This window comes from Paenibacillus sp. MMO-58 (assembly GCF_037146255.1).
Taxonomy (GTDB): Bacteria; Bacillota; Bacilli; order Paenibacillales; family Paenibacillaceae; genus Pristimantibacillus.
Genome location: NZ_JBBCVY010000006.1, coordinates 115344 through 230686 on the forward strand (window position 1 = coordinate 115344; position 115343 = coordinate 230686).

98 protein-coding genes and 1 other annotated feature (2 of these 99 cut by a window edge) are annotated in these 115343 nt (G+C 50.8%); of the genes, 28 read left to right on the forward strand and 70 right to left on the reverse strand.

Going from position 1 to position 115343, the window contains the following annotated elements; all coding sequences use genetic code 11:
* Nucleotides 1-246, reverse strand: the start of a protein-coding gene (locus WFJ73_RS18925) for a VWA domain-containing protein (RefSeq protein ID WP_336774540.1). Its footprint begins 1044 nt before the window's first position; 246 of the gene's 1290 nt are visible here — the first part of the coding sequence; its start codon is at nt 244-246; the stop codon falls past the left edge of the window.
* Between the two features lie 144 nt (nt 247-390).
* Between WFJ73_RS18925 and WFJ73_RS18930 the strand changes: the two genes are divergently transcribed.
* Complete coding sequence (locus WFJ73_RS18930; protein ID WP_336774541.1) at nt 391-693, forward strand: hypothetical protein; 303 nt, start codon at nt 391-393, stop codon at nt 691-693.
* A 35-nt stretch (nt 694-728) separates the two neighbouring features.
* Nucleotides 729-1157 (forward strand): GNAT family N-acetyltransferase, encoded by a 429-nt coding sequence (locus WFJ73_RS18935; RefSeq protein WP_336774542.1) that lies wholly within the window; start codon nt 729-731, stop codon nt 1155-1157.
* A gap of 720 nt (nt 1158-1877) precedes the next feature.
* Here the strand turns inward: WFJ73_RS18935 and WFJ73_RS18940 are convergent.
* The 3 genes from WFJ73_RS18940 to WFJ73_RS18950 all read right to left on the reverse strand — a co-directional run bounded on the left by WFJ73_RS18940 (nt 1878) and on the right by WFJ73_RS18950 (nt 4788).
* Entirely contained in the window at nt 1878-2840 is a 963-nt protein-coding gene (locus WFJ73_RS18940) for an aldolase catalytic domain-containing protein (protein ID WP_116393901.1), read from the reverse strand.
* Nucleotides 2841-2932: 92 nt separating this feature from the next.
* A complete protein-coding gene (locus WFJ73_RS18945; RefSeq protein ID WP_336774543.1) occupies nt 2933-3925 on the reverse strand; it encodes a hypothetical protein in 993 nt (330 codons plus the stop codon).
* Nucleotides 3926-4047: 122 nt separating this feature from the next.
* Entirely contained in the window at nt 4048-4788 is a 741-nt protein-coding gene (locus WFJ73_RS18950) for a GTP cyclohydrolase II (RefSeq protein WP_336774544.1), read from the reverse strand.
* A 297-nt stretch (nt 4789-5085) separates the two neighbouring features.
* Here WFJ73_RS18950 and WFJ73_RS18955 point away from each other — a divergent pair, with 297 nt between their 5' ends.
* Nucleotides 5086-5424, forward strand: a complete 339-nt coding sequence (locus tag WFJ73_RS18955) for a winged helix-turn-helix transcriptional regulator (protein ID WP_336774545.1) — start codon at nt 5086-5088, stop codon at nt 5422-5424.
* 140 nt (nt 5425-5564) lie between these two features.
* Here the strand turns inward: WFJ73_RS18955 and WFJ73_RS18960 are convergent, their stop codons facing one another.
* From WFJ73_RS18960 to WFJ73_RS18970, 3 genes are read right to left on the reverse strand one after another with little or no spacing between them, the layout of a single operon-like run.
* Nucleotides 5565-6329: an ABC transporter permease gene (locus tag WFJ73_RS18960; RefSeq protein ID WP_336774546.1), complete on the reverse strand. Its 765-nt coding sequence runs from the start codon at nt 6327-6329 to the stop codon at nt 5565-5567.
* Entirely contained in the window at nt 6322-7083 is a 762-nt protein-coding gene (locus WFJ73_RS18965) for an ABC transporter ATP-binding protein (protein WP_336774547.1), read from the reverse strand. Before WFJ73_RS18965 ends, WFJ73_RS18960 begins: the two co-directional genes overlap by 8 nt.
* Nucleotides 7084-7109: 26 nt before the next feature.
* Nucleotides 7110-8345 carry a DUF445 domain-containing protein gene (locus WFJ73_RS18970; protein ID WP_336774548.1) on the reverse strand — a complete coding sequence of 412 codons (1236 nt, stop codon included), beginning with the start codon at nt 8343-8345 and terminating at the stop codon, nt 7110-7112.
* Nucleotides 8346-8468: 123 nt separating this feature from the next.
* Between WFJ73_RS18970 and WFJ73_RS18975 the strand changes: the two genes are divergently transcribed.
* Complete coding sequence (locus WFJ73_RS18975; protein ID WP_336774770.1) at nt 8469-9800, forward strand: TrkH family potassium uptake protein; 1332 nt, start codon at nt 8469-8471, stop codon at nt 9798-9800.
* Nucleotides 9801-9962: 162 nt separating this feature from the next.
* On the forward strand, nt 9963-11189 hold the full coding sequence (locus WFJ73_RS18980) for an aspartate aminotransferase family protein (RefSeq protein ID WP_336774549.1): 1227 nt from the start codon (nt 9963-9965) through the stop codon (nt 11187-11189).
* Here the strand turns inward: WFJ73_RS18980 and WFJ73_RS18985 are convergent.
* The 6 genes from WFJ73_RS18985 to WFJ73_RS19010 form a co-directional block, all read right to left on the reverse strand.
* Nucleotides 11180-11581, reverse strand: coding sequence for an acyl-CoA thioesterase (locus WFJ73_RS18985; protein ID WP_336774550.1), 402 nt, complete (start codon nt 11579-11581; stop codon nt 11180-11182). The genes WFJ73_RS18980 and WFJ73_RS18985 overlap by 10 nt on opposite strands.
* 120 nt (nt 11582-11701) lie before the next feature.
* Nucleotides 11702-12877, reverse strand: a complete 1176-nt coding sequence (locus tag WFJ73_RS18990; RefSeq protein WP_336774551.1) for a trans-sulfuration enzyme family protein — start codon at nt 12875-12877, stop codon at nt 11702-11704.
* A gap of 42 nt (nt 12878-12919) precedes the next feature.
* On the reverse strand, nt 12920-13747 hold the full coding sequence (locus tag WFJ73_RS18995; protein WP_336774552.1) for a carbohydrate ABC transporter permease: 828 nt from the start codon (nt 13745-13747) through the stop codon (nt 12920-12922).
* Entirely contained in the window at nt 13748-14533 is a 786-nt protein-coding gene (locus WFJ73_RS19000) for a carbohydrate ABC transporter permease (protein ID WP_336774553.1), read from the reverse strand. It abuts the gene before it with no gap.
* Between the two features lie 163 nt (nt 14534-14696).
* On the reverse strand, nt 14697-16022 hold the full coding sequence (locus tag WFJ73_RS19005) for an ABC transporter substrate-binding protein (RefSeq protein ID WP_336774554.1): 1326 nt from the start codon (nt 16020-16022) through the stop codon (nt 14697-14699).
* Nucleotides 16023-16122: 100 nt separating this feature from the next.
* Nucleotides 16123-16803, reverse strand: coding sequence for a FadR/GntR family transcriptional regulator (locus WFJ73_RS19010; RefSeq protein WP_336774555.1), 681 nt, complete (start codon nt 16801-16803; stop codon nt 16123-16125).
* Between the two features lie 418 nt (nt 16804-17221).
* Here WFJ73_RS19010 and WFJ73_RS19015 point away from each other — a divergent pair, with 418 nt between their 5' ends.
* Entirely contained in the window at nt 17222-17518 is a 297-nt protein-coding gene (locus WFJ73_RS19015) for a CD3324 family protein (RefSeq protein ID WP_015842974.1), read from the forward strand.
* A gap of 72 nt (nt 17519-17590) precedes the next feature.
* Here WFJ73_RS19015 and WFJ73_RS19020 read toward each other — a convergent pair whose 3' ends face one another.
* Complete coding sequence (locus tag WFJ73_RS19020; RefSeq protein ID WP_336774556.1) at nt 17591-18793, reverse strand: TolB family protein; 1203 nt, start codon at nt 18791-18793, stop codon at nt 17591-17593.
* A gap of 205 nt (nt 18794-18998) precedes the next feature.
* Between WFJ73_RS19020 and WFJ73_RS19025 the strand changes: the two genes are divergently transcribed.
* A complete protein-coding gene (locus WFJ73_RS19025; protein ID WP_336774557.1) occupies nt 18999-19139 on the forward strand; it encodes a hypothetical protein in 141 nt (46 codons plus the stop codon).
* A gap of 251 nt (nt 19140-19390) precedes the next feature.
* Nucleotides 19391-21019, forward strand: a complete 1629-nt coding sequence (locus WFJ73_RS19030; protein WP_336774558.1) for a glycosyl hydrolase — start codon at nt 19391-19393, stop codon at nt 21017-21019.
* A gap of 379 nt (nt 21020-21398) precedes the next feature.
* Here WFJ73_RS19030 and WFJ73_RS19035 read toward each other — a convergent pair whose 3' ends face one another.
* The 4 genes from WFJ73_RS19035 to WFJ73_RS19050 all read right to left on the reverse strand — a co-directional run bounded on the left by WFJ73_RS19035 (nt 21399) and on the right by WFJ73_RS19050 (nt 25914).
* A complete protein-coding gene (locus WFJ73_RS19035) occupies nt 21399-21827 on the reverse strand; it encodes an RbsD/FucU family protein (RefSeq protein WP_336774559.1) in 429 nt (142 codons plus the stop codon).
* 15 nt (nt 21828-21842) lie between these two features.
* On the reverse strand, nt 21843-23345 hold the full coding sequence (locus WFJ73_RS19040) for a rhamnulokinase (protein ID WP_336774560.1): 1503 nt from the start codon (nt 23343-23345) through the stop codon (nt 21843-21845).
* A gap of 43 nt (nt 23346-23388) precedes the next feature.
* The gene (locus WFJ73_RS19045; RefSeq protein ID WP_336774561.1) at nt 23389-24048 is read right to left on the reverse strand and encodes a class II aldolase/adducin family protein; all 660 of its coding nucleotides are present in this window, start codon (nt 24046-24048) and stop codon (nt 23389-23391) included.
* 75 nt (nt 24049-24123) lie between these two features.
* Entirely contained in the window at nt 24124-25914 is a 1791-nt protein-coding gene (locus tag WFJ73_RS19050; RefSeq protein ID WP_336774562.1) for an L-fucose isomerase, read from the reverse strand.
* Nucleotides 25915-26058: 144 nt separating this feature from the next.
* On the opposite strand from WFJ73_RS19050, the gene WFJ73_RS19055 reads away from it, so the two are divergent.
* Nucleotides 26059-27069 carry a LacI family DNA-binding transcriptional regulator gene (locus tag WFJ73_RS19055; protein WP_336774563.1) on the forward strand — a complete coding sequence of 337 codons (1011 nt, stop codon included), beginning with the start codon at nt 26059-26061 and terminating at the stop codon, nt 27067-27069.
* A gap of 42 nt (nt 27070-27111) precedes the next feature.
* Here WFJ73_RS19055 and WFJ73_RS19060 read toward each other — a convergent pair whose 3' ends face one another.
* A complete protein-coding gene (locus WFJ73_RS19060) occupies nt 27112-28932 on the reverse strand; it encodes a PAS domain S-box protein (protein WP_336774564.1) in 1821 nt (606 codons plus the stop codon).
* Nucleotides 28933-29106: 174 nt separating this feature from the next.
* On the opposite strand from WFJ73_RS19060, the gene WFJ73_RS19065 reads away from it, so the two are divergent.
* From WFJ73_RS19065 to WFJ73_RS19080, 4 genes are all read left to right on the forward strand, one after another.
* Complete coding sequence (locus WFJ73_RS19065; protein WP_336774565.1) at nt 29107-30090, forward strand: sugar-binding protein; 984 nt, start codon at nt 29107-29109, stop codon at nt 30088-30090.
* Nucleotides 30087-31553 carry a sensor histidine kinase gene (locus WFJ73_RS19070; RefSeq protein ID WP_336774566.1) on the forward strand — a complete coding sequence of 489 codons (1467 nt, stop codon included), beginning with the start codon at nt 30087-30089 and terminating at the stop codon, nt 31551-31553. The genes WFJ73_RS19065 and WFJ73_RS19070 overlap by 4 nt, the downstream gene beginning before the upstream one ends.
* Entirely contained in the window at nt 31528-32883 is a 1356-nt protein-coding gene (locus tag WFJ73_RS19075; protein WP_336774567.1) for an AraC family transcriptional regulator, read from the forward strand. Before WFJ73_RS19070 ends, WFJ73_RS19075 begins: the two co-directional genes overlap by 26 nt.
* A 278-nt stretch (nt 32884-33161) precedes the next feature.
* Nucleotides 33162-34499 carry a sugar porter family MFS transporter gene (locus WFJ73_RS19080; protein WP_442955968.1) on the forward strand — a complete coding sequence of 446 codons (1338 nt, stop codon included), beginning with the start codon at nt 33162-33164 and terminating at the stop codon, nt 34497-34499.
* Between the two features lie 223 nt (nt 34500-34722).
* Here WFJ73_RS19080 and WFJ73_RS19085 read toward each other — a convergent pair whose 3' ends face one another.
* The 7 genes from WFJ73_RS19085 to WFJ73_RS19115 form a co-directional block, all read right to left on the reverse strand.
* Entirely contained in the window at nt 34723-35370 is a 648-nt protein-coding gene (locus WFJ73_RS19085) for an aspartate/glutamate racemase family protein (RefSeq protein WP_336774771.1), read from the reverse strand.
* A 107-nt stretch (nt 35371-35477) separates the two neighbouring features.
* Nucleotides 35478-36875 (reverse strand): glycoside hydrolase family 32 protein, encoded by a 1398-nt coding sequence (locus tag WFJ73_RS19090; protein ID WP_336774569.1) that lies wholly within the window; start codon nt 36873-36875, stop codon nt 35478-35480.
* A gap of 161 nt (nt 36876-37036) precedes the next feature.
* Nucleotides 37037-38488: an ABC transporter substrate-binding protein gene (locus tag WFJ73_RS19095; protein WP_336774570.1), complete on the reverse strand. Its 1452-nt coding sequence runs from the start codon at nt 38486-38488 to the stop codon at nt 37037-37039.
* 115 nt (nt 38489-38603) lie between these two features.
* Nucleotides 38604-39476 carry a carbohydrate ABC transporter permease gene (locus WFJ73_RS19100; RefSeq protein ID WP_336774571.1) on the reverse strand — a complete coding sequence of 291 codons (873 nt, stop codon included), beginning with the start codon at nt 39474-39476 and terminating at the stop codon, nt 38604-38606.
* Nucleotides 39473-40402, reverse strand: coding sequence for a carbohydrate ABC transporter permease (locus tag WFJ73_RS19105; protein WP_336774572.1), 930 nt, complete (start codon nt 40400-40402; stop codon nt 39473-39475). Before WFJ73_RS19105 ends, WFJ73_RS19100 begins: the two co-directional genes overlap by 4 nt.
* Before the next feature lie 97 nt (nt 40403-40499).
* Nucleotides 40500-41834 (reverse strand): response regulator, encoded by a 1335-nt coding sequence (locus WFJ73_RS19110; RefSeq protein WP_336774573.1) that lies wholly within the window; start codon nt 41832-41834, stop codon nt 40500-40502.
* The gene (locus WFJ73_RS19115) at nt 41827-43632 is read right to left on the reverse strand and encodes a cache domain-containing sensor histidine kinase (protein WP_336774574.1); all 1806 of its coding nucleotides are present in this window, start codon (nt 43630-43632) and stop codon (nt 41827-41829) included. The genes WFJ73_RS19110 and WFJ73_RS19115 overlap by 8 nt, the downstream gene beginning before the upstream one ends.
* Nucleotides 43633-43909: 277 nt before the next feature.
* Here WFJ73_RS19115 and WFJ73_RS19120 point away from each other — a divergent pair, with 277 nt between their 5' ends.
* Entirely contained in the window at nt 43910-44512 is a 603-nt protein-coding gene (locus tag WFJ73_RS19120) for a DJ-1/PfpI family protein (RefSeq protein ID WP_127490802.1), read from the forward strand.
* 70 nt (nt 44513-44582) lie between these two features.
* Here the strand turns inward: WFJ73_RS19120 and WFJ73_RS19125 are convergent, their stop codons facing one another.
* Nucleotides 44583-45419, reverse strand: coding sequence for an AraC family transcriptional regulator (locus tag WFJ73_RS19125; protein WP_336774575.1), 837 nt, complete (start codon nt 45417-45419; stop codon nt 44583-44585).
* 146 nt (nt 45420-45565) lie between these two features.
* Here WFJ73_RS19125 and WFJ73_RS19130 point away from each other — a divergent pair, with 146 nt between their 5' ends.
* Together WFJ73_RS19130 and WFJ73_RS19135 are read left to right on the forward strand one after the other, a co-directional pair.
* Nucleotides 45566-46081, forward strand: a complete 516-nt coding sequence (locus WFJ73_RS19130) for a hypothetical protein (protein ID WP_336774576.1) — start codon at nt 45566-45568, stop codon at nt 46079-46081.
* Nucleotides 46082-46117: 36 nt separating this feature from the next.
* Nucleotides 46118-47311: an MFS transporter gene (locus WFJ73_RS19135; protein WP_336774577.1), complete on the forward strand. Its 1194-nt coding sequence runs from the start codon at nt 46118-46120 to the stop codon at nt 47309-47311.
* Nucleotides 47312-47366: 55 nt separating this feature from the next.
* On the opposite strand, the gene WFJ73_RS19140 is transcribed toward WFJ73_RS19135, so the two are convergent.
* The 25 genes from WFJ73_RS19140 to ilvB all read right to left on the reverse strand — a co-directional run bounded on the left by WFJ73_RS19140 (nt 47367) and on the right by ilvB (nt 79129).
* Nucleotides 47367-48074, reverse strand: coding sequence for a DNA alkylation repair protein (locus WFJ73_RS19140; RefSeq protein WP_336774578.1), 708 nt, complete (start codon nt 48072-48074; stop codon nt 47367-47369).
* 118 nt (nt 48075-48192) lie between these two features.
* Complete coding sequence (locus WFJ73_RS19145; protein WP_336774579.1) at nt 48193-49317, reverse strand: NADH-dependent flavin oxidoreductase; 1125 nt, start codon at nt 49315-49317, stop codon at nt 48193-48195.
* A gap of 202 nt (nt 49318-49519) precedes the next feature.
* Nucleotides 49520-51091: a glycoside hydrolase family 43 protein gene (locus tag WFJ73_RS19150; protein WP_336774580.1), complete on the reverse strand. Its 1572-nt coding sequence runs from the start codon at nt 51089-51091 to the stop codon at nt 49520-49522.
* A gap of 74 nt (nt 51092-51165) precedes the next feature.
* Nucleotides 51166-52173: an endo-1,4-beta-xylanase gene (locus tag WFJ73_RS19155; protein WP_336774581.1), complete on the reverse strand. Its 1008-nt coding sequence runs from the start codon at nt 52171-52173 to the stop codon at nt 51166-51168.
* A 27-nt stretch (nt 52174-52200) separates the two neighbouring features.
* Nucleotides 52201-54264: an alpha-glucuronidase family glycosyl hydrolase gene (locus tag WFJ73_RS19160; protein ID WP_336774582.1), complete on the reverse strand. Its 2064-nt coding sequence runs from the start codon at nt 54262-54264 to the stop codon at nt 52201-52203.
* A 99-nt stretch (nt 54265-54363) separates the two neighbouring features.
* Nucleotides 54364-55284: a carbohydrate ABC transporter permease gene (locus WFJ73_RS19165; RefSeq protein ID WP_336774583.1), complete on the reverse strand. Its 921-nt coding sequence runs from the start codon at nt 55282-55284 to the stop codon at nt 54364-54366.
* A 38-nt stretch (nt 55285-55322) separates the two neighbouring features.
* Nucleotides 55323-56225 carry an ABC transporter permease gene (locus WFJ73_RS19170; protein WP_442955969.1) on the reverse strand — a complete coding sequence of 301 codons (903 nt, stop codon included), beginning with the start codon at nt 56223-56225 and terminating at the stop codon, nt 55323-55325.
* 158 nt (nt 56226-56383) lie between these two features.
* The gene (locus tag WFJ73_RS19175; RefSeq protein ID WP_336774585.1) at nt 56384-58096 is read right to left on the reverse strand and encodes an ABC transporter substrate-binding protein; all 1713 of its coding nucleotides are present in this window, start codon (nt 58094-58096) and stop codon (nt 56384-56386) included.
* Between the two features lie 133 nt (nt 58097-58229).
* Nucleotides 58230-59963, reverse strand: coding sequence for a sensor histidine kinase (locus WFJ73_RS19180; RefSeq protein WP_336774586.1), 1734 nt, complete (start codon nt 59961-59963; stop codon nt 58230-58232).
* A 15-nt stretch (nt 59964-59978) separates the two neighbouring features.
* Nucleotides 59979-61547, reverse strand: coding sequence for a response regulator (locus WFJ73_RS19185; RefSeq protein ID WP_336774587.1), 1569 nt, complete (start codon nt 61545-61547; stop codon nt 59979-59981).
* A gap of 349 nt (nt 61548-61896) precedes the next feature.
* Nucleotides 61897-63414: a leucyl aminopeptidase gene (locus tag WFJ73_RS19190; RefSeq protein WP_336774588.1), complete on the reverse strand. Its 1518-nt coding sequence runs from the start codon at nt 63412-63414 to the stop codon at nt 61897-61899.
* A 75-nt stretch (nt 63415-63489) separates the two neighbouring features.
* Entirely contained in the window at nt 63490-64869 is a 1380-nt protein-coding gene (locus WFJ73_RS19195; RefSeq protein WP_336774772.1) for an ATP-binding protein, read from the reverse strand.
* Between the two features lie 173 nt (nt 64870-65042).
* Nucleotides 65043-66356, reverse strand: coding sequence for an anti-sigma factor domain-containing protein (locus WFJ73_RS19200; RefSeq protein ID WP_336774589.1), 1314 nt, complete (start codon nt 66354-66356; stop codon nt 65043-65045).
* Complete coding sequence (gene sigI / locus WFJ73_RS19205; RefSeq protein WP_336774590.1) at nt 66353-67144, reverse strand: RNA polymerase sigma factor SigI; 792 nt, start codon at nt 67142-67144, stop codon at nt 66353-66355. Before sigI ends, WFJ73_RS19200 begins: the two co-directional genes overlap by 4 nt.
* Nucleotides 67145-67321: 177 nt before the next feature.
* Nucleotides 67322-67738 carry a hypothetical protein gene (locus tag WFJ73_RS19210; protein WP_336774591.1) on the reverse strand — a complete coding sequence of 139 codons (417 nt, stop codon included), beginning with the start codon at nt 67736-67738 and terminating at the stop codon, nt 67322-67324.
* A 260-nt stretch (nt 67739-67998) separates the two neighbouring features.
* Nucleotides 67999-69078, reverse strand: a complete 1080-nt coding sequence (locus tag WFJ73_RS19215; RefSeq protein WP_336774592.1) for a Ger(x)C family spore germination protein — start codon at nt 69076-69078, stop codon at nt 67999-68001.
* Nucleotides 69075-70145: a GerAB/ArcD/ProY family transporter gene (locus WFJ73_RS19220; protein ID WP_336774593.1), complete on the reverse strand. Its 1071-nt coding sequence runs from the start codon at nt 70143-70145 to the stop codon at nt 69075-69077. The genes WFJ73_RS19215 and WFJ73_RS19220 overlap by 4 nt, the downstream gene beginning before the upstream one ends.
* A complete protein-coding gene (locus tag WFJ73_RS19225; protein ID WP_336774594.1) occupies nt 70138-71490 on the reverse strand; it encodes a spore germination protein in 1353 nt (450 codons plus the stop codon). The genes WFJ73_RS19220 and WFJ73_RS19225 overlap by 8 nt, the downstream gene beginning before the upstream one ends.
* A 157-nt stretch (nt 71491-71647) precedes the next feature.
* Complete coding sequence (locus tag WFJ73_RS19230) at nt 71648-72196, reverse strand: peroxiredoxin (protein WP_132303142.1); 549 nt, start codon at nt 72194-72196, stop codon at nt 71648-71650.
* A 148-nt stretch (nt 72197-72344) separates the two neighbouring features.
* Complete coding sequence (gene leuB, locus WFJ73_RS19235; RefSeq protein WP_015842930.1) at nt 72345-73424, reverse strand: 3-isopropylmalate dehydrogenase; 1080 nt, start codon at nt 73422-73424, stop codon at nt 72345-72347.
* Between the two features lie 136 nt (nt 73425-73560).
* Nucleotides 73561-73959 (reverse strand): secondary thiamine-phosphate synthase enzyme YjbQ, encoded by a 399-nt coding sequence (locus WFJ73_RS19240; RefSeq protein ID WP_336774595.1) that lies wholly within the window; start codon nt 73957-73959, stop codon nt 73561-73563.
* Nucleotides 73960-74111: 152 nt separating this feature from the next.
* Nucleotides 74112-75656, reverse strand: a complete 1545-nt coding sequence (locus WFJ73_RS19245) for a 2-isopropylmalate synthase (protein WP_336774596.1) — start codon at nt 75654-75656, stop codon at nt 74112-74114.
* Nucleotides 75657-75779: 123 nt separating this feature from the next.
* A complete protein-coding gene (gene ilvC / locus WFJ73_RS19250; protein ID WP_015842927.1) occupies nt 75780-76772 on the reverse strand; it encodes a ketol-acid reductoisomerase in 993 nt (330 codons plus the stop codon).
* Nucleotides 76773-76901: 129 nt separating this feature from the next.
* A complete protein-coding gene (gene ilvN / locus WFJ73_RS19255) occupies nt 76902-77387 on the reverse strand; it encodes an acetolactate synthase small subunit (protein ID WP_015842926.1) in 486 nt (161 codons plus the stop codon).
* Nucleotides 77384-79129: a biosynthetic-type acetolactate synthase large subunit gene (ilvB, locus tag WFJ73_RS19260; RefSeq protein ID WP_336774597.1), complete on the reverse strand. Its 1746-nt coding sequence runs from the start codon at nt 79127-79129 to the stop codon at nt 77384-77386. The genes ilvN and ilvB overlap by 4 nt, the downstream gene beginning before the upstream one ends.
* Nucleotides 79130-79647: 518 nt before the next feature.
* On the opposite strand from ilvB, the gene WFJ73_RS19265 reads away from it, so the two are divergent.
* Nucleotides 79648-80115 carry a GNAT family N-acetyltransferase gene (locus WFJ73_RS19265; RefSeq protein WP_336774598.1) on the forward strand — a complete coding sequence of 156 codons (468 nt, stop codon included), beginning with the start codon at nt 79648-79650 and terminating at the stop codon, nt 80113-80115.
* On the opposite strand, the gene WFJ73_RS19270 is transcribed toward WFJ73_RS19265, so the two are convergent.
* The 5 genes from WFJ73_RS19270 to WFJ73_RS19290 form a co-directional block, all read right to left on the reverse strand.
* Nucleotides 80112-80516, reverse strand: a complete 405-nt coding sequence (locus WFJ73_RS19270; RefSeq protein WP_336774599.1) for a hypothetical protein — start codon at nt 80514-80516, stop codon at nt 80112-80114. The two genes, WFJ73_RS19265 and WFJ73_RS19270, sit on opposite strands and share 4 nt — an antisense overlap.
* A 290-nt stretch (nt 80517-80806) precedes the next feature.
* The gene (locus WFJ73_RS19275; protein WP_336774600.1) at nt 80807-82864 is read right to left on the reverse strand and encodes an alpha-galactosidase; all 2058 of its coding nucleotides are present in this window, start codon (nt 82862-82864) and stop codon (nt 80807-80809) included.
* A 109-nt stretch (nt 82865-82973) separates the two neighbouring features.
* A complete protein-coding gene (locus tag WFJ73_RS19280) occupies nt 82974-84611 on the reverse strand; it encodes an ABC transporter substrate-binding protein (protein ID WP_336774601.1) in 1638 nt (545 codons plus the stop codon).
* A 116-nt stretch (nt 84612-84727) separates the two neighbouring features.
* Nucleotides 84728-85615: a carbohydrate ABC transporter permease gene (locus WFJ73_RS19285; protein WP_336774602.1), complete on the reverse strand. Its 888-nt coding sequence runs from the start codon at nt 85613-85615 to the stop codon at nt 84728-84730.
* A gap of 28 nt (nt 85616-85643) precedes the next feature.
* Nucleotides 85644-86627, reverse strand: a complete 984-nt coding sequence (locus tag WFJ73_RS19290) for an ABC transporter permease (protein ID WP_336774603.1) — start codon at nt 86625-86627, stop codon at nt 85644-85646.
* A 214-nt stretch (nt 86628-86841) separates the two neighbouring features.
* Here WFJ73_RS19290 and WFJ73_RS19295 point away from each other — a divergent pair, with 214 nt between their 5' ends.
* On the forward strand, nt 86842-88434 hold the full coding sequence (locus WFJ73_RS19295; RefSeq protein WP_336774604.1) for a response regulator: 1593 nt from the start codon (nt 86842-86844) through the stop codon (nt 88432-88434).
* Nucleotides 88435-88452: 18 nt separating this feature from the next.
* A complete protein-coding gene (locus WFJ73_RS19300) occupies nt 88453-90195 on the forward strand; it encodes a sensor histidine kinase (RefSeq protein ID WP_336774605.1) in 1743 nt (580 codons plus the stop codon).
* Between the two features lie 633 nt (nt 90196-90828).
* Here WFJ73_RS19300 and WFJ73_RS19305 read toward each other — a convergent pair.
* Complete coding sequence (locus WFJ73_RS19305) at nt 90829-93876, reverse strand: CBM35 domain-containing protein (RefSeq protein WP_336774606.1); 3048 nt, start codon at nt 93874-93876, stop codon at nt 90829-90831.
* Between the two features lie 179 nt (nt 93877-94055).
* Complete coding sequence (locus WFJ73_RS19310; protein WP_336774607.1) at nt 94056-96374, reverse strand: glycoside hydrolase family 95 protein; 2319 nt, start codon at nt 96372-96374, stop codon at nt 94056-94058.
* Between the two features lie 197 nt (nt 96375-96571).
* Here WFJ73_RS19310 and WFJ73_RS19315 point away from each other — a divergent pair, with 197 nt between their 5' ends.
* Nucleotides 96572-97438: a helix-turn-helix domain-containing protein gene (locus tag WFJ73_RS19315; protein WP_336774608.1), complete on the forward strand. Its 867-nt coding sequence runs from the start codon at nt 96572-96574 to the stop codon at nt 97436-97438.
* An 87-nt stretch (nt 97439-97525) separates the two neighbouring features.
* Here WFJ73_RS19315 and rplT read toward each other — a convergent pair whose 3' ends face one another.
* The 5 genes from rplT to WFJ73_RS19340 all read right to left on the reverse strand — a co-directional run bounded on the left by rplT (nt 97526) and on the right by WFJ73_RS19340 (nt 101722).
* The gene (gene rplT / locus WFJ73_RS19320) at nt 97526-97885 is read right to left on the reverse strand and encodes a 50S ribosomal protein L20 (protein WP_127490829.1); all 360 of its coding nucleotides are present in this window, start codon (nt 97883-97885) and stop codon (nt 97526-97528) included.
* A gap of 53 nt (nt 97886-97938) precedes the next feature.
* A complete protein-coding gene (gene rpmI / locus WFJ73_RS19325) occupies nt 97939-98139 on the reverse strand; it encodes a 50S ribosomal protein L35 (RefSeq protein ID WP_015842912.1) in 201 nt (66 codons plus the stop codon).
* A gap of 20 nt (nt 98140-98159) precedes the next feature.
* Nucleotides 98160-98699, reverse strand: a complete 540-nt coding sequence (gene infC, locus WFJ73_RS19330; protein WP_174806518.1) for a translation initiation factor IF-3 — start codon at nt 98697-98699, stop codon at nt 98160-98162.
* A 16-nt stretch (nt 98700-98715) separates the two neighbouring features.
* Nucleotides 98716-98876 (reverse strand) — a sequence feature (ribosomal protein L20 leader region).
* A gap of 78 nt (nt 98877-98954) precedes the next feature.
* Entirely contained in the window at nt 98955-100193 is a 1239-nt protein-coding gene (locus tag WFJ73_RS19335) for a glycosyltransferase family 2 protein (RefSeq protein WP_336774609.1), read from the reverse strand.
* Between the two features lie 350 nt (nt 100194-100543).
* Entirely contained in the window at nt 100544-101722 is a 1179-nt protein-coding gene (locus tag WFJ73_RS19340; protein WP_336774610.1) for a glycosyltransferase family 4 protein, read from the reverse strand.
* A gap of 323 nt (nt 101723-102045) precedes the next feature.
* Between WFJ73_RS19340 and WFJ73_RS19345 the strand changes: the two genes are divergently transcribed.
* Entirely contained in the window at nt 102046-102609 is a 564-nt protein-coding gene (locus WFJ73_RS19345) for a phosphatase PAP2 family protein (RefSeq protein ID WP_248758244.1), read from the forward strand.
* Between the two features lie 45 nt (nt 102610-102654).
* Here the strand turns inward: WFJ73_RS19345 and trmB are convergent, their stop codons facing one another.
* Together trmB and WFJ73_RS19355 are read right to left on the reverse strand one after the other, a co-directional pair.
* The gene (gene trmB / locus WFJ73_RS19350; RefSeq protein ID WP_336774611.1) at nt 102655-103419 is read right to left on the reverse strand and encodes a tRNA (guanosine(46)-N7)-methyltransferase TrmB; all 765 of its coding nucleotides are present in this window, start codon (nt 103417-103419) and stop codon (nt 102655-102657) included.
* 155 nt (nt 103420-103574) lie between these two features.
* Nucleotides 103575-103781 (reverse strand): hypothetical protein, encoded by a 207-nt coding sequence (locus WFJ73_RS19355; protein WP_336774612.1) that lies wholly within the window; start codon nt 103779-103781, stop codon nt 103575-103577.
* Between the two features lie 298 nt (nt 103782-104079).
* On the opposite strand from WFJ73_RS19355, the gene WFJ73_RS19360 reads away from it, so the two are divergent.
* From WFJ73_RS19360 to WFJ73_RS19375, 4 genes are all read left to right on the forward strand, one after another.
* Nucleotides 104080-105045: a TIGR01212 family radical SAM protein gene (locus tag WFJ73_RS19360; RefSeq protein WP_336774613.1), complete on the forward strand. Its 966-nt coding sequence runs from the start codon at nt 104080-104082 to the stop codon at nt 105043-105045.
* A 1-nt stretch (nt 105046) separates the two neighbouring features.
* Nucleotides 105047-105625, forward strand: a complete 579-nt coding sequence (locus WFJ73_RS19365; protein WP_336774614.1) for a tRNA (mnm(5)s(2)U34)-methyltransferase — start codon at nt 105047-105049, stop codon at nt 105623-105625.
* Between the two features lie 441 nt (nt 105626-106066).
* Entirely contained in the window at nt 106067-107065 is a 999-nt protein-coding gene (locus WFJ73_RS19370; protein ID WP_336774615.1) for an ROK family transcriptional regulator, read from the forward strand.
* Between the two features lie 23 nt (nt 107066-107088).
* Complete coding sequence (locus WFJ73_RS19375) at nt 107089-108327, forward strand: MFS transporter (protein ID WP_336774616.1); 1239 nt, start codon at nt 107089-107091, stop codon at nt 108325-108327.
* Nucleotides 108328-108372: 45 nt separating this feature from the next.
* On the opposite strand, the gene WFJ73_RS19380 is transcribed toward WFJ73_RS19375, so the two are convergent.
* From WFJ73_RS19380 to WFJ73_RS19390, 3 genes are all read right to left on the reverse strand, one after another.
* Nucleotides 108373-109047 (reverse strand): deoxynucleoside kinase, encoded by a 675-nt coding sequence (locus tag WFJ73_RS19380; RefSeq protein ID WP_336774617.1) that lies wholly within the window; start codon nt 109045-109047, stop codon nt 108373-108375.
* A gap of 125 nt (nt 109048-109172) precedes the next feature.
* On the reverse strand, nt 109173-110999 hold the full coding sequence (locus WFJ73_RS19385; RefSeq protein WP_336774618.1) for a B12-binding domain-containing radical SAM protein: 1827 nt from the start codon (nt 110997-110999) through the stop codon (nt 109173-109175).
* Nucleotides 111000-111129: 130 nt separating this feature from the next.
* Nucleotides 111130-112680 (reverse strand): stalk domain-containing protein, encoded by a 1551-nt coding sequence (locus WFJ73_RS19390; RefSeq protein WP_336774619.1) that lies wholly within the window; start codon nt 112678-112680, stop codon nt 111130-111132.
* 243 nt (nt 112681-112923) lie between these two features.
* Here WFJ73_RS19390 and WFJ73_RS19395 point away from each other — a divergent pair, with 243 nt between their 5' ends.
* Nucleotides 112924-113892, forward strand: a complete 969-nt coding sequence (locus tag WFJ73_RS19395; protein WP_336774620.1) for an RluA family pseudouridine synthase — start codon at nt 112924-112926, stop codon at nt 113890-113892.
* Nucleotides 113893-113896: 4 nt separating this feature from the next.
* Nucleotides 113897-114196 carry a DUF6509 family protein gene (locus WFJ73_RS19400; protein ID WP_336774621.1) on the forward strand — a complete coding sequence of 100 codons (300 nt, stop codon included), beginning with the start codon at nt 113897-113899 and terminating at the stop codon, nt 114194-114196.
* Between the two features lie 47 nt (nt 114197-114243).
* Here the strand turns inward: WFJ73_RS19400 and WFJ73_RS19405 are convergent, their stop codons facing one another.
* The gene (locus WFJ73_RS19405) at nt 114244-114591 is read right to left on the reverse strand and encodes a hypothetical protein (protein ID WP_336774622.1); all 348 of its coding nucleotides are present in this window, start codon (nt 114589-114591) and stop codon (nt 114244-114246) included.
* Nucleotides 114592-114714: 123 nt separating this feature from the next.
* Here WFJ73_RS19405 and WFJ73_RS19410 point away from each other — a divergent pair, with 123 nt between their 5' ends.
* Nucleotides 114715-115343, forward strand: partial view of a prenyltransferase/squalene oxidase repeat-containing protein gene (locus tag WFJ73_RS19410; RefSeq protein WP_336774623.1) — the 5' portion only. 1237 nt of this gene lie beyond the right edge of the window; the window shows 629 of its 1866 coding nt (coding positions 1-629); its start codon is at nt 114715-114717; the stop codon falls past the right edge of the window.

Genomic DNA, 115343 nt, shown 5'->3' on the forward strand with positions numbered 1-115343 from the left:
GTCGGTCCGTCCTTGTCGGCGTACCTCTTCCCGGTGGGATTCAGGTTCATCAGCCCTATTCTCAACCCGGTTCCCCCGGTCATCCGCTGAAGATTCGGCTTTACTGCTATTCGTCCCGCGATCCGGAGCCGCCCGGTCGGCTGCGTTATCGTTCCGGCTTGACGAACAGCCGGCTAGAATAAGCAACATAACGAGCATTGAAACGATCATGGACATGAGTTTGCTTTTTGTTTGATTTTTTATCATTTTCCATAACCCCCTTTATTTTCTAAATAGACGAAGGGAACGTGGGGATTGTTGCATTAACAGGCAATCAACATTACAATCAGAAGCAGGCATCCCGGCTGAATTTTCGAGCCGTTTTATGCCAGTTCATGGAGGGCTGCAATAATGGAAACTATTCAACTTAAGGGCATTGAGATTGTATACCGGCAGCAGATGAAGGAGCTTCTGTTCCGATCCGCTGAGCTCGTGCTAGTGTCGGATTACGGATCAAAGCTATGGTATGTGGATGTTAACGGAGTAAAAGATACCGAACTGCTTCAATGGTTTGGGCAAAGCGAGGATATCCGGATCGAATTATACGCAACGGCAATCGACGGACGAGCCTTTAACGGTACGGCCTACTTGCACCCGAACGAGCCTCATCAGGCCGCTGCCATCCGGGGCGACGGCGAGCTGCGCGAATCCTAAGCTTCTTGTACATAGGGAAGGAGAACAAGAACAACATGACAATTACTTCAAGATTGGTTACCAATGAACAAGATCTGAAAGCGGTCTATGACATCCGCAAAAAAGTTTTTGTGGACGAGCAAGGCGTGCCAGCCGAGAACGAATACGACGAGTTCGAGCAATCTTCCAAGCATGTCCTAGTCCTTTACAACAATGAGCCCGTAGCCGCTGGCCGGGTAAGGGTAGTTGACGGAGCAGCAAAGCTGCAGCGCATTTGCGTCCTTGCTTCTCACCGCAAATACGGACTTGGCCGCGCCGTTGTGGAGGCACTTGAGTCGGTTGCCCGCGAAGACGGCCTCAAGGAAGCAAAGCTTAACGGCCAGACGCATGCGGAAGCCTTTTACTCCAAGCTTGGCTACCACACCGTCTCCGACGTGTTCTTGGAAGAGGGCATCCCTCACGTAACGATGAAAAAAACACTATAAGATCCTGTTACCCCAGAAAGGAGCTGCCATCACCGGCAGCTCCTTTCTTTTTTGTCTTTCCACGCCTTTCTATAAGTCTCAAGGTTGCCTAATGCTGCTCCTCATGCACCATTCTTCGCATCTAACGAAACCTGGTAACCTTATTTACTCAAAATACACACTCCTGAAGTTCTAACGAAACCTGATATCGCTATTCATCCGATTCACCCTCGTATTCCCTTCAAAACAAGCAAATAACGCTATGTCGTTTCGTTAGAATTCCAAAACCGCCCATTTACCTCAAATAACGATACTACGTTTCGTTAGCGCTCCGTTAATTGCCTTTTTCTTTTGGAGTATCCTGCAGTCGCGGAAAAATCTACTTCTCCGCAAGTCGCACTATATGCTTTTCCCTGCCCGGCGCCTGGAATCCACCAGGCGCCTCCGCGTCCCCACCACAAAGGGGCTGCCCATTTTAAGGCAGCCCCTTTGTGGGAAGAGTGCGCAGGTTGGGAAGCACGCGGAGTGAGCGAAGTGAGGGTATTGTATCTCCTGGAAGAGCGGAGCTCCTGCCTTTGTTCCTCTGAATACTCATTAGATGAGTAAATTCAATATTCAGAGGAACAACAGCAGCTGGAAGGAGATACAATCCCGTCCTGAGCAACACGCAGCATTATCCCACCTGAGCATAGACTTCTCCCGCAAATTAAAAGGCTGCCTTAAACCAAGGCAGCCCCAACATTATTTGCTATGAGCAACTTCCGGAGTCGTCAAGCGATCGTAGAAGTCAACGCATTTATCTTTGTCTTCGGAATCACGAAGCGCCATGGCCGAGCGTGGATGCTCATCCAGCATGCCTGTGATCATGTAAGGAATAATGTAGCCCCACTCTTCCTTCTCGCGAAGAGGAATCATGTATTTCTCGATCATGTCGAGAACCGGACGCACATTGTATTTCGCGTTTTGCAGGTTAGCGACTAGCAGCTCCGTGTTGCAGTTGCCTGCAGCGCGGCCCATGCCGTATACGGAAGCGTCAAGCAGCTCTACGCCTTTTTCCGCGGCAAGCAGCGTGTTTGCGAATGCAAGCTGCATGTTGTTATGCGTATGGATGCCAAGGCGTTTGTTAGGCAGATGATGCTGGAATTTCTCAATCAGGTAGCTGTAGTCGTTAGGCTTCAAGCTGCCGTACGAGTCTACGATGTAGACAACGTCCACTACGCTTTCCTTGATCAGTTCAAAGGCATCGATCAGCTGGTTCTCCATAACGTTGGAGAGCGCCATGATGTTAAGCGTTGTTTCGTATCCGCGTTCATGGAACAGTTGAACCAATTGCAGAGCCTTATCTACATCCTGGATGTAGCAGGCTACGCGGATGAGGTCAAGAAGGCTCTCGCTGCGAGGCAGAATGTCATTCTCGTCTACGCGACCGATATCGACAAGAGCGGACAGCTTGGTATTGCCTTTGTTAGGGATGACTTGCTTCAGGAAGTTATCATCCAGGAAACGCCAAGGACCAGCCGAATCGGCGCCTTTCAGCAGCTTAGGCGAGTTTTTGTAGCCGATTTCCATATAGTCTACGCCGGCTTCGTTCAATGTATTATAGAGATGTTGAACGAATTCAACGCTGAAATCCCAGTTGTTCACAAGTCCGCCGTCGCGGATCGTACAATCGACAATTTTACAATGGCTAGTTTTCGAGTTCATGTCCTACTCCTTCTGGTTCGTTTATGTTACATCCAATCATACTTGAAATAGATGCGGAACGCAAAATAATTTTGTCGATTTTTGGATGCGCTTCAGGCTTCCTTCAACAGCTTTAGAGCCGTCTGGCGGTAGTTTTTCTGGAATTCCTTCACCTCAGGCCGCAGCTGAGTTCCAGCAGGCCCGCGCATCATACCGACACCATCCGACTTCGCCAATATCTCTAAAAACCGGCTCGCCATAATGCCGGTAACGGTATCCGGATTCTCCGTTGCAACCTTCACATAACTCGCTTTCACTTCCGGTATCAGCTTCAAATTGCTTGAATCGAAAATTGGCGTATTCGAAAGCCCGTTAATATACATGCTCAAATAAGTATCTAGATAGATACTCTGGACCTCCGTATACTCCGGTGAATCCGCATATTGCTTCAGGAAGGTCTCGGCCATCACCGCTCTGCTCGCTAATTCGTTCCAGGTAATAACAAGCCCGGCATCCATGGCAGCGGGATCGCTTGATTCCGCGGCTTTCAAGGCGATATAGCTGTTTAACGGCTTGGACAAATACATGCTGTATTTCTGCTGGTTGCTGTAGTCCACAATCGGATAGATGGTGCCTTCTACCCATACCAGCTTGTAACCGCCGGACAGCTTGGTCACCACAAGCTGCCTGATCGCTTCGTCGGTAATGGACGCTGCGTTCGCCGAGGTAATCGGCCAATCCATTTCCGTCAGCACATTTTGGATATTATCGCCAAAAAAGGCTTCCTGAGAAATCGGCAGATCCTTCGCGTAAAAGGCGTAAAGCTCCCTGACCATCTGGTCCGCATTATTCTGCCCCGCTTTGTTCAAATTCTCGTTCAGGAAGGATACGATATCGGAAGCTTCCTTCGCCGTGCTGACCACCGTCTTGAATTTATGTATGAGAGCATCCTGCTCAGAGCTTTTCTCAACGGCTTCCGTGGATGCGGGCTGCTTAATGGCCCGGTCAGTCCTATCATTTTGTTCCCCTTTGCTGCATCCCATTAATCCGATCACGATGCAGACGGTAAATAATCTATATAAGAATTGTTTTAGACGAGAGTTCATATGCACCAACCTTCCGTTCCATATAGTGTATGCCAGATTGAGCATATCCATTAGACGACGGGACAGATGGATTGGTTTCGGTCAATGCGCAAAAAAAACAGGCCGACTGCTCGGCCTGTTTCTTATTTTACCGCCAGCTCCCGCTCGAAATGACCGGAACGGGCAACCTTGGTGGATAAATACTTCTCATTATGAACGGATGCCTCTCCCCATAACGGCACGCGGGAGGTGATGTTCATCCCTGCTTCGCGAAGGGCTTCCACCTTGCGTGGATTGTTCGTAATGATGGATACCGGTGCCTGGCGAAGAAGCTTCAGGACGTCAATAGCTTCGCTGTAGTCGCGCGCGTCCTCGGCGAAACCAAGTTCAAGATTGGCATCTACCGTATCAAGGCCTTCCTCTTGGAGCAGGTAAGCCATCGCTTTGCTGAACAGGCCGATACCGCGTCCCTCATGGTTGGCTAGATAGAACAATGCGCCTGCTCCGTTAGCCATAATCATCCGCATCGACTGCTTCAGCTGGAAGCCGCAATCGCAGCGCTGGCTGCCGAAGATATCGCCGGTATGACAGATGCTGTGCATACGGATAAGCACTTCCTCTTCATGCTCGAAGTCGCCGTATACCAGAACGCTCGATTGCTGGAAGTCCGCATAATGAACTTGATTAAGCTCCGTAATAAGCTCTTCCACGGATTCGCTCTTTTGAATATCGCGGCGGAGCCAGCTGTACCATTGGAATGTTACGGTTTCCCCGTCCAGCTCGATGGGAAGCTTGATTGGACCTACGACATGGATCGCATGATCGCCTTTGTCGACGGTTTTAATTTTATTTTTTAATATCGATAAGATATGTTCATTAGACATGTTTACCGCACCTTCTTTTTTAGCTGAATAATAAACCGCGAATAATTGACCAAATTCTTGCAGTAGATACCAGTATATTGAGAATTATGCCATAGTGCAACAGGCTGCTGGTCCATCCTCGCATTCGCCCATATAGGCCGGAATGGGGATATCTTCTTCAGAATTCTTCGTTACTAATAGTAACTAATTATAAATTCATAATCAAGTGACGTCAAGTTACAAGCCTGACAAAAGTTTGCTTGTATTCATTTAACAATGTGACTATAATGAAATGGAAATGAACCAGAGGTGATCGTTATGGAGCAATCTGACCTTTGTCCGCGCGTGCAGAAAGGGATGGATCTCATTGGAAAACGTTGGATCGGCCTGATTATTTATCAGCTGTTAGCCGGCCCGCAGCGTTTCTGCGCTGTTCAAGCCGCGCTTCCGATCAGCGGCAGGCTGTTATCCGAACGTTTCAAGGATTTGGAGAATGAAGGAATCGTTACCCGCGTTGTTTATCCGGAAATTCCTGTTCGCATCGAATATTCCCTGACGGAAAAGGGCCGTGCTCTAGAGCCTGTTGTAAGGGAAATCGAGAAATGGTCGCAGGAGTGGATAAGCTTGGAGGAAAAGGCGGCGACCCTTTCTGAATAAATGAAGTTTTGGTAAAAGTCTGCTTTTTTCCGATGAGGAAAAGGCGGGCTTTTTTTATTCTTCTATAAGAATTACCGCCCTCTAATTATAGAACGCATGTTCGTAATATTCAATAGAATTTACAAAATCTTTTTCTTATCTCATTTATCTTCCGGAAGAATAGGAAGCAGCCTGGCATCCTTCGTAAACCATAAGCGGTAACTGATCAAGCTGAGCACCATTGCGGTCATTGCCGCGGATGAGGCAAGCACGAACATAATGAGGATCTGATAACGGACCGCTTCAATCGGATCTGCTCCCGCCACAATCATCCCCGTCATCATGCCGGGAAGCTGCACCAGTCCAACCGTCTTCATGCCGTCTAACGTCGGGATCATGCTGGCTCTGACGGAGCGGCGCAACGAATCGTGGACCGCCTGTTTTTCCGTTGCCCCAAGAGCAAGAAGCATCTCCATCTCGCCCCTGGCCGTCTCCATCTCCCTTTTCATCTGGTTCAAGAGCAAGCCGCATACGATCATCGAGCTTCCAATAATAATACCGCTGACCGGTATGATGTATTGCGGCGTTGGATCTATAATGCCTAGGCCAAGCAGAATCGCCATCGTTACCCCTTCCGTGCAGGCCAGCGCTATAGCAATCCGGCTGCGGATCCCCCGGACATGCTTCGCCTTGGCTCCCGCATTCCATGCGGCAACCATAATCATGCATAGAATAATAATGATAATAAAAGCCGGATGGCTTGTTTCGAAAACGAAATGAAGAACGTAGCCGATAAACAGCAGCTGAACCGCCGAACGTATCGTGCCTATCAAAATTTCCTTCTCCAATCCAAGCTTCTGTTTCTTGGAGATTAAGGCTGCAACCGCAACAAAACATAAGGTGCATAGGAGGGCAATATTATTCAATGCTTTCCCCCCTTATTTCCTGCAAGCTGCGTATAAACAAACCCGCCTGTTCCGTAGCCGGATTTTCGAAAAACACCTCTGTATCGTTCTTCTCAAGCAACCTTCCCTCCGCCATAAACCAGACCTGATTGCTGATCAAGCGTGCCTGATCCAGATCGTGCGTGATCCACAGGTATGCTCTCTCCAGTCCGTTGCCCCGTCCGGCTACCCAATCCATAAGAAGCTTCTCGACGGCTCTCTTGCTCGCCGGATCTAGCGATGACGTAATTTCATCAAGCAGCAGCAGCTCGGGATGAAGCAGCAGGGAACGGACAAGCGCAAGCCGCTGCTGCTCGCCGCCGGAGAGATCCGAAGCCTGCTTGCCCCAATCCATCTGCCCTAGACCAACAGCCTCCATATAGTTGCGGGCCAGCTCTTCTTCAAAAGGCTTGTTATGAAGCTCGCTGACCGTACGGAGATTGTAAGCAACCGTGCCGCTTCGCATGACCGGCTTCTGCGCCACATAGGTAACCTTTTTGCGCCAGCTTTGCGGCTTGCATTCCACGGACGTCTGCCCATCCAAATGAATGTCGCCTTTGTCAAAAGGCTCGAGCAGCGAAAGGATACGGAGCAGCGTGCTTTTCCCTTGGCCGGAGCCTCCAAGCAGAACAATCCGGTCTTCCGGCCGGATCTCTGCCGTAACGCCGCTGAACAGCCAATCATTGCGGTTATCGAATTTGGATTTTGCCATTTCACTTACCTGCAATACGGTCACTTATTTATCCTCCAATACTGCCCGGATTAAAAGAAGGAAAGGATGATGCCGACGATAAAGCCGCACACCGCGCCGTTCACCCTTATCCATTGCAGGTCCTTGCCGATCTTCTGCTCCAGCATTTGAACGAGCGCCTGATCATCCATTTGGTTGACGTTATCCCGGACGAGCGCGCCAATCCGGTAATGGTTCTTCTCGATCCAGCTGACCAAATAAGCCAGAATAGACTGCTCCCAGCGATGGATTAACTCTTCTCTGCTCTTCGCCTGCTCTACCAGGAAGCGGAAGGCTTTGACGAGAATACGTCCCCCGTTCAGGCATTCCGCCTCCAGCTTATCGAGCAGCAGCTGACGGAGCTCTTCCAGACGTAGATGGATAAACCGTTCCACTCCAACGCTCTCCGCGCCGGACTCCAGTCCAGCTTTCAAGCGGGCCATCAGCTCTTCATTGGAAGACAAGGCCAAGGCATGCTTTTTCAATTCATCCAGCAGCTTCTGCCTGTTCGGATTACCCGGCGTGCTAAGCTCTTTAATACTCGAGAGCAGCATGCCCTGAATAATGGGTCCCAGCTTCTCCGGACTCATAAAGCCAACGAAGGCCTGCACGGCAAAGCCCATAAAGCCGCCTACCTGCAATTCTTCCATCTTGCTGTGTGCCAGTCTTCCGAAAAATTGCTCGGTTTCCCGTTTCTTCACCCATTCCTGTCCTTGCACAAGAACGAAATCCAATGCTTTCTCGTCCCAGCCTTCAAAGACGAATTTGTCCGTCAGCTTGTCTACGATCGGAACGATATCCTGCTTGCGGATATAATCCGCGGCGAGCTCCTGAATTTTTGCGCTCAGCTTGTCGAGGGGAACCTGTTCAAGCGAGGATTGGGCGAACCGCAGGACGCCAACCCGCAATTTACGCTTGCCGATAAGTCCCGTAACGCCCGATGCCAATCCTCTGAACAGCTTCAGCTCCTTCAGCTTTTTGCTGATGCTTTCCTTGTTCAGCAGCTCGTTTTCCATCGCCGATATAAGAGAATTGACGATTTTGTCCCTGTTCTTGAGCAGCAGGGAAGTATGCGGAATCGGTATGCCGAACGGATGACGGAACAACGCGGTAACCGCAAACCAATCGGCAATCCCCCCGACAAGACCGGCTTCAAAGCCGCTCTCGAGGAGTCGTGTCCACCAATTGTCCGGCAGCCACAACCTCGTTACGATAAAGCCGATAAACATAATGGCCAATGACAAACTCGCAATGTATCTTGATTTCATAGTAGCTGTAGTCCTCCTGTACCGTTTGCTTTATACTAATTATACCAGATAACGTTAGGAACTTAGAATTTTCGCATAAGTCCTAGGCTTCCATGAAAGGTGATACACGGCTTGAAGAAATCCATGCTAACCAAAATCAGTCCGCCGCAAATTCTGACCGCAGGCTTTATTGTTATTATTTTGATCGGCTCTATCCTTCTTTCGCTGCCCTACGCTTCGGAAGACGGCATGCATACGCCTTTTATCGATGCCTTCTTTACCGCCACAACGGCGGCCTGCGTAACCGGTCTTGTCGTTGTCGACACCGGGACGCATTTCTCTACCTTCGGCGAGCTTGTCATCCTGATGCTGATGCAGGTCGGCGGACTTGGCTTTATGACGATGGCCACCTTATTCGCCCTCGCCTTCCGCAAAAGGATCTCGCTCCGGGAACGGCTGTGGCTGCAGGAATCGATGAGCCATACCTCGCTTGAAGGAATTGTCCGTTTTATCCGCCGCGTTCTGATCTACGCGTTTACGATCGAATTTGTCGGTGCCCTTCTCCTTACCTTGCGGTGGTCGATCATGATGCCGTTTGACAAAGCCTTATATTACGGCGTCTTCCATAGCGTATCCATGTTTACGAATGCAGGCCTGGATATAATGGGGCCGCTTCACGGTCCTTTTAACAGCTTTACCAATCATGTCGACGATCCGGTTATTAACGCGGTTCTGATGCTGCTTATTTTTCTTGGCGGGATCGGCTTTATCGTACTGGCCGAAGTGATTGACTATCCGAAAATACGCAAGCTGTCGCTTCATTCCAAGGTTGTATTGTACACGTCCGGCCTCTTGTTTCTAGGAGGAGCTGTTCTCCTCTTTATATTCGAATATACGAATACGCTGGAGCCGCTTAGCTTTGCGGGCAAGCTGTACAGCTCCTTGTTCCAGTCGATCTCGCCTCGCTCCGGCGGCGCGAATACGCTGAATATCGCAGACATGCGTAATGCAAGCCAATTCCTGCTCATTATTCTGATGTTTATCGGGGCCTCCCCGGGATCCGCGGGCGGCGGCATTAAGGTCACCACTTTCGCCATTCTGATCGGAGCCGTTATTGCCATGATCCGCGGGAAAGAGGATGTCGTCTTCTTCAAGCGCCGATTGGCAAAAGACCGGGTCCATAAAGCCTTGACGATTACGGCCGTTTCCGTTGCTACCATCGTCTTGTTTACGATGATTCTGTCCGCTACGGAAGAGACGAATTTCCTGACGGTTATGTTCGAGGTTACCTCCGCCTTCGGTACGACGGGCCTATCGATGGGTTTAACCCCGCATTTGACCGAGATCGGGAAAATCCTAATCATTATCGTTATGTTTGTCGGAAGGATGGGGCCGCTCACTCTCGCATATACCCTGGTTCCGAATCAGTCGAAGGAGCTTTACCGGCACCCGGAAGGAAAAATTACAATCGGTTAAATGAAAACTTCAGGCCATCCTCGCCTATGCGGGGTGGCCTTTTCTCATGCTTAAAAACAGGAAAAATATTCTTTTCGCAAATCCCTCGTTCGGATATTGAATTATTATACATTATCCTGTATATTAATTCACATCATGTTAGAGATGGAGGTTCGATCACTCATGCAATCGTTAACGAAAACAACCGACGGCTTGCTCGCATCCGCCAAGCAATCGCTCCTATATACGGCTAATCGTCCTGAAGTAGTCATGACCCGCGGGGAAGGCATGTATATGTGGGATACCGAAGACAAGGCTTATCTGGACTTTATTGGAGGTTGGGCCGTGACAAGTCTCGGTCATTCCCCTGCCGTATTGCAGGAGGCTCTCGCTCATCAAAGCGGTCAGCTCGTGCATGCAAGTCCGGGATTCTATAACAAGCCCATGATTGAGTTCGCGAGCCTCCTGACGGAGATTTCGGGCTTTGACAAAGTCTTCTTCGCAAGCAGCGGAGCAGAAGCGAACGAAAGCGCAATTAAGCTTGCCCGGAAGCACGGCGCCCTGCATCTGAACGGCGCTTACGAGATTATTACGTTGACGAACAGCTTCCACGGCAGAACGCTGGCAACGATGTCCGCAACCGGCAAACCGGCATTCGAGCATTTATTCGAGCCTAAGGTCCCAGGCTTCAAGCATGTGCCGATTAATGATTTCGACGCCTGCTTTGCCGCGATCAGCGATAAAACTTGCGCGATTATGCTTGAGCTTGTACAAGGCGAAAGCGGCGTCCATTCGGTGGATGCTCCTTATTTGCAAGCCTTGCGCAAAGCCTGCGACGTATACGACATTATGCTGATTTTCGACGAAGTACAGACCGGCCTCGGAAGAACCGGCAAGCTGTTTGCGTACGAGCATTACGGCGTGAAGCCGGACGTGATGACGCTCGCAAAAGGAATCGCCGGCGGATTCCCGCTTTCGGCGATGCTGACTACGGAGCAATACGATCTGTTCGAGCCGGGGGATCAAGGCGGCACCTATAGCGCGGCGCCGCTTGGCATGGCGGCCGGCCATGCGGTTGTGAGCGAAATCCTGCAGCGGGGACTAACGGACAATGCGGCAAAACAGGGGGCTTTTATTCAAGAGAAGCTAACCGGGCTGGCTAAGAATTATGCGGTCAGTCAAGTCCGCGGCAAAGGACTGCTGCTTGCTTTCGACGTACCTGAGGGAGCTGCCCCAGCCCTTGCCGAAGAATGTTTGATCAACGGGCTGCTTGTTAACGCGCCAAATGCTCGCACGATCCGCTTAATGCCGCCGCTTATCGTAACCGCCAAGGATATAGAGAAGATGATTGAGATCCTGACGGGCGTACTGGAAACCTGCGGTCTGAAAAATGAGGCCGTTTATTCCTGAGATTTGAAAAACTTCCTCAGCTCATCGGGGACCGCGCGGCTTTTGCGGGTTGATTGATCCATCGTTACGCTCGTAACGAAGGCATCGGCCCGCACTTCGCCGCGCTCGTCCTTAATCTCCTGCTTCAGAACGTAGCTGGAATTCCCTATTCGTTCAGGCTGGCAGGTGACCGTTAATTTGTCGCCTTGCCTGCACTCGCTTCTATAGTTGACGTTGATGTTTACGGTAACCGTTTGTATATTCATGCTCGCGAAGGTTTCATAAGGAAGCCCGCATAACTCGTACCATTCCTCGCGGCCCCATTCGAAATATTCCAGGTATTTAGCGTTGTTCACATGACCGTTGACGTCAATTTCCGTTGAGCGAACGATGATTGGCAGCGACGTTTTCATTTCATCCATTCTCCTTCTATTAAAGTGACTACTTATTAAAATAACACATGCCCTTAAGTTAGCAAAAAAGCCCGCCTTATGGCGGGCTGTATCCTGCATATCCATATAATTAGCTGCACGTTATGTTCCGACGACTTGATTCCATGCCTGCTCGATATCCCCGATCAGCGTTTGCGGATCCTCCAGACCGATGTACAATCGGGCTACCGAAGGGTTATTCCCCGCCAAATTGCGGATTGCCGGCGTTTGCCCAACCGTCACTAAACTTTCGAAGCCGCCCCAGCTGACCCCAATCCGAAAGTAACGCAAGGCGTCCGCCCACTTCTTCAGCATTTCTACCGATAACTGCGTCTCGAAGGAAAACAGGCTGCCGTATCCTTCCAATTGCTTGCATGCAAGAGCGTGCTGCGGATGCGAAGGCAGGCCGGGATGATTCACCCGGTTCACGAGCGGATGTTTCTCCATAAATTCCGCGATAGTCAACCCGCTGCTATGATGCCTTTCCATTCTGAGCGGCAGCGTTCGCAGCCCCCGTATCATAAGGGAAGCCGTATGCGGAGTCATAACGCCCCCAAACAGCATATACCCTTTGTTTGCTATTTCATCGATCAGGTCCGCGCGTCCGGCCACGACGCCTCCCAGGCAATCGCTATGGCCGGAGAAATATTTGGTCATCGAATGAAGCACAAGATCTATTCCCCAAGTAAGCGGACGCTGGAAGCATGGAGTCGCCCAGCTGCTGTCAATCATTGTAAGAACACCCGCGCGTTTCGCAAGCGCCGCGACCCCCTCCAGATCCTGCAGCTGGAACAGGCCCGATGTCGGGCTTTCGAGATAGATCAGTCGCGTGTGTGGGCGTAACTCGTCTTCGAAGTCGGATACTTGACAGCCGTCGACGTAGGTAACTTCGACCCGGTACCGTTCCGACAATTCATTCAGGAACTGCCTCGTTGGACCATAAGCTTGATTGACGCAGATGACATGGTCTCCTGACCGCAATAAGGCATGCAAGGAGCCCGCTATGGCAGCCATCCCCGATGCGAAGCAGCGCGCCCGTTCAGCCGCTTCCAGATCCGCTATTTTGCTCTCCAAATATTGCACCGTCGGATTATTACCCCGGGAATAGACGGTAGCAGCCAATACGTCCTGCATGGCATGATCGAACGACTCATGGTTTTCGAACGCAAACAGACTATTTTGATAAATCGGCATAGTGACGGCGCCATAATGTTTCGTATCCACTTCGTCATGCGCTACTTTGGTGTGAAGCCCAGCATTCATTTGGTTTCTCTTCATATGCATTCATTCCTTTGTTTGTGTCATTCCGCCGCTATACCCCTAACCCTTCTCGGCGCCTTGCGTCAGCCCTTCCACGATATACCGCTGAGCGAACGCAAACAGAACGACGGTCGGAATGACTGACAATACGGTACCGGCGGACATGGAACCCCAATCCACGTCGAATTTCATAACGAAGGAATTCATTGCCACGGGCAATGTCTTCAAATTTTCGTCGTCAATAAACATAACCGCCATAAACAGCTCGTTCCAATTTTGCACGAATGCGAAAATAAAGGTTGATGCGATTCCCGGCAGCATGACCGGTATAATGACCCGGATTAGTGCCGTCAATCGGGAGCAGCCGTCAATCATCGCCGCTTCCTCCAGACTGCTCGGAATGCGCTGGAAGAACCCCCGAAGCATAATCGTGGAAAAAGGAATGAGCATAACCGTGTAGGCAAGAACCAAGGAAAATCGGTTATTGATCAGGTTCATGTCGGCCATCAGCAGATAGAGCGGCGCGAGCGAAATAAACCCGGGCAGCATTTGCGTCAAGAAAAAGGCCATCATAATTTGCTTATGTCCTCTGAACTGGAACCGGGCCATCACATAACCGCTTAACGTTGCAATACAGATGACAATAAGAGCGGCAATTACCGAAATAAGCAGACTGTTGCCGATATAGACATGAAACTTCGAAACTTTAAAAATGTTGGCATAGTTTTCGAATGTAAATTTCTCCGGCCAATAGCGAATCGGCAAAGAAAAAATCTCCTTGCGCGGCTTCAGCGACGTGATCACAATCCAATAGAGCGGAAAAACCATAATAAGGAAAAAGACAGCGAGATAAAGCGACTTCAGGCCTGTCAATACACGCAGCTTCATCTAGAAGTCACCTGCCTTTTCCGATCTTGTAGCGAACAAATAAAACACGGTATACAGCATAAGAATGATGATCATGATAACGCCAATCGCCGATGCCATCCCGTAATCCCCGCCATAAATAATTTTCTCGAGCATAAGCGAAGAGAGAATATGGGTCGTTCCGGCAGGTCCGCCATTCGTAAGTCCGTAGATGATGGAGGGATCGTTAAAGATCCAGATTGCCCGAAGCAAAGTTGTTGCGATAACCGTGGGCAGGATATAAGGAAACGTCACGTTAAAAAACTTGCGCAGCCCTCCGGCTCCATCCATTTCCGCCGCTTCGTACAGATCCGCGGGCACGGATTGCAGCGCGGCCAGCAGCATAATCGCAAAAAACGCGATGCCGTACCAGACGTTCGCTATAATGACAGAGGTCATGGCCCATTTCGGATCGGAGAGGAAGCCGATACGTGTATCGATAAGGCCCGTTCGCATTAACAGATCGTTAATGACGCCAATTTGCGAGTTGAACATCCACTTCCAGATCAAGCCGATTAGAAAACCGGACAAAGCCCAGGAATAGAAAACAAACCCTTGATAGATCCCTCTTCCCCGGAATTTCTTCCGCAGCGTCAGGGCAAGCGACAGACCGATCAGAAACTGCAGCACAAGCGAGAAAAACACCCAATACCCGCTGTTCTCGAGCGCCGAAAGAAACTTTGCGTCCCGAAACGCGGTTTCGAAGTTTTGCAATCCGATGAACTGCACGTTCGTCAGATCAAACAGCACGTAATTTTGAAACGCCATGACTACCCCTTGTAAAAAAGGATAGAACGTAAACACCAGCAGCAATGCCAATGCAGGAAGCAAACTGAGTAATATGTACCTTCGCTGCTTGCTCATGCCATCTCACCTTCCCCGCTAGTAAAATGCGGTGGGCGGTTCTCATGCCGCCCACCGCGTATTCCGATCATTTTTTCATTTCTGCTTTTGCTTTCACCCAGTAATCGTCCCATTTCTTCAGCGTATCTTCCACGCTCGTTTGTCCCAGCAGCATGCTCTGTCCGGATTCCATGGCTACCGTGCCCCATTGCCCGTTAGCGGGATATTGGAAAGGCGGCTTGAAGTTAACGAACGTATCCGGCTGATTCGTCATATCGAGCAGCGTCTTATACGGTCCGCTTTGGAAAAAAGCGTCCTCCGTGGCGGAAGAGTGAATCGGCACGGTGCCGTGGCTCTTCGACAGCTTCGTGTTTTCTTCCGGCGAAGACAAGAAGCTGATCAGCTTCCAGGCTGCTTCTTTGTTTTTCGAGTAAGAGGTGATGCCCCAACCCGCGCCGCCGGCGGAAATGAGCGCTTTGCCGTTCGGACCCTTCGGCATCGGAGCGGTTGCCCATGTCCCCTCCTCCATGCTGTCGGTCAACGTCTGTATAACGTCCGGATCCTGCAGCAGGAATGCCGTCACGCCGGACGTAAACGCTTGCACTTGCTCCTGGAAGCCCCAGTTGATGGAGTCCGGAGGGGAGCCTTCTTTATACAGCTTCACGTATTGTTCGACCGCTTCCTTTGCTTCTGGAGACGAATAAATGGTGCCGCCGTCTTTCAGGAACATCGCGTCGTCGATATTGATTTTCTCCGAGTCGTATGCCTGGATCATCGTATCCGGAACCGCGTTGGCGCCTGATCCTCCGCGGAACGAGAAGCCGAAGCGGTTTTTGGAAGGGTCGGTCAGCTTCACGGAAGCATCAATTAATTCCTGGTATGTAGTCGGAACGGAGATGCCCGCTTCCTTCAGCCAATCCGCGCGATAGAACAGCTGCCGCTGATAGAGTCCGTTTGCGATAAAATACAGCTTGTCGCCAACGGTAGCGACGGACTGGGCGACGGAGGTGACGGTCTTGAAGTCATCCCAATTTTTCGTATAGTCATTAAGCGGTTCCACGTACCCGTTGTTCACGAATTCCGCCACGTTGAGATCGCGAACCTCAAGCACGTCAAGCTCTTGCTTGGCGTTAAGCATCGTTCTGATTTTGTTGTCCGCTTGATCGAATGGTGGCGAAATCAATTCGACCTTGATATTCGGATTCTGATCCATAAATGCCTTTATGCCTTCTTGAATGATGGCCGTGCGATTAGGGCTGGTCAAGCTTTCGATCATGCGCAGCGTAACAACCTTGTCTCCTCCCCCGTTTCCATTCTTGGACCCGGAAGAGCTGCATGCCGTTACGGTCAAACTAAGTGCAACACCAATCATAGATACGGATAACAGCGATTTCTTCCAAGACATTTGTTGCATTGGAATCCCCCTTAAAATGAGTGAGTATCATACTGTATACCTGTCTGATAGGTTTAATATAAGTGAGTCATTTACAAGTTGTCAATATCTAAATTTTCTGTCAATATTCCCGTATCGTCTCTTCGATAATGTCCATCATTTTGTTGAATTCTTTTAACGCGTGCTTCCAGTCATGGTTAGCAATACCGTCGAATAACGTGCGGTGGAACGGGTAGGTATTATCGAACAGCTCTTTCACCCCGAACGGACCCGAAAAGAACTTCTTAATCAGCTCCGATATGGAGTCGTACACGCTATGAAGCAGCGGATTGCCTGCCGCGTCGTAAATATGCTGATGGAATTCGTAATCGATCGCCGACGTATCCAGACCTTTTTGCTTTCGTTCGTCGTATTCCGCGAGGCATGCTTTCATCTCCTCGATCTTGGCATCCGTTATCCGTTTCGCGGCCAGCTCGACGGCTTTGCCTTCCAGCGCCCTTCTAACGTCCAGGATATCAAGCAAAAACGATTTTTCATCGTCTATTTTTACTTTTCCGCTGTACCGGTAAGAACCGGCATCGTTGACGTATATGCCTTTGCCGTTAACGACCTTTACGATTTCAATGGCTTCCAAATATCGCAGCGCTTCGCGTAACGAGGATCGTCCTACACCGAACATCCGGACCAGCTCGTCAACGGACGGGAGCTTGTCCCCTTCCACCAATTCCTTGTCCGCAATATATTTAATGATCTCCTCCGATACGAGTTCATGCGTGTGCTGCTTTTTAATTTTGCGAATCATCGTTCATCCGTCCTTTATACCTGTCAGATAGGTGAATATTATTTAAATATTTTAAGAATGTCAACTAGGCATACGCTGCAGCCGGCTGTGACGGCGAATAAGCAAGAACGTTTTTAAAATTCAATTATGGCAAAATACAAATTTAACCGTTTTTGCCCTTGCGGGATAGCGCCTTTCTATGCGTTAATATAGATGTCGGGCCGACGAAATGAACGGAAAGGAGGCTGAACGAAATGATTCAGATCCAGGAGGTGGCATTCGCGTAAGCGAATGTCCCATATAGGGGGAACCTACCCGGTTCCCCCATCAATTTTGAATATAATCGCAACGCAAAATACGAAAGGAGGAGGGTTAGCCATGTTTAACGCAAAACAAGCCAACGAAAGCCAATGGAACCAAATATCGAAGGAGGGCCTCGATGGGGCGTTACAAAAACGGAAAAGATGTGCTTCCCCCGACTCTGCTTAGGCAAATCCAGCAATATATTGATGGCGAATTGCTTTACATTCCGAAACAAAGCGAAGAGCGTGCCGGCTGGGGACAGCTGAGCGGCACCAAAGCGCGGATTAACGATCGCAATGGTGAGATCTACGCGGAATATTGCAAAGGGCGGTCAATCGCTGACCTTGAGCGGGTTTACTTTTTATCCGGAGACAGCTTACGAAAAATCATATGCAAACAACAGCAGAACGCCCGCATAGGCAGCGGAAGCTGATGCGGTACTTATATAGCATGACCATAAAGATAGCCTGCCACCGGTAATTCGAGGGCAGGCTATTCGCCTATTCTAATGAATCCACCTATAGTTCATTTTGTTGTCGACAATAAGCGTATCGTTGATTAATTGAAGTCCCTCACCGAGCGGTTCGTTAAATACCGTAACGGATGTTGCATGATTCACCGGGTTATAGCGGGTAATCTTCGTTTGCTCTGAACTATAATCGTAACACGACCATATAAGCTGAACAGCCGTTGGTTTGGAAAGAAGTTGATAGCGGAAAGGCGAATCTGCCTGCGCCGCTTCTTCCGGCATCCAATACAACCTTTGTTCACGGTCGATAATGAGCATGGGAGTCGTCCGGTTTACAATAACAGGCATAGGCGACTTCAGCTCCTCCAGCTGTTTCGCTTGCGTCAGCTTCGTTATCTTGCCCGTTGCCACGTTAGCCAAAGCGTAACTCAAATCTGCCTTCCGTGGAGCGCCTTCCGCCGCGCGATTCAGCCGGTACCAGGATAATACGCCTTCCTCCCCATCAGCGAGCCAGCCGTTCCAGTCCACATGGTTCAGACCTTCCTTCGGTTTAGCCTGAACATCCCACGTCAAGTCCCCTTTCTCATCATAAAAGGCTATTGCTTCAGGAGCAATAATGTAGGCCTCATCCCCGCCTAGCACATTGTCATGACTGTCGCTCAACGTAAAGGACAATGCCGCAAACCGGCTGTCCGGGCTCCATTCGAATGCCGGATAAGAATGATAACCAATCGTTGGCGGAATAACCTTAAGCTCTTTGCCATTCCGGTCGTAAAGACGGAAGCTGTCAGTTTGTTCATGCCAGAACAGATTGCCATCCGGCGAAGGCGTCACGAGATACAGCGGCCATTCGTTCTTGAATTGCCCCCCTATCGATTGGACCTCGCCTGTAAGTACATCCACCGACCAAAGACGGCCGTCCGAATAGCTGTTCAGATACAGGTGTCCGGAATGATTCATCCATCCCCTCGCATAAAAAGAAGGCGATACATCCGGCACCGCATTCGCCGTTATTGTCTTCATCCGCCCGTTGCTTAAATCAAGCGCGACCACATCGTATTGGATCACCTCCTGCCCGTCCTCCCGCTTCTTGGGCTGGACAAGAACAAGCTGATCCTGCTTCGTAAATCCGTAAGCCCCGGTAATGGAATCTACGGAATAATCATCCTTTACGATAAGATCCGCTACCGGATAAAGGCTGTAGGTTTGCTCCTTCGGTTTAACGACAACGACGTCCAACCGATATCTAATCCCCTCGGGGTCGGAGACTCTTCGTTTTAAGAGATGGGCAACTAGATTTTGATCATTCGGGACTGGAAACGTTTGTGCGACAAAACCGTTAACCCCTTCCGAAATCTGTAAGGGAAAGGAGAACCCTTTATCATGTTTAACTAGGTCTATGCGTAAATCTTCGCTTACGGATGGCTTAGCAGATGCTGGAGGAATGACGGAAGCTTTTGCTTCTGCCGTTGCCGGCGGTTTTGCAGAGGTCGCAGAATTAGAATTTGAATCCGGGCTGCAGCCCGTTAAGAGTAACGGCACAATTAAGATCGCAATCGTTATGGCGGTGAGTTTCATTCGTTAAACCTCCCCTTGGCCCTTTATGATCTAGACTTTATTTTCCAGATAAAGGTTGCTTCGAAATGAGGAAATGGCTTTTGATTTTCTACCGTTTCAAGTTCCTTGGTCTATGTGTATAAGAACTTAATAGGACTAAAGTCGTCTATTTCGGACAAGTATTCACCCGTACAGACGCGAAACCGATAATTGTAGAAAAGAAATGCCTATTCCAGGCAAATACAACAAGCTATAGGACAAATAAGGAGGGCATGACAAATGACAACCGCTCGAAAGAAAGGCTGGAGGGGATTGCGCTTCATCCTTGCGATGGCGTTTATTCTGGCCTTGACGGTACAGCCGCTCGCGCAAACCGTACATGCGGCAGACACGGTTTACCACTGGAAGCATTACACAAACGGTGTTTCTTATATGAATCAAGGCAAGATCAAGCTCGCAATCAAGGAATTCGAGCTTGCCGTAGCCCAGTCGGAGCAAGCCGGTTACTTGCGTAAGCTGGCAGAAGCCTACACGCTGGACAACCAGTTCCAGAAGGCGGCCGATACGTATTACCGGGAAGCCAAAATCCACAAAGCGATCGGTGAAAAATCCGGTGACCTAAACACGTATTTTGCCGTACTGGCCAAAGCTGACGCTTTGAATACGGAAATTGATCTTTATCTGGAGAAAGATGCTGCTGCCTCCTCCGCAACCGGAAGCAGCCATTTAGCGAAATTCGAACCGGCTTCGGGTATGTACATCGGTGCCTATGTAGAGAAAGACAGCGGCGTCGAGAAACAAAAAGACGGCAAATTTGACGCCTTCAACAAGCTCGCCGGCAAGCAGCATGCCGTATTTTTCAACTACCATAAATACGGCAACCCGTTCCCTTATCATTGGGCAGAGACCGTAAAAGAAGCCGGTGGCGCGATTCAAATTGCGCTGCAGCCGGATGACGGGTTAAACACGGTAAAGGACGATGCGTATTTACGCAAATTCGCGCGGGATGCAAAAGCAGCAGGCGTTCCGATCTTCCTCCGGTTCGCGTCCGAAATGAACGGCAGCTGGGTGAAATGGAACGGCAACCCGTCGCTCTACATCGAGAAGTTTCGCCTAGTCTCCAAGGTAATGAAGGAAGAAGCGCCAAACGTGGCGATGGTCTGGTCGCCGGCTGCGAATCCGAAGCAAAAAATCGCGGCTTATTATCCGGGAGACGATTGGGTAGACTGGGTTGGCCTCAGCATCTACAGCGTCAAATATTTCAACGGCAACGTGAAGGAGCCTGCCGATCAGGTGAATCCGCTTGATTCCGTAGATTATACGTATAAGCTGTACGCTTCCCGCAAGCCTATTATGATCAGTGAATTTGGCGCGACGCACTTCAGCAAGGCAGGTAATACGTCTGCGGTCAATTTTGCCATTACGAAGATGAATATGCTCTATCATGGCGCAAAGCTGAAGTATCCTCGCGTAAAATCGATCAACTGGTTCAGTCTCAATACGTTGACGGATTCCTACAGCGTGGAGCGCAGCCTGAACAACTTCAGCCTGACGGAAAGTCCGGCATTGCTCGCTTCTTACAGTAAAATGATTCAAGATCCTTACTACTTATCGAAGGTTGTATCGGGTCCAGGCAGTTATACGAAAACCGTAAGCAAGTTTGCGAACCAAGGTACAATCGGCAAGCCGGCTACAGGCGTCGTATGGGTGAAAACGTACGACCCTTATATCGGCAAGGTAGTCATCAAGCTGGACGGCGCCGTTGTGCTGACGCGCCAGCAGTATCCATACACCTTCTCGATTCAGCCGGACAAGCTGAAAGCCGGCAGCCACAAAATCGAGGTTGTTGTGTTTGATTCCAAGAACCGCGAAGCTTCCCGCAAATCGTATACGTTTAAGACGACTTAGAGCTTGCAGGCCGTGCCGGTTACCCGGCACGGCCTTTTGACGTCCGCGTCCCCTACGCGTTGACCCGCCGCCCTCCCAGTAACACGTGTTTTCTGCGTTATCTTCTTAACGATGTGCCACATCGTTAAGACCAGTTATTTTACTCGCTTAGGCTAGCTTAACGATGCCGTACATCGCTAAGCTCCTTAAAATCAGCCAAAACTGGGCATTTTCCCTGTATGAGCGCCACCTTTACGATGTCACACATCCTTAGGCTACTTAGATGTTAGCCGTTTCCGGGCATTTTGCCTACTCGCTCAAGCGCTTAACGTGTCGCGCAGCGTTAAGCGAGCGCGAACGAAAAAAGCTGCCCTCGCGGGCAGCTTCCTCAAGAATACTATTATTTGATAACGCCTTTTTTCAAGATCAAGTTGGCGTAGATCGCGCTTTCGCCGGTTGCAACGATAGCGTACGCTTTCTTCGCACGCTCGTAGAAGGCGAATCGCTCCACTTCCTCGAACGGCTCTTCCAAGCCGCTGCGCTGCGTGATAATAGCCTTGTACTCGCCCCAGATCGGCGTCTCCGCCGGATCGCCCGGCATCACCTGCATAAGAGCAGCCGGCTTCTCGACATATTGGTCTAGCGGGAACAGCTGCATAATCGCATCCAGCAGCTCGGGCACGCCATGTCCGTCGCAGCGGATAAGACGCTGGGCATGACTTGCCGCCGGGAAATTGCCGTCGGCCAGCACAATTTCGTCGCTATGCCCCATTTCCATTAGGATCTTCAGCAATTCGGGCGAAATGATCTTCGGAATACCATTCAACATCGCTAGGGGTCCTCCCTAATTAAGATCAGCCTGCAACAGCTGCTTGAATCGTGCATAAGCCTCATTCCATACATCCGTATCCGCTGGCTCGTAGATTTCAACCGGGAAGGATGCCGCCGACAATTGCCGCGCTTCCTCCAGATTCGCGCATTCTCCAAGCGCCATAAACTGTGCCAGCATGTTGCCAATCGCGCTTGCTTCCACCGGTCCGGCCCATACCGGGCGGCCGATCGCATTTGCCGTCAGACGGCAGAGCAGCTTGTTCTGGATACCGCCGCCGACCATATGCATGCCGCCGTAATGCTTGCCTGTCAGCTTCTCAATCTGCTCGAGCGCATTCCGGTACTTAAGAGCAAGACTATCCATAATGCACCTTGCAACCTCCGCCGCCGACTCCGGAACGGGCTGCCCCGTCTCGCGGCAATAGCTTCTTACCTTTTCCGTCATGTTGGACGGGCCGAAGAACCGCAGGTCATCCGGATTAATGAAATAGCGGAAAGGCTCCTGCTGCTCAGCCAGAACGGCCAGCTCGGCAAAGGAATAACGGTTTCCTTCTTCCTCCCACTCCCGCCTGCACTCCTGCAATATCCACAGTCCCATGATATTCTTGAGCAGCTGATATTTGCCGCCAACTCCGCCCTCATTCGAGAACTCGAGCTCCATCGCCTCTTCGCTTAAGAGCGGCTGATCGAGCTCCGTCCCTACCAGCGACCATGTGCCGCATACCAGGTAGACGAACGGTTCAGCTGCTGCAGGAATGGCGGCGACGGCCGATTCCGTATCATGCGTAGCAACGGCAACGGCCTCAACGGACGGAATCCCCAGTTCCTCGCAAACTTCCGCTGACAAAGGCCCAATCCGGGTTCCCGGATAAACAGGCTCAAGGAATACCTCTTCCGGAATTCCCAGCTCCTTCATCAGAGACGTGTTCCACTGTCTGGTCTCAGGATGAAGAAGCTGCGTGGTAGTCGCCATCGAAAACTCGCAAACCCGCTTCCCCGTCAGCAAATAAACGAGCAGATCCGGCGTCAGCAGCAACGTTCTAGCCGTTTCCAGCTTTGGAGAGGCCACCTTTTTCATGGCATACAGCTGATAGACCGTATTAAACGGCATAAACTGCAGACCGCCTTGCCGGAACAGCTCTCCTCTGCCAAATCTAGCTTCGATCTCCTCGATTAGACCTTCCGTATGCGGATCCCGGTAATGATAGGGATTGCCAAGCAGCTCGCTATTCGCATCCAGAAGGCCAAAATCGACGCCCCAAGTATCCACGCCAAACGTCGCCGGCTCGTATCCCAGCTGGAACGCCTTGCGCAGCGCATGCTTCATCTCCTGCAGCAGCCTTAGAATATCCCAGTGCAAATGACGGCCAACCTGAACCGCAACATTCGGAAAACGGTGTATTTCCTCTACTTCCAGCCTGCGTTCCGCCAAGGCGGATCCCGTCAGCCTGCCAATCAGCGCCCTGCCGCTGCTTGCTCCAAGATCAAACGCCAATACGGTAGTTGCTTGTTCCATATGCAGAATTCCTCCTCGCAGCGGCAGCCGCTGTCTTTGGATGTTATTGCTGCTTCTGCAGCAGCTTGATCCGGTAAGCTTCGCTCTCAAGCGACGCAATCTCTTCGAACTCTTCCTTCGTCAGCACCTTGGGTTCTTTAACCTGGCTGGCGATCAGGAAAATCTTCGCGCTTTCTTCCACAACCTCCGTACGGTAATACGCCTCGCGCAGGTTGCGTCCGGTTGTGACGAGGCCATGATTGCCAAGCAAAATGCTGCTTGCTTCCTTCACTTTAGGGACAAGGGCATCCGCCAGCTTTTCCGTCGTAGGCAGCACGTAAGGAATGTAGACGGTCTTGCCGACAAGCGCCGCTTGGTCCGGGAACATAACCGGAAGCTCCTCTTCCACCAGCGTAAAAGCGATACAGTATGGCGGATGGGTATGAACAATCGCCCCAATCGCCGGATTCGCACGGTAAGCATACAGGTGCATCAGCACCTCGGAGGACGGTCGGAGTCCGTTATCCTCAACCGCACCGGTCTCGATATCAACGGCTACCCATTGCTCCGGTTCAATCTCGTCAAGGGCAAAGCCGCTTGGCGACAGGTACATCTTCCCTTCATGCTTCGCGCTGATATTGCCGCCCGGTCCAACGACCAGCTTATTCGCAACCGTCTTCCTTGCGTATTTGCACAGCTCCTGCCGAATATCCAATTCTTCCATCCCCTTAAAAAGAATTTCCATATTTTTGTCCAACTACTGGACATATGCGGTAATTCTTACTTCGTAAGCATGATCTTACTTGTACAATGGCCCGAAGTTCGAGCAAGCACGGTAGTCCGCCGCCTCTTTGTCGTTAGTGCCGAACAGTCCCCATGCCCGCGGACGGAAAATGTTCTCTTCCGGAACGTTATGCATATTGACCGGAATACGCAGCATCGAAGCAAGCGTAATCAGCTCTGCGCCGATATGGCCGAAGCTGATCGAGCCGTGGTTGGCTCCCCAGTTGTCCATGACGTCGTAAACGGAAGTGAAAGCGCCTTTGCCTGTCAGGTTCGGAGCGAACCAGGTTGTTGGCCATGTTGGATCCGTCCGTTTGTCCAACTTGTCATGCACATCGCTTGGCAGCTCGACGGAGTAGCCTTCCGCAATTTGCAGAACCGGCCCCACGCCTTTAACGAAATTGATCCGGGACATCGTCATCGGCATGCCGCCACGCGACAGGAAGTCGGAGGAGAAGCCGCCGCCGCGGAAATATTCCACGCCCGCCGGTCTCCACGAAGTAGCCGCAAGGCAAGCCGCAGCCTCTTCTTCCGTAATATCCCAGAAAGGCTTCATCGCCGGCTGGCCGTCCAGCTGCTGCTCGCCGGTACCGTCAAGCGTTGCCGAGCCCGAGTTAAGCAGATGCAGAATACCGTTAGCCGCATGGCCTTCAAGCTTATGCCCTGTTACCCGCTCAACGGAAGCCGGGCTCCAGTAAGTGCGCACATCCGCAAAAATTTGCGGCGTATTCGTCAGTAGATAACCAAACAGCATAACAACGCCATTTAGGCTGTCGTTCTCTGTTGCCACGATAAACGGAGGGCGGACTCCGTTCCAGTCAAAGGAGGAGTTCAGAATCGCTTCCATAAAGTCGCCGTTCGGGAAATGGTCCGTCCACTGGCGTTGCCCTTGGAAGCCGGACACAATCGCGTTATGACCCATCGCTTCCTCACCGAAGCCCAGCTCCGCAAGGCGCGGGTTGCCGATCATCAGGTCGCGGGCAATCATCGTCATTTTGACAACGGTCTCCCAGTCCTGATCCTTCTTCTCGCGGGAGGTCTGAATCGCTTCCGGGTTATTGTCCGGACCTTCGGCGCAGTTCTCCTTCACCCAAGCAAGCGCCCGCTCGAATTCGGCCGTATCGTAAATCTCTTCCTCGAAACGGCGTACAAACTCGGACATATCGATGTATTCCGTCCGCATGCCGAGATATTCCTGGAAAAAGGAATCGCTTACAATTGAACCCGCGATACCCATCGAGACCGAACCCATCGACAAATACGATTTGCCGCGCATATAAGCTACCGCAAGACCTGCTCTGGCAAAGGATAGCAGCTTGCCTCGCACATCATCAGGAATGGAAGTATCGGATGCTTCCTGAACTTCCTCACCGTAAATACCGAATGCCGGAATGCCTTTTTGCGCGTAGCCAGCCAGAACGGCAGCCAAATAAACCGCACCCGGACGCTCCGTTCCGTTAAAGCCCCATACCGCATTCGGGATGGATGCGTTCATATCCATCGTTTCCGTACCGTAACACCAGCATGGCGTAACCGTTATCGATACACCAACATTTTCGCGGGCGAATTTGTCCGCGCAGGCCGCCGCTTCCGCCACCCCGCCGATTGTTGTATCCGCAATGACGCATTGTACCGGTTCACCGTTCGGGTAACGCAAATTCTCGGCGATCAGATTCGCAACCGATCTAGCCATATTCATTGTTTGAACCTCAAGCGATTCGCGAACTCCCTTGCGGCGTCCGTCTATCGTCGGCCGAATCCCGATCTTCGGAAAACCATTCTGAAAGCGATAAGCGATGTCCGTCATAAATACCCCTCCAAATGAATGAATAATAACGAAACTAGCAAATAAAATGTTACCGATAACTCTAATTTAGCAAGGCGTCCTGTTGCTGTCAATCGTTTTCTCTTGTAAGATAAAAGCATGAATTGTCGATGAGGAGCAGTAGGTATGGTTACAATCTATGATATTGCGGAAAAAGCTAACGTATCCGCAATGACCGTTTCTAGAGTTATCAATAACACAGGCAGAATAAGCGAGAAGACAAGAGCCAGGGTCAAAAAGGTGATGGAAGAGCTGAACTATGTTCCCAACCAGATGGCCCGCAGCCTTGTCCTTCAGCAGACCCGGAGCTTGTTCCTGCTTATTACCGATATAACGAACCCGTTCTACACCACGCTGTCCCGGGGAGCCGAGGATGCCGCTACCAAGAACGGCTACCGGCTGCTCTTCGGCAACAGCGACGAGAGTCTGGAAAAGGAAGCCGATTACATTAATACGATTCTGACGACCCGGGTAGACGGCGTGCTTATTGCCCCGGCCGGCGATCCGTCCCTGCCCCATCTCGAATCGCTGCAGCGGCATAACATCCCGTTTGTCCTGCTGGACCGCGAGGTGCCCGGCGTCGAATGCGACATCGTGCTTGGGGACAGCAAGGAAGGCGCACGCCAGCTGGTTAACCATCTTGCCAAGCAGGGCCATCGCCGCATTGCGATGGTGAACGGATCGGATACGATCTCAAGCGCAAGACTGCGTCTTGAAGGCTATAAGGAAGCGCTGATCCTGAACGGATTGACCTATGACGAGAGCATCGTTTTTGAGACCAGCTACGGTCCGCGTTCCGATCTGTCGGAGATGGAAGCCTGGCTGGATTCGCTTGACCCTCTCCCGACGGCCGTCGTAGCCGGCAACAATGTGCTGGCGATCGAAGCCATCCGCCTGCTGAGAAAACGGAATACGCGGATTCCGGAAGACATCTCCATCGTCTGTTTTGACGATTTTGGCCCGTATTCCGAGGTTGATCCGTTTATGACGGTAGCCGCTCAGCAGGCCTATCAATTCGGTTACCTAGGCATGCAGATGCTGATCGACCGCATTCAGAACAAAGAGGAAGCCGGACCGTGGAAAAAAATCGTCCTCCCCGCGGAGCTGATTATCCGCCGGTCCGTCTCTTCCCTATAAAATACAAAGAAGGCTGAGCGATATCGTCGCTCAGCCTTCTCTTCATTGCTCCTCCGTATTTAACGGCAAGATAATTTCAATCGTTGTTCCTTCGCCCGGAACGCTTGATATATTCATCAGCCCTTGATGCTGCTCGATAATGCGCGAGCTGATCATAAGGCCAAGCCCCGTCCCCTTCTCCTTGGTCGTAATAAACGGCTGTCCGATTTGACGGATGATCTCGTCCGGAATGCCCATGCCTTCATCGCGGATCGTAAGGCGCATCCGCTCATGATCCGGTTCCATCGCCGCCGTGATCGTGATCTGCCCCCCAAGCGGCATCGCTTCTATAGCATTTTTAATAATATTGATAAAGACCTGCTTCAGCTGATTCTCATCGCAATAAATCGACGGAATACAGTTCTCGAACTCCGTGCGGATCGATACGTTCATCAGAATCGCCTGCGTTTCCAAAATCGAAATGACGGCATGTAAAATATGATCCAGCCTTCGCGTGCTAAATTTGGAGAAATGCGGCTTCGCAAGGGTCATAAATTCATTCACGATAAAATTGATCCGGTCCAATTCATTGGTCATGATGTCATAATAGAACGAGTTCCCCTCCGCCTTGGATTTCAGCAGCTGGGTAAAACCTTTCAATGCGGTTAACGGGTTGCGGATTTCATGCGCTACGCCCGCGGCCAGCTGCCCGATCACCGAGAGCTTCTCGGAACGGACAAGCATCTCTTCCGAGCGTTTACGGTCCGTCAAATCCCGGATAACGGTTAGAATCACCATTTTCCCCCGGTAATTATGGATTCGGATGCTAGACATCTCGACGTCGATCGTCTGGCCGTCGTTGCACAGCAGCTTATTTTCGATAAAATTCGTGGGGTCGTCGGTATGAATCACTTTGTTGAGCACATCCATCAGATCGTCGCTATAAGCGGGATCGACGTAATCAAGGATAGGCCGCCCGACCATCTCGGAATCGTCGGCAGCGCCAATCAGCTTGACCGCTAACTTATTGGCATACACAATTTCGCCATTGTCGATAAGAACAATTGGCTCGGGGAGAAACTTGATAATTCGCTGATACATGTTGGCACTGTCGCGAAGGGAGCGCTCTTTTTCCTTCTTGATCGTAATATCCTGTACCGTGCCCAAGAGAGCCGGCTTTCCTTGAAAGGAGATCAGGCAGGAGTTGCCTTCGAGGTGGACAGGGGAGCCGTCCTTCTTAACCCCTGTAATGTTGAAATGAAAGTAGATTTGCTTCTGATCCATCAAGGTTACTTGCGCGTCCCGCGTAACGACTTCCAGCTCGCCGGGGAGCATCAACTTTTTTAAATCAACCTGCAGCAATTCCTCGTTCGTATAACCATATAGGGCTGCCAAGTAAGGGTTCGCGTACAAAATACGGCCTCCCTGCCCGACAAAAACACCGGCCAGCGCACTGTCAGCCAGATGACTGTATAAGCTTTCCGCTTCAAACAAGGAGGCTTCCATCTTGATCCGGTCGGATATATCCCTCTCGATTCCAACAATCCCGATAATATCTCCGCGCTCATCCGTGAGAGCCGTAAGAGTCAGGCTGACATAGACCATTGTGCCGTCCTTGCGCAGCTTAAACGTCTCGTGGCATTGCAGGCTCTCGCCAAGCTTGGCCTTCTCGATCATTAATCTTCGTTCTTCCAGTAGATGTACCGGCGTAAAGCAGCAAGGCCTGCCGATCAGCTCTTCCCTCGTCCATCCGTGAAGGGCAACAAACCCCGGGTTAACATCAAGAATATTCTCATCCAAATCTATCACGACAATCCCGTCGGGGATATTGTTCCATATCGATTCCATAAAGTTATGCTTCATTATATGACCATGCTTGTCCATTCGAATATTTTCCACCTTTTCGAAGTCAAAGTGATCGCTACTCCATTCAATTCCACAAAATGCCGGAATCCCCTGCTAACATGAACATTGAATTTAGATTAATTTTGGCTTTAATGTCCGTTCATGTATAATGTGGCTATTATTCAGACACCCGAGGAGAGCTTAAGAAGCCATATGGCCAACCGAAGAAAATGGAACATCGGCGTCCTTCTGTTACTTATTGTTTTTGCCTATGTACTGGTCCAGTTTTATTTGTCTACCGAGCGGATCAGAGATCTTGTCACCCCGCTGGAGGCAAGCGACAAGGATCATACCAAGCGGCAGATTGCCCTAATCTCGCAAGAGTTGGACAATCCGTTCTGGCGATCCGTCGAACAGGGGGCGCTGAAAGCTGCCGGTCAATACCGGATGGAGTTGCAATACATGGGGCCGTTCCGCATTAACGCGGAGGAGCAGATGAAGCTGCTGGAGAAGGCGATCGCTTCCAAAATAGACGGGATTATATTGCAGGGGATCGGAACCGAGCAGGACAAAGCTTTAATCGAAAAAGCCAATCAACTAGGCATTCCGGTCATTACCGTCGATACCGATGAGCCCGGCAGCAAACGCCTCGCTTATGTCGGAACCAATAACACCTATGCCGGCCAGGAGATGGGACGCCTTATTGCGGAGGACGGACAGACGGAACCAAGCGGCGTAATTGGCGTCCTTGTAGGCAGCAAGGAGGCCGCCAACCAGCGGCTCCGGCTGGAAGGATTCAAAGAGGCCATTAACACTTATAAGGGGCTTTCCATTGCCGAAGTACGGGCTTCGAATATATCCCGGCTTCAAGCCGCCCAGCAGGCGGAGCAAATGCTGAGGGACCATCCGAAGATCAATTATATGGTCGGCTTCAGCTCCCTTGACGGTATTGGCATGGCGGAAGCCGTTGCCCGCGTTAAACCCGGCAAGGTTACAATCTTTGCTTTTGATAACCTTGAGGATACATTAACCGCTATTAAAAAGAAACGGATCGAAGCTTCGATTGTTCAACAGCCCTCCCAAATGGGCTACGAAGCGATGTCGCTGCTGAATCAATATTTTCAGGGACAAGCGGTTTCTTCGAAGCAGTATACTCCGATTTCCGTCGTAACGGATAAGGAGGTCATTGCCCCATGACACTTCGAAAGAAGCTCCTGCTCTTTATCCCGCTGCTGGTTCTCCTGACGAACGGCGTCACGTTCTTCCTGTTCGAAAGCTCCAAAACGGTACAGCACAGCTACAATACGATGATGGACCGCATGCTGCTGTATACCCGGTCGGCACAAACGGCCGATGAGAATGTGCAAGCCTTGTACACGTATCTGCTTGACCCTGAGATCAATAGCCAGGCTTCGCTTCAGCAACAACAGGCGGAACTCGCGCAAATCAGCGGGCAGCTTGCAAGCCAGCGGACGGAAACCGACATCGCCGGTGTGCTGCAGGGATATGTTCATATGCTTCAGACGCTGGCGGAACAAGCACAAGCTGCCGAAAAGTCTGACGCTCCTGATGAGGCGCTAGGTTACTATGAGGATACGGAGCGGACGAGCTCTTTTATAAGAGAGGAAGAACGCCGTCTCATTGACCTGGAGCTAAGCGCTTACGAGCCGGTATACCGGAGCATCCAATTGGAAATCGTACGAATGGACTGGCTTGGGCCTGCCGTATTTATAATCAATACGCTGCTGAGTATCGTTGTTGCGTTATGGATATCAAGAAGCATTACGGAGCCGGTAGACCGTCTCGTGCAAACGGCGAAGCATCTGTCCAAAGGGCAGCTCGATTCCGCTTATCTTCCCGAACGTTCGAATGACGAGCTTGGCATTCTGTCGGAAGCGTTCCGCCATATGATTAAGGATTTGAATGACTTGATGGGCCGAGACAAAGAACGCATGGAATCGGAGCGTCTGGTGAAAGAACTGGAGCTTCAAGCTCTGCAAAGCCAGATCAACCCGCATTTTTTGTTCAATACGCTAAATGTGCTGTCCAAGCTTGCGCTTCTTGAAGGGGCCGACCAGACGAGCGACCTAATTGTATCGATGTCCAAGCTGATCCGTTATAACTTAAGCCAGTTGGACCGCCCGGTTACGCTTGGCGACGAGCTTAAGCATGTTCAGGAGTACTTCACGATTCAACAAGCCCGGTTCCGCAACCGCGTGGAAATCGGGCAGCAGATCGACGAATCCGTGCTGGGTATGCTGATCCCCGCTCTGACGGTACAACCGCTTGTGGAGAATGCTTTTGTACACGGCGTGGAACGGATGGAGTCCGGCGGAACGATTCAGCTTGTTATCGGGCGGTCCGGAGATAGCGTTAGAATAGTCATCAGGGATAACGGAGCCGGAATGACGATCGAGGAGCGCGACGCGCTTCTTGCCCTGCAGGAGCCCGTCCAACCCGCTCCCGCGAAAAAAAATTCCATGGGCTTTGGCACGCGCAATGTGATAAAGCGGCTGAGGCTTTTCTATAACCGGCAGGATGTTGTAAAGATCGAAAGCGAGCCAGGGCGAGGAACCTCGGTTATTCTCCTCCTGCCTAATCTATCCGAAGAGCAGAAAGGAGGAACGGATCACGATGTATCGTCTATTGATCGCCGATGACGAAGCGCTGGAACGCGAAGGGCTGGAGCATCTTATTCACCGCATGCTGCCGGGCAGGTTCCAGATCGCGTTTGCCGATAATGGCCGAAGAGCCATTGAACAAGCGGAGGATTTCCGCCCCCACATCATTATGATGGATATTAATATGCCCGGTATTCAAGGTCTGCAAGCTATCCGGGAAATAAAATCGCGGCTTCCGGACACCAGGTTTATTCTGGTGACGGCTTATGACTTTTTTGCCTACGCCAAAGAAGCGGTGTCTCTAGGCGTAAAAGAATATATCGTTAAGCCTGCCGGGCGCGAGCAGATCTCGTCCATCTTGAACCAGCTCATTGATGAGCTGGAGCGCGAGAAATCCAAACGGACCGAAGAGCTGCATTTGCGGGATAAGGTATCCCAGCTGCAGCCGCTGGTGGAAAACGAGCTCTCTCTTCTGCTCATGGTGGATCAGGTGCTGGATGCGGATGAAGAGAAGCTGTCCGACTGGCTAAGCTTCCCGCTTGATAAGGGCTGCGCGGTTGTTGTGGCCTTCCCTAAGCAGATTTATACGCTGGATAAGAAAAAGCTGTACGAAACGTTCCGCAGCTTCGCCAAGACTTACGGGATTTCCTGTATTGTCAGCTCCTTGATCGACTTGCATATGGCTATTTTTATTCGGAATGATACGAGAGATCATGCCTGGAAGAACGATATCAAGATGTTTGGCGAGAAGCTGTGCCGTCTGGCCGAAAGGCAATTCCGGCTGCCGATTACCGTAGGAATCGGATCGGTTCAATCGGGCGCCGACGGCTGGCGCAAGTCGTATTTCGAGGCTGTATTTGCTTCCGACGTTGACCGGCATGTCGGAGAGGTACGCGATTTCGAGGATGTGGTACAAGGAACGGGGTCAACTGTTGCCGCATCGACTACTGCTCCAGCTTCTTCGGGCGAACACTCCGATCCGGTGGATCAGCGCTCCTATGTCATCTCCGCCCTGCAGCGGATTCGGGAGCAGCGAGAGCAGCAGACGATTAACGTAATGGATAAGGCTAAGCAATACATCGGGCTTCATTTTACGGAGGAATTGTCGCTCGAGGAGACAGCCGAACATGTCCATCTGAATCCCCACTACTTCAGCAAAGTGTTCAAGCAGCAGGTTGGAGCCACGTTTATCGATTATTTGACGGGTCTTCGGATCGAGAAAGCCAAGCAGCTGATCTCGTCGGCCGATGAGTTGGCGTTGAAGGAAGTATGCTTCGAGGTTGGTTACAAGGACCCGAATTATTTCAGCCGGGTGTTCAAGCGGGTGACCGGGCTCACCCCGACCGAATACCGCAGTCAAGCGAAATGATCAGGATATGCAGGAAGTTCATGCCAGTGCGGCATGGACTTTTTTGTTTTGGCAAACTAATAAAATGCTATTCGATTCAAGCACTCTCCGTTGTAGCGGACAAGGCGGCTTTTCCATGCTGGAACTACACAAATAAGTGCTGACGAATGACCGCTAACCCTATCCATTCCGGTGTTATAATGAGACTCGTTTCAATAAACGCAACCATTCAATCAGTCACATATGGAAGGGGAATAAATAAAGTGAGCAGCTTAACTGCAAATGCCAATGGCAAAAGCATGAAGTTTGTTACGCTCGTTTCGATGATTGCCGCTCTCGGCGGTTTATTATTCGGCTTCGATACCGCTGTCGTATCGGGAGCAATCGGATTTATGCAAGACCGTTTTGACTTAAACGAGGTGGAGGTCGGCTGGGCCGTGTCCTCGCTTATTATCGGATGTGTTGTTGGCGCGGGTTTTTCCGGTGTATTGAGCGACCGTTTCGGCCGTAAAAAAGTACTTATAGCCGCCGCAGCCCTGTTCATTATCGGCTCGATAGGCTCCGCGATTCCGGATACGTTCTCGATGTACATCGTTGCCCGCATGATCGGCGGTCTTGGAATCGGGATTACGTCCACGCTTTGCCCGCTGTATAACGCGGAGATTGCTCCGGCTAAATACCGCGGCCGTCTCGTTGCCTTAAACCAATTCGCAACGGTTACGGGGATCTTCCTCGTTTACTTCGTCAACTCGGGTATCGCCGGCTATGGCGATGATGCTTGGGATATTGCAAACGCATGGCGCTGGATGTTTGGCGTAGGCGTTGTGCCAGGCGTTATTTTCTTCATTCTGCTCTTCCTTGTGCCGGAAAGCCCAAGATGGCTGATCAAGCAAGGCCGGGCGGAGCAAGCTCTCAATATCCTTCTTCGCATCCACGGCGAAGAAGAGGCAAGGCAAGAGGTTCTCGATATTAAAGCCTCTTTCGCTGAAGAAAAAGGCAGCTCGCTCAAAGAGATTTTCCGCCCGGGCATCCGCCTTGCATTGATCGTTGGCGTCGTGCTTGCCGTTCTTCAGCAAGTCACCGGCATTAATGCGGTTATGTATTACGCGCCGGAAATCTTCAAGTCGATGGGCTCCGGCACGGATTCGTCCCTATTGCAAACGATTCTGATTGGTCTCGTTAACTTCTTGTTCACGATACTGGCTATCTGGCTGATCGATAAAGTCGGCCGCAAGGTCTTGCTGCTTGTTGGTTCGTCCGTCATGACGATCTGTCTGGCGGTTATCGGCATCGCGTTCCATACCGGCCATACAACCGGCTCGCTTGTGCTGATCTTTATCCTGATCTACGTTGCGGCATTCGCCGTATCGCTTGGACCTGTCGTATGGGTCGTCCTGAGCGAGATCTTCCCGAACCGCGTCCGCGGCCGGGCTACCGCAATCGCGTCGATGGCGCTGTGGATTGCCGATTATGTCGTATCGCAATCGTTCCCGCCAATGCTGGAATCGGCAGGTCCTGCCGTAACGTTCTGGATCTTTGGCGCCATGTCGCTGATTACGTTCCTGTTCACGATGCGCGTTGTACCGGAGACGAAAGGCAAGTCGTTGGAGGAAATTGAAGCTTCTTGGAGTAAGTAAGGGAACTGCGTATTGGGGTTGATTATGAGTACGCAGAGATGTATCTCCTTCCGGCCGCTGTTGCCCGCACATTGCTTGAACAATATTCAAAGGTGGCAATGTGCAGGCAAAGGCGAACGCTTCGCTCCTCCACTAGATACATTCCCTTCTTCACTCCATCAACTTCAATTTTTATAATATAAGCAGAGAAGCTGGGCGATTCATTTCGCCCAGCTTTTTTTATTTAGTTGCTCCTTTCCTTGCTTGAAACATAGCCTTCCAACGGCGCTAATGGATTGGAGATGGATATATTAAATTCCTGTGCCACCCTCTCAGCTGCTTTAACCATTGAAAGTTGAGCAACGGCAATTTTCTTTTCCTGTTCCGAATGGAGTAATTTCACGATAAATTTGTACACTTCGTCTGCGTACTCTGACTTCTGTCCCTGCATAATAAGCTGGAACGCGTTCTCAATCACTCTGACTTCAATGTCCGGAAGCTGGTAACCATGCGATGAAGCGAACTTCATCAGCCGCTTCATCGTACCTTCAACCGTTGCGGGATTTGTAAACAGAAGAATTTGCGACTGCGTTATTTTACATATTTCATTAAAAAAGGGCTCGTCTATTTTTATGAGGGGTAGATTCGTCTCAATTTCTTCCAGTAGAGCAATGTAGCTGGTGCAAGTAACGAGAATAGCATCTACTCCTGAATGAGCGATCCATTTGATCTGATCAGCGGCTTTTTCCTTAACTTTAACATGGTCAAAACCTTCTTCCATACGCATCATTAGTCCGGGATCCACAAAGTGAATCAATTCCGCTTTCGAACCAATCGAAGCTTCAATATATTCGATATTGGAATAATGAGCATGTAAACAGCCAATCTTCATTTCATTCAACCTACCTCTATGCATGATCAATATTAATTAGAGAATATCATGAAGAGCTTGGCTCCGAAAATTAAAAAAGACGAGGGCGCTCTAGCTTTTACATTAGCCTATATGATTTCGGCAGCCTTCATCTCCCAAATCTGAAGACTGGAAACCACGGCTTCACCGCTGTCTGTTCGGAGCTGGATACCTCTACTGTCTTCCAGAGTCGGGTAAACTCTAGTCGTAAGGCAGGTCTCATCATCCACAAAAACTTCCACAATGGATTGGTCCGCGAAGATACGAAGCTTGATCAGATCCGTGCCTTCAGCAGTTGGCAATTCACCTTGGATTGGCGTTTTATGTACCTTTGGAAGCAGGCTTGAATTCGACCGGTCGATGGTAATCGTATTGGAGGCCATATTCAGGCATACATCGGTATGCTCCTTGCCGCAGTCGGAAGTGAATACGGATACGATAAGAGCGGTAGCTTCGATCGACTTCCTATCGATTTCGATCAGGCATTCGAAGGAGGTCGACTGTACACCCGCTTGTATTGGCGTTTGTCCGACTGTTAGATCTTTAAAGCTGTAATTCTCGCCTCTCAGCGTCTCTACCTCAGGCACTGGGGACATGGAAAGCGCGCCGCTTGGCTTGAGATCTACGACACGCGGCAGCGCCAGCGCCCCGGCCCAATCCAGGTTCTCGGGAAATTCTTCGCCTCTGCTGCCTTCCGGAATCCAGCCATGCACAATGCGGCGGCCGTTCTCGTCCACAAATCCGGTAGAAGCGTAATAGCCTTCCCAGCCGCCATGGTCGACGGTGCCATGCTGTTGCACATCGATAAGCTTATCTCCGCTGATGGTTCCGGAAAGATAACGAACCGGACCGCTTGGGGAGTAGAACAATACCGCTTTATCGCCGAAACGGAACAAATGCGGGCATTCCCAGATCCATTCATCGCCCTTATAAAAAACACCTTGGAAGCTCCACTTCTCCAAATCCTCGGAATGGTATATAAACGCGCAGCCTTTTTCCTCATGGATGCCACCAAGAATCATACGCCAGCCGTCTTCCGTTTTCCAGACATAAGGATCCCGCCAGTCCCGTATCTCAAGGTCTCCATGCAGGTCCAGGGTTAGTACCGGGTTTATGTCCGGTTTATGCCAGGTACGCAAATCCGTCCCGCGAGCCGTCCATTGCTGTGCTCCCGTAGCCGCGTTCCGTTCCCCTTCGCCAATGCTTGTATAGAACAACGTCACTTCGCCGTCATGGACTATGGAACAGCCGGAGAAGCAGTGGGCCTCGCCAAGCTCATACGATGGAGCCATTCCAACGGGCAGATGCGTCCAATTCACCAGATCCGGGCTTGTAGCATGCCCCCAATGAATGTCGCCCCACTCGGGCTTTGACGGGTTATGCTGGTAAAACAAATGGTACTCGCCGTTTAACTGAAACGGCCCGTTCGGGTCATTCATCCAGTTGCGAGGTGCCGTAAAATGATACCTTGGTCTATAACGATCCATGTTATCTCCCCTATCCTATTGGCTGCCAGATTCATCCGTTTACCTTCACAATATAAACGATATATTGAATATGTCAACTTATAAATAAAACGGCCGTGCAGATTCAAATTCATCTGCACGACCGCTTATAGGGTTAGATCGAGGAGATACTCCCGTCCTTCTTATGGCTTGATTGCGTCGTAATACTTCGTTTGCATTTCTTTCGCTGCTGCGTCGAGCTGAGCTTGCGTGTCGGTACCTTTTTTCGAGAATACTTCTTGCAATACGTTCGTCATAGAGCCGTAGTATTCTTGCGTGTTGTACTGAGCTTCAGGCTTGCCGTCGAGCAGAGCATTGGATTCCGCGTTGTATTTGTATACGTTGTCGTACTTGTCGAAGATCGCTTGAACTTTTTTGCCATACTCCGAATCCGGGCTGAAGTAGTTAATGTGCGGCGGAATGAAGTATTTGCCTTCCGTTTTGCGAGCTTGAATGTCTTTTTCGATCGAAGTCAGATAGTCGTCGGTGAAGTAGTCGAACGTGATGTAACGGAACGCCATTTCTTGCTCGTCTTTCGTAGCGTTAGGGTTGATGACGAGATAGTCGCCGCCCAATACGCCTGTATGTTTGCCGCCTTTTTCGGCTGCTGGCATTGGATAAGTCAATACGTCTTCGATCTTCATGCCGCCTTGGTTCAGCGCTTGCTCCAGTACGCCTTCCGCACCGGCGATAACCATTGCCGTACGTCCTTGACCAAACGCGCCTACAGCGTCGCCCCAGCCAAGTGCCCAGTCTTTCGGAATAACGTCTGCGTCCCATCTCAACTTGTTGTAGAAATCGAGAGCTTTCTTACCGGCTTCGGAGTTGAATGTTGCCGTTACTTTGCCGTCTGCTACGTTCTGGATTTCGCCGCCTGCTTCGAACAGGAAGTTGGTCCAGTTCCAGCCTGCTTCGTTGCCTTTACCCATTGGAGCGATACCCGCGATCCCTTTCTTCGCATCGGCTACGCCTTTAGCCGTATTCACCATGTCATCCCAAGTCCAGTCGTACGAAGGTACGGCTACGCCTTTGTCATCCAGCATTTTTTTGTTAACAACCGTCGTTGTTACATAACCTTTTTGAGCGATACCGTATACTTTGCCGTCAATGATGAATTGGTTTTGAAGAACCGGGTTGATTTGATCCTTGAACTCATAGCTGTTGTACAGGTCCGTAATATCGGCTGCCCAGCCTTTTTCAACGAGGAACTTCGCTTCGGTTGCGTAAGTGTTGAAGAAGGTTGGCGCTTCGTTGGCAGCCATTTTGATTCCGATTTCGTTAGGAGCGTAATGCCAGTCGCTCTTCACGATCTCTACGTTAGGATACACCTTGTTGAAGCGTGCGATCTTGTCGTCTTCCAGCTTGCGGTTTTCGACTTGGTCAGGAAGCGGATAATAAATGCTGATTTTAATTTTCTTTTGCGTAATATCTTCGGATGGTTGTGGAGTGGCTGTTGCCGTGTCAGTGCTTGCGCTTGCGTTTGCGCTTTCAGCCGGCTTGTTGCCGTTGTTCGACGTATTGTTGTTGCCGCCGCAGGCAGCAAGAGTCGAACAAAGTAATACCGCAGCTACTGTCGTAAAGACGCTCTTTCTCATTGTAACTCCCCTTCTCGAGTTCGTTTATTTGTTACACCTTCATCATAGTGGAGAGGTGCAGGAGCCTGCGAGGTGTATTCCTATTCCGATCATGTGCACGATTACGATTTGAATACTATCCTTTCACGCCGCCCAGATGCAATCCGCGCATGATGTACTTTTGGAAGATCAAGAACACGACGATTGGCGGAAGCATAACCATGGTCAGAATCGCAAACCGGATATTAAGCGCCAAGCCTTTGGCGTTAATAACGTATTTGTAGATCGCCGTCGCCAGCGGATAATGGCTGTCATTATGCATGATGAGCGATGGCCAGAACCAGTCGTTCCAGGAAGACGAGAAAATAAAGATCGCAAGCGTCGAGAAAATCGGTACCGACAGCGGCAATGCAATCTGCGCAAAGCTTCTCCAGTCGGAAGCGCCGTCAATACGAGCCGCTTCGAAAATTTCGTAATGAATCTCGTCGAAGAAGTTTTTGAGCAGCAGCAGGAAGAAGGCATTTGCGCCTGCCGGCAGCCAGAAGGCCGCAAACGAGTTCATGAGGCCAAGATCCTTCAGGTTCACGAAGTTCGGAATGATATACGTTGTTGGCGGAATAAACAAGGTCATCATAAAGAAGAAATAGATCGCTTTGCGCTTAGGCACGTTCAGCCTCGACAAGCTGAAAGATGCAAGGCCAAGAACGCCGACGGTAATGACCAGGTTGCCTCCGAAAATATACAGCGTGTTTCTTAAAAACTCCGGCAGATCGATAAAATTCCAGCCTTTGTTAAAGTTGTCGAAATGCCATTCACTTGGCAGGAACCTCGGCGGGAAAGAGTTGACCTCCACGTTGGTTTTGAGGCCGTTGAACAACGTCGTCAGAATCGGATAAATCATCGAACAGGACATGACGACCAGAATAAGCACCATGATCGAATAACCGATCAAGATAGGCTTCTTCTTCAGGTCAAACGAAGAGAGTATACCTCTGTCCATCTGTTTCATCGCACGTCTCCCTCCTTGCCTTGAAGCCTGTATTGAACGATGGCGAGCAAGCCCAGCACGATAAACATCAGAACGCCAAGCGCGGCCGCAACCCCGTAATTTTGCTGGTTAAAGGCGTATTTCACGATAAGCAGCGCGTAAGTCAACGTAGCATTGTTAGGTCCGCCGTCGAGCATCGCAAGCTGGGACTGGTAGCCCTGCGAGGTGCCGATCAGCTGCAGAATGAGAAGCAAGCCAAGCAAGCCTTTAATTGAAGGCAGCGTGATATGCCGGATCCGGTTCCATACGCCTGCCCCGTCGATTTCCGCCGCTTCGTACCAGTCGCGCGGAATGCTGAGCACGGCGGCCAAATAGATAAGCATCGCCGAGCCGAATTGCTGCCAGGATTCCATAATAACAAGGGAGATCATCGACCATTTGGTATCCGTCATAAAGGACACCGGCTCATCGGCGCCAAACCAGCCTGTAATCACGCCGTTGATCGGGCCGACAGGATCATAAAACCAGCGCCATAATCCGTACAAAACGACTACCGGAATAATATTCGGCAGATAAGCCGCTACGCGGACAACGCCTTGGAACTTGCGAAGCTCGGAAATCGCAATGGCGAATACAATCGGGATCCAGAAGCCAATAACAAGACAAAGGAACATATAATAAACGGTGTTCTTCACCGCCGTCCAGGCGTCTTTATCGTGAAGCGCGACTTTATAGTTGTCGAATCCGACGAAGCTGTTCCCTTTTACAAAGTCAATGTGGTAGAAGCTGTAGATGAATCCTTTGAAGATCGGGACCCATAGAAACAAGATAAAAATAATAAAGGCGGGAAGCAGGAACAATAGTCCCCAGAAATGCTTCCTCAAAAATACGGCAAATCGGCCCTTACGCTCGAGAGGCACGTTTGCTACAGCAGCGTGTTGCTCCATACAAGTCTCCCTCTTTTCTTTAACAATCCTCTATCCTTATTGTAAAAAAAGGAGCCTCTCGAGGTAATGTGCGTATCCAAGGCAATGATGAGTAATTCTACTTCTTTAGCTCGCTTGGACTCATGCCGTAATATTTCTTGAAAATTTTGCTGAAATGCTCCGGCGATTCGTAACCAACCTTCTCCGAAATCTCGTAACGTCTCATGTCCGTATGAAGAAGAAGCCGTTTGCTCTCTTCCATCCGCAGTTTGACGACGTATTCCCAAAGGTTATAACCCGTCTCTTTCTTGAAGAGGTAGCTGAGGTAGTTCGGGCTGACATGGTTGTTCTGCGCGACTTCATGCAGGGTCAGACCCTTTTGCGCGTAGTTCTGGTTAATATAGTCCATCGCTTTCTCGACAATCAGGCTGGTCTGGGCGGTGAACTCTTCCTCCGTCGGGCGCTGGGAATATTGATTCCAGTTGAAATCCCCGTAATAGAACACATAGTGGTCCTTGTGCCGGTCGTTACAGCTTAACGCCTTAATGACCTGGTCTTGAAGGACGTCAATGAATTCGATCCCCTTCAAAATCTGGCTGATGCCGATTACGCTTGTGATCCCCAGATACTTCTGGATGTTGAAGTGCAGGCTGCGGCCAATCATATCCAGCTCGTTCATAATGCCGGAAGAAGCCGTCTCCCCGTACAACGTCTCGTTCCATTGCAAAATAATATTGATTTCCCGCTCCGACGCATAAAAAGCGGTATTATTCCAATGCTCGTCAAAGAGCTCGTTTACGATATTAAGCGAGGCATAACGGAGCAGTCTCTCATCCGTCTTCGTTAACTCGCGGTTACGGTCCGCAAGATTAAGCCGGATGCGGATCATGGAGAAATAAGGACCCTCGAGCAGGATCCCGTGCTTTTCCCTCAAAATTCGAACGATATCCTGCACTTTAAGCGATGGCTGACTGCTCACGAGCTGATTAAGCCAATCCACGGATTGCGGATTCAGCTCATCCATATGGAAATGCTCCTGCATGCCTGCGATCAGCTCCTCTTGTTCGGCGGGTTCGGGCTTATGGAGCTTTAGCAATACGTTGCGCACGGAATCCAGAAACTGCTCGTTGTTCAGCGGCTTGATCAAATAGTCCTTAGCTCCGAGACGGATCGCCATCTGGGCATAATGAAACGTCTCGTGGGCCGAAATAATAATCGTCTGTACCCACGGCTTAATTAACTTCGCCTGCTGCATCAGCTCGATGCCGTTCATCGTCCCCATCTGAATATCGGTAATAAGCAGATCAATATCGTCGGTCCGCAGGACGTCAAGCGCCTCGTAACCGTTATGAGCCATATGAATGGCGGAAATATCAATGCCGGAAGAAGCCAGTACGCTGCTTAGACCTTTGCAAATAAGCGGTTCGTCATCCACCACCAGTATGTTATACATCGCCTAGTTCCTTCCTTTCGCCGGCAGCCGGAAGCTGTATCGTAACGATCGTTCCGCCGCCGTTTCTTTTTTTGTACTGAATGCCATAGACATTTCCAAAATGTAGCTGAAGTCTTTGATGTATGTTTTTGACGCCGTATCCGGAGGACGTTTGAGCGGCTGGCTCGTTTAACAGAGACTCAATTGCTTTATGATCCACCTCTTTATAACCGTTGTCCTCCACGCGGATCACCAGCTTGTCGCCTTCGTATTCCGCGTTAATATGAATCTCGCCGTCTTCCCCCATGTTCTTGACGCCGTGGATGATGGCATTCTCGATCAACGGCTGCAGCGTAACCTTCGGAATGAGATGGTTCATCATCTCCTCCGGTACCGCCCAGATGACCCGGAAGTCATAGTCGTATCGCTTCTGCTGCAGCTTCACGTAAGCTGCAGCGTGCTCCAGCTCTTCCGCCAACGTAATCAGCTCCCGGCCGCGGCTTAAGCTGATCTTCATCAGCTTCGACAGCTCCTTGATCATTTCCGCCGATTCGGAATTACCCTCGAGCGAGCTTTTCCAATAAATGCTTTCAAGCGTGTTGTAGAGAAGATGAGGATTAATCTGCTGATACAAAATTTGAAGCTGGCTTTCCCGCTGCTTGATCTCCATCTGGTATTTATCATGAATAAGTCCATTAAGCCGGCGGGCCATATCATATAGAGCTCCAATCAATACTCCCACCTCGTCGTTTCTGCCTTTGCCAGGCGTCTCCGGCACTCTCTTGCCAGGCTCGTAACGGCGGACAAACGTTGCTAGTCTTTGCAAAGGCGTCATTAACGAACGCCAGAAATAGAAAATGACGATACACCCGAACAGGATGTAAGCCACCGATATCAGCTGGATAACCCTCTTCACTTCATTTTGCTGCTGAAGGAGCGATTTGATCGGGATTTTGTAGATAAGCCGCTGCTGCAGCAGCTCATTGTCGCTAGCCATATAGATGTATTCCGAGTTCATAATCGGTTTATTCAGGCTTTCCGCTTCGCCGGAAGCGGTTACAGGAAGCTCAACCGTGGATCCCATCGTCTTCGGACTTGTGGAGGCGAGAATATAATTCTGCTTATCCGTAAAAAAGATTTCTCCGCCGGGCAAGGACACCGACTGCATGGATTCGGCAAGCTTCTTATCCATATTGGTTGCAATGAGTACGCCAATTACGCTATGCCCTTGACTAACCGTATTCACCGCCCGGATATAAGCCAGAGTACGTTTCTTGACGAGCATGTCGTTATTTTCGATAATCTCCATAAAACCCTGACCCTTCAGCCCTACCGCTTTATCAAACCATTTCGGCTTATTGGCATCGGAGAAGAAATAGACGCCGCTCTGGATCATCTGAACTTTAGGCGCAAAAAAATAATAGTTATTAGGATCATAGATATAAAGGCTGTAATAAACAGCCTCCCCGCCGTTTAAGGCGGTTGAATAGCCTGCCAGCAAAGCATCCATTTTCTCGTATTTCCGGACGCGTTCAATGACGGTTTCATCGTCATCGGGTACAAGCTGCTGAGCCGTGGGGTTCTGGATGATCGTCGTTGTGATTTTGTTGACGGTATCGATATCCCGGTCGATCAGCGTATGGTTCTGTTTGTTCAGTTCAGCGTAGGCATTCGTTACGTGGCGTTTAAGGATCTGTTCGGCCTCCGAATTTCCGTAGCTGTGAAGAATGAATATCGGGCTGACCATAAGCAGGAACAATAGCAGCAGCTGCTGCTTCACGCTTAGCTTGGTCATTGGATTGGAAAAGCCCGTTCTCATGATGACGCACCCCCAGCTTCCTTCCTTTAAATATAGCAAATATGTAATCAAGCAGTATGGCTATTCTTATTTATTGTATAGGTAATTTCACGCACTTCAAGCGTTGATTCTAGTAGAAACGACCGATTTTTTGCGGTTAAAAAAGGAAAATATTGACTGTCACAATAGCAAAGGGCATAATAGCTGTGTGTTCATCATCACGATTCTTTAAGCGAATGATGCTTGCTATGGAAGAATTGCTTCACCATTCAATTCTTTTAAGGAGTGATCTGAACCTATGTCGAACAAAGTGCTTATCGTGACTGGCGATGCCGCGGAAGTTTTGGAAGTGTATTATCCTTATTACCGACTGCTGGAGGAGGGCTACGAGGCTGTTATCGCTTCCCCGACGCAAAAAACCTTACATACCGTCTGCCATGACTTTATCGAGGGCTGGGATACGTATACGGAAAAGCCCGCTCATCAGCTGCAATCCCATTTGGGCTTCGCCGATGTAGACCCGTCCGAATACGCTGCGATTATTATTCCGGGGGGAAGAGCGCCGGAATATATTCGCGGCAACGCGGAGCTGCCTCGTATTCTGCAGCATTTTATCGATGCCGACAAACCGATTGGCGCGATCTGCCACGGGGCGCAGGTATTCCTCTCGCTGCCCGATTACAGCTACTTCAATGGCCGCACCATGACGGCCTATAACGCTTCGCGTCTGGAAGTTGAGCGCCTTGGCGCCTGCTATGCGGACGAGACGCTCCATGTGGATGGCAAGCTTGTAACCGGCCATGCTTGGCCGGATCTTCCCGGCTTTATGCGCGAGTTCCTGAAGCTTGTCCGCGAGGATGCCGCAACAACCGCAGCAGACGCAGAAGCTCTGACATCATAATTTAAAAATTGCGAAAGAGGCAGCTTTGGCTTTATGCCGTAAGCTGCCTCTTTTTTGAGTTGGAGCGGCTTTAACGGGGAAACAAATTTTGCTGATTGCTTTCCCGGAACCGGTTAGGCGACAATCCCGTGACCCGGCGGAAAATAATCGAGAAATAATTCGGGTTGTCGTAGCCGAGAAGCTTCGCCACTTCCCACACCTTCATCTCCGTTGTGACGAGCAGCCTGGTCGCCTCCCCGATTCGGCGATGAATGGCATAGTTAATCGGGGAAATCCGATAATAATCTTTAAATACATGAGAAATATAATAGGGGTTGACGTGGAATTGCCGCCCCAAATCCTTGAGGCTTATATTTTGCGTAAAATTCCTGTCGATATAATCCTTGATTTGCTCGGCTAGTCCGGTATTGGATTCCTGTGTAATATGTTGTTGATTCCTAACCGCTCTTCTGAGCAGCAAAATAACGGAATTAATCAAATAACGGCTGATCCCCTCGTATCCTTCCTCCTTGATGGAGGATTCATCGACGATCATTTTCATCAAGGCCTCAATTTCCGAAAACACGCGGCTGGACCGGATCACGGGCTCCACGTCAGGCGGAATGACCCAATCCTCGGACGGGCTTGCCTTAGGCAGCGAAAATCCGCAGTAATAAGTGATTAACGGATTATCGATTGAGGACTGCTCTTCATGCAGAACCCCTTTATTGTAGACCAGAATGTCTCCCCCGCTAACGCGATACGATTGTCCTCCAATCGTAAACATCCCTTCGCCGCCGCATACGACGATAATTTCGTGCAAATCATCATGCTTATGGCTCGGAAAATTCCAGTTAGGCGTATCGCTAACTTTTCCGGCATACAGCAGATGACTTTGTATTTCCTCTCCGGCAGCGGAAGCTGTCATCCCTACTCCCTCTTTCCCTAATATCCTTTGTCTATACAGCAAGATATATCACATCGCAAACATATCCGGCAAGATGCTTCATTGCCGCTGCTTGAGCCTTCCATTAAGCTTTGACTGTAGGAAAGAGAGCCAAAAGAGGTGAGGGTATGCGCGAGATGGAATGCTGGAAGCAGTATGGCTATGCTATATTCCCAAGAGCAGTGACGCATTTTTATGCGCTGCGTTACCTTTTATGGGTGAAGGAGCTTCCCGTTGACCAGCCTTACGACATCCATCATCAATATTTATGGGATATTCGTATGTACGAACCTGTTTATGAGGCCTTTTGCGAGATACTCGGGACGACCGCGCTTTGGGCGCATCTGTGCCCGGGCGAGCCTGCTCCCGTCAAAGGCGCGATATGCCTGCAGCAATCGGTTCAAGTCCCTGTCGACCAGTGGAGTATTGCGAATATCGGCGATTTATTTATATACAACGCGGAAGCATGCCATATTGATCTGGATGCCCTGCCGGATTACAGCTGGCTTCCGATTGCTTACTTCCCGGCAGCTCCCGATAATCGGTCCCTGCTGAAGGAAAGGCTGCGCAGCTGGAACGCTAGTCCCAATCACGCTTATCTGTCAACAAGAGGCAATAAGCTTCTTGGCTCCGAGCGTTGGTAATAGCATTACAAGCAATAAACCTGGAGGATCTTCAACATGAAAAAAGAAAACCTGCTAATCTTTACCTTTACCCTGCTTGCCTTTATTTTAGGCACGACTGAATACGTCATTGTTGGTTTGCTGACTCCCATTGCGAGCAGCCTTGGCGTCTCCGTTGCGCAGACCGGCATTATGGTCTCCGGTTTTGCGATTGCTTATGCGGCCGGAACGCCGTTTGTCATGATGGCCGCCGGTTATTTCACGAAACGCCGCGCTTTGCTGTTAGGTGCTTCATTGGTTGTTTTGTTCACGATGGGAAGCGCATTGTCCTTCTCGTATCCGGTATTGTTCCTTACCCGAATGGCAACGGCTGTCTTCTGCGGGCTTAGCGTATCTCTGGCCGTCTCCATCTGTACGGATTACGTGTCTCCTGAGCGGAGAGGGCTGGCGCTTTCCTACATTATCGGCGGTTTCACCATTGCCAACGTGCTGGGCGTTCCGATCGGCACCTTCGTAGGCCTGCATTTCGAATGGCCTGCCGCCTTCTGGCTGGTTGCGGCTTGCGGGATTATAAGCCTTCTGCTTCTTTACCGAATCGTACCGAGAGATTTGCCAGCGGTACAAAGCTCGCTCAAAAACCAGTTCCGCCTTATGACTAACCCGAGAGTGCTGCTTGCCTTCTTTATCCCGATTATCGGGGTCGCGGCCATATTCGCCATCTACACTTATATTAATCCGCTTATGCTGGAAGTTATGCATATCTCGGAAGGACGAACCAGCACCATCCTGCTCGTATACGGAGCCGTGACGATCGTCAGCAACATACTAGGCGGCAAAATCGCAAGCGGTACTTACATGGCGAAGCTGAAAACGCTGTTCCTGGTCCATGCCGTCGTTTACGTCATTTTTGGTTTCACCTTATCGTTCACGTGGCTTGGCATCGTCAGCTTGATGGCTATTGCTCTCATTTCGTTCTCGATCAATGCGGCCTGCCAGCTGTATTTCATCCATCTGACCGAGCAATATGTGCCCGAAGCCAAGGATTTCGCCTCTTCCCTGCTGCCAATCAGCGCCAATATCGGGATAGCTGTAGGCTCCTCGATTGGTGCCTTCGTAACCGATCATTACGGTTTGCGTTATCTTCCGTGGGCAGCGGCCGTGCTTGCCTTGCTTGCTTTTGCCGCAACGGCCTACAGCTATAATCTCGATCGTTCAGCCAAGAAAGCAACCCTGCAGCAGGCCGCCGGATAAACGAAGGAACGAAAGGCTGCTCCACCGTCTGGTGGCGCAGCCTTTTTCTTAGCATTTAACAAATACAAGTTTTCTTCTTCGTGCCGATCTTTCCTCTTGCTTGTACCTTGGCGATATAGTCGGAGGCGAGCGGAACTTTGCAGGCGGTATCGCCTACATCGACTTTTACGGCGCCAATCGCCTCCGCAACGGCTTTGGCCTCCTCCGTCAAGGGTGCGACGTAAGACGCTACGCAAATAACAAACGTATTCATCGTATACCGCACGCGGTTCCGCTCTTCGTGGACAGTCTTCCTGACCTGCTCCAGAAGCCTGCGGATTTCCGTCAAATCGAGCTCTTCATCCGGAGCGATCGTCACGTAATTCGCATAAGCGCTCCACCCCGCTACCGCAACCATTTCTTCCGGCGACTGCATCCATTCTACCGCAAGCTCCCGTGCAAAAGGACTCTCCGCCGTTACATTCGCTACCGTATATTCCGCAAGCGAATACCAATAAGCCTGCTTCACCCAATGCCGGAGCCTCTCTTTGGTAATCGTGTTCGGATTAACGGTCAGTCCCGCCAAATACATGGCATCATGATTGCCGGAATCGTATAGCTTGTACACCAGCTCCTGGTCCTTCTTCACCTCTTTGACCAGCTTTTTCATGTCGCCGATCTTTACGCCAAAAAACGGCTCCCTCGCGCCATGCCGCACATAGGTGCTCTTGGTCTGCTCGCTTCCCATTCCCTCTAACGCCCGCAATACTTCATCAAAGGTCATTGCTTGGCCTCCAATTATGCTTTATGGATTCGAGTATACCTTTGCAGCCTATTTTACGCAAAACAAAAAGGACTGACAATCAGCGCACCTGGCGCCACATTGTCAGCCCTTATTTATGTTAATCGGTAAATGACAGCCAGCCTTCTCTTGCCGTCAGCATGCGCCATAAACCGTCGGGAATTACAAGCTTCTTCTGCGAGCTTAAGCTTAAGCGGGACTGAATCTCATCCTCGCGTCCTTCTTCAACCTTCTGTACCCAGTCCGGATCCGTCAGCAGCACGCGTCCAATCGCAACCAGAGGAGTGCCCGTTTGTTGGACTTCAATGGCCTCATCGGCCGAGTGAATCGAACCTACGCCAATAAGCGGCACACGGCCAGCTATCCGCTCCGCGATCCATTCCAGCCTTGTTTTGCTGTCATCCGCACCGCGCGCCGGCTTGGAACGGAAATCAAACAACGAGACATGGAGGTAATCCAATTCCTTCTGCGCAAGCTCATCCAACAGGCGGAAGGTATCCTCCATCGTAAGCCCCGGTGTCTCCGGTTCTTCCGGAGAGAATCGGTATCCGACCAAGAACGGCCCTTTGGCATGCTCAGCCGCAGCGCGTTTCACTTCATCAACAACGGCGAGCGGGAATGTAAGTCTCCGGTCGATATCTCCGCCCCATTGATCGTTTCTGCGGTTGGAATGCGGGGAATAGAACTGCTGCAGCAGATAGGTGTTTGCTCCGTGAATTTCGACTCCGTCGAAGCCGGCAAGCGCCGCGCGGCGAGTCGTCTCGCCGAAATCACGGATAATCGCTTCAATCTCTTCATGCTTCAGCTCGCGCGGAACAACATCCGGGCTTTCCGTCGCTGCAACGGCGCTTGCGCTAACCACGTCGCCGTTCGGCACCAATGCCGGCGGTACACGGCGGCCGCCATGGAAAATTTGGAGAATAGCTTTCGCGCCTTTGGCTTTAATCGTCTCTGCAAGACGAGTAAGCCCCGGAATCATGGCATCGCTGTCTCCGGCGAATTCCCCGGGAAATCCTTTGCCGTTTGGCGTGACATAAATACATGCCGTAATGACCATGCCAGCTCCCTCGGACCGGCGGGCATAGTATTCCAGCTCCGCATCCGTTACCGTTCCATCCTCGTTAGAGGATGAGTGCGTCATCGGCGCCATCACAATGCGGTTCTTTACTTCCACGCCGCTCGGGAAAGTAAAGGATTCGAATAACGGTTTATATTTCTGTTCCAAAATCTCCACTCCTATCGTATACTCTTTTTACGCATTAACTGTAACAACTTTTGTTACTGTAATATTATTATATACAGTTACTGAAGTCAAGCAAATAAATGTAAGTTTTTCACCCCCTATATTCTGCCCATAAAAAAGGAGCTGCCGCATAAACAAAAAATAGCGGTACAGAGCTTTCAACTCTGCACCGCTATGTCTTTATTTACTCGTTAACCTCAAGCGGACGATACTCGAAATAATCGTAATAAGCGGGAGCCGAATGGCCTTCCTTCGTTCCCGCCGCAAACATGCCGAGGCATACGCCCGTGAAAGCTCCGTCCGCATCCGGCGTCAAGGCTTCCGCCGGCAAGGCTCCTAAGCTGATCCACTCCGCGGACGCACCTCCCAAGGTATACAGCAGCTCATATTCCTTCTCGTCCGAACGGATCGACAGCCGGACGGGAACCTGCTCCTCAATTGGAGTAAAAGCTTCCGTCCCGCTTCCTTGTGCCATCGCCGTTACAAGAATGCCGGTCTGTCCGTCTTTCTTCGTTATTCCTATCGAATAATAAGACTTGTCGCTCAGCCGCGCTGCAATTCCCGCCTGCTCGGCTTCTCTTCCAGGGACAAAGGTCAGCCGAGTCTCGATGCTCATCCGATGATGCTGCTGGCGGCGGCATACGAATACATGGGCTCCCCCGTCGCGAAGACCGTTGGCATTGCCGCTTAGTCTAAGGCAGCCCTCCCTCTCCGTTAACGACAGCTCCTCCTGCCCAGGGATTACTCGGTTATGCATCCATTCGAAGCCAAGCCCTTCGGAGGTAAACTTGGTGGTCACGGGCTTGTCCAAGCCGGCCGTAGAGGCTTCACTCTCCAGAATAGCCGGACCTTCCATCACCATTGCCGCTTGACCTTCGTTATTGTCAATCATCGGCCATCCGTCTTCACTCCAGCGAACGGGAGCAAGGAACGTCTCGCGGCCAAGCACGCTGCCCTTGCCGCCTTGCGGCCGGACACCAAGAAACAATGCCCACCACCGACCATGCACGTCATCGAGCAGCTCGACGTGGCCGGTGTATTGAATCGGATGATCCTCTAATCCGTTATGCGTCAGAATCGGATGCGGCAGCATTTCGAACGGTCCGTAAGGAGAGGTGCCGCGGCCGATGATCTCCCTGTGCATCGGCCCCGTTCCGCCGGATGCGGTCATCATGTAATACAAGCCGTTTATTTTGTACAGATGCGGCCCTTCTACCCAAGGTCCTTCGTCCCCCTCGAATACAACAACCGGCTCCGATAATGCCTCGCCAGTCAGGATATCAATCTCGTACTGGATAATATGGGACGTCTCGCCAAAGCCGGCCTGCGCCGATACGTATACTTTGCCGTCATCGTCAAAAAACAGCGAAGGATCGATGTTGCCGTAAGGTATCCGAATCGGGTCGGACCATGGCCCTGCCGGATCCGTTGCGGTTACATAGAAATTGCCGATTCCGTACACATCCGTTGTAATCATGTAAAATACGCCATTATTATAACGGAGCGTAGGCGCGTAGATGCCCTCCGAGCTGTTGCGGCTCAGCAGATTCACCTGGCTTTCCCTGGTCAATACATGACCAATCTGCTCCCAATGAACCAAGTCCTTGCTGCGAAATACCGGAACACCCGGAAAATATTCAAAGGTGCTGGTCACCATGTAATAATCTTCGCCTACCCGAACAGCGCTTGGATCCGGATAAAAGCCCGGCAGTACCGGGTTCCGGTACGTGATCTTGCTCGTTAATGCGTGTTCCATGAATCGATTTGCCCCGCTTCCTTTTATTGAGATAAGGAACGGAGTCCTACGAAGGACTCCGTTCAAGTTCACGCTTATTTCTGCCAATCGGTTATTTTTCCGAACGATGCTTTGGGCTCGTGCTTGGCATCAAACACAAACGGCCAATTTTTCCGTCCGCGAACCGGGAAGTTATCCAGCCAGGTGTAATCGTCGGCTGCGCCCCAGAACGTAACGGCGGTAATTACCTCTTTGTACTCGCGGAACAGCTCGAATACCTGCCCATATCGTTCCGCCTGCCGCTCCAGCAAGTCTGCCGTAGGCTCCGTCAGATCCGTCCGCTTATCGTCATGATCGAATACCGAAATATCCAGCTCCGTGACCTGCAGCTTAAGCCCCGTTGCCGCGTAACGTTCGATGGCCTCGCGGATTTCGGCAAGACTTGGACCGTTCAGATTCCAATGTCCCTGCAGACCGATACCGTGAATCGGAACATGCTTGGCCTGCAGCGATTGAACGAGACGGATAATTTTATCCCGCTTCTCCGGGTTGCATTCGTTGTAGTCATTGTAGAACAGAAGCGCTTTCGGGTCGGCGGCATGCGCATATTCGAAAGCTTTCGCGATAAAATCTTCTCCGGCCAGATTCAGCCATTTGGACTCCCGGAGCCAGACACCGCTTTTATCCTCAATCACTTCATTTACAACATCCCAGCAATAAACTATACCTTTATAGCGGCCAACAACGGTATCGATATGGCTTTTCATCCGGGCAAGCAGCGTTTCTCTATCGACTGGCGCTCCATTCGCGTTTTGGAATACCCAATCAGGGGTCTGATTGTGCCACACCAACGTATGCCCGCGCAGCTTCATGCCGTTTACCGCCGCAAAATCGGCGATCTTGTCCGCCGCTTCGAACGTATACGCCTCTTCGGAAGGATGAACGCTCTCGAATTTCATATCATTCTCGGCGGTCAGGCTGTTGTAGTGGGCAGTAAGAATATCCTTCTGGGATTCAATCGTCGTCAGATTAACCGCTGCCCCAATATCAAAATAATCCTTGTACACGGAACGAAGTGCCGGTAGTTTTGAAGTAGATGACATATTCTGCACCAACTCTTTTCTTCTAGATTAGTAAATCACCCGGTTACGGGCATCCGGAATGCCGGATTTGCGGAAGAAGTACGTATTAACGATATCTCGCCATTGCTTGGCATTCTCAAGCTGCCGGTTCATGCGGCCCGTTACATGGCGGAACCGGTCGCCGTCAACAAGTCCCTCGAGCTCCTGCCAACGGTTAATCCAATATTCGACCCGCTCCACGCCGGCGAAATGCGTATCGTAAATATGCTGAATAACCGTCTTGCCGGATTTCAGCCGATGCGTGTAAGGCACATGATGGAAGAAGAGAAGCAGCTCATCCGGACAAGCGTCCAGACTGTCGTAGACTTCGGCGTTCGGCAACGTATACTGGCTGCTGTAGCCGGTCCCCGTCGCAACCGTACGGTCAACCCCGATTCCCATATGGTCGGCAAAATGGTACGTTCCCCACTTGGAATATTCGTAGCCGTCAATATCCGGACCGTAGTGATAATGAGGCGTAACCATCCAGCCCACGCCAAGCGGCGCCGTATAATTCTCGTAGATGGACCATGACTCCAGCAGGAAGTTTACGAGAACCTCCTGAACGTTCTTATTGCCTCCAAACGTTTGGACGGCCCATTCCGCCGCAATCTCCTCCGAAGACAGCTCCGGATTCCAGATCAGGCGGCCGTAGCCGTACAAATTCGCCTGCGCCAGATGATGCCCCGTCCAGTTCTCGTCATTGCCGATATTGCTGACGGCCGTAATGCCGCTATGAGTATAGGCATGAACGCTGCCTGCCGCAATCTCCTTCACCGTGCTGCCCGCGCCTTTGACGTAAGTATCAAAGTTCAAGACTTCCTTCCACTGCGGAATGAGGAAGCAGACATCCTTCTGCTGTCCCGTATATTCCTGGGCAATCTGGAATTCCATCATCTGGTTGGTATGCTCCATCGCGCCAAAAAGCGGCGAGACCGGCTCGCGGACCTGGAAGTCCATCGGACCGTTCTTGATCTGCAAAATCACATTGTCCTTGAAACGCCCGTCCAGCGGCTTAAAATGATCGTAAGCGGCGCGCGCGCGGTCGGTTGAACGGTCGCGCCAGTCCTGATGGCAGTTGTAGACGAAGCAGCGCCAGAGCACAAGTCCGCCGTACGGCTCCAATGCTTCGGCCAGCATGTTCGCCCCATCCGCATGGTCGCGTCCGTAGGTAAACGGACCTGGACGATTCTCGGAGTCGGCTTTCACCAGGAAGCCGCCAAAGTCCGGAATATAACGGTACACTTCAGCCGCTTTCTCCTTCCACCAGCCGCGAACGGCCGGATCAAGAGGATCGGCTGTTTCCAGGCCGCCAATCTCAATCGTTCCGGCGTAATTCACGCTCAGGAACAGCTTGATGCCGTATTCGCCAAATACCTCGGCAATACGGGCAACATCCGGCAGAAGCTTCTCCGTAATAAGGAATGTCTCCTCGCGATGGACGTTGACGTTATTAATCGCTATGCCGTTAATGCCGACCGAAGCCATCAGGCGGGCATAATCGCGAATACGTTCCGAATCGGACAGCACTTTGTCGTTATCGTAAAAGATCGAACGGCCGGAGTAACCGCGCTCCACGCTGCCATCCATGTTATCCCAATGGTTAATCATGCGAAGGCTGTATTTCGGCGACTCGACCAGATTCAACTGATCGATCGAAGCCCCTGACTGCATCAGGCGCAGCAGATGGAATACCGCGTACAGTACTGCCTTCTCGGACTTGCCTGCCGCGATGATATATTCCTTTTCCGCTTCCCGTACGGTTTTTAACAGGTAGCCCTCATTCGTTAAAGCGGTTACACCGCCTGCCGCATCGTCTACCCAAGTGCCGCCGCCGAGTACCCCGAGCACGATAAACCGCTGCCGGGAAGCTTCGTGCGTAACCGAAGGCGCTGTGCCCAGCATGGAGCGGATTCCCCTCGACAATTCTAGAGCGGCAGTCTTCATGATCCCTTCTATCGGCACTCCCGCAGGCAGCACCAGCTCGCCCGCCCATTCTTTGTATTGCTCCGCGAGCTCTTCATCCGATACTTGATCGTATCTTAGCCATGCCGCGTATCCGTTGTCTCCCATGCTTTAATCCCCCTAATAAGAATTGTCATGCCAACAGCCAGAAATTTAGAAAAAACGCGTCCGCCCGATGTAAAGTCGAGGGACGCGTGATTCAAGCGATTAACCTTTAACGCCGCCTACGGTCATCCCTTTAACAAAGTATTTTTGCAGGAACGGATATACCAGAATAATTGGCAGACTCGCAACAATCGTCATCGTCGCACGGATCGAGGTTGGCGTAACCGCCGTTACGCCGCTTTGTCCGGCTGCAAACTGATCGCCTGCATTGGTTGACGATGCCGCCGTATTGGAGGTTTGCAATATTTTCATTAACTCGTATTGCAAGGTGCTCAGGTTTAGATGCGATGAGTTGTACAGGAATACGTCAAACCATGAGTTCCATTGATATACCGCTACGAAGAGCGATACGGTCGCAAGAGCAGGCACGGTCAGCGGCAAAACAATTCGCATGAAAGTAATGAATTCGCCGGCTCCGTCAATTTTCGCCGATTCCATAATGCCGTCCGGCAAGCCTTCGATAAAGGATCGGATAACGATCATATTAAAGACGCCGATGATGCCGGGGATAATGTAAACCCAGAACGAGTTAATCATATGAAGCTCTTTGATCAGCAGGTATCCCGGAATGAGACCGCCGCTGAAATACATTGTAAAGATCGCGACCAGCGTGACGAATTTGCGGAGAACAAACTCCTGGCGGCTGATCGTATAAGCCAGCATGGCCGTACAGAAGACGGAAGTAACCGTGCCGGCAATCGTACGCAATGCGGAGATCAGCGTAGCGTGATAGATGGATGCTTCATTAAAGATATAGCTGTAGTTATCCCAGGTCCACATGCGGGGCCAAGCGTAAATCCCCCCGCGGATCGAGTCATTCGCATCGTTGAACGACAGAGCGAACATATTAAGAAAAGGATAAAGCGTAATCGTCACGACGAGCAACATAAAAACTATATTACTTATATCAAAAATCTTATCCGGTAAAGAGCTGTACCTTGCTTTGGCCGAACTCTCTTTCATGTCGATAGCCTCCTTGCTTAAGCTTGCATTCGATAATTCTAGAACAGTCTGCTCTCGCCAAGCCGCTTCGCAATGGAGTTGGCCGACAAGAGAAAGATAAAGCTAACGACCGTTTTGAACATGCCGGCTGCTGTAGCCAAGGAATAGTTGCCCATGTTCATGCCGTATTTCAATACAAATATATCAAGGTTCTCGGAATAGTCCGCGGTCATCCCGTTGCCGAGCAAGTATTGCGGCTCGAATCCCGATTCCAAAATATTTCCAAGGTTCATGATCAACAGGATAACGATAACCGACTTCAGACCCGGTAAAGTAATATGCAGGATCCGTTGTAAACGGTTAGCCCCGTCAATCTCGGCAGCTTCGTATTGGGAAGGGTCAATGGTTGTAATAGCCGCCAAATAGATAATGGTGTTCCAGCCGACGTTTTTCCAAACTTCCGATGCCCCAAGGATGCCCCAGAAGTAATTCCCTTTGCCCAGCCATAAGATAGGCTGATCAATCAGATGCATTTTCGTCAATAGGATATTAACGATCCCTTCAGGCGCAAGCGCCGAAGAAATAATATTGGCCGCAACGACCCAGGAAATAAAATGCGGTAGGTAGCTGATCGTCTGTACGACCCGCTTGAACATAATCTGGCGAAGCTCGTTTAATAAAATCGCCAATACAATGGCGGTAACAAAACCTAATACAAGATTGATGGAGCTCATAACGATCGTATTTCTTAACACGCGATAGAAGGAGTCGTCTTTGAACAGGAAGCGGAAGTTTTTCCAGCCTACCCATTCCTGATCGAACAAATCCTTTGCCGGTCTGAACTTTTGAAAGGAAATGGTCCAGCCCCATAGCGGTACGTACTTAAACAGGAACAGCCATAATACAAACGGCATCGACATAAACACGAGCACTTTTTGCTGCATTAACTTTTTGAAAAACAGTTGAAGCCGTGATTCGCTTGCTTTGGGACTCCTGACAACAGATGGTGTAACTTCTTGTATGTTCTCCACTTGCTCTTCCCCTCTCTAGCATCCTGCATGAATCCAATAGATCGGAAGGCCGGAATCAGCTTTCCGGCCTTCCGTCTACTTTTATTTGCTTACCACTTGCCCGCGATGCGGTCTTGAACGACTTTCGTTACGAAGGTTTCATAGCCTTTCACGTCAAGCTTGCCCATTTGGCCTGTATAGTCGCTCCAGATCGAGTCGAATTCGCTAGGCTTGGCAAGAACGAGCTTCGGAACGAATTTCTTTTGCAGGTCGCCGGCTTTTTGCTGGAAGATCTGCTCAGGCGTGCCTTGGCCTTTGTTGATACTCCATGCCGGGTACCAAGCGCGCTCGTCAGGCTTCGAGAAGTATTCGGAGAAGGTCTTCACGCCGTAGGCGTCCAGCAGCGCCTTATCGCCGTCCGTGTAACCCGCGTATGCGACTTCAGGCTGGTTGCCTACGCCGTACGCATTGCCGTCAGCCAGTACGGAGTTGTTGCCGTAACGCGGCCAGCTGTATTCAAAGTACTGCCATCCAACTGTGCGCTTCTTCTCGGGGTCGTTGCGGTCAGCGATTTGCTGCGCGTCCATCACGTAACGGCCGTTAGCGTCAACTGTATAGTTCTGGTCTTTAACGCCCCATTGAACAAGTATTTGATTCTCTTCTTTAAGCAGGTTGTCGAAGTACTTGATGATGCGGACCGGATCTTTCGCTTTTACCGAGATGCCGATGCCGCGGTTGTTAACGAAGCTAGGCGGATCGACGTATTGGTCTTTCGTATTCTCGTCGAATACGATTGGCAGCGGAGCGTAACGCTTCTCGTCGATGCCGGCTTTCTTCAGGTTGTTTGTCGCGTCGCCAACCTGCCATGCGTAGTTGAAGTAGCCAAGCACGCGGCCGGAAGTCAGCTTAGCCAGGAATTGGTCTTTGTTCGCCGTAAAGGTCTCCGGATCGAACAAGCCTTCCGCGTTTACTTCGTTCAGCTTTTGCAGCCATTTTTTCTCGATATCCGTAGCTGCGTAAGTCTTAGCCTCATGCGTGTTCATGTCGACGATAACGTCGCCGTCATTCGGGTAACCCGCAAGATGCATCGAAGGGTTGGTGATCGAGAAGAAGCTATCGGCAGGGCCAGCAAGGGATGCAAAACCGATCGTGTCCTTGCCGTCTACTTGCGGATGTTTCTCTTGGTATTGCTTGATCAGATCGAAGTATTGGTCAAGCGTCTTGATCTTCGGATATCCCGCTTCCTTCAGAACGGAGCGTTGAATCCAGAATGCGCCTTGGCTGATTCCGGGATCGCCGATGTAACCTTGGTTCGCTCCAAACGGCAGGAAGTACATTTTACCGTCTGCTTGTCTGAATTTATCGAAATAAGGACCGTATACGCGTTTAATGTTTGGACCGTATTTCTCGATCAGATCATCGAGAGGAATAAATGCGCCGGCGTCGAGCAGCTTGTCGATTTCGCCTTCCGGAACGATAACGTCCGGATAGTCGCCGCTTGCGATCATAACGCCGGATTTCGTTTGCGGGTCGCCAACGAGGAATTCCATTTTCCAGTCTACGCCGGTTTGTTGCTGCAGCTCTTTACCGATAACGGTGTCGCTCGCAAGAGTGTCCTTCTGGCTGGAGAAGCTGTAGTACGAGAAAGTGACGGGTGTTTTGTCATCCGCTTCTGGAGAAGCGGAATTGGAAGCTGCGTTGCCGCTGTTGCCGGATTTACCGCTATTTGCATTGCTGTTATCGTTATTGCCGCCGCAAGCGGATGCTGTAACAGCTAACATAGCAGCAGCCAAGCTGACAGTTAAAAGCTTTTTGTTAACCATTTCTGTTTAGACCCCTTTCGTCATTTCAACGTGTTAGTTGTAAGCACTTTCATCATAAAACGAATCCGAAAGCTTGATTACCCCTCAAACTTTAGTTCGTACTTTGAAAAGCATAGTTCAACTTTTTTGTCGTTTATTGCCCGTTCATGTCGAGAGGAAGACGCAGTTCAACGGTTGTTCCATGACCTTCTTCGCTAACAATGTCGAATTCAAAGGAGTCTTTATAGCATAGCTTCAGCCGGGTGTAGACGTTTTTCATGCCCACATTATCACCCATGGAATCATCCAGACGCAGGTAATTAAGCAGCTCCGACAGCTTGGCTTCGGACATGCCAACCCCGTTATCGGACAGCCTGAACATCAGCTTGTTTCCGGCAATTCCGATGTGGATCTGTATAAGACCAATTCCCGGCGAGCTTTCAATGCCATGAATGCTGGCGTTCTCGACAAACGGCAGGAAGGTCATCTTCGGAATCATCTGGTCGTATACGGTATCCTCGACGGTAATCTGGTATTGCAGCTTGTCGCCAAACCTGTATTTTTGAATTTCAAGGAAGCATTCCGTCAGCTCAATCTCTTCCCGGATCGACACCCAGCTGCGTTTCCAGGAAATCGACTTCCGGAAAATCTTTGCCATATAGTGAATGGTCTTCGCAGTCTCGTTCTCCCCCTTCATCAGGCTTCGCATCCGAATCGTCTCGAGCGAATTGAACAGAAAGTGCGGATTGATCTGGCTGTGAAGGGCATGAAGCTGTGCCTGCCGCTGGCGGATCTCCAAATCCTTCTTCTGAATATCGGCCTGGTAGACATCGGTAATGAGGTTGTCGATCCGCTCGGTCATCCGGTTGAATTCACCGGTTAATTGGCCGATCTCATCACGCGCATCGTCAAGCGGGATCGTCTCGAAATGCTGGTTCTTCACCTTTTTCATATGCTTGACAATTTTGACGAGACGTTTGTTTATGGATCTGGAGAGAGCCGCGATAATCAAAGAAGGCAGCACAAAGTTAATAAGCGCCAAAAAGATGACAAAGGAACCGGATTTCCGCACGTCATGCAGAAAGCTCCCCTCGTTAATGACGCCATGCAGGGACCAGTCGTTCAAATAATTGTTGTTCGTATACACCTTGTCAAAGGAGAGAGAGTTTTTCGGCATCGGAAGCGCTTCGCTCTTCTGAGTCTGCGAGTGCCAGTCTACGCTGGAATCGTTGGAATAGAGGACGTCACCTTCCGGATTCAAGAAGTAAATGCTGCCCTGAAAGCCGGATAACGCAAACAACTGCTTGACCGTTGCCATATTCAGATCAATCTTGATCAGATTGTTATAGCCGTTGCCTTTGACATAATTCAGTCTTTGAACAAGGCTAAACGTGTCTCCATCCTGTATAAACAACGGATAAGAAACATTCGTCTTCATGAAATCCCGGTACCAACCGGCTTCCTTCTCCGTCTCGCTAATCGGCATAATAGGACCGGAGGACAGCACGGTTGGATTATCGGTATAAATAACCGTAGCGCCGATCGTTTTGTATGCCTGCTCGGATTTGTTGAAGACGCTTCGGATATTGTTGAAAGCCTCTACGTATTCAATTTGAGATTCGTACTTTTTGTCCAGCAGCTGATTCAGCATCGGATCGATATAATACAGGTAGGAAATACCTGCCGCTTCATCGATGACAGCACGAAGCTCGCCCTGAAGCTTCTCCAGGGCGATATCGGCGTCATGCGATTTTTGGTTTTTAATATTGTTGGTTGTCACGTTATAGAAGACGATATTGGTTAATACGATCGGGATAAATACGCACAAGATGTACATCAGCAAAAGCTTGTCCCGCAATTTAAGATGATTCCAATGAAATCTGCCCATCAAATCTCCACCCGTTTATTTTTTGCCCAGCAGCTTGTTGCGGTAATCGGTTGGGGTCACTTTCTCCAGCTTCTCGAATTGGGTCACAAAATAATCGGCATTCTGAAAGCCCACCTTCTCCGCAATCTCGTATATCCGGAAATCGGTCTGGCGAAGCAGCTTTTTGGCTTCTCCGATCCGGATCTGCAGGAGAAAATCATTGAAATAGATCCCATAGGTTTTGCGGAACAGCTGACCCAAATAAACGGAGTTCATATAAAATTTGCCCGCAATGCTCTTAAGGCTAATATTCTCGGTATAGTTCGCCTCGATGTATTTCTTGATGCGTTCAATCCCGCCCTTGGACTGCTCGTTCCGAAGCTCGGCCAAATAAGCGGCAGCCTCGCGGAGAAAATCCGTGAATAGTCCCTTCAAGTCCTGTAGACGGCTATGGCTGCCCTGCCAGTCCATAATGAACGGGAGCTTGCCCAGCTCCTTCTCGTCCCCCTCCATCTTCCGGATAATATTAATAATCCCGATCACAAACCGGGTAATTGTATTGGCAACCGCATTGGGAGCAAACCTCTTCTCGACAAATTGGCGGAATAAAAGCTCGATATCCTGCTCATACAACTCCGCGTTATTCTCTTCCAGTCTCTCGAGCAGTCTGCCGTACAGCTCCGAATCCACATCGAAATAATACAGAGGGGTTCCCTGCACTTGATTCGCATAAATAACGGAGCTGCCTTGCTCGGCGTATTTATAAGACATGGCTTCATTCGCCGAGCGGTAAGAAATGCACATTTCTTGCAGTCGTTCCACGGTCTTGCCGATATATAAGGTAGCCGGCCTGCCCGAAGTCTTCGTAATGGCTGCATGCAGGCTGTTATAGGCAGATTCAATGCGTGTTTCCGGCGATAAAAACGGCTTCTGATCAATAAGCAGACCAAATAAACCGCTCGCCTGCTCATAGACCGGAATTTTGCTGCTTGGAGCAGCGCTCACCGATTGCACGACGGCCGCCAGTTCCTTGCCCTGCCATTCCGTGCCTGCGGATTGCGCGCTGGCTTGAAGCTCAACCAGCACATAATCGAAGCTGGACAACTCCGGCATTTGCAGCGCGGCGCATAAAGCCCCGTTATCGGCCTCCGAGAACTGGCCTTGAACAAGCGTTTCCACAATAGAGTCCGTGACCAGGCTGTCCCCTGCGATCGTGGTCAGCTTTTTTAATCCCAACGTTCCGGAAAGCGCCTTCAACGTTGTCTCCAGTTCAGCTTCATCGATCGGTTTTAATATATAGTCATGGACTCCGTAACGGAGAGCGCGCTGCGCATATTGGAAATCATGGTACCCGCTGACGATAATAAAGGTCGGGCTATATGCGCCCTCTTCGGTCACCTTGCGGATAAGCTCCAATCCATCCAGCACCGGCATCCGGATATCCGCGATAACAAGATCAGGCTTAATCAGCTGTATTTTCTCGAATGCTTCCTGTCCGTTACCCGCTTCATCGCCAATTTCATAGCCAAGCGATTCCCAGTCTATTAAATTTCTTAACCCTTTTCGCACAAAAATCTCATCATCCACCAATAACACTTTGTACATATGCAAAGCCCCCTGACAGCTGTATCTTCAAGCCAATCCTTAATGACATTAATCATTATAAAAGCAATCTTATTATAAAACATCCTGCTCTGATTACCTGTTTTTCTCCTATTGTTAGGTCTTTTTGAAACAGTTAACATTTTTTCTGTAAGCGATTTCAAATTATGGCTTATTACGTCCCGACAAGCTTATAAAGAAAATTATAAAGCGGTTATACGGCATCCAATACCGAGAAACTATAGAACTTTCTTTGCGAATTAAAGAGAAACGAAATGGTTTAAAAAGAAAACAGCCAGCTATGACGGCTGAATTTCAGCCGTTCATAACTAGCTGTTCAATGAGAATGCCTTTAGCCCTCGTTCTTCGTCACGAGTTCGACCAGCGTGCGAACCATTACGCCGGTTGCTCCTTTTGGCTCCAGCCCACGGCTCTTATCGAGGAATGCCGTGCCAGCAATGTCCAGATGAACCCAAGGAAGATCCTCCGCGAAAGCCCCGATAAACAAACCGCCTGTCGTTGCCCCCGCATACCGTCCGCCGCTGTTCTTCAGATCGGCTGCATCGCTTCTCAGCTGTCTCTTATACTCTGGATAAGTCGGAAGCTGCCAGATCCGTTCGCCGCTGCGCCCGGCAGCTTCGAATACCTGCTGCATGAGCGGTTCGTTATTGGTAATGGCGCCTGTCGCTTCCGTGCCTAACGCGACCATCACCGCACCGGTTAGCGTTGCTACGTCAACCAGCTGCGTTGCGCCTCTGCGGATCGCCGTTGTCAGGCCGTCCCCAAGAACAAGACGTCCTTCCGCATCGGTATTGACGATTTCAACCGTTAAGCCATTCATCATTTTAATGACATCGCCCGGTTTAAAGGCTTGGGCAGACGGCATATTTTCCGCTGTCGGTATAACCGCAATAACGTTTACGTCCGGCTTAAGCTCGCCAATAATGCGCATCGCGCCAAGCACCGCTGCCGCGCCGCCCATATCGGAGATCATTTCCTCCATGCCCGGCCCTTTCTTGAGCGAAATGCCGCCGGTATCAAAGGTAATGCCCTTGCCGATTAAGCCCCATGCTTCTTCCTTGTCGGGAGCGCCTTTATAATGAATAACAATCATTCTTGGCGCATGGACGCTGCCCTGGCCTACCGCCAGCAAACCGCCCATTCCCTGCTCGATAGCAGCCCACTCATCCAGCACTTCAATATCCAGATCCCATTCGCGGGCAAGCTCTTCCGCATGAGCGGCAAGTGATTCGGGAACCAGCTGATTACCCGGGAGATTGGTCAAATCGCGCGCAACCTTAACGCCTTCCGCGTAAAGTTGGCCTACCATCATGCCTTCATTCCAAGTTTCCGCGATATCCGCCGGAACCGCTGCACCCGCTGCGGGTACAAAGGATACATGAGAAAGCGCATAACGCTGCTTGGCTTGACGCAATTCCGGAAGGCGGTCGTGTACCGCAAGCGTTAGCCCTTCAACCAATGCCTGCGCGGCCTGCTGCAGAGTGTAGTCGGCAGACGAAATAATCGCTTCAGGCAGACGGATTTGCGCGGTTTGCGCTTTGATCCGCTTTAGGGCATTTGCGGCTGCTGCTGCGGCAAGACGAAGGCCGTGCACGCCGGTCTTATCGTCATAGCCAGCAAAAATAACATGGGAAGCCGAATGAAGCCCAAGCGTCGACAACGTCTCGGTTTGTTCCGGCTCCGCCTTAAATAATCCTTTGGCATACAGTCCGCGAACTGCCTCGTCGATTTGCGGCTGCACCCACTCCGCCATGCTGCCGGCCTTAAGCTCGGCACTGCTAATCAGTCTCACGATCGCATCCGCAGAACCTGCCGTTGCCGCCGGTTCATATGTAAAATGTGTACGCATCAAATAATTCCTCTCTCTCAATGACAAAATCGGGGACCGCATCCTAATAAGCGATCTATCCCCGATTCTAATCGTTTATTCAGCTAATGGCAAATAGATAACAAACGAAGTACCGCTGCCCTCGGTGCTGTCCACCCGGATGGAGCCGCCATGATTCCGGATAATCCGGTAGCTGACGGACAAGCCAAGACCGGTTCCCGCTTCCTTCGTTGTAAAGAAGGGATCAAACAAACGGGCAAGCGTCGCTTTGTCCATCCCTTTGCCGTTGTCTTTCAACGTAATCTCCGCAAATTGGCCATCCGATCTCACCACAAGATCAATCCGGCCTCTGCGTGCTTCCTGCAACCCTTCAATGGCATCGATTGAATTCTTGATGATATTCAGAATGACCTGCTTGATCTGCTTCACATCAATGGAGACCATCAAATCATTTTCATTCTCATAGGTTTCCAATTGAATGTCGCAGTTGCGCATCAACGCTTCGCTTTCCGTAAGCAGAATAACTTCCTGCACCAGCCGGTTGATCGATACCGACTTCTTCATTGGCGCGGAAGGCTTGGATGAATTCAGGAATTCGAAAATAATATCATTCGCCCGGTCAATCTCCGTAAGAATAATTCGGGCGTATTCTTCCTTTCCAAGCTGCATGAGATAGGGCCGCAGCAATTGAATAAACCCGCGAATGGAGGTGAGCGGGTTACGAATTTCGTGAGCAATCGCTGCCGCAATCCGGCCAAGCATCGCCAGCTTGTCGTTTTGAAGGGCAGTCTGCTCGATTTGCTTATATTCGGAAACATCCTTTACGCTGATCAAAAAATCGCCATTCATCTGATCGCCGTAAGTAAAGGACACAAGCAAATGCTTACCGTCCTTGTCCTGGAACTCGTAGTACACATTCCGCTTCAGAATCATTTCCTTATGTAAGCGAAGAATAACACGCTTGGTAGAACGCTTCAGCAGCGGATGCAGCAGAATCTCCCGCAAATTGCAGCCGACCAAGGTTTTACGCGGAATATCCAGAAGTTTAGCCATTCGGACATTGATAAATGACAAAATCCCGTCGCTGTCAAATAACGCAATGCCGCTGTCCATATGCTGGAGGACATTCTCATACTTATGTTTAACCATCTCAAAGGAGCGGTTGGAAAGAAAAAGTCTCTCGCGCATATCCGAAAACTTCTGTTCGACCGTCTCAGCCGGTACTTCATTCATTCTGTGGGCAACCATCACTTCTATTAGAAACATGAACGATTGATTATAAAGCTTTAAAGCCTCTTCGGATTCCACATTGGCGGCCAAATATTGGATACTTTCCTCGTGAACGGCAATAATCTCCTCAGGGTTGAACCCCTTAATGTCTTTACCGAGTTCTGATGCTTTGTAGAGGGACTGCTCCTCGCCGCCACGAATATATTCGGCAAGCGCCGGGAAATAGCGCTTTCTAATGGAATGCATCATCAACCCTCCCCGGCCACAACTATTTACAACATTTAACAACCTTACATATCTCTATTATCATAGGATTTATTGCCAATAGCTGTCAATCGGAGACTTTGTCGAAAAATGGGCCTCTTTCCCAGCGAAAAACCGACTTTTTTCCCGTGTCCAACGTCCTATGATTCGAGTTTTTATTTATCTCGATCTTTGCGGCCCTCCTGATCCTTGTCCTTCTTATTATCATTGCGGTTATTCTTGCGGTCATTCCCCTGATCATCGTCATTATCATTATCATCGTTTTGCCAATTCCACTTCTCCAGCTTACTCGAGCCGTTCACCGAATTATTCTTATTGGAGTTGTTTTTTTTATCGTCATCGTTGTCGTCATCGCCATCTTTATCCGAGTTGTCTTTATGATTAGACCAATTCCCGTTCTGCCATTTATCCTTATCCGAGCCAGATGGCTTGTTTGGAGATACCGGCTTCGCGGGACGGGAAGGTTTATTCGAGTTGTTCTCTTTGGACCAAGACGGTTTTTCGGTGTGAGATGGTCTCGTCGGATGCTTCAGCGGACTCTCGGTTGGTTTAACCGGCGCTGTCTTATTGATGGTTGCGCCCACGCCTTGCGAGGATTGGGATTTATCCGCAACCGCAACCGGTGTAGCCGTTGCTTGCGATTTGTTTTGCTTTTCTTTGACCGCAAGCTCTTTCAGCTTCTCTTTGCTGGCGCCCTTCTCCACGATTTTCTTCACGCCGCCCGCCGACTTCGTCGCTTCGGCAAGGGATTGGGCCTTGATTTGCTCCAGCTCAATATTGTAGCCCTCATCCTTGGCGATGAGATAAACGGCCATCTTACCGGAAGAAATGCCATTCGCGGTTGCTTCCTCGCGCACTTCCGTAGGAACGGACAGCACCGTTACGTTAGGCTCCTTAGCCGCGTCAATCTGCTTGATCGTCTCTTGAACCTTCTGGTCGACAGCGTTGGTTACCGTCTTTTCAAGCTCTTCTCCGGGGCTTTTATCCTCCAGCATATAACTTGTAATAACGATATCCTTATCCGGCTTATCCAAGTAATGCTCTGCCGCAACCGCACTCATAATGGAGGCGGCGACCTCTTCAATAGACTTGCCCTTATAGCTGATTTTGCTCACGACCGCTTGTCCGTCACGATTAAGTCCGCTCAGCTCCTGCACGCGCTGCTGTTTGTCCACGCCCAGCTCGATGCTTGGATTAATATCTAGGCTCACATAAGCGACGACGGGATGGGCTTCTGCCGTAGTCAAGTAGAAGAAAGGGATAAAGAAGAGCAGGATGGCTGCAGCTGCCCCCGAATACCAAAAGACTCTCTTGGGTTTACGTCTTGGCAGTGCGGCTGTCTCCGCCGGAATCGTTGCTTCCTCCCCGATTCGCAAATGGGCTTGATGCGGGATTGAAATGAATTGGCCATCCGCCGTCATGACGACTGCCTTCTTGTTTTCTATGGAGAGAACAATCCCTCGTTTCATAATCCCGCCTCCTTCCCTGGCATTGGTACTGAAATGTTTAAGTAATCGGATAAATACGGATATGTACCGTTTAAAATAAGCGAAATGGCAATAATATATTTTCGGTTGCGCTCTACCGTTTTCCTCGATACGCCGCATAGCTCCGTCAGCTCTTTGACCGGAAGCTTGCCCGTTACATACAGCTGGGCAAACAGCTCCCGCTGACTCGCAAGCGTCTGTGCGATACCCTGCAGAAGCAGACGGGAATCGGCATGCTTCGGTGAGCTGTCGGCCAGTTCCATGAAGGAAATCTGGAACTGCTGCAGTTCCTTCGAATATTCCTCTATTTCAAGCCGCCTGTCATCGCCGTCTTGCTTCAGCTGATAAGCTTGCATAGCCATTTTGGTATCAATCGGGTTGTAAGTCTGTTCCTCTTCATCCTGCTGATCAAAGGCCGTATACGGCACCGTCTTGAGATGACGCTGCTCCTTGCGCACATAGTCAATAAGCCTGCGGCGCATGACCGTCTCTGCAAAGCTAAGGAAAGACCTGCCCGACTCCGGGGAAAACTGCGTGATCGCTTCATTAAATGCCGTTAAAGCTACGCTAAACTCATCATCGCGCGTGGGATCGACGAACCGCTTGCAGAATCCGCTCGTCACCTTCGCTACGTACGGCTTATAATCGGAAATAAATTTTCCCCTCAATTGCTCATCGCCGTCATGAATTCGTTTAATAATCTGTTCAGGAGCTAATCTTTCGTCATTCGCAGCTTCAGCGGCTGGTTTCCGCAAAAACCGTTTAAACATGAAGAGTATCCTCCTCTCTATATAAGTTTCGATACCTTGCTTTTGTTTTCAGGGGGTTCTGTCTTAGTAAATGTTAGAAATATGAGAATAAATATGAGAAATTTATGGTAAAGCCGTTATTATGCTTAGAAAAAAAAGCCCCCGACTCGGAGGCTTAACTTTGGTCGCGCTAAAAAGTTAAACAGAAGTTCGTCGATGCCGTAGTTTATTTCGTCTTCCGCTTAACATACCAAGTCGTGTCTTAAGCTCGTTTTCCCATGCCTCGTCGCCAATCTGCTTCGCAAAGCTGAGCAGATCAAGCGAAATATCGATTTGACTCAATACAACCTCCATGGGATCCTCATTCTCGTGATTAACGCAATTCTCATAGAGCGCTTTGCCTTCCTGCTCCACATAATCCTGGAAGTCAACTTCGGCGGCGCCGTCCCCATGGGCGTACTCAGCCAATATTTCATATTCATTCTCAATCAGATAATGTATCTCTACGCGATGGCATACAGGACAGAAAAGAATCGGTACATTATGAATGTGAGTTCGCATATGCTTCAAAGTGCCTTTCGTTCCGATCATACTCGCTCCACAACAAAAGCTCATCGGGCGACTACCTCCTTCGTAAGGATAACTTAACTAGCGCATGCTTACTTCCCAACTTATTCGCTTCTCATTGCCGAAATTCCTGCTTTACAAGCATAATCCGGCTTCTTTCTACATGCAAACCAGCATTTACCTCTTAATAAAAATAGACAGAACAAAACATTAAAACGGGGCTGCCCATCGTCAGCCTCGTGACTTAGAGGACAGCCCCTTCGTTTAATTGTTCTCTTGATCGCTAGCTTCAGAGGGCAGCGAATCGTCTAACGAATCCGCGACTTCTTCACGCCGGCTTCCTCTTTGAGATAAATCTCATTTTGTACATTTACGTGAACGTTTATTTTCTGTTCCAGCTTCGGATACCACTTTGATCTCCATTCCTTAATGTTCGCATCCGACAGCCTTGGACGAAAAATCAGGCCGGTTCCCAACACATCCGAATGGTAACTTTGAATTTTATCCGCTGTCTTGTTAAAATTGCGCTCCAACAGTTCCTTAATTTCCTTTTCAATCTGCTGTTTGCTTTTCCCCCTTGGGCTTTCGGAAACGACGACATCGATGCTTACATCGGTTAACAAAAAGGGACCTTCATCCGTCCAGCGGCAATGATGCTTTATCTTGGCTTTTTGAATCAGTACGCTCGTATTCTCGGCAACCTGTATGGTTCCGCCCGAATACTTTCCTTTGAACAAATTGTATAACAGGGTCTCTTCCTGATTAAGCTTCCCAACCATTCGATCCTCCAGCATAATAGCCGTTCCTTGAAACGTATACAAGGTTCGTTTGCCGCTTTTAAGCATCGGTATGGCCATATCTTCGGAATAGGAATTTTGGCTGCGGTACGCCTCCCATATCCTTACAATGGATTGATTAGGCGTCCAGCCCGCTTCCTCGCTGAAAAAATCATATGACGATAGTTCGGGTGTCGGCGAAATGACATGATAAAGCGTTTGTATGAAATTTCCATCCACCACCGCTATCATCCCTTTGATGGAAATGTCATTCGCTCTGACAGCGAAATCGATAAGATCGTGGATACCTTCGCGGGCAAGCTCCTGATCAAAAAGCAGCAGCCTTAAATGAACCAGATTAATGCTTTTTTCGGAATCGGTCCGGATCAAGTCGATAGCTTTACTGATCGAGCCCGCCTCTTTATCGAGGAACTGAGTCCGGCCTTTTGGGCTTGGAACTTGCAGAATGATTCTGTATTTCTCTGTTCGGCCTTTTCCAATGCCCATCACGACTGGAAGATACTCTTTGTTAATATCTTTTGAATCCCAGCAGCCGCCCAGCAGCAGCATGCATAGAACAACCGGAAACAGCTTTAACTTCAGAATATTCATACGGCTGCCTTCTTTCGCCGCCATAATGCCATCAGGTATACAAAGACAGGAAAGACGATGGTGGCGTACAGGCAAAAGTACGAATTGAAATACAAATATTTGTTAAGGGTGTCTTCATTAGGCAGCCACTGGCAGGAAATATACAGGGAAGCGCATATAATGCTCAAGATCCACCGGCTGTTGACTTTGGGCATAAACAATTGATTCAGTATGGTTACAAACATCCAGAGCAAGACAGATACCTTTATTACTCCCAATGCGCTGGAAGACACGACATAGAAATTGGGAAGCCAGTCGAACACGACCCATTCCAAATCGACAGTATCCGAAGCCATTAACATCGGATATTCCATATGAACAGCGGTTTCTTGTCCGAAAATAAGCAGAGGAATATAGACGGAAATCAGCGCGCATAGGAAGACGATCCCGATTGCCGCGGATGCTAGTCCAAATCCGATTCGCAAGTGGGATGGCGTCATTCCCAGGAACAAAAATCCGGCGAAAATAACGGTTCCGACATAAAAATCCGGATGAAAAAGAAAATGCATGCCGCTGTCCCACATAGGGAAAATGTAACGGAATTCAAAATTTTTGATGCTTATCAACATGGAAAACAAAAAAAACGGCATACACAAAAAAAACCATCCTATGCTCGCCCGAATCATCACGGTTAAACCTTTCCATGCCGCATACAGGCAAATAGCTACGAATAGAGCCGAGGTAGCGGTTATTGGCGTACTCTTAAGCAGCACCGTCTTGATCTCAATCGATTCGTAATAGGTCAGGAGGACGAGCTCAATGATCAGAAAACATAAGAAAGGGAGGATAATCAGCCTTGTCCCCCAACTTCCCACAGCAGCACGGCAAACTTGTATTACGGATTGTTCAGGACAATGCGACAAGGCTTTTATGTAAAACCACAGAGCCAGAAGTTCCGCAAGAAAAAGAAACAAAACCGCCATCCAATGTCCTCTGGGCGCAGAGGACAACATCCGTTCCGGGAAAATAGCAAATATAGAAGCCAAGTGCAGCAGAAAGAACGTGATGATTGTTTTCAATTTATTCATCCGAAGTCTTTCCTTTCAAGCTAAAGCTTAGATAAGGTACGGAGCAGCTGGTCAAGGACGAAAAGTACAGTGTCAGCCAGATCAACGCAACCTCAATTCCCCAAATGCCAAAGACGGAGCTCGCGAACAACACCACGTATTTGTATAGTCTTACGCCGACCGAGTTCATATAGCTCGTCAGCGCAAAATTGGCAATCGCCGAGGCAACCAGAATAATAATCAATAAATTGCTGACCAGCTTGGCTTGAATAATGGCTTGCCCTAGCAGTATGCCTCCGATCATCGTAATCGTTGGACCGATATTTTTGGGAAGACGAATGGTAGCCTCGATAATCATCTCTAGCAGCAGCATGACAAGCAGCGCTTCAATGATTGATGGATATGGCACCCCTTGCCTGTTCTCGGCAACGGCAATGGCCAATTGTATGCGAAGAAGCTCCGGATTAACGGAATTGAGAACGACATACAGCCCCGGAAGTATAATAGCCAATAACATAGCCATGCCTCGAATGATACGCAGGAAGATTTGGAACAGCAGCGGATACTGAGTATCCAGGGACGTGCTCCACAAATCCGTGACGATGGCCGGAAAAGCGAAAGCAAACGAGAATTGGTCCAACAGAATAACCACTTTTCCGTTTTGTATATTTTGCATCGTCTCGCCAGGCAGTTCCGAGGAAGTATAAGTTGGTGCTAGCGTAAATTTGGGATGTCCCAAAATAGAGGTTAAATCGCGAATCGTGGCCAACTCTTGACCGCTGTTCTCATCCAGCTTTTTTCGGATACTCTCGATCACTTCCGGTCTCGCTACGCCCTCCATATAGGCGATAGCCATTTTTTTAATGGATTGGGTTCCGATTTGGCGGCTTTCGATGACCAATTGATCGGATAATATTTTTTTCCTTAGCAGTCCAATATTCATTTCAATATCCTCCGTAAAGGCGTCAAATGACGACTGAAGAGGATTCTCGCTGTTGGGAGTCATCACCGGTCTTGAAATATCTTGGGCTTTGGGCTCGATGACCGCAACTTCGCCTTCTTTGCCAAATAGAACAAGCATTCCTTGCAGCACGGCTTTGCAAATCTTCTCTAGCGATGCCGTTGCGGATGCCTCCCCCTCCATGCCATGAAGAAATTCCTGCTTCCATTTATTATCCTGGGAATGACCGAATTGGTTCATAATGGACATAGTGGCGGAGAGATTGACTAGCGAATGGAAAAAGTATGCTTTGAATGGTTCCCCCCCAATTTCGATCTCTTTATAAGAAAAATCGGAGCTTTTCTGAAAACGCTCTTGAAACTGCTTCTCCAACTTTCGAACATATTCCATATCCATAATCTGCATTTTTTACCACCTCCTCTCGCGGTAGTATCTCGTTTCCGCATCGATTTTATACGATATAGATAATGGGATTTCCCTTTGGAGACTCTTCTTGATTAGTTAAAAACAAAAAAAGCCCGCACCACAAATGTGGTACGGGCTTTTTGCCGTTTAGCGGAACTTATTTCGCAACCAGATGTTGTTGACCTGGTTTCCAGTTCATTGGGCACAGACCGCCGGATTGCAGAGCTTGCAATACGCGGAGCGTTTCGTCAACGCTGCGGCCTACGTCGTTATGGTTAACGACTTGGTATTTCACTTCGCCTTCCGGATCGATGATGAACAGGCCGCGCAATGCAACGCCTTCTTCTTCGATCAGGACGCCGTAGTCACGAGCAACGCTCTTAGTGATGTCAGCAGCCAGCGGGAAGTTCAATTCGCCAAGGCCATTGTCGTTAACCGGCGTGTTGATCCAAGCACGGTGGCTGTGCTTGCTGTCAACGGAAACGCCAAGAACTTCTGTATTCAGAGCTTTGAATTGCTCGGAAGCAAGGCTCAAAGCTGTAATTTCAGTTGGGCATACAAATGTGAAGTCGAGTGGGTAGAAGAACAATACCAGCCATTTACCTTTGTAATCAGCAAGGGATGCTGTTCCGAAATCTTTACCGTCACCTGTTGCCGTATCCATTTTGAAGTCCGGAGCCGGACGGCCAACCAAACGCTCTGCCATAATACAATTCCTCCTTAACCTATCCAACAATTTTTATAGTTAATGTCACTATTAAGCCGTGACTTACTTATAGAATAGTAACACTAGCCTAGAATAAAGTCAATATTGGAATCAATATTTATTTATAATAATTATAAATAAGAAGATCTTATTTCGTCATTGCGGCAACGATCAGATCGCCCATTGCAGTTGTGCCGATTGCCGTGCTCTTATCAACCGCGATGTCGCCTGTACGGTGACCGGCGTCAAGAACGTTTTTAACCGCGTCTTCAATAACTTGAGCCGCTTCATGGTAGCCAAATGTCAGGCGGAACATGAGTGCAACGGAAAGAATCGTAGCGATCGGGTTCGAGATGCCTTGACCGGCAATGTCAGGAGCGGAGCCGTGTACCGGCTCGTACAGGCCAAAGCTGCCTTCGCCAAGGGAAGCGGAGGAGAGCATGCCGATCGAACCTGTCAGCATAGCTGCTTCGTCGCTCAAGATGTCGCCGAACATATTTTCCGTAACGATAACGTCGAAGCTCGACGGACGGCGGAGCAATTGCATCGCGCAGTTGTCTACGAGTACATGCTCGAGTTCAACTTCCGGATACTCAGGAGCGATCCGGTTAACCACTTCGCGCCACAGACGGGAAGTTTCAAGAACGTTTGCTTTGTCAACGGAAGCCAGACGCTTGCTGCGCGTCATGGCAATGTCGAAGGCTTGGCGAACGATACGCTCAACCTCTTGAACGTTGTATACGCAAGTATCGACCGCTTCTTCGCCGCTTGCGCCTTCGCGGCGGAATTTCTCGCCGAAGTAGATGCCGCCAGTCAGCTCGCGGACTACGATCAGGTCTGTGCCTTCGAGAACTTCAGGCTTCAGTGTCGATGCTTCCTTCAGACAGTCGAATACGTTAGCAGGGCGGATGTTCGAGAACAGGCCCAGTGCTTTACGAATGCCGAGCAGACCTGTTTCCGGACGAAGCTCTTTCGAGTTGTTGTCCCATTTCGGGCCGCCAACAGCGCCGAGCAATACAGCGTCAGCCTTTTTGCAAATATCAAGCGTTTCTTGCGGCAGCGGCGTGCCTTTCTCGTCGATCGCGATACCGCCGAACAGACCATGCTCGAATTCGAATTGGTAACCGAACAGCTCCTCGGTTTTCTTCATAACTTTAAGCGCCTCGCCAACTACCTCTGGACCGATACCGTCGCCGGCGATGACAGCGATTTTTTTCACTTCTGACATAATTAAACACTCCTCGTATTCGCTCTATTAAGCTATTCTCATTCTGTTATCATTTGTACCACATTTCTAGCATGAAAACCAAGATATAAAATCTATCATCTTTATAGGTGCTGCTTATAAAGGCAATCAGCCTTCTTTAACCTTCGATCAGCTTGAGATGAAAATGGCGGGTTCGCGGCCCGTCAAACTCGCAGAAATAAATGCCCTGCCACGTGCCAAGCACCAGCTTGCCGCCGTCAATGATAACCGTCTGGCTTGTCCCGGTCGTCAGCGCCTTCAGATGAGAGGCCGTATTCCCTTCCGCATGGCGGTATTTCGGGTGTTCCCAGGGATAAACCTCGTTCAGCCTCATCAGGATATCATGCTTCACATCCGGATCGGCATTCTCCTGAATCGTAATCCCTGCCGTCGTATGCGGACAATACACAATAGCAAGTCCATTCTGGATTCCTTCGCGAGCAACAATAGAGGCTACCTTGCGCGTAATATCAATCATTTCGTCTCTTCTTGATGTCTGCAGCGTCTCGGTAATCATTTATTCCGCTCCCTTCGTTGATCTCTTTACAAAAAAAAGGCCCTCAAGCTGAACGAAATGAAACATTCATTTGTTCAGCTAACCGCAAAAGCCAAACTGAGAAAGTCTGAATAGACTTTTGTCGGTTTGGCTTTTGTCGGTAATATGGCTTGTTAGATCAAGCTCATCTTGTCGCGCCGTCCCGGGGACTTGCGCTTCTCGATGAGGCGGTTCAGCGCGTCGATATAAGCGCGTGCGCTTGCTTCAAGGATGTCCGTGCTGAGTCCGCGGCCTTGCGCGGAAATATCGTCCTGCTTCAGCACAACGTGTACCTCGCCTTGCGCATCCTTGCCTTGCGATACGGACTTGATGGAGTAATCCTCAAGCTCTACCGCTTCAGCCGTTACTTTATCGATCGCGTTGTAGATCGCGTCTACGGAACCGTTGCCGATAGCGACTTCTTCGCGAGTCTCGCTCTCCGCTGTACGGATGCGCACCGAAGCGCTAGGCGTCGATTGGTTGCCGTAGCTGACTTGAATCGCTTCAAGCGTATATACTTCCGGCGTATCGACCAGCTTCTCTTCCAAGAAGGCACGGATATCTTCATCCGTAACATGCTTCTTGCGGTCAGCCAAATCCTTGAACTTCGCGAAAGCAGCGTTAACTGCTTCTTCGTCCAGCTCGTAGCCAAGATCGATCAGCTTCTCGCGGAACGCATGGCGTCCGGAGTGTTTGCCAAGAACAAGCTTCGAATCGCGAAGACCGATCGTTTCCGGAGAAATAATCTCGTAAGTTGTTTTCTCCTTCAGCATGCCGTCCTGGTGAATGCCAGACTCGTGTGCAAATGCGTTGGCGCCAACAATCGCTTTGTTGCCAGGGATGACCATACCGGTCAGCTTGCTGACAAGGCGGCTTGTTCTAGCGATTTCTTGCAGGTTCAGGCCTGTTTTTGCGCCAAAATAATCGAAACGCGTCTCGAGCGCCAAAGCCACTTCCTCAAGTGCCGTGTTACCCGCGCGTTCGCCGATACCGTTGATCGTACCTTCGATCTGGTCGGCGCCGTTTAGAATAGCAGCGAGGGCGTTAGCCGTTGCCATGCCGAGATCGTCATGACAGTGAGCGCTAAGCTGAATTTTTTCGATATTTGGTACATTTTCCTTCACCGTCTTGAAGATATTGCCGTATTCAAGCGGATTCAAATAACCAACCGTATCCGGAAGATTCACGACGGAAGCTCCTGCGCGAATCGCCATGTCCGTCATTTGGCACACGAAATCCAATTCGGTACGTCCTGCATCCTCAAGCGAGAACTCGATTTTGCTGAAATACTTCTTCGCGTAAGTGATCGCACGTTCAGCCGTTTCCAGCACCTGCTCCTTCTCCATCCGAAGCTTATGCTTGCGGTGGATTGGGCTTGTTGCAAGGAAAACGTGAATGGATGGATCCTGCGCGCCTTTCAGCGCTTCACGTACCGCGTCGATATCCTGTTCGCGGGAGCGTGACAAGCCAATAATCGTAGCATTCTTAACTGCGCTCGCAACCGCGTTTACCGCCGCGAGGTCTCCCGGTGAAGCCGCAGGGAAGCCTGCTTCGATCCGGTCAACGCCAAGCTTCTCTAGCTGAAGCGCGATCTCAACCTTTTCTTTCGTGTTCAGGTTAACACCGGGAGACTGCTCTCCATCGCGAAGCGTCGTGTCAAAAATATAAATTTTTCGCATTTGTGCCTTACACCTCCGGGAACAGAATCATCCCGGCCGCACAGAGCGCGTGACAGGCAGGTTGACCCTAACCTACGCGCACTCCGGCGAACCGGGATCATTTATCTGCGGGTTATGATTCTATTACTTCTTGATCCAGTGCATCAGTTCGCGCAGCTGTTTGCCAGTTTGCTCGATTGGATGAGCAGCCTCGTTACGGCGAGTAGCTGTCAGCATAGCACGGTTCGATTGGTTTTCAAGGATGAAATCGCGTGCGAAGCGGCCGGATTGGATGTCTTCCAGAACGCGTTTCATTTCTTTTTTCGTTTCTTCCGTAACGATACGAGGACCAGTTACATAGTCGCCGTATTCAGCTGTGTTGGAGATCGAGTCGCGCATTGTAGCCAGACCGCCTTCATACATCAGGTCAACGATCAGCTTCAGCTCGTGCAAGCACTCGAAGTAAGCCATTTCCGGAGCGTAGCCAGCTTCAACCAGAGTTTCGAAGCCTGCTTTAACAAGCGCGGAAGCGCCACCGCACAGTACGGCTTGCTCACCGAACAAGTCTGTTTCTGTTTCTTCTTTGAAGGAGGTTTCGATAACGCCTGCACGAGTACAGCCGATACCTTTTGCATAAGCAAGACCAATTGCTTTCGCGTTGCCGGAAGCATCTTGGTGGATAGCGATCAGACCAGGAACGCCGAAGCCCTCTTGGTATGTACGGCGAACCATATGACCAGGGGATTTAGGAGCTACCAGGAATACGTCTGTATCTTTGCTTGGCACGATTTGGCCGTAGTGAATGTTGAAGCCGTGGGAGAACATCAGAGCCGCGCCTTTTTTCAGGTTTGGTTCGATTTCTTCCGCGTATACTTTCGCTTGGGTTTCGTCAGGGAGCAAAATTTGAACAACGTCAGCAACTTTAGTCGCTTCAGCTACAGTCAACACTTCGAAACCGTCTTTTGCTGCAACGTCTGCGGATTTACCCGGACGAAGGCCGATAACTACTTTCAGGCCGCTGTCGCGAAGGTTTTGCGCTTGCGCATGGCCTTGGCTGCCGTAACCGATAACTGCGATTGTCTTACCTTGAAGTACGCCTTGATCTGCGTCTTTTTCATAATACAATGTAACTGCCATTTTAATGATTGCCTCCTTTAATTTAACCCTTTTGAACGGGTGTTTAAGCAGAGAATGGACCCTATAAATTCTCCCCTTAAACCCCCGTTCAAAACGGGAAGTTACTAATTTTTTTCGTAAAACCTGATATTAACGTACGTTACCGCGGTTAAGCGCTGTTACGCCAGTACGGGAAAGCTCGCGGATGCCATAAGGCTTCAGCAGCTCTACCATGGCATCGATTTTTTCGGTATCGCCAATAACTTGTACGATAAGCGAATGAGTGCCGATATCCACTACCGCTGCGCGGAAAGTGTCTACTACGCCCAGAATTTCAGGGCGGGCCGACGGCTCCGCGCTTACCTTGATAAGCGCAAGCTCGCGGGAAACCATCGGATTGGAGCTCAGATCGATAACTTTGATAACATCAATCAGCTTGTACAGCTGCTTTGTGATTTGCTCGAGCGTATGGTCATCGCCAGTTGTGACGATAACCATACGGGACAAGCCCTGCTCTTCGCTTGCGCCTACGGTAATGCTCTCAATATTGAAGCCGCGGCGTCCGAACAAGCCGGATACGCGCTGCAGAACGCCGGGCTGATCGTTGACAATGACTGCGATCGTGTGCTTTTTCATTCTGCATCCCCCATGATCATCTGATCGATCGTGCTACCCTGTGCTACCATCGGGTATACATTCTCGTCTCTGCGAACAACAAACTCGACAACTGCAGGGCCCGGATGGCGAAGCGCCTCTTCCCATACAGCTTTCGCCTCTTCCTTGTTCGAAGCACGGAAGCCTTTCACGCCGTAAGCTTCTGCCAGCTTAACGAAGTCAGGGCTGCCTGCCAGATCGATATGGCTGAAACGGTTCTCGTGAATCAGTTCCTGCCATTGGCGAACCATGCCCAGTACCTGGTTGTTCAGGATAACAACCTTAACCGGAATGTTGTTGATGGCACAAATCGCAAGCTCTTGCGCGCACATTTGCATGCCGCCGTCACCGTTGATCGATACAACGGTACGATCCGGATTCGCCATTTGAGCGCCAATCGCGGATGGGAAACCAAAGCCCATTGTGCCGAGACCGCCGGAGGTTACCCAGGAGCGAGGTTTGTTGAATTTATAGTATTGCGCAGCCCACATCTGATGCTGGCCTACGTCCGTTGTTACGATAGCGTCGCCGCCCGTTGTTTCGTGGATCATCTCCACAACCCATTGCGGCTTCAGTTCAACATCCGAGTCCTTGTAGCTGAACGGATATTGCGCTTTCGATTCTTGAATTTCCTGGCGCCAAGCATCTGCCTTGTCCGCACGTTTCGCAAGCTGGTTAACCTGCTGCAGAACCGTTTTTACGTCGCCTACGATAGGAATGTCGGTAGGTACGTTTTTGCCGATCTCCGCCGGATCGATATCGATATGAACGATTTTCGCAAGTGGTGCGAAACCAGCCAGCTTGCCGGTTACGCGGTCATCGAAGCGAGCCCCGATATTGATAAGAAGATCCGCCGACTGAATCGATTTGTTCGCCGTATACGTACCGTGCATACCCGGCATGCCGAGCCACAGACCATTGCCGCTTGGGAAGCCCCCGAGACCAAGCAATGTCGTTGTGATCGGAATATCGGTTTTCGTCACGAACTCCAGCAGCTCTTCATGCGCTCCGGAGTACACTACGCCGCCGCCCGCAAGAATGAGAGGACGCTCGGATGCTTCGATCGCTTTGATCAATTTGTCGACTTGCAGCTTGTTTGGCGACATCGTTGGGTTGTAACCGCGGATGTTCACTTCCGTTACCGGTTTGAACAACGTTTTTGCCGCCGATACGTCCTTCGGAATATCGATCAGAACAGGGCCTTTACGGCCGGTGTTTGCGATATGGAAGGCTTCATGGATGATGCGGGGAAGATCCTCAACATCGCGTACCATGTAGCTGTGCTTCGTGATTGGCATTGTAATACCTGTAATATCTGCCTCTTGGAAAGCATCCGTGCCGATCAGCGACGAAATAACATTACCCGTAATAACAACGAGTGGTACAGAGTCCATATAGGCTGTTGCAATCCCCGTTACGAGGTTGGTAGCGCCCGGGCCGGATGTTGCGATACATACGCCAACATTGCCGCTTGCGCGTGCATAGCCGTCCGCTGCGTGAATCGCGCCTTGTTCATGTCTTGTGAGAACGTGGTTGAAATCGGAGAACCCGTGCATCGCATCGTAAATGTACAATACGGCACCGCCCGGATAACCAAATACGCAATCGACGCCTTCCAGCACCAAACTGCGGAGTAATATTTCAGAACCGGAAATTACTTCAGGCTTTCTCATCCGTTCCATAACTTCTTCTTTTGACTTCAGCGTTGCACTTTGCGTGACCATTAGTCATCCTCCTCTCGAAAACAACAAAAAAACCTTTCGTTCCTCCAGCTTCATGTAACGAAGCCTGAGGGACGAAAGGTTATATCTTCCGTGGTACCACCCAAATTCGTTATACATCTTGCGATGTATAACCTCCATAGGTAATGAACGTGTGCGCACAAAACGCCCATACCTTTGACACAATAACGCGTGTCTTGCGATTTTCCCTAATAACCAACATTGACAGTGTTGCTTTTCAGGAAAACAGCTCCGAGGTGAGCTCGTAGAAAAGGGGTTTTGGCGATGGTTGCAGCTGATCCATCCGCTCTCTGAGCAAAAGAGCCCTTAACACTTCGTCCTCATCATTGCCGATAACATATGCTTGGATAAGATTTTCTTTATTATATGCCTTGCACATCTGTTCGTCAAGCTAAAGTGCCTAACAATTTGAAAAATTGTGTGAGGCATATTTCGCCAGCCGATCATACAATAACATAGCCCATTTTCGCCAATTTCATTCGGTCAGGAAGGGATCGCTGATGATACGAGCACGTAATCCCAAAACAGACGATAAGGAAATATTCCGCCTCATACAAGCCGAGCTTATTCCGATGTCGCACACGGCGCATCCACTGGATGCCCAAACGATACGGGATCTTCCCGTACGCTTCCGCCGGGGTGTTACCTATGTAGCCGCGGAAGGAAAAACAAGTAAACCTTATGGCTTTATCCGATTCGAGATTACAGGGGAAATTCTGTACCTGGATATGCTTGTTGTTCATCCGGATCACCGCAACCGGCAATGGGGCCGGAAGCTGCTGCTTGCCGCCGAAGCTTACGGCTCAACCCATAACTGCAGAGCATCCAGACTATTCGTGGACGACATTAATACCAGGGCCAAAAACCTGTACAGCCGCCTTGGTTATCAGGCCATTCAGTATTATCCGGAGCTCCGCTGCTATGAAATGATTAAGCCGCTAGCTTCCTCATCTTATCCTTATTATTAAAAGAATCCGCCGCCACCGTACGGGCCGCCGCCGTATCCACTGCCATAACCGCCGCCGTATCCGCCGCCGCCACCATAGCCGCCACCGTATCCGCCGCCGCCGCCATAGCCACCGCCACCGCAGCCGCCGCCGCATCCAAAGTTGCCGCATCCGCAGCCGCCACCGCCGCCCCAGAATCCAAGCGTACCGATCGCCAGCAGATCAAACAGCACAAGCGGCAAAATCGCTTTCGTCCGAACGACTTTCCCCTTTTCCTTTTTCAGAGGTGCTAATACGAGCTTGTTTTGCCGCAGTTCCACAAGCTTACCCGTAACGACAGATCCGTCTTTGCGAACCGCATAAATGGATTTGCCGATTAACTTCTTTACTTGTGCTTTAGAAACTTTGCTCACTTTGCTCATGAGTATCCCTCCCTTCCGTTATTCTACAGATTATTCAGGCAGCAGCGCTTCTGCCTGTTTATTTGTCCTTGCTTTAGCGGATTCAAGCATAAATCTATTTCAACTATAATTCAGGAATAGATATCATCCAGGGATGAAGAACACCCCGATTTCAGCACGCGTACTCGTGCTGTGATCGGGGTGTTCTATTTTCCTTGAAGGAGATTGTGATAGAGATGAGACAACCTGCAGCAGACAGCAGGCCGCCAAAAATAAACGGTGCAGGTATGGTTCCTGCACCGCTTCTTCTTTTAAATATAGAACAACAGCTTCGACTCGGCGGGCTCCAGCTCAACCGTATGCTCGGAGGCGCCCGGCTTCAGGCTGTACGATTCCCCGCTCCACAAATCGCGGACCGTCAGGCCTTTCGCGCCGTCGATGCCGACGCGGGACAGATCGATTGCCTTCGACTTCCCGTTTTCCCCGTCAAAGTTGAAGACGGCCACCCATGTACCGCCATCGCCAGTGAGCGAATACAGATCCTCGCCGCCCATGCCGCTTCGGCCTTCGGCCGGACGGAAGGACTCGCCGCGTCTTGCCAGCGCCATGACTTCCCGGTTCGTCATCCAGGCTTTAGCGCGTTCCGCCGCTTCCTCCAACCGGTAATCATCGCCAAGCAGCAGCGAAGTACCGGAAATAACGCCGGAGCTCAGACGGCTGCGGCCTTCATGCTCCGTCGTCGCCCGCTGATTGTCGCTCTTGTACAGGACGATATGGTCCGGATCGTTAAAGCGGTAAAGATTGTCGCTGATCCACCATCCGTACGTCAGCGCGTTAAGCATATATTCCGTGTCGCCGATCATGCCGAAGGCATCGCAGGATACGCGTCTGCTATGCGCGTATCCGTGCGGGAACAACGGTGCGATGGACAGATTGATCAGGAACGGACGGCCAAGCTTCTCCGGGCTTAACGCTTCCGCGATTGCCGCCATGCCGTAGTTATACGCCTGGATGCCGGTGCGTACGGAAGGATCGTGATGAACGCCTTCCATTGCGCCATGCGCCAGGAAGTCCATTTTTAAGTACTCAAAGCCGGCAGCTACCACATCATCAAGCTTGCGCATAATGCGCGCAATCGCTTCAGGATGCGTAGGATCGATCGGGAATGCCCCGTCCAGCTTCGGAAGCGGATTGCCAGCCCCGTCCTTCAGCAAAATTTCCCGGTACAGAACCGCACCGTTCGTGCCTTCCACCGGCGTATCCGGGTTGCTGCCCCAGAACGCAAACGGCGTGTAGTACGTTCCCGGCTTCTGGCCGTTAGCCTTCACGCGGCGTACCGCATCTTCAAGCTCGCCTTCCTTCAGATTATCCGAGAAAGCGTCGAAGTTGACGTACAGGCTGCCTTCCTGGTCGGCAAACCCGTTTGGCTGCAGCTCTTTCGCAAAGAAATCGGAAGTATGCGTATATACGTCATAGTCCAGCTTCGTCATAACGGCCGACCAGCTGTTCCAGCCCATCGGAACGCCGCCGCTCCAGGAAAGCGCAGGCTGAATGATCGCATTGGCTTTGCCGTAAGCCTCCATACCTTCGCGGTAATCGTCGTAAGCGCCTACAAGAATCGTCGGCGAGACAATGGAGGTGCCGCGGAGCGAGCCATGCGGAACCGTATCGCGAGTCTGCAAATCCGAGACGCCGGAGATTACCCGAAGGCGCCCAATGGCTTCGGTGAAGGTTCCTTCCACGTCAATGGCCGTTTTCCATGTATCATGGGTAACCGAGCCGATTACGAAGCCGCGGCGCGATTCGGCGCGGTAGACAGCCGTCACTTCATAGCTGCGGACGCTGGACGGATTGGCGTGAGAACCAAAACGCACCCATTTATCGTTATCGAACGGAATAAACAGCGAGCGGATTTCTTCCTTCGAGCCATCGCCGAAATCAAGCACGCCGTTGTCATTCAGATAGGAAGCAAGAGGTGTCAATTCATTGGTTTCCCATTCCTGGGAGTCTGCCGCCTCAAGCTCTATCAAAGCGTAAGGCAGTCCCTGATACAAGCGGATGTGCTGCTTCAGCGAAGGCTTGCCCGGCTCCGTATGCTCAAAGCTGAAACGAATCCCTTTGCCAAAGCCGTCCTCAACCTCTTGCACCAAGCTTTCCTGAACCGCATGTCCACCGTACCAGGAAGAACGGACAACGGCTCCCCCAACACGCGCTTCCGCGTAAAAGCCCGTCATCGTCTGGCCGCTCTTCCAGGCAAGCGCAAGCGTGCCGTCTTCCGTATTTGCCGTTACTTTCAGCAGCCCGTTATCCGCCGCAAACGTTCCCGAAGCCTGCTCCAGCTTGAATTGCCCCATCTCCGTCGTCATCATTTCTTCGCTCCCATTCTTCCATAGATTCATAGCTTGATGATTATGGAAGGAAAAAGGCCAGCACAGCTGGCCTTCCCCTTCTACTGTCTATAAAAATATTAGATCCAAATTAATTCCACAGCTGTTTGCGGGCATCGTAATTCGTTGTGTAGACCGCTTCAACTTTTTCGTCTCCAGCAGCTTTCATATCCGACAGCATTTTGTCGAAAATCGAGCTTGCTTCGTCTGCCGTAGGCGCCATAATCGCTTTTGTGATCGCCTGCTTCGTAATATCGCTGATTTTTTGCTCGGACAGAGCTTCCGGCGTGCCGCCTTGCGGGCTTATGCCGTCGTAAATCGCGGTATCGAATACGCTGTCCGACAGGTTTTTGATTGCCATTTGGTCAACCGGAGCGCGCTCGTAACGACCTGGAAGGTCATAAGGCGTACCGTCTTTGCCAGGGCCGTTCTTGATGAACCAAGTCCACTTGCGGATACCCGTTTCTTTCGTATAGGCAGCCCAGTCGTCTTTGAACGCTTGCAGGGTTTCCGGACGCGGTACATGCTTGCCGTCCTTCATATCCCAATGCACGCCTTCGATACCCCACATGAGCAGGTATTGACCCTCTTCGCTTGCGAGGAAGTTAATGAATTGCATCGTGCGTTCCGGATTTTTGTTCTTCTTCGTGATCGCAATCGCATCCCAGCCAAGCGAGCTGCGGCCGCCGTAAGTTGTTTTCGAAGGATCTACGCCGTCTGCAACCACTTTGTACGCGAACAGCTGCGAGTCTTCGCCTTTATCCTTTTTGAGGATGGTGTTGGAGTTGCCAAGATCCCAATAAGCGCCTGTCGAGGAGAAAATCGTGCCTGTCGCGATTTTTTGCTCCCACACTTGACGTTTGTTGATCGCCCACTCCTTATCCATAAGACCGGAACGGTACAGATCGTTCATGTACAGAATCATATCCTTGTACTTCGGATCCTTCACGTCATATTGCAGCTTGCCGTCATGCTCGTAATAAGGCATCAGGCCAAACATCCCTTTGAACGTGCCAAGCGTTCCGCCCCAGTTCTCGCCGTCCATCGTCAGAGCGATTGTATCCTTGCCGTCCATTTGCGGATATTTCGCTTTGAAGTCCGTCAGAAGCTGCTTGAATTCGCTTTGCGTAAACGGCACGCCGCCATCCGCTTTATCCGGAGCAAGCTCCTTCACGATGTCTTTGCGCATGTTGAAGCCAAACACCGGTTCATGCTCAAGACCGTACCAGTTGGACAGGTAGTAGTTCTTGCCGTCTTTGAAACGCGTTTTGTTCAGAACGTCGCCGTACATTTCTTTGACATCCGGACCGTATTTCTCGATAAGATCGTCGAGCGGGATAATCGAGCCTGCTTCCGTATATTTCGCTACCAGATCGCTGGAGCGGTCGAACATGATCATGTCGGGCAAATCGTCGCTCGCCAGCATCAGGTTCAGCTTTTCCGTCGGGTTGCCCGTCGGCTGCTGAATCTCGATTGTAACGCCGGTACGCTTCGTAATCTCTTTGGCGATCGCATTGTCGAACTTGTCGCCTGTATTTTTATCAAAGAAGGTAATCGTAATCGGGTCCGTGCTTGGATCCTTTGTTGCGCTGTCATTGGTACCGGTATTCGCCGATCCCGTGTTCGAGTTGCTGCTCGGTTTATCCGATGAATTCGAAGAACAAGCAGAAATCAAGGAAACCGACATAACGGCTGTAAGCAAAGACAGCATCCATTTTTTCGAGTTCATACTGTAATCCCCCTATGATTGATCTTGGACTTATAATAGCATTGGCAAGCTGCCAGGGCATCCCCGGCCGGGACACACCTCCTCACAAGTAATCTGGTCCGGCTAAGCCGGGCGGATTAGCTTTTAACCGCGCCCAGCGTCATTCCTTTAACGAAATATTTTTGCAGGAACGGATAAACCATAATAATAGGAAGCGTTGCAACCATGGTAGCCGCCATTCGGATCGTATCCGGCGATACCTGCATGCGTTTCGCCGAATTCGCCATCGCTTGCGCATCGCCAACCATGGAACCCGTCTGGTACTGGTTAAGGATTTTTACAAGCACGGCCTGCAGCGTCTTTAAATCCGGGTTATACGTAAATACATACGAGTCAAACCAGGAATTCCAGTGGCTGATCGCCGTGAACAAGCCGATGGTTGCGAGTACCGGCGTTGTCAGCGGCAAAATGATGCGGAAGAAAATCTGTAGATAATTCGCTCCGTCCATCTTTGCCGACTCATCCAACTCCTGCGGCAGCCCCTGCATAAACGTCCGGACGATGATCATATAGAACACGTTCATTAAGCCCGGCACGATGAACACCATAAAATTGTCGATCAGATGATAGCTTTTGAGTACCATGTAGTACGGAATAAGTCCGCCGCCAAAATACATCGTAAAGACGAAGTATAACGTCCAGAATCGGTTGGCAACAAGCTCCTTCTTGCTGAGCGCAAACGCCAGCATGCTGATCGTAAGAACGGCAAGCGGGGTGCCGATGACCGTACGAAGCAGGGTAACCCGGATTGCTGTCCAAATCTCGCTGTCGCCGAGTATTTGCTCGTAGCTTTTCAGGCTGAATTCCCTTGGCCACAGATATAGATGGCCTCGAAGAGTATCTTCCGCACTATTTAACGAAATGATGAAAATATTCCAGAAAGGATAAAACGTAACTACGAATATCGCAACGATAAATGCGTAGACGGCAGCCATAAACAGAAAATCTTTTTTGTCTTTCACCATAGCGTGTTCTCCTCTTTGCGTTAATGTTCTAGAACAACGACTGCTGTTCCATTTTCTTGGCCATCTGATTTACGCTTATGACAAGGACGAAAGCCACGAGCGATTTGAACAATCCGACGGCAGCCCCGTAGGAGAACATCCCGTTTTGCAGACCGTATTTGTAAGTGTAGGTATCGATAACTTCCGAGTATTCCATAACCGTATTGTTCTGGAGCAGGTACTGCTGGTCAAAGCCGGCGTTCAAAATACCGCCAATCGCGAGAATCGCCAGAATGATAATAGTCGGCCGTATGGACGGCAGCGTGATATGAAGCATTTGCTTCAGGCGGCTTGCGCCGTCGACCTTGGCCACCTCATATAATTCGGGGTTGATCGCCGAAATCGCAGCCAGATACATAATGGCGTTAAACCCCATGTCCTTCCAGGCATTCCCGAAGGCAATAATCCACCAGAAGAGATGGCCCTTCTGCATGAACTGGATCGGCTCATTTACGATATGAAGGCCGGTCAGTATGTTATTGACTACGCCGCCCGACGAGAGCATCGTAATAATAATGTTCGCCGCGATAACCCAGGAAATAAAATGCGGCATGTAGGAGACGGTCTGGAACGTGCGTTTGAACCAGCCGTTTCGCAGCTCATTGATCATAAGCGCCAGAATGATTGGCATCGGGAATCCGAAGAGCAGCGACAGGAAGCTTTGCGCCAGCGTATTGCGCATGATCCGTACGAAATCGCCGTTCGTGAAGAAGTATTCAAACCATTGCCAGCCTACAAACTCTGTCGTGAAAAATTGTTTAAAGAACGATCCCCCGCCCGGCTGATAATTGATGAAGGCCATATACAGCCCGAACATCGGCACGTAGGAGAACATCAGAGTCAGGATAATGGCGGGCAGCATCAGCACGTAAAGCAGTCGCTGTTCCTTGAGCCTCGCCAGCAGACCGCCTTTGTTTCTCTTGACGGCAAGCGCTCCGGTGCTTTGTGGATGCGCTTTCGTTTGCATGTTCATCGTGTTGCCCTCCCGTGAATATAGTTTCCGTTTGCATCGCTTTATGGACTTAATTATAGCCCGGCATTTGGACCGTTCTATATTAAGATCTACCGATTCATGCTCCAAACCCACACACTTCCGTTTGCTCCATTGTTGAATAACGGCATACCCGTTAAACTAGAATCATCGTACAGCATGAGGTTTTATTTCTATTGAAAAAGGCGGTGCCGACATGTATACAGTACTTCTGGTTGACGATGAAGCGATCGAGCTGGAAACCATGGAGCATTACGTTCCTTGGGAGCAGGCCGGCATTCAGGTCGTTGGGACAGCACGCAACGGGAAGGAAGCGCTGGCAAAGCTTACCGAGCTGAAACCGGATATCATCGTTACGGATGTGCGCATGCCCATTATGGACGGGTTGGAATTCGGAAGGCGCGCGAAGCAAATCGACAAAAGCGTAAAAATCATCTATCTAAGCGGACATAACGAATTCCAATATATCAAGTCCGCTCTTAATATCGAAGCAGCCGGCTATTTGCTGAAGCCGATCGATATGGAGGAGCTGCTACTGCTCCTTGCGAAAGTGAAGAAGAAATTCGAAGAGGAACAGCTGGCAAGCGAAGGCGGCGGCTGGCAGCTCGAGAGGCTGCTGCTGCGTATCGTCCGCGAGCCTTCACCGGAGCGCCGGATGGAGTGGATAAGGCAATGGGAGAACGGAGCTTCCGGCTTTCTCTCTCATCAGGCTTTTGGCGCCGCTTACATGACGGTGGAGTCTCCCGCGTTCTCAGCTGGCGGATTAGACGGAGAACAGGCGCAGCCGGCCTCTTCCTCCATTCTGACCGCGGATGCTGCGGAAGCAGCCCGCGCTTTGCTGCGGCGGAGATTGGATGCCGCTATTGTACTTGAGACCGGACCAAGCACGCTGTTTGTCCTCTTTCAAGGAAAACCCCAGCAATGGGAGACGGCTTATTGGGAGCTGCTGCGGGAGGAGCTGCTGGCCGCAACTTCGGAGGGAGAAGCCTTCGCGACCATCGGCCTGTCCGGCCCTTACAAAGGATTTCATCTGTTGAAAGAGGCGTTCGAAGAGTCGCAGCGTCTCAATGAAGAGAAGCTATACCGGCAAGCTGGTTCCGTTATCCGCGGCGGAACCGGCGAAAATGTGAAGCAGACCGATATCTCGGTCGACGCGACCTCGGCTTCTCTTATTGCGGCCGTGCAAGCCGGCGATGCCGAACGCGCTGGCCAATTGCTGGACGACTGGTTCTCCGGCATGCGTCAGGAACGGATCGAGCGGAACTATGCAGTCCGAGCGGTTATTCAGCTGCTGTCCGTTCTGGAGCAGCATTTTGCCTCTCTTATGGTAGGACCGCTTCGGGACCAGATGCTGGCCGATCATTGGAAGGAATTGTCGTCGCTCCCGACAATCGCCCATTATCACGCCTATGCGCTGCGGTTCTGCAAGGAGCTGCTGAAAGCTGCAGCCGAGCGCGACCTTGACCGCCATCAGTCGGTTGCGGAGCAGATTATGAAGCTGATTGCCGAGCGTTATCATCTGCCCCTTACGGTGGAGGATATCGCCAAGGAAGTATATTTGTCGCCCAATTACGTGCGGACCATCTTTAAAGAGAAGACGGGCGAGACGATCCTCGATTACTTGACCCGAATCCGCATGAATCACGCGGCGGAGCTGCTGAAGGACCGGTCGCTGAAGGTACGCGATATCGCTCACCGGGTCAGCTACGAGAATGTCTCCTATTTCTGTTCGGTATTCCAGAAGCACAAAGGCAGTACGCCCAACGAATACCGTAAATTGCAACTTTAGGCTGGAGTGGTCTGAATCATGAGGAAGCTTGCCGGATGGCTGATAAATCCTTTATACAATTGGCGGCTTCGCGAGAAGCTGTTCGTCATGTTTTTGCTCGGGGGCATTCTCCCCCTGCTCTTTTTCGTTCAATATTCGTACGAGACGATTCGCAGCGAGCTTTCTTCGCAGATGATCGCAAATACGAACTCCACGGTCGCGCAAATCAATTCCAACCTGGAAAACAAGCTGGACACGTACACGAAGCTGTCCGCAACGCTGTATCTGGACTCCAATATGCGGGCCTATCTGACCAATGATTATTCGAAGGATCCGTCGTTGTTTGTGGATGCCTACAAATATATCAACAACTCGTTCGTCAACATGCTGACGACAAACCCGGACATCGATTCGATGAGCATCTATATTAATAATGAGACGCTTCCCACGGACGGCATGTACATCAAGTCCATGGATCAGAAATTCCGCGGCTCGCTTGCTTACAAATCGCTCAGCGGCAGCTTTGGGGACGTAAGGTTTGTCACCTCCCCTCCCGAGCCTGACAAGCCTCCGATGTTCACGCTGTCGCGGCTGCTCAATATAAGCAGCATGAACAATCCGTACGGCGTATTAACCATCAATATTCTGGAATCCGATATTTTCCGGCTGATGGAGAAGGAAACAAGCGACAAGACGGTGCTTATCATAAATGAAGAAGGCATCGTAATGTCCGCCAAGGACAAAACCATCCTGAACAAGCCGATCGACCTGCCTGAACCGTTCCCCGCGGAGAATAACGGGCGGTTCGACAGCACTTATAAAGGGGAGAAGGTGCTGGTCGTATACAATACGACCAAATACGGCTGGAAAAGCGTCTCGCTTATTCCTTACAGCAGCTTCTTGTCCAAAGCTCATTTGACGGCAAAAAGAATACTCACTTACGCGTTAGTCAGCCTTGGCCTAATGGCTATCTTGATTTATGTTACCGCACGGCTGTTCACCAAACGGATGGAAAAGCTTGTTGGCATGATCCGCCGCATCGAACGGGAGGACTTCGAGCTTATCGACATCCGGCCGCTTGGACGGGATGAGATCGGTCAAATCGGCAATGCGCTGCGAAAAATGAGCCAGCGTCTAAGCTCGCTGATCTCCGACGTCTACATGAAGGAAATCGACAAGCGGGAGGCGGAGCTTAACGTGTTGCAGGCTCAGATCAACCCGCATTTCCTGTACAATTCGCTGGCTTCGATCTCGTCACTTGCCATCCGCAACGATGATCCGCGAATGAACAAGATGGTCACCGATCTGGCTAAGTTTTACCGGATCTCACTCAACAAAGGAAAAAACACGCTGTCCATCCACGAGGAGATTCAGTTGACCCGTTATTACGTATCGATCCAGCAAGTACGGTTCGCCAATCTGCTTCGGGTTCACTACGATATCGAGGAATCCGTCTTGCCTTGCCGGATTCTTAAGCTGACCCTTCAGCCGTTTGTGGAAAACTGCATCAATCACGCGATCTGGGATCATGAGTGCGGCATTAACATCATTATCCGGGCTTATCGCGAGGGACAAGACATCATCCTGAAGGTTATCGATGACGGCATGGGGATGAAGATGCCAAGCGGTGATCTGCCGCAAAGCGAGGATACGTTGTCGGGCTACGGCGTCCGCAACGTCGATAACCGGATTAAGCTGCTGTTTGGCGATTCGTATGGGGTGACGATATTTAGTCGCCTGGGAATCGGGACGTCGGTGACGATTCGGATTCCTGGGAAGTAAGAACGGGTAGGTTAAAGGGCATGCTGCGCAATTGAATGTTCTTCCGATCGCCATTGCTCGGGGATTCCTTGAACAATCCTAGCGGATTGGAATCCCCAGAGCAAAAGCGACCACTACGTTTCTCCAGAATCATTCAATTGCTCCGCCTGCACTTAACCTAGAGGTTAAGTTCTTAAAACCCACAAAAAGAACGTCACCACTTGGGGTGACGCATTTAAACGGCTGTGCTTGGTTTACCCGGCACAGCCGTTTGCTGTTAAAGACAAACCTCTCCCCCGCATTGGCAAGAGCATCCGCGTCTACTTTTTTAGATTAATCCATCGGAGGCAGCTACATTGGATATAGCCCAGCGTTTTTCATGCATTAGAGCTCCGGATTTAACCTTCATTGGAGTTCATCCAACGGAATTAGCCATTTTCGGCCGTCTAAGTCCGCTTTTGGACTTTTACGCACGATAGAATCCAACGTACGCGTTATTTCGCGCATTGCGGCATCATTTTAGTGGACGAAATCCAACGTAGCGATAGTAAGGTCGGCGCATGGGGGCATCGCGTGTAGTGGGGAGGAAAATAATAGACTAGACTCCATATAACAAAAAGGCTGTACCGGTACTTACCCGGTACAGCCTTTTGTTTATTTCTTGATTTTTACTTTGTACAACTTAGATTGAGCGCCGTCGAGGTTCACCTCAAGAGTATCCTTCGCTTCGACTTTGGAGTTGGTCCAAGCGTCTGTAAGCTCAACCTTCGTTGTTGCCGACACGCCTAGAGCACGCTTCAGATCGACGGTTTTGGTTACCGCGTCGTTCGTGTAATTAAACATGGCAAGGTAATAGTCCTTATTGTCCTGTAGGACAAAGATATCTGCCGCAGCGTTGCCCGTATTGCCTTCAACCGGACGGAATGCTTCGCCGATCAGGGCAATATCGTTGACGTTTTTGTTCGTAAGCAGCGATTTCATCAGCTTTTGCGTCTCCACATTGCTGACGTCGTCGGAGTTCATGTAGATGGTGCCGGAAATAGCCGCGGCATTAACCCGCGTCTGAGCCGCGTTAAACGAGCCGCCTTTCGCAAGCGTCATGTAATCCGGATCGGTGTAAGAATAGATCGTACCGTTCTGCCACCAGCCGTAAGTCAGGTTGTTCAGCTGGTATTCCGTGCGGCCAAGCGAGCCGTCGACATCGCAGGAAATCCGTCTTGCGTGCGCGTATTGGCTAGGGAACATTGGCGCGATTGACGCGCTGATGAACATTTTGCCGCCCAGCGTCTTGTTGATATGAGCCATTCCTTGATTGTAGGCCTGAATACCGGTCTGCACGTTAGGATCATAATGCTTGCCCTCGAAGGAGCCGTGTGACAAGAAGTCAATCTTAATATATTCAAAGCCATAGTCCAGGAACTTGTTGAAAATATACTCGATACGCTGCTTCGAACCCGGATGCGTCGGGTCAATCGCATACGCACCGTCTACTTTAGGAAGAATGTTGCCGTTCGCGTCGCGCAGAACGATATCGCCGTAAGTGTACTTGCCGTTTGTTCCTTCTACCGGCTGCGACATGTTGTCACCCCAGTATACGAACGGACCGTAGTAAATGCCGGCTTTTTGCCCGTTTTTGCGGATAACCTTCACCGCGTCGCGAAGCTGCTGCTCCGTCAAATTATCCCAGTAGGAGTCCATATTAATATAGACCGTGCCTTTGTTCGTAAACGACTTTTGCAGATTTTCCTTGAAGAAGTTCGATACCTCTACGACTTTGTCATAGCTGAGCGAGCTTTCGTAAGCACCCCAGCTGTTCCAGCCAACCGGCACGCCGGAAGGCACGCCCTTCTCGAACTTGAGCGGCGGCGCTACTGCCGCATTGGCTTCCCCGTAGTTCTCCAGTCCATCGCGATAATCCGCGTAGTAACCAACCGCAATTTGAGGAGAGGTGATCGTTGTGCCCGACACTTTGCCATGACCGATGCTGTCATGAGTGGATGTAAGCGAAGTGAAGCCGCCATACACCTTCAATTTGTTCAGCTTGTCATTCGAGCCGCTCCAGAAAATACCGGTCTTCCATACGTCATGCGTTACCGAACCGATAACAAGTCCGGCGCGGCTCGTATTGTCATAGATCGCCGTCATTTCGGAGCTGATGTAGTTATTGTTGTTCAGAGCCGTGTTGATCGTACGCGCCTGATAACGGGACCAAGCATCGTTGTCATAAGGCGTGATCAGGACGCGGTTGTCGCCGCTGGTTCCGAGATCAACACCTCCGCTCGCATTCACGACAAGCGGAGCCATATCGTTCGAGCTGATCGTGGAGCTGCCCGCTACCTGCTGGGATACAAGGAAGTAGGACTGATCCTCGTACAGCTGGTAAATCTGTTTCATCACCGGAAGACCTTCGCTCTTGTTTTCAACGGTGATGCGGACGCCCTTGCCATGTCCGTCCTTGATTTTCTCCACGCTGCCAAGCTTGAAGCTATGCTCGCTGTATTTGCGGCTGTCCAGCAGCTGATCATCCAGCTGAGCGCTTGCATAAGCGCCTTTTACAAGCGTTTTGCCATTCCAGGCATACGCGGAAAGACCCGACTCCGTGTTGTAAGTGATGCTGTAGCTGCCGGATACGAAGGTCGCACCTTTCTCGTAAGCGGTTACTTTAATCGAGCCGTATTTCTTCGAGTCGATCGCTTTGCCGATCTGGCCGATGTTGTCTACCGGACCCGGATCTTCGCCAGAACTTGCCGTAGAAGCAATCTCGATCTTGTCGATATCCGGCGACCAGCCGCCGTCATCGTTAAACGTGATTGTATTTGCCCCCGCCTTCAGCTGGGCCTCCAGCTTGAATACGCCAAGCGTGTCCCAGTTCTCGGTTTTAGGCAAAGCGTAGTTATCCGACGAGCCGTCGTTAACGGCAATCGATACCGGACGCGGGTCTCCGGATATGTAAGAAACGCTAAGCGTATACACGCCTGCTTTCTCCGCCATTACGTCACGGAATTGTAGGGTCGAGCCGCCCCACAGATTGCCAACCTTTTTGCCGCCCGAGCAGCCGGTCGCTGCGCTGCAGCCGCTTACGGAAGCATTGCCCGTCAGAATGTTATTCGCCGCTTCCGCCTCGTAAGCCGTGCCCGTGCCAGGCTCGCCTGAACCGCCTTCCGACAAGCGAAGCTCAATACGGTCAATGTCCGGGGAATAACCTCCTTCATCGTCCAGACGGATCGTGTTGCTTCCCGCCTTCAGCTCCAGCTCCAGCTCGTAGACCCCAAGCGTATTCCAGTCGGCGGTCTTCGGCAAATCGTAATGATCAATCGTACCTCCGTTTACGCTGACCCCAACCGATCTCGGATCTCCCGAAATATAATGGACCGTCATCGTATATACGCCGGCTGTATCTACCGTTACTTCGTTAAAGGTAAGCGACGAGCCGCCCCACAGTCCTCCAACGATTTGGCTGCCCGAGCAGCCGGTTGCGTCTGCGCATGCCTTGATCTCCGCCTTGCCCGACAACGTGTTGACGGAGGATTCAGCCTCAAAGGAATAGCTGCCTGCGGCTGCTGCATCAGCTACAGCGGTAACCTCCGCACCTGCTGCCTCAACCTCCCGTCCGGAAGGATTTACAGCCAATTGAAAGACCAGGACTGCTGCCAGCAGCAAAAACCATCCTTTGCCGGACCATGCCCCAAATTTCCTCTTCATTACATCAAGCCTCCTGTTCGCATCAAAAGTGGTGAAGCGCTTTCAGTTTGCCTTTTCAATGTAAAATAGAGAGAGGGCTTGAACAATCCAAATATTTAACGAACCATACGACAAACCGCCAAAGTTTGGAGTAAAGCCCTTCAAAGGCTCTTCCTCTTTGGCGGTTTCGTATAGAACAATTATGCCGTTACAGCCTCAAGCAGCTTCAGCTGGCCGTCAAGCCGGTAACGCTTGCCCGCCTCCATCCGCAGATGAATCTGGCTGCCGCCGCATTTCACAACCGTCTCCAGATCCGAATAAGCGGTAATCACGGCTTCCGTCAATTGCCCGTTCTCCCAGCTGACGGCTGCCTCCGCGTTCCCCTTAGCCCGAAGCCCCCGGTACGAGCCGGTTGCCCAATCCGCCGGTACAGCTGGCAGCAGATGAATGGAGCCCGCATGGCTTTGAAGCAGCATGTCCGCGATGGCTGCCGTACCGCCGAAATTGCCGTCAATGACGAAAATATTCGTCTCCGCGCCAGCCACGCCAGGCTTGGAGTAGGACAGCAGATTATCGAAGCAAAGCTCCCCGATCAAATGACGGACATGCTTCACCGCCTGATTGCCGTCATGAAGCCTGGAGAAGCCGAGGGCAAACAACGCTGCCGTAAATTCGATATCCTCCAGCTCATCGACCAGCATCCGTCCAAGCAGCGTTTGCCGCATGGCCTGACCAAGCTCGGGCGTCTCCTCGGGCGTAATCTGGTTCCCCGGATAAACACCGTACATATGGGAGAAATGCCGGTGCTGCGGCTGCGCTTCCTCGTAATCCTCCAGCCACTCCTGCAGCTGTCCGCGTTTGCCGATTTGCAGAGGAGGCAGCAGCTCCATGGCTTCCTTGAGCTTCCCCTGCAGCTCTTCGTCCACCGCAAGCAGCTCCGCCGATTCCAGCACAAAGCCGAACAAATCGCGGACCAGCATCTGATCCATCGTGGAGCCCATGGAAAGCTGCTGCTCCCCTTGCTCCTCAGGTCCCGGATAGAAGCTATTCTCCGGCGAAGTCGACGGGCCGGTTACCAGCCAGCCGTATTTCGGATGAACGGTCATATAATCCAGGAAGAAAAGCGCCGCTTCCTTCATAACCGGGTAGGCCTGACGAGTCAAAAACCCGCGGTCCCGGCTATATTCGTAATGCTCCTTCAAATGGGTTGCAATCCAGAGTCCGCCCGTTACGTTCAGCCCCCATGAGCGTCCCCAGCCAGGCGAGGCGAATCCCCAAGCGTTCGAGAATACATGCGCCACCCAGCCTTCGCAGCCGTAGAAATCTTCCGCTGCCGCACGCCCCGCATGAGAAAGCTGCTCGATGTAATTCATAAGCGGAATATGGCATTCCGCCAGGTTGCTGATCTCCGTCGGATAATAATTCATCTCCGTATTGACGTCCAGATGGTAGTCGCAGCTCCAGGCCATGGCATTAGCCTCGCCGTCATTCCATAGTCCCTGCAGATGAAGCGGCAGACGGGAATCCGCCCGCGTACCGGCAATCGTCAAATACCGTCCGTACTGGTAAAACAACGCGATTAGTCCGTTATCCGCCGACTCACCGGCTCTCAGCTTGCGGATACGTTCGTCTGTAGGCAGCAATTCAAATGATTTGGATCCGCCAAGATCAAGATCAACGCGCCCATAGAGCGACCGGTAATCCGCGATATGATCCCTAAGCAGCCTCTCGAAGCCTTTTGCCTCCGCCGCTTCTATCCGTTCCGCGCTTTCGGCCTTCCAAGCCTCATCCATTCGACCGTAATCGGTTGCTACGGCAAAATAAAGTACAACCTCGTCGGCTTGCTCGATCGTTACCGAATCGGCAGCTCCAGCTACCCGCCCGCCTGTAACGACTGCTTTTAACGCGCCTTCGCTCCATACCCCGCAGGTGCCGTCGCTATGGATGTCCTCCGTCGCCTGCGTGCGGAAAACAATCTTATCCGGCCCATCCAGCCGGGCATCAAACGTGGTTGTTCTGCCCCGGATGCTCAGAGCAAGAGACACGGAGCCTGCCTGATCCCCTTTAATCCGGGATACCAGCACCCCGTCCGGATGGGAAACAAAGGTTTCCCTTCGCATTACCGCTCCGGAACCGCTTCGGTAAGATACCGCAGCAACCGCCTTCTCCAGATCCAGCTCGCGTACCAGCTGGCTGCCCTCATCGTTATAGCTGATCAGAACGTCGCACAAGGAAAGATTGGTGCCGAAATTTCCTTTTACGGGCTCCAGCTGCTCGCCGGCCAGCTTGTCTCCAAGCACATAGTTGCCATTGAAAAAAGCCTCGCGCATCGTCTTCAGCTTTTCCTTGGCATCCGGAGATCCTCCGAACCGCTCCGGCTTGCCTGACCAGAAGGTGATCTCCGTCATATTCCAGGTCTCGCTGCTGATGCCGCCATGCAGCACCGCGCCAAGCTGGCCGTTCCCAAGCGGAAGTCCCTGCTTCCAGCCTGCGGCCGGCTGGGTATATATCATTTTCATTTCGCTCATCCTTTCAAATTTTAGCTAATTGTCCGTTTTATTAACGCAGGCCCTTTATCAAATCGCGCCATTATTGTAACATTGAACACAATTAACGTATTTGCCCGCCAGTCCTATCATTTGACGATTCATCCGCTAACTTTTGCGGTCGGCATAACGGAGGATAAGGATTGCGGAAATAAAGGCAGGAGAAAAGGTTGAGAACGATAAATGAATTAAAACCTTACGTCGGAGATTCCATGCGTTATCTGTACGTGGGGGGCTGGAACGAAAAACTGCGCGTCAGCAGCGTATACGCGTTTCACCTGTTTGTAGACGGGCCTGGGGAAATGGAGGTGAACGGCAAGCTCTATCCAATTGAACGAGGAACTCTCATCTTCCTCCGCCCCGGCGAGCCGCATGCCTTCCATATCCGGCAAGGACAGCCCTTATCTACGTATAATCTGTACTGCGACTTATGGGAAGGCACGTACGAGTCCTATAATCGGATATTCATTCATGCCCCGGAGCCCTTCGAGCTGGAGTATCGCTCTCGCGAGGAGCAATGCCCGGAGCTGGACTCCCTGCCAAGCTTTTTCTCGCTGCAGCCTTATCCGTGGCTGTACGATGCTTTCGTTACGCTCTCCAGGCAATTCGATAACAGCCAGTTTTACCGCACGGAGCTCGTGAACAGCATGTTGTATGCCTGGATGCTCAGCTGGTACAACGTTGTTCACACCCGACAGCCAAGCGATTTCCGGATCGTCAAGCTGCTCGCCTATTTGAACGAGCATCCCGAGACGCGTTCCCAAGTCGAGGATTGGGCAGCCATGTGCGGCCTCAAGCGCTCCTACTTCCATTCCTTGTTTCAACGCGAGACCGGGTTTACGCCGCAGGTATACCGCCACAGACTTCTTATGAAGCAGGCTGCCCAGCTGCTCGTCGAAACGGACTATTCCGTAACGGCTATCGCCGAACGGCTTGGATATACGTCCATTCATCCGTTCACCCGCCATTTCAGCGCCTATCACGGCGTCAGCCCGCGCGCTTACCGGCTGCAGCCTTCCTCCGAGAGGGATATGTAGCTCAAAGCTAATAAAATGATTAAGAAAACGCAAAAAAAAGAGGTTGTCCCCCTCGGGGACAACCTCTTCTCTATATCACGCTTAAAACTAAGCGTTGATTTTCGCTTTTGCAACGCCAGCAAGGGAGTTGAACGAGTTGATGTCGTTAACAGCCAGGTCAGCCAGCATTTTGCGGTTTACTTCGATGCCAGCCAGTTTCAGGCCGTACATGAATTTGTTGTAGGAAAGACCGTTTTGACGAGCAGCCGCGTTGATACGAACGATCCACAGTCTGCGGAATTCGCGTTTGTTTTGACGACGGTCACGGTATGCGTAAAGAAGCGACTTACCAACTTGCTCCTTTGCTGTTTTAAACAGACGGTGTTTCGAACCGAAATAACCTTTTGCTAGTTTAAGAATTCTTTTACGACGACGAGCGCGGACAAAACCGCCTTTAACTCTTGCCATGAGTGGAAACCTCCCGTAGGTTGAATTTGATTAAGCTATCTGAACGATTGCTACTATTTAAGGTTAGCGAGACCTTGTTGAATACGACGAACGTCGCCAGCTGCCATCAGTGGTTGGCCAGCAAGAACACGTTTTTGACGACCGGATTTGTGGGAAAGCAAGTGGTTTCTGTACGCTTTGTAGCGTTTCACTTTACCAGTACCAGTAATTTTGAAGCGGTCTTTCAGACTGCTGTGTGTTTTCATTTTAGGCATGTCGATTATCCTCCCTTTATTTAACTGTTGCTTTTTGGTGCCAAAATCATAATCATGCTCCGGCCTTCCAGCTTCGGTGCACGTTCTACGCTGCATATTTCGGCAACCTCTTGCGCCAGACGGTCCAGAATTTTCTGGCCGATGGCAGCATGAGCGATTTCCCGTCCGCGGAAGCGTACGGAGGCTTTAACTTTATCGCCTTCGCCCAAGAACTTCACAACGTTGCGGTATTTCGTTTGATAGTCATGCTCGTCGATGTTGGCACGGAACCAAACTTCCTTCAGGTCGACGATTTTTTGATTCTTGCGTGCTTCTTTTTCTTTCTTCTGCTGCTCGTAACGGAACTTACCGTAGTCCATAATCCGGCATACCGGCGGTTTAGCCGTCGGTGCTACATTCACCAGATCCAAGCTCAGGTCAATTGCCATCTGCATAGCGTCACGGATCGATTTGATACCGATTTGCTCGCCGTCCGCGCCTACAAGTCGTACTTCTCTGGCCCGGATCTCATCGTTGATTTGATGTTCTCTGCTAATAACGTGCCACCTCCAAGATAGGATGTTTATGTGTTTTGGTGCAAAATAAAAAATGCGGGTTCGCACGAACCCGCATTGTTATAACCGTTGATTGTGGCCGCCCTCGTTACCTCCCAGGGAAGCAACTCGTTAAGCTAGTCAGTTATCGCAAACCAGTCGGCATGACCGAAAGGTGAGAAGCGGGTGCTTCTGCTTGTGCAAATATGTTTTGTCAAAAACGTTACCGACATACTATAACACAATGGATTTCTATGTGTCAACCCATTATGTCATGTCTTATTACAGCTGTTTGCTTTGCACGTCCTCCAGACGGATAACGCGCGTATGCTGCGTATGGCTCCATTTCTTGTTGTTTTGCGTAAAGAACGCATGAACCGTAATCGGCCACCACGAAACGGTAAAGAGCAGGAACGTCGGAATCCGCAAGTAAAGCTTCCACGGCACCTTCGCCATGTACATCGACAAAGGAATCTGGATAAACACGTAAGCCATATACGGAACGCTCAGCCAGATCGGCAGCAGGTTGTATACCGATTCCACATTGTTGCCGCCGAAGAGAAGCATGTCGCCCCAGATGATCGCTGCAATGAAGAAGCCGGCCAAATAGTTATATGCGTTAAATACGTACAGCGAAGCATCGATTTTCGTCATGCTGCGTTCTTTAATGCCCTGCCACAAAAGCGGCAGCATGTACTTGCGCGTAACGTCGAAATGTCCTTGCATCCAGCGCAGGCGTTGACGTGCCGATGCCTGGAACGTAATCGGCTTCTCGTCGAACACTTTCGCTTCGAAATTAAACTTCGGATAAATACCCCGTTGGATACACCGCACCGTAAATTCCAGGTCTTCCACGAGGCTAGTTGCTCCCCAGCCCATTTCCTGCAGCAACTTGGCATCAAAGCACATGCCCGTGCCTCCGAGGAAGTTAGCCAGACCCAGATTCGTACGCGGCAGCTGCCACAGGCGGTTACAGAACCAGTAGTTGATCGCGTTCGCCGAGCTGATCCACGAGTCGTTCGGGTTTTTCGTATCCAGGTATCCCTGAATAACGCGGTGTCCGTTAATCAAATCATTGTTCATGTACTGCAGGAAATCGGTCGCTACCAGATTGTCGGCATCAAAGATCGCAACGCCGTCGTAGCTTTTGGGCATCTTCCACAGTTCCTTGAGCATCCATTCCACGGCATAGCCTTTGCCCCGCTGATTTTTGTTATTGCGCACGCAGGCATAAACGCCTTCGTAGCTGTTCACAATATCGACCGTGCCGTCCGTGCAGTTGTCGCAGATGACAAAAATGTCAAACAGCTCGCGAGGATACTTCAGCTTCAGGAGATTTTCGATAAGCGCTCCTACAACCTGCTCCTCGTTATGCGCCGCTACCAGAAGTGCGAAAGTTTTTTGCGGCGGATGGGATAAATCTTCTTTTTTGCGGTGCCAGCCAAAACATGTCAAAAACAGTTGGTACAAGCCCAGCAATGCGAATACGATCTGAAATACAAGCATAATCGTGTTGAACATTTTTCGGTACTGCCCCCTTGAGACCCCTTTTTAATTGCCCGTTCTAATCACCCTGCTAACAGGCGCCGACAGGCTCTTTATCATAATTCTCTCTTGTGTCCGGTCCGTTTTTTTTGTGTTTGTGTAAACGAATCACGGGACATTTTGATTTTCCACACATTGATTATCTTTGTCAAAAGCTCTAATTCCCGCCATATTCCGTTATCCAGCCATTAAAACGCTTGCATGGCAGTCAGATGGTTCCCTTACCTCCTTTTGCGCCCTATCGCCCTTATTTTCATCCATTTCCTAATTTTTTAGCCCTTACGTCCAATACATACGTAAAGAGTTGATACAATGTTCCCGGTCCGTCACTTCGCTTTGTGACGAATATGTGGCTGTACCGGAATCGAATACCGTTCAAAGCTGGCGGCCAGCTTGTCGAAAATAGCATTCCAGGACTGCTTCTGGCTGTAGATGCGTCCTTGCTCGGCAATCGCCGCGCGCAGCTCCGGATTGCTGTACAAGAGCCCCATCGCGTTCGTAAACGAACGGGGATCCTCCGGATTGCACTGCAGGCCCGTTACGCCATGCTGAACGGAATCCGTTACGCCGCCCTTATTGGCGCAGATGACGGGCGTCCCGCAGGACATTGCCTCCAGCACCACGTTGCCAAATGTTTCCGTAGCCGACGGAAATAGGAACAAATCGGCGGAAGCATACCATTTTTGCAAATCCGGCATAGCCGTAAACCCTATGAAACGGGCGTCGATTCCTTCACGGCGGCACCGTTCCTTCAGCGCATCGGACGATGGTCCGTCGCCCGCGATGACAAAAACCGCTTCCTCGCTTATATTTTGCCGAAATTCCGCAAAAGCATCTAAGGCGATATCGACATTTTTTTCGGGAGCTAATCTTCCCACGTACAGAACGACAAATCGATCGTTGTCGATTCCGTGCCGGAGGAGCCACTCCTCCCGGTTGACAGACGGATGAAAGGCTTCCGTATCAATGCCGCGGCTCCATACTTCAAGCCGGCCGTCATCCCAGCCCTTCTCCTTCAAATCTTCGTAAGTGGAACGGGAAGGGACGTAGATGGAGCGGCAGTCATGGTGAAACCATTCCATATATCTCCATAACAGCTTTGCCATCCATTGCAAATTGTAAAACGGCAAATATTGATCAAAATGGGTGTGATAGGACGCAACGAGAGGAATCCGGAGCTTGCGGGCATAGTGAATACCGCAAAGTCCGAGATTAAACGGAGTAGCTACGTGGATAATCGTTGGATCGAATTCTTTTAAAGCCCTGCGGATATGAATGGGATTGGGAAGTGCCAGGCGGCACTCGGGATACAGAAAGAAAGGCAGGCTGGCGAAGCGCTCAACGGAAGTGGATGGTTTGCCGCTTTGCTTGCCTGCAGCCGGATCCGGAGCCAGAACAAGTACCTCCGCACCCTGCCGCTTCAAATAGTCGGTCCAGCGGCCAAGCGTGCGTGCCACGCCATTCACATCAGGTTCAAACGTGTCGGTAAAAAGCGCAACTCTCATGAAGAACGCCTCCTAAAATGAATTACCACCTACAAAAGGCAAAGGTTCAGCCGTTGTGGTGATTCATGCCTCGAAAGCATAAGCTTCGGAATGAAACCTTGATCGGCTCCATTCTACAGGAGGTCTGTTAGCGAATAATCAACCCTATTTTAAAGATTGGTTAATCTTTTGAAATTCGGCTTCTTCGTATAAACTTAAAACTTGTGCAAGCTTATTTATTGAACCATAATAGACAAATATCGATTATAATTTGTGGGAATCGCAATTCTTAGGTTTATGCTTACGAAGCAGAATTGCTTCGCAATTCTTTTAGGAGGAAACGGATGAGAAGAATGATAGGGTGGTTACGAACCCGGGAATTGCAAATGATCCTATGGGCGAATCAACGCCGATCACAAAGCAGGCTTCACCGGTTGCTTGGGGTATATTTGAGCACGGTGACGCATGTTGGAGGAGCGTCCTTTACACTCATCAGCTCTTTCCTCGTTGCCATGTTTGCGCCTAATCCCTGGAGCACGACAGGCTGGCAATGCTTTACTGCCGTATTTATCAGTCATCTACCGGTCTATGTCGTGAAACGGAAACTAAAAAGGCTTCGCCCTTACCAGGCGTTAAACGGAGTAAACACGGGGAAAAACCCGCTTGTCGACTCCTCCTTCCCTTCCGGACATACAACCGCTATCTTCGCCTATGTCGTTCCGATTATCGGAGCAGGCGGAGTATGGTTCCCGATTATCCTGCCCGTTGCGGCCGTACTCGCTCTGTCGGTTGCGTGGTCGCGAATGTATCTTGGCCTTCATTACCCGTCCGACGTGGCGGCCGGCGCGCTTGTCGGCACGCTGACGGCAATAACCGTTCAGTACGGTTGGACTCTTACTTTGTTCTAGACTCTAGAAAGAAAAAGGCTGTTCCCGGCGGGAACAGCCTTTTTGTTATTCTGCCGAATCGTCCTCGTCGTCGCCGGCAATCTCGGCTTCCGCTTCTTCGCGGCGCGAGTTCTCCAGCTTGCTTTCGCGGTATTCACTCAGCACGGTTTCGCCAATTACCGCTTCCAGGCGGTAGATCGGCTGGCCCTTCTCCATAAACTTCATCTCGTATTCGGTAAACACCAGATCCTCGCGCGGACCGTTCTTATGAAGATTAAGCGAGATATTGCGAAGCTGCAGTTCCACCTCGGCAAAGCTATTAAGAGAGAATTCGAACAGAGATTCCGAATCGGTCTTGAAATGGATCTCCCCGCGTTCGTTCAGCAGTTGGGCATACTTGCGCAGGAAGCGCGGATGCGTCAGCCTGCGGCGGGCATGCTTGCTTTTTGGCCATGGATCGCTGAAATTCAGGTAGATCCGCTCAATCTCGCCCGGCTCGAACATCTCTTCGATATGCTCGATATTCGCGCGAAGCAGACCCAGATTCGGCGGCTCTTCCACTCCGCTTTCCTCCCAGATGTTACGAGCCTTATCGCTTGCGCGGCGGATCAGCTCGTCATACATATCGACCCCGATATAGTTATTGTCCGGGTTGCGGAAGCTCATATTGCTGATAAAACGGCCTTTCCCCATGCCAAGCTCTACATGGATCGGCTTATCGTTGCCGAAAAACTCGCGCCACTTCCCCTTGAGCGGCTTCGCATCCAATACGACTAATTCCGGCTGCGCTTCCAGCGACTCGCGGATTCCTTTTCTTCCTCTTAAACGCATCTTGTACAGGTCCTCCTACAAATTAAGCTAGTCCTTATTGTGCCCAAGTTCGGCCGCCTTGTAAAGATGGCAGCGGGGATGACGCAAAAGAAAAAGCCTTTAACGATTTTTTAAATCGCCAAGGCTTTAGGTTTGTATGGATATTGGCATAACCATTAAACGAGCAATTGGTAATCAATCGGACCTTCGGATTGAATGTCGCGGTACGTATTCTCAATAATCTCGTTCAGCTTCTTGCGTGCGGATATTTCGATATGATGGTTGTTGTGGAACCGAACTCCTGTAAGCGCCATCAATTCTTTGACCGTTAATTCAACCGTTACTTTCTCATCACCATGCGGAATTCTTGTTTGTTGGCTCATTGGGATCACCTCATCGATTTTTTTACTACAGTTTTTCCAATTTATCGACGTTTTATGACGATCATTACGAATTAAGCATGTAAGGTTTTTTCATTGATTTGTCGCACTTTTAATATAACAGATCATGTAAGGTATAGCAAGCCTATTTCGCTCCCGTTTTAAAATAATTTCCAGCTTGTTCTACGGTTCAAAATATCTCTTCGTACGCCTGGTAATCCTCCTAATCCGGCATGGCATTTCCCCCTTCTTTCCGATAAAATGGAGAATGCCATTCTTATCCGCATAAAAGGAGAACCGCATGAACGCAAATATCCCATCCTTGACGCCCGGGCAGCCGATGCTGTGGGGCGACAAGCGATTTCATACATGGAACTACGAGATGCGCGAGCAGCTTGGCGGCAAAGTGTTCAAGGTAACGCTTGATGCCGGCTTTACCTGTCCGAACCGGGACGGCTCGATTGCCAAAGGCGGCTGCACGTTCTGCAGCGCCCGCGGATCCGGCGATTTTGCCGGCAGCCGGCGCGATGATCTCGTTACGCAATTCAATAAAATCCGTGACCGCCAGCATCAAAAATGGCCGGAAGCCAATTATATCGGCTATTTCCAGGCTTATACGAATACGTACGCGCCCGTCGAGGAGCTTCGGGAGTATTACGAGGTGATTTTGCAGCAGCCGGGTGTGGTGGGGTTATCGATCGCAACGCGGCCGGATTGTCTGCCGGAGGACGTCGTCGATTATTTAGACGAGCTGAACGAACGGACCTACCTGTGGGTGGAGATGGGCTTGCAGACAATCCATGAGTCAACCTCGGAGCTCATCAACCGCGCCCATGATACGGCCTGCTATCTCGATGCGGTACGCCGCCTGCGCGAACGCGGCATCCGCGTGTGCACGCATATAATTTACGGTTTGCCGCAGGAGTCTCACGAAATGATGCTGGAGACGGGCCGCGCGGTTGCCGCCATGGACGTGCAAGGCATCAAAATCCACCTGCTCCATCTCATGCGCAAGACGCCTATGGTGAAGCAATACGAAGCCGGACTGCTCCGCTTCCTTGAGCTGGACGAGTATGTCAAGCTGATCGTCGATACGCTTGAGTTCCTGCCGCCGGAGATGGTCATCCACCGCCTTACCGGCGATGCGCCAAAGGAGCTTCTCATCGGGCCGATGTGGAGCATGCAAAAATGGGTGGTGCTGAATGCCATCGACGCGGAGCTGAAACGCCGCGGTACATGGCAAGGCAAGCTATGGGGGGCGGTGTAAAATGGGATTCCTGTCTATTCTCAGCATGGCGCATCAATGGATCGCCGAACGCGTGCAGCCGGGCGACATTGTGATCGACGCCACCGCGGGCGGAGGCGTCGACTCGCTGAAGCTCGCCGAGCTGGTTGGAGCGCGCGGCACGGTGCACGCTTTCGACATCCAGCAGGACGCGCTGGACCGGACGCTCGAGCGGCTCCGCCCGCTGGAGGAGCGCGGCAAGCTGCCGCAGGTGCAGCTTCATCTGCGGAATCACGCATTGATGGCGGAGGCCGTTGGACCCTCCGCCGAAGGAAACGTTGCAGCCGTGATGTTCAATCTCGGCTATTTGCCGGGCGGCGACGAGTCGGTCATTACGGTACCGACTACGACGATCGCCGCCCTGGACGCGGCGCTGGCGCTGCTTCGCCGCGGCGGTATTGTCACTGTCGCGCTGTACCCGGGGCACCCGGGCGGCGCGGAGGAGGCGGCGATTGTCGCCGACTGGGCAGCGAAGCTGCCCGGGGCTTTGTATGCGGCTGTGCTGTACCGCCAGCCGCAAAGAGACACCGCGCCGTATTTGGTCGCGGTGGAGAAAAGGTAAGCTGCCTGAGGCTTGTCCGCCAGTACCGAAGAAACGCGCTAGAAAGGCCGAGCTGACCTTTCTAGCGCGTTTTTATTTCATGCCCTAGGAGCATTGCCACGCCTCCACTCCCCCTGCGCCCAGCCCTTAACGATGTCCCACATCGTTAAGCACACACGAACTAGCTACTCTTCCCTCCTTTGCGATATCCCGCATCGTTAAGCCCCGCAATTCCGTCATTTCAATGCTTTCCCGTCTCCGCGCATCCCCTTCACGATTCCCGATATCGTTAAGCCTCGAATAGCTCCATCGCCTTCCTATTCCGATTACCTTCGTCTGTCCCCTCCAACGTAAAACATTTTCTCACGCCTGCCCTCTTGCTCTCCGGAATCATTTTTGATACGATCAAACCAACTTATTAAAGATGTTTAATAAGTCTGTACAGAGGAGCTGTAAATAACCGTGACTGATTTACCGGCAACACCTAAAGAGATGAAAAACGTAATTCTATACGGCCTGCGTTCCGCCCTGCTGACGCTGGGAAGTGCGACCAAAGCGGAGCTTAGCCAAAAGCTTGGCCTTAGCTTTCCGACGATCAGCAAGTTTCTGACCCAAATGGAAGAGGCCGGCGAGCTGCTGACCGTAGGGCTGGACGATTCAAGCGGCGGAAGAAGGGCTCAACGTTACGCGTATAATACAGAGTTTATGTTAGGGCTGGCTATCTTTTTCGAGAAGTCGGAGATCAGCTATACGATCTTTAATTGCGCGGGAGAAACCAAGGAGCAGGGCACGACGTCAAGCGCGTTAATGAATGATCTCCCAAGCCTGACCTTGTATATCGAACAGCTTCTGCTGAGTCATTCAAACATCAAATCCATAGCAATCGGAGTACCTGGCGCGGTCAATAACGGGCGTGTCATTCACATCCCGGATTACTCTAACTTCCAAAATATTAACCTGAAGCAATATTTGGAGGAGCAATTCTCCCTGCCCGTCGTGGTGGAGAACGACATGAATGCCGCCGTGCTGGGCTATTACAAAACAGGAAGCCGCGAGAATAATCCATCCCTCGTCTATTTGTACTTCGGGCAATTCGGCCCGGGCGCGGGCATTATGATCAACGGGGATGTCGTAAGGGGAAGCACCTTCTTCTCCGGAGAGGTCTCCTTCGTGCCCCAGTACAATGAGCTGAACTTCCAGCAAGCGATACAAAAAAAGGACGGAGCCAGCAGGCTGGATGCCATCAGCAGGCTTATCGCATCGTTTACGGCGATTATCAATCCGCATACGATTATTTTTAACAACGCCGAGGTAACGGATGCCATTCTGGGACGAATCTTGGAGCGAAGCGCCGATTATATCCCGAAGGAGCATCTCCCCCTTCTGAAGGCAAGCGATATGAAGAAGGATTATTTGGACGGCCTGCAAAGCCTTGGGCTGGAACTGATGATCTCCATTTGAATAAAAGAAACAGGTGAACGAGCATGGCAACATTTTTTCTGATCATTATTTATTTGGCTTTTATCAGTCTAGGCTTGCCGGACTCCCTGCTCGGAACGGCATGGCCGGTCATGCGGCCGGAGCTGAACGCTCCCCTTGGAGCGGCAGGCGTGCTGTATATGACCATCGCCGCCGGAACGATCGTATCCAGCCTTGCCAGCGGCACTATTCTTAATCGGTTCGGCACCGGAAGAGTAACCTTGGTCAGCTGTATCATGACAGCAGGCGCCCTGCTTGGCTATGCCACCTCTCCGTCCCTCGTCTGGCTGCTTGTTTGCGCGATTCCGTTAGGACTTGGAGCCGGGGCGGTTGACGCCGGCCTGAATAACTACGTGGCCGCCCATTACAAAGCGCATCATATGAGCTGGCTGCATTGCTTCTGGGGCGTAGGCGCTACGCTTGGGCCTGTCATTATGGCTCAATTCATTACCAATAACGCCTGGAGATACGGCTATCTGACCGTGGCGGCTATCCAATGCGCGCTTGTCGTCATCCTGTTCTTCTCCCTCCCTTTATGGGATCGAGTTGCCAAGATTCATAAAAGGGTCTCAGCCCGCGCCGCGCAGGAGGAAGCCGTAAACGAGCCCGAGGAGAAATCCGCGGCAGGTCATCCATTAAAAATCAGGGGCGTGAAGCTTGCTCTCGTTTCCTTCATGTTGTACTGCGGGATTGAAGCGGCGGTAGGCCTCTGGGGCAGCAGCTATCTTGTAAACATGAAAAGCGTGTCCGCTTCTACCGCCGCGCAGTGGGTGTCGCTCTACTATGCAGGCATTACGGCAGGCCGGTTTATTACCGGCTTCATCACCTTCAAAGTCAGCAACCGCAATCTGATCCGCGGAGGCCAGCTGATCGCCTTGATCGGCGCCCTGCTGCTCTTCCTTCCGCTGCCAGAAGGCTTTGCGCTTGCCGGCTTCATCACCGTGGGCTTTGGCCTTGCCCCCATCTACCCGTGTATGCTGCATGAAACGCCGGTTCGGTTCGGGAAAAAGAAATCGCAGTCCATTATGGGGTACCAAATGGCCGTGGCTTACACAGGCAGCACGCTTATGCCGCCGCTTCTCGGTTTATTGGCTTCCTCGATTACAATCGGCATTTTCCCGTTCTATATCGTCCTATGTACGGCAGCCATGTTCCTGTTTACGGAACGGTTGAATATTTTCCTTAAACCAAAAACCAATCTGGCGCATGCAGGCATAGATTCAGGTTCAGACCAATCCATATAAACACACAAAAACTGCCGGGATGGATGCCCCGGCAGTTTTTTATCCCTATTCGCTTGCGGCAGCCGCCTGCGCCTTTGCCAGGCGCGAAGCCCCGATTACGCTGCTAATTTGCGCGATAATTCCATCCAGCGATGCCGGATCGTGAACATCGTATTCGTCAATGTTCAGCCTAAGCACCGGACAAGCGTTAAACTCGCCGATCCAGGCTGCGTAACGCTCATGCATCCGCTCCCAATAAGCGCGTTCCGTCTGAATTTCCATCTCCCGCCCGCGCGCCGCAATCCGGGTCAGAATGGACGGCAGGCTGCCTTCCAAATAAATCAGAACATCCGGATGAGGAAAATACGGCGTCATGACCATCGCTTCGAACAAGCTTGTATACGTCGCGTAATCCGTTGCGGTCATCGTTCCCTGATCCGCATGCATTTTCGCAAAGATGCCGGTATCCTCGTAAATGGAACGATCCTGCACGAAACCTCCGCCTGCCTCAAAAATCGCCTTCTGCTCTTTAAAGCGCTCGGCTAAAAAATAGATTTGCAGATGGAAACTCCAACGTTCAAAATCATGGTAAAACTTCTCCAGATACGGGTTATGCTCGACCTGCTCCAGCGAAGTCCGGAAGCCAAGACGCTGGGCCAAAGCAGAAGTTAACGTCGATTTGCCGACTCCAACCGTACCGGCTATCGTAATAAGCGCATTAGAAGGAATGCCATGTTCCATGTATAATAACTCCTTTTATTCAACGTTCCGCATAGCCTCCTATTGTATCATATGAACGGACGCGAGCAATGGTTTTATATGGGCGCAAGCAAAAAAAGCCGCCTCTCAGGGCGGCCTTGATTCTATTAGAAACCTACGGGCATGGCATCCGAGCTTACCTTCATAATAACCGGCTTAGGCGTCGGCTTCGCTTGACGTTCTCCTCCGCCCAGCGCATACAGGACCGCAAGCAGCGTATGGCTGCTCTTGACCACCTCGCCCGTTGCCAGATAATGTTCGAGGTCAAACGGAAGCAGCTCGATAACCGTATGCTTGTAAAGCTCTTTCTCGTTCAACTGCAGCGCGGCAAATTCACGGGATACTTCCTCAGGACGTTCGGCAAGGCGGCGCATCCAGCCGCTCCATTCCGATTTGTCCATCGTGAATTCCCACCATGTTTTCCGCGGCTTGTAGTTATGGTTCAGGAAGTAATCGTACTTCATGAGGCCCAGCACAACATCCAGATCCAGCTTAGCCGCTTCTTCGGATGCCGCACCCGCTTTGTACTCGGACAGGAATGCCCAGAGCCTTGAGAACAGGTCCTCAAGCTGATGCCCGATCTTCTGCCAGCCTCGCTCCTCCCAGAAGTCGCCGAAGTATTGGAAGAAATCAAACGGAGAAGGAAAGACATGGTTGACCAGGTAGCCTAAGGTACGGTCCATCCGGTGCGCGTTCCAGTACTTCTCCAGCACATCCTCTACCCGCTTGATCCGCACGATATCGGCAAACGGCATCAGTTCGTTGCCAAGCATTTCGTACGGTGCGTGGTCCATATAAATATAGCCCCACTTATCGGCATCCCGCCGCAAGCCCGTACCGCGCAGCATCTTCAGGAAGCCAAGCTGCAGCTCCTCCGGACCCAGCTCGAACACATCGTTAAACGTTCCGCGGAACGTATCGTAATTCTCGAGCGGCAAGCCTGCGATCAAGTCCAAATGCTGGTCGATCTTGCCCGATTCCTTCACCTTCGTAACGGTCCTCACGAGCTTCTTCCAATTCTGGCGGCGCTGCACAGCTTCATTAGTCGGATCATTGGTCGATTGAACGCCAATCTCGAAGCGGAAAACGCCCGGCGGTGCATGCTCCGCCAAATAATCGAGCACTTCCGGCCGCATGATATCTGCGGTAATCTCGAACTGGAATACGCAGCCGCGGTGGTTCTCGATCAGGAATTTGAACATCTCGAGCGCGTAGTCCCGCTTGATGTTAAAGGTACGGTCCACGAACTTAATCAGCTTCGCGCCGGAATCGATCAGATACGTAATATCGGCCTTTGTCCGCTCCATATCGAAATACCGGACCCCAACCTCGATACTCGATAAGCAGAATTGGCAGCTGAACGGACAGCCGCGGCTTGTCTCGAAATAAACAACCCGGCTGCCCAGATGAGGAATATCCTCCTCGAAGCGGTGCGGAGACGGCAGCGTCGCCAGATCCAGCTTCGGACGGCCCGGATTGAGAAGAATCTCTACCCGCTCCTCGCGCTGCTTGCGGTAAGCAATGCCGAACACCATATGGAATTTGCCCGCTCCCTCAATCTCCGTCAGCAAATGATGGAAGGTCTCTTCCCCTTCGCCAACAACGATAAAATCAACCTCCGGAATTCGCTCCATCCAATATTCCGTGTCGTAGCTCACTTCCGGTCCGCCAAGGACAATCTTGATCTCCGGCATGATTTTGCGCAGCATATTGATGACGGTAATCGTCTCTTCAATATTCCAGATGTAGCAGGAGAAGCCAACAACATCCGGTTTGCGCGAGAAAATATCCGAAACGATATTCATCACGGGATCTTTGATCGTATACTCGGCAATTTCCATATCGAAATGCTCGCCGCTGTATGCCTTCAGGCAGCGCAGGGCAAGCGAAGTATGAATATATTTGGCATTTAGCGTTGATAACACAACTTTCATCACGGTACCTCTTTCTGCTCTCATGCAAGCTTACCCTATTGTACCGAAAACACGGCCAAAAAAGAAGAGGCCCGCCGCAGGGAGCATCCATGCTGCCCCAACGGTAAGCCTCTTTTCGTATAATGGAGAATTAGTCCTTCATGTTAATATAAAGTTGATCTTTAAACTGCATATCGAGAATCGGGAAGCGAACCTCCCATTTGTCGTTGCCAAGCGCCTTCACTTCGCTCGCGTCAAAGCCGCGCGGTTCGAAGCCGAAAATACGGTCGTAATAAATCTGGAATTGAATCTTCTCGTCCGGCAGCATGCGGTGAAGCTCAGTAGCTAAGTTAATAGCCCAGGTGCGAAGACCCTCTTTATTCTGCCCGCCGTAATACGTATAGAAGATGGGATCCATATCCGTCGTAATCACAAGCCAGCCTTGGGAATCCCGCGTTACCTTCCAATTGTCCAGCTTCGCTTCCCCTTGTTCCGTCGAGAAAACGCCAAATTGCTCTTTCAATAAAGCCGCAATCTTATCCTCCGATTGACCAACAAGCGTGTCCGGCAGGGTTGGATCGAGGAATTTCACTTTGGCGGAAGGCACCTTCGGAAGATCCTCCATCAATATCGCCGCATAAACCGTCGAAACCGCGAAATTCAGATCCGCTTGCGACGTGTAACCCGCGGAGGTGATGCCGATCAGCTCGCCGTATTCATCAAATAAAGCGCCGCCGGAACTGCCATGGTCGATTGGAGCACTCGTCTGAATGTAGCGTGTGTTGCCCTCATAGATGATATTGCTGACTAGACCGTCGGAAACCGTGTTTTGAAGACCAAGCGGGCTGCCGATCGCGACAACCTTATCGCCTTTTTTCACGTTCAGGCTGCTGTAGCCCACTTCGACCGGCGTGGAACCGATCGACTGGTCGGTCTGGATAATCGCCAAATCATTGTTTTGGCTGTATGTAACAACGCCGGATACCTTGATCTGCTTGTTGTTCACGGTAATAACCGTTGCCGAGGAAGCATCCTGCATCACGTGATAATTCGTAAGAACGTAACGGTCGCCAATAACCACTCCGCTGCCCAGACCCAAATTGGTCGTAATGGTTACCACGCTGTCGTCGTACATATCGACGATCTGCTGCGGCGTATATTTCGGACGGTTATTCAGCTGCTCCTGAAGCTGCTCGTATTCCTTTTCGTATTCGTATTCCTCTGTCGTGATTCGCACGGCCTGCTTGGCATTATCCCATTTCACCGTGCCGCCGAGCGATTCCGCTACGAAACGGGCCGGAACAAAGGTCGTATTGTTCTTGATTTCCGGTGCGGCATCCAGCTTCACGGACTTGCCGTTAATAAGCGCTACTTTGTTGCCGATCGTAAGCGTAATGGATGTGTAATCCTTGCGGATGATAATCGTTTGTGCCTTCTCTTCCCAAGTTACGGAGGCATTCAAGGCTTTGAACAGCTCGCGCATTGGAACGAAGGTAACGCCATTTTTCGTATAGGGAGCTTTCGAGAGCGAGAGCTTCTTATCGTCGACGTAGACGCTGATGGCGGAGGCTTTTGCCGTGGCGGCGAATTTAACGGTAGACGTTGCGGCTGCGGCTTGCTGCGGAGCTGCTAGAGGAGAAAGCAGGAGGCCTGCTGCAAGCAGCGGAGTTAACAAGGTATAGATTAATTTTTTTCTTTTCACGATTACTTTTTCCTCCAAATTTTTACTGTATTACCAGCTAAAATGATAGATTAATCTATCGTACCACTATCTGCCTTCGCTTGTCTATGAAAATGGTTTCATAGGTTAATAATGCCAATGCTTATTATATCGGCTCAACATGAACGGAGTGTGAAGGGTTCTGTGTAGAATTTGCAAAGCCGATCATGGTATAGTGATTGCAGTCAAGCTTGAGTAATTCAAGCGCAGGAGGAACTTAAAGTCATGTCAAAGAAACCCCATAGCCCTGGCCCGGCTAAAAGCGCTTCATCCAAAAACGGCTCGGGCACGCAAAACAAGTCGTTTGCCGTTACCGAGGCGTCCGAGCTGCTCGCTTTTTTGCTGGCTCATCTGAACCAGGGCCGCAATTCGGTCAAATCGCTGCTGGCGCACGGTCAGGTATACGTAAATGACCGCGCCGAAACGAAATATAACTACCCGCTTCAGCCGGGGCAAACGGTTGTCATCCGCAAGGAACGGGAAAAAGAGAAGTTTCCCCTTATCGGGCTTACGATTCTGCACGAGGACGAGCATGTCATTGTGGCCAGCAAAGAGGCCGGTCTTCTTACGATAGCATCGGACAAAGAAACCGAGATGACCGCTTACCGCCAGTTGATGGCCTATGTTCGCGATTCCGATCCGAAGAACCGGATCTTTATCGTTCACCGCCTCGACCGGGATACTTCCGGGGTGCTGATGTTCGCCAAAAGCGAAGCCGTACAGCAAAAGCTGCAGGAAGAATGGCAGACGATCGTGAAGGAACGCTCTTATGTCGCGCTTGTGGAAGGCGAAGTGAAACGGCAAGAGGGAACGATCTCCTCCTGGCTGAAGGAGAGCAAAACGCTCCGAATGTATTCCAGTCCGCATCCGAATGACGGGCAACACGCGGTTACCCACTACAAGCTGCTGCAGGCCGGAAAAGCCTTTTCGCTCGTAGAGGTTCATCTGGAGACCGGCCGGAAAAATCAAATCCGCGTTCATATGCAGGATATCGGGCACCCTATCGCAGGAGATAAAAAATACGGCTCCCAGACCAAGCCGATCGGCCGACTTGGCCTTCACGCGCGAGTTCTTGCCTTCGAACACCCGGTAACGGGGAAACTGCTGAAGTTCGATACCGGGATACCCAAGCTGTTCTATAATCCGCTCCGGAATGCGGCAGCCGCGACAGACAACAGAAGAAGCAAAGGATGATCATATGCTAGAGATTACAAGCTACAGCGTAGAATTTATCAAAGATCCGTTTGGCATCTTATCGGGACGCCGTTACGAATTTCTGGTCGATATCGATCTGGATGAAGAAGACGAATTGTATTCGAAGAGCGGCGTTTATATCCGCGCCGTATACAGCGAAGAGGAAGGCGGCGGCCGTCTGATCAAGCATGAGCTGATCGAGCGTGTGACGGACAAGCTGCTCGACTTTGAATTAGAGGAAGACGAAGAGCAGGAGCTGCTTGCTTTCTGCAAGGAGCATTATAAGGAAGCGGATGAACAATGATGAAAAGGGCTGACCGGTCTTTAGACTGGTCAGCCTTTTTTTCGCTCCTATACCGGAATGCGGTAAGACGAATACTCCTCGATTATATGCTCGCCGTTGTTGTATACCCATTGGAAGCAGAAGCGGTTGCCTTCGTAGCGGGTCCGTTGCCGGATATCCGGCAAAATGACCGGTTCGAAATGGTCCGTAATCGCCTGCTGCATGCCGCGAAGCCTTTCCTCATTCGCCTGCTGCTGCGCTGCCGCTTCCTCATCCGACTGGGCCGTCTGCCGGAAATACAGGACGGCTACCTCCGTATCGCTTACATTCTCCGGAATCGGATGGCCCGAGCCGCGGAAAACCTCCTTTACCGTATCAATCCAGTTTCTATATAAATCTATCGTAATGTCATACATCTAATCCGAATCTCCTCTCCTGATATGACGCTTGAAATTGCAAGGCTTCTTCTTTTCCCCGCTAGCTCCCGCATATACATAACAAGCAGCAATATCATCGCAGCAAAGGAATGAATGCGGACTATGGATATGAATCGAATCCGCGCGAGGATCGAGCAGATGCGGGGTGAGCTCTTGCAGCTTCAATCGGCAGATGGGTCATGGCGTCTTTGCTTTGATTCCGGCACGATGCCGGACAGTTATTTTATCATTATTCTCCGGATGCTTGGCTATAGTCAGGATGAGGCGCTTATCCGCCAAATAGCAAGCCGGATCCTGAGCAGACAGCTCCCTAACGGCACTTGGAAAATATACCCGGATGAAGAAGACGGCAATCTGGATGCGACGGCCGAAGCTTATTTCGCGCTGCTCTACTCCGGTTTTTTGAATAGGCTGGATCCCCGCATGCAGCTGGCGAAGCAGTTTATTCTAAGCAAGGGCGGTCTGTCCAAAATCCGCTCTCTCCTGACGCAGGCCATCTTCGCCGCGGCTGGCCAGGCTTCATGGCCAAAGTCGATGCGTATTCCACTCGAAGTCTTTTTCTCCGACAACGGGATTGGCATCGATCTCTTTTCCTTATCCGGGCATGCCCGCGTACATATCGTGCCGATCATTATGCTGGCTAACGCCCAGTTTGTCCAGCATAGCGCTTCCATGCCCGATCTGTCCGATCTGTTCGCTGGCAGCTCCAAGCGATTCGAGAACGATTCGCC

Excerpts from the sequence above, each read along its gene's own strand:
- WFJ73_RS19285 (WP_336774602.1), bottom strand. The coding sequence starts at position 85,615 with ATGGTGAAAGACAAAAAAGATTTTCTGTTTATGGCTGCCGTCTACGCA.
- WFJ73_RS19195 (WP_336774772.1), bottom strand. The coding sequence starts at position 64,869 with ATGCATTCCATTAGAAAGCGCTATTTCCCGGCGCTTGCCGAATATATT.
- WFJ73_RS19050 (WP_336774562.1), bottom strand. The coding sequence starts at position 25,914 with ATGACGGACATCGCTTATCGCTTTCAGAATGGTTTTCCGAAGATCGGG.
- WFJ73_RS19065 (WP_336774565.1), top strand. The coding sequence starts at position 29,107 with ATGGCCAACCGAAGAAAATGGAACATCGGCGTCCTTCTGTTACTTATT.
- trmB (WP_336774611.1), bottom strand. The coding sequence starts at position 103,419 with ATGCGTTTAAGAGGAAGAAAAGGAATCCGCGAGTCGCTGGAAGCGCAG.
- WFJ73_RS18955 (WP_336774545.1), top strand. The coding sequence starts at position 5,086 with ATGGAGCAATCTGACCTTTGTCCGCGCGTGCAGAAAGGGATGGATCTC.
- WFJ73_RS19030 (WP_336774558.1), top strand. The coding sequence starts at position 19,391 with ATGACAACCGCTCGAAAGAAAGGCTGGAGGGGATTGCGCTTCATCCTT.
- WFJ73_RS19070 (WP_336774566.1), top strand. The coding sequence starts at position 30,087 with ATGACACTTCGAAAGAAGCTCCTGCTCTTTATCCCGCTGCTGGTTCTC.
- WFJ73_RS19175 (WP_336774585.1), bottom strand. The coding sequence starts at position 58,096 with ATGGTTAACAAAAAGCTTTTAACTGTCAGCTTGGCTGCTGCTATGTTA.
- WFJ73_RS19120 (WP_127490802.1), top strand. The coding sequence starts at position 43,910 with ATGTCGAACAAAGTGCTTATCGTGACTGGCGATGCCGCGGAAGTTTTG.
- WFJ73_RS19100 (WP_336774571.1), bottom strand. The coding sequence starts at position 39,476 with ATGAAACAGATGGACAGAGGTATACTCTCTTCGTTTGACCTGAAGAAG.
- WFJ73_RS19340 (WP_336774610.1), bottom strand. The coding sequence starts at position 101,722 with ATGAGAGTTGCGCTTTTTACCGACACGTTTGAACCTGATGTGAATGGC.
- WFJ73_RS19085 (WP_336774771.1), bottom strand. The coding sequence starts at position 35,370 with ATGAAGATTGGCTGTTTACATGCTCATTATTCCAATATCGAATATATT.
- WFJ73_RS19075 (WP_336774567.1), top strand. The coding sequence starts at position 31,528 with ATGTATCGTCTATTGATCGCCGATGACGAAGCGCTGGAACGCGAAGGG.
- WFJ73_RS19275 (WP_336774600.1), bottom strand. The coding sequence starts at position 82,864 with ATGATGACGACGGAGATGGGGCAATTCAAGCTGGAGCAGGCTTCGGGA.
- WFJ73_RS19395 (WP_336774620.1), top strand. The coding sequence starts at position 112,924 with ATGTCAAAGAAACCCCATAGCCCTGGCCCGGCTAAAAGCGCTTCATCC.
- WFJ73_RS19400 (WP_336774621.1), top strand. The coding sequence starts at position 113,897 with ATGCTAGAGATTACAAGCTACAGCGTAGAATTTATCAAAGATCCGTTT.
- WFJ73_RS18980 (WP_336774549.1), top strand. The coding sequence starts at position 9,963 with ATGCAATCGTTAACGAAAACAACCGACGGCTTGCTCGCATCCGCCAAG.
- WFJ73_RS19080 (WP_442955968.1), top strand. The coding sequence starts at position 33,162 with ATGAAGTTTGTTACGCTCGTTTCGATGATTGCCGCTCTCGGCGGTTTA.
- WFJ73_RS19220 (WP_336774593.1), bottom strand. The coding sequence starts at position 70,145 with ATGAATAAATTGAAAACAATCATCACGTTCTTTCTGCTGCACTTGGCT.
- WFJ73_RS19130 (WP_336774576.1), top strand. The coding sequence starts at position 45,566 with ATGCGCGAGATGGAATGCTGGAAGCAGTATGGCTATGCTATATTCCCA.
- WFJ73_RS19040 (WP_336774560.1), bottom strand. The coding sequence starts at position 23,345 with ATGGAACAAGCAACTACCGTATTGGCGTTTGATCTTGGAGCAAGCAGC.
- WFJ73_RS19365 (WP_336774614.1), top strand. The coding sequence starts at position 105,047 with ATGGGATTCCTGTCTATTCTCAGCATGGCGCATCAATGGATCGCCGAA.
- leuB (WP_015842930.1), bottom strand. The coding sequence starts at position 73,424 with ATGTCAGAAGTGAAAAAAATCGCTGTCATCGCCGGCGACGGTATCGGT.
- WFJ73_RS18950 (WP_336774544.1), bottom strand. The coding sequence starts at position 4,788 with ATGTCTAATGAACATATCTTATCGATATTAAAAAATAAAATTAAAACC.
- WFJ73_RS19015 (WP_015842974.1), top strand. The coding sequence starts at position 17,222 with ATGGGGCGTTACAAAAACGGAAAAGATGTGCTTCCCCCGACTCTGCTT.
- WFJ73_RS19215 (WP_336774592.1), bottom strand. The coding sequence starts at position 69,078 with ATGAATATTCTGAAGTTAAAGCTGTTTCCGGTTGTTCTATGCATGCTG.
- WFJ73_RS19210 (WP_336774591.1), bottom strand. The coding sequence starts at position 67,738 with ATGAGCTTTTGTTGTGGAGCGAGTATGATCGGAACGAAAGGCACTTTG.
- WFJ73_RS18990 (WP_336774551.1), bottom strand. The coding sequence starts at position 12,877 with ATGAAGAGAAACCAAATGAATGCTGGGCTTCACACCAAAGTAGCGCAT.
- WFJ73_RS19375 (WP_336774616.1), top strand. The coding sequence starts at position 107,089 with ATGGCAACATTTTTTCTGATCATTATTTATTTGGCTTTTATCAGTCTA.
- ilvB (WP_336774597.1), bottom strand. The coding sequence starts at position 79,129 with ATGGTCACGCAAAGTGCAACGCTGAAGTCAAAAGAAGAAGTTATGGAA.
- WFJ73_RS19385 (WP_336774618.1), bottom strand. The coding sequence starts at position 110,999 with ATGAAAGTTGTGTTATCAACGCTAAATGCCAAATATATTCATACTTCG.
- WFJ73_RS19310 (WP_336774607.1), bottom strand. The coding sequence starts at position 96,374 with ATGAAAATGATATATACCCAGCCGGCCGCAGGCTGGAAGCAGGGACTT.
- WFJ73_RS19095 (WP_336774570.1), bottom strand. The coding sequence starts at position 38,488 with ATGAGAAAGAGCGTCTTTACGACAGTAGCTGCGGTATTACTTTGTTCG.
- WFJ73_RS19200 (WP_336774589.1), bottom strand. The coding sequence starts at position 66,356 with ATGAAACGAGGGATTGTTCTCTCCATAGAAAACAAGAAGGCAGTCGTC.
- sigI (WP_336774590.1), bottom strand. The coding sequence starts at position 67,144 with ATGTTTAAACGGTTTTTGCGGAAACCAGCCGCTGAAGCTGCGAATGAC.
- WFJ73_RS19300 (WP_336774605.1), top strand. The coding sequence starts at position 88,453 with ATGAGGAAGCTTGCCGGATGGCTGATAAATCCTTTATACAATTGGCGG.
- WFJ73_RS19160 (WP_336774582.1), bottom strand. The coding sequence starts at position 54,264 with ATGGGAGACAACGGATACGCGGCATGGCTAAGATACGATCAAGTATCG.
- WFJ73_RS19245 (WP_336774596.1), bottom strand. The coding sequence starts at position 75,656 with ATGCGAAAAATTTATATTTTTGACACGACGCTTCGCGATGGAGAGCAG.
- WFJ73_RS19265 (WP_336774598.1), top strand. The coding sequence starts at position 79,648 with ATGATACGAGCACGTAATCCCAAAACAGACGATAAGGAAATATTCCGC.
- WFJ73_RS19280 (WP_336774601.1), bottom strand. The coding sequence starts at position 84,611 with ATGAACTCGAAAAAATGGATGCTGTCTTTGCTTACAGCCGTTATGTCG.
- WFJ73_RS19380 (WP_336774617.1), bottom strand. The coding sequence starts at position 109,047 with ATGGAACATGGCATTCCTTCTAATGCGCTTATTACGATAGCCGGTACG.
- WFJ73_RS19295 (WP_336774604.1), top strand. The coding sequence starts at position 86,842 with ATGTATACAGTACTTCTGGTTGACGATGAAGCGATCGAGCTGGAAACC.
- WFJ73_RS19005 (WP_336774554.1), bottom strand. The coding sequence starts at position 16,022 with ATGCAACAAATGTCTTGGAAGAAATCGCTGTTATCCGTATCTATGATT.
- WFJ73_RS19000 (WP_336774553.1), bottom strand. The coding sequence starts at position 14,533 with ATGGCGTTTCAAAATTACGTGCTGTTTGATCTGACGAACGTGCAGTTC.
- ilvN (WP_015842926.1), bottom strand. The coding sequence starts at position 77,387 with ATGAAAAAGCACACGATCGCAGTCATTGTCAACGATCAGCCCGGCGTT.
- WFJ73_RS19355 (WP_336774612.1), bottom strand. The coding sequence starts at position 103,781 with ATGAGCCAACAAACAAGAATTCCGCATGGTGATGAGAAAGTAACGGTT.
- WFJ73_RS19045 (WP_336774561.1), bottom strand. The coding sequence starts at position 24,048 with ATGGAAGAATTGGATATTCGGCAGGAGCTGTGCAAATACGCAAGGAAG.
- WFJ73_RS19115 (WP_336774574.1), bottom strand. The coding sequence starts at position 43,632 with ATGAGAACGGGCTTTTCCAATCCAATGACCAAGCTAAGCGTGAAGCAG.
- WFJ73_RS18985 (WP_336774550.1), bottom strand. The coding sequence starts at position 11,581 with ATGAAAACGTCGCTGCCAATCATCGTTCGCTCAACGGAAATTGACGTC.
- WFJ73_RS19105 (WP_336774572.1), bottom strand. The coding sequence starts at position 40,402 with ATGGAGCAACACGCTGCTGTAGCAAACGTGCCTCTCGAGCGTAAGGGC.
- WFJ73_RS18995 (WP_336774552.1), bottom strand. The coding sequence starts at position 13,747 with ATGAAGCTGCGTGTATTGACAGGCCTGAAGTCGCTTTATCTCGCTGTC.
- WFJ73_RS19140 (WP_336774578.1), bottom strand. The coding sequence starts at position 48,074 with ATGACCTTTGATGAAGTATTGCGGGCGTTAGAGGGAATGGGAAGCGAG.
- WFJ73_RS18970 (WP_336774548.1), bottom strand. The coding sequence starts at position 8,345 with ATGAAATCAAGATACATTGCGAGTTTGTCATTGGCCATTATGTTTATC.
- WFJ73_RS19110 (WP_336774573.1), bottom strand. The coding sequence starts at position 41,834 with ATGTATAACATACTGGTGGTGGATGACGAACCGCTTATTTGCAAAGGT.
- WFJ73_RS19155 (WP_336774581.1), bottom strand. The coding sequence starts at position 52,173 with ATGTCATCTACTTCAAAACTACCGGCACTTCGTTCCGTGTACAAGGAT.
- WFJ73_RS18945 (WP_336774543.1), bottom strand. The coding sequence starts at position 3,925 with ATGAACTCTCGTCTAAAACAATTCTTATATAGATTATTTACCGTCTGC.
- WFJ73_RS19035 (WP_336774559.1), bottom strand. The coding sequence starts at position 21,827 with ATGTTGAATGGTATTCCGAAGATCATTTCGCCCGAATTGCTGAAGATC.
- ilvC (WP_015842927.1), bottom strand. The coding sequence starts at position 76,772 with ATGGCAGTTACATTGTATTATGAAAAAGACGCAGATCAAGGCGTACTT.
- WFJ73_RS19025 (WP_336774557.1), top strand. The coding sequence starts at position 18,999 with ATGACGGAAGCTTTTGCTTCTGCCGTTGCCGGCGGTTTTGCAGAGGTC.
- WFJ73_RS19185 (WP_336774587.1), bottom strand. The coding sequence starts at position 61,547 with ATGTACAAAGTGTTATTGGTGGATGATGAGATTTTTGTGCGAAAAGGG.
- WFJ73_RS19405 (WP_336774622.1), bottom strand. The coding sequence starts at position 114,591 with ATGTATGACATTACGATAGATTTATATAGAAACTGGATTGATACGGTA.
- WFJ73_RS18930 (WP_336774541.1), top strand. The coding sequence starts at position 391 with ATGGAAACTATTCAACTTAAGGGCATTGAGATTGTATACCGGCAGCAG.
- WFJ73_RS19225 (WP_336774594.1), bottom strand. The coding sequence starts at position 71,490 with ATGCAGATTATGGATATGGAATATGTTCGAAAGTTGGAGAAGCAGTTT.
- WFJ73_RS19230 (WP_132303142.1), bottom strand. The coding sequence starts at position 72,196 with ATGGCAGAGCGTTTGGTTGGCCGTCCGGCTCCGGACTTCAAAATGGAT.
- rpmI (WP_015842912.1), bottom strand. The coding sequence starts at position 98,139 with ATGCCTAAAATGAAAACACACAGCAGTCTGAAAGACCGCTTCAAAATT.
- WFJ73_RS19165 (WP_336774583.1), bottom strand. The coding sequence starts at position 55,284 with ATGAAAGAGAGTTCGGCCAAAGCAAGGTACAGCTCTTTACCGGATAAG.
- WFJ73_RS19010 (WP_336774555.1), bottom strand. The coding sequence starts at position 16,803 with ATGATTCGCAAAATTAAAAAGCAGCACACGCATGAACTCGTATCGGAG.
- WFJ73_RS19290 (WP_336774603.1), bottom strand. The coding sequence starts at position 86,627 with ATGAACATGCAAACGAAAGCGCATCCACAAAGCACCGGAGCGCTTGCC.
- WFJ73_RS19055 (WP_336774563.1), top strand. The coding sequence starts at position 26,059 with ATGGTTACAATCTATGATATTGCGGAAAAAGCTAACGTATCCGCAATG.
- WFJ73_RS19125 (WP_336774575.1), bottom strand. The coding sequence starts at position 45,419 with ATGACAGCTTCCGCTGCCGGAGAGGAAATACAAAGTCATCTGCTGTAT.
- WFJ73_RS19090 (WP_336774569.1), bottom strand. The coding sequence starts at position 36,875 with ATGGATCGTTATAGACCAAGGTATCATTTTACGGCACCTCGCAACTGG.
- WFJ73_RS19060 (WP_336774564.1), bottom strand. The coding sequence starts at position 28,932 with ATGGACAAGCATGGTCATATAATGAAGCATAACTTTATGGAATCGATA.
- WFJ73_RS19360 (WP_336774613.1), top strand. The coding sequence starts at position 104,080 with ATGAACGCAAATATCCCATCCTTGACGCCCGGGCAGCCGATGCTGTGG.
- WFJ73_RS19150 (WP_336774580.1), bottom strand. The coding sequence starts at position 51,091 with ATGGAACACGCATTAACGAGCAAGATCACGTACCGGAACCCGGTACTG.
- WFJ73_RS19335 (WP_336774609.1), bottom strand. The coding sequence starts at position 100,193 with ATGTTCAACACGATTATGCTTGTATTTCAGATCGTATTCGCATTGCTG.
- rplT (WP_127490829.1), bottom strand. The coding sequence starts at position 97,885 with ATGGCAAGAGTTAAAGGCGGTTTTGTCCGCGCTCGTCGTCGTAAAAGA.
- WFJ73_RS19345 (WP_248758244.1), top strand. The coding sequence starts at position 102,046 with ATGAGAAGAATGATAGGGTGGTTACGAACCCGGGAATTGCAAATGATC.
- WFJ73_RS18935 (WP_336774542.1), top strand. The coding sequence starts at position 729 with ATGACAATTACTTCAAGATTGGTTACCAATGAACAAGATCTGAAAGCG.
- WFJ73_RS18975 (WP_336774770.1), top strand. The coding sequence starts at position 8,469 with ATGCTAACCAAAATCAGTCCGCCGCAAATTCTGACCGCAGGCTTTATT.
- WFJ73_RS19305 (WP_336774606.1), bottom strand. The coding sequence starts at position 93,876 with ATGAAGAGGAAATTTGGGGCATGGTCCGGCAAAGGATGGTTTTTGCTG.
- WFJ73_RS19180 (WP_336774586.1), bottom strand. The coding sequence starts at position 59,963 with ATGGGCAGATTTCATTGGAATCATCTTAAATTGCGGGACAAGCTTTTG.
- WFJ73_RS19270 (WP_336774599.1), bottom strand. The coding sequence starts at position 80,516 with ATGAGCAAAGTGAGCAAAGTTTCTAAAGCACAAGTAAAGAAGTTAATC.
- WFJ73_RS18940 (WP_116393901.1), bottom strand. The coding sequence starts at position 2,840 with ATGAACTCGAAAACTAGCCATTGTAAAATTGTCGATTGTACGATCCGC.
- WFJ73_RS19240 (WP_336774595.1), bottom strand. The coding sequence starts at position 73,959 with ATGATTACCGAGACGCTGCAGACATCAAGAAGAGACGAAATGATTGAT.
- WFJ73_RS19190 (WP_336774588.1), bottom strand. The coding sequence starts at position 63,414 with ATGCGTACACATTTTACATATGAACCGGCGGCAACGGCAGGTTCTGCG.
- WFJ73_RS19135 (WP_336774577.1), top strand. The coding sequence starts at position 46,118 with ATGAAAAAAGAAAACCTGCTAATCTTTACCTTTACCCTGCTTGCCTTT.